Origin of the sequence: Pseudomonas sp. F(2018), from assembly GCF_005508865.1 — a bacterium.
Classification (GTDB): domain Bacteria; phylum Pseudomonadota; class Gammaproteobacteria; order Pseudomonadales; family Pseudomonadaceae; genus Aquipseudomonas.
In genome coordinates this window covers 57015-171438 of sequence record NZ_SCOM01000001.1, presented here as the reverse complement: position 1 = coordinate 171438, position 114424 = coordinate 57015, and the positions used below count along the sequence as shown (strand labels likewise).

Annotated in this window: 99 protein-coding genes, 3 tRNA genes, 1 other RNA gene and 1 pseudogene (2 of these 104 only partly in view); 48 read left to right on the top strand and 56 right to left on the bottom strand. The window is 65.4% G+C overall.

Going from position 1 to position 114424, the window contains the following annotated elements:
• Together coaE and yacG are read left to right on the top strand one after the other, a co-directional pair.
• Positions 1 to 408, top strand: partial view of a dephospho-CoA kinase gene (gene coaE, locus FFS62_RS00765; protein WP_137970914.1) — the 3' portion only. 204 nt of this gene lie to the left of the window's left edge; 408 of the gene's 612 nt are visible here — the last part of the coding sequence; its start codon lies beyond the left edge, outside the window; its stop codon occupies positions 406 to 408.
• Positions 405 to 599: a DNA gyrase inhibitor YacG gene (gene yacG / locus FFS62_RS00760; RefSeq protein WP_137970913.1), complete on the top strand. Its 195-nt coding sequence runs from the start codon at positions 405 to 407 to the stop codon at positions 597 to 599. The genes coaE and yacG overlap by 4 nt, the downstream gene beginning before the upstream one ends.
• A 15-nt stretch (positions 600 to 614) precedes the next feature.
• Here yacG and FFS62_RS00755 read toward each other — a convergent pair whose 3' ends face one another.
• The 3 genes from FFS62_RS00755 to FFS62_RS00745 all read right to left on the bottom strand — a co-directional run bounded on the left by FFS62_RS00755 (position 615) and on the right by FFS62_RS00745 (position 2065).
• Entirely contained in the window at positions 615 to 830 is a 216-nt protein-coding gene (locus FFS62_RS00755; protein ID WP_137970912.1) for a hypothetical protein, read from the bottom strand.
• 93 nt (positions 831 to 923) lie between these two features.
• The gene (locus FFS62_RS00750; RefSeq protein WP_137970911.1) at positions 924 to 1619 is read right to left on the bottom strand and encodes an energy-coupling factor ABC transporter permease; all 696 of its coding nucleotides are present in this window, start codon (positions 1617 to 1619) and stop codon (positions 924 to 926) included.
• Positions 1616 to 2065, bottom strand: a complete 450-nt coding sequence (locus FFS62_RS00745) for a GNAT family N-acetyltransferase (protein WP_256662149.1) — start codon at positions 2063 to 2065, stop codon at positions 1616 to 1618. Before FFS62_RS00745 ends, FFS62_RS00750 begins: the two co-directional genes overlap by 4 nt.
• A gap of 45 nt (positions 2066 to 2110) precedes the next feature.
• Here FFS62_RS00745 and FFS62_RS00740 point away from each other — a divergent pair, with 45 nt between their 5' ends.
• The 4 genes from FFS62_RS00740 to FFS62_RS00725 are packed head-to-tail and all read left to right on the top strand — an operon-like array spanning position 2111 to position 4790.
• Positions 2111 to 2737, top strand: coding sequence for a DUF1780 domain-containing protein (locus FFS62_RS00740; protein WP_137970909.1), 627 nt, complete (start codon positions 2111 to 2113; stop codon positions 2735 to 2737).
• Positions 2734 to 3216, top strand: a complete 483-nt coding sequence (locus FFS62_RS00735) for an MOSC domain-containing protein (protein WP_137970908.1) — start codon at positions 2734 to 2736, stop codon at positions 3214 to 3216. The genes FFS62_RS00740 and FFS62_RS00735 overlap by 4 nt, the downstream gene beginning before the upstream one ends.
• Before the next feature lie 41 nt (positions 3217 to 3257).
• The gene (locus FFS62_RS00730) at positions 3258 to 3431 is read left to right on the top strand and encodes a DUF3094 domain-containing protein (protein WP_137970907.1); all 174 of its coding nucleotides are present in this window, start codon (positions 3258 to 3260) and stop codon (positions 3429 to 3431) included.
• 60 nt (positions 3432 to 3491) lie between these two features.
• A complete protein-coding gene (locus tag FFS62_RS00725) occupies positions 3492 to 4790 on the top strand; it encodes an NAD(P)/FAD-dependent oxidoreductase (protein ID WP_137970906.1) in 1299 nt (432 codons plus the stop codon).
• 94 nt (positions 4791 to 4884) lie between these two features.
• Here FFS62_RS00725 and FFS62_RS00720 read toward each other — a convergent pair.
• The 3 genes from FFS62_RS00720 to FFS62_RS00710 form a co-directional block, all read right to left on the bottom strand.
• A tRNA-Lys gene (locus FFS62_RS00720) sits at positions 4885 to 4960 on the bottom strand.
• Between the two features lie 3 nt (positions 4961 to 4963).
• Positions 4964 to 5040, bottom strand: a tRNA-Pro gene (locus FFS62_RS00715).
• Positions 5041 to 5050: 10 nt separating this feature from the next.
• A tRNA-Asn gene (locus tag FFS62_RS00710) sits at positions 5051 to 5126 on the bottom strand.
• Positions 5127 to 5336: 210 nt separating this feature from the next.
• Between FFS62_RS00710 and FFS62_RS00705 the strand changes: the two genes are divergently transcribed.
• Both FFS62_RS00705 and FFS62_RS00700 read left to right on the top strand, forming a co-directional pair.
• Entirely contained in the window at positions 5337 to 7715 is a 2379-nt protein-coding gene (locus tag FFS62_RS00705; protein WP_137970905.1) for a DUF1631 domain-containing protein, read from the top strand.
• Entirely contained in the window at positions 7716 to 8054 is a 339-nt protein-coding gene (locus FFS62_RS00700) for a PilZ domain-containing protein (protein ID WP_137970904.1), read from the top strand.
• Between the two features lie 45 nt (positions 8055 to 8099).
• Here FFS62_RS00700 and clpB read toward each other — a convergent pair whose 3' ends face one another.
• The 3 genes from clpB to rluD all read right to left on the bottom strand — a co-directional run bounded on the left by clpB (position 8100) and on the right by rluD (position 12475).
• The gene (gene clpB, locus FFS62_RS00695; RefSeq protein WP_137970903.1) at positions 8100 to 10664 is read right to left on the bottom strand and encodes an ATP-dependent chaperone ClpB; all 2565 of its coding nucleotides are present in this window, start codon (positions 10662 to 10664) and stop codon (positions 8100 to 8102) included.
• 121 nt (positions 10665 to 10785) lie between these two features.
• The gene (gene pgeF, locus FFS62_RS00690) at positions 10786 to 11520 is read right to left on the bottom strand and encodes a peptidoglycan editing factor PgeF (RefSeq protein WP_137970902.1); all 735 of its coding nucleotides are present in this window, start codon (positions 11518 to 11520) and stop codon (positions 10786 to 10788) included.
• Complete coding sequence (gene rluD, locus FFS62_RS00685; RefSeq protein WP_137970901.1) at positions 11504 to 12475, bottom strand: 23S rRNA pseudouridine(1911/1915/1917) synthase RluD; 972 nt, start codon at positions 12473 to 12475, stop codon at positions 11504 to 11506. The genes pgeF and rluD overlap by 17 nt, the downstream gene beginning before the upstream one ends.
• Before the next feature lie 147 nt (positions 12476 to 12622).
• Between rluD and FFS62_RS00680 the strand changes: the two genes are divergently transcribed.
• The 4 genes from FFS62_RS00680 to FFS62_RS00665 all read left to right on the top strand — a co-directional run bounded on the left by FFS62_RS00680 (position 12623) and on the right by FFS62_RS00665 (position 16954).
• Positions 12623 to 13648 carry an outer membrane protein assembly factor BamD gene (locus FFS62_RS00680; protein WP_137970900.1) on the top strand — a complete coding sequence of 342 codons (1026 nt, stop codon included), beginning with the start codon at positions 12623 to 12625 and terminating at the stop codon, positions 13646 to 13648.
• A gap of 146 nt (positions 13649 to 13794) precedes the next feature.
• Positions 13795 to 14022, top strand: coding sequence for a PP0621 family protein (locus tag FFS62_RS00675; RefSeq protein ID WP_137970899.1), 228 nt, complete (start codon positions 13795 to 13797; stop codon positions 14020 to 14022).
• Positions 14019 to 15611 (top strand): PAS domain-containing sensor histidine kinase, encoded by a 1593-nt coding sequence (locus tag FFS62_RS00670; RefSeq protein WP_137970898.1) that lies wholly within the window; start codon positions 14019 to 14021, stop codon positions 15609 to 15611. Before FFS62_RS00675 ends, FFS62_RS00670 begins: the two co-directional genes overlap by 4 nt.
• A 2-nt stretch (positions 15612 to 15613) precedes the next feature.
• Complete coding sequence (locus tag FFS62_RS00665) at positions 15614 to 16954, top strand: sigma-54 dependent transcriptional regulator (protein ID WP_137970897.1); 1341 nt, start codon at positions 15614 to 15616, stop codon at positions 16952 to 16954.
• Here the strand turns inward: FFS62_RS00665 and thiO are convergent, their stop codons facing one another.
• Complete coding sequence (gene thiO, locus FFS62_RS00660) at positions 16955 to 18061, bottom strand: glycine oxidase ThiO (protein ID WP_137970896.1); 1107 nt, start codon at positions 18059 to 18061, stop codon at positions 16955 to 16957.
• Between the two features lie 71 nt (positions 18062 to 18132).
• Between thiO and FFS62_RS00655 the strand changes: the two genes are divergently transcribed.
• The 7 genes from FFS62_RS00655 to FFS62_RS00625 all read left to right on the top strand — a co-directional run bounded on the left by FFS62_RS00655 (position 18133) and on the right by FFS62_RS00625 (position 25468).
• Positions 18133 to 18639 (top strand): GspH/FimT family pseudopilin, encoded by a 507-nt coding sequence (locus FFS62_RS00655; RefSeq protein ID WP_137970895.1) that lies wholly within the window; start codon positions 18133 to 18135, stop codon positions 18637 to 18639.
• A 112-nt stretch (positions 18640 to 18751) separates the two neighbouring features.
• The gene (locus FFS62_RS00650; protein WP_137970894.1) at positions 18752 to 19237 is read left to right on the top strand and encodes a GspH/FimT family pseudopilin; all 486 of its coding nucleotides are present in this window, start codon (positions 18752 to 18754) and stop codon (positions 19235 to 19237) included.
• Positions 19234 to 19740, top strand: coding sequence for a type IV pilus modification protein PilV (gene pilV, locus FFS62_RS00645; protein WP_137970893.1), 507 nt, complete (start codon positions 19234 to 19236; stop codon positions 19738 to 19740). The genes FFS62_RS00650 and pilV overlap by 4 nt, the downstream gene beginning before the upstream one ends.
• A gap of 2 nt (positions 19741 to 19742) precedes the next feature.
• On the top strand, positions 19743 to 20507 hold the full coding sequence (locus tag FFS62_RS00640; protein WP_137970892.1) for a PilW family protein: 765 nt from the start codon (positions 19743 to 19745) through the stop codon (positions 20505 to 20507).
• Positions 20504 to 21064: a PilX N-terminal domain-containing pilus assembly protein gene (locus FFS62_RS00635; RefSeq protein WP_256662096.1), complete on the top strand. Its 561-nt coding sequence runs from the start codon at positions 20504 to 20506 to the stop codon at positions 21062 to 21064. Before FFS62_RS00640 ends, FFS62_RS00635 begins: the two co-directional genes overlap by 4 nt.
• A 31-nt stretch (positions 21065 to 21095) precedes the next feature.
• A complete protein-coding gene (locus tag FFS62_RS00630; protein ID WP_256662095.1) occupies positions 21096 to 25040 on the top strand; it encodes a pilus assembly protein in 3945 nt (1314 codons plus the stop codon).
• Positions 25037 to 25468: a type IV pilin protein gene (locus FFS62_RS00625; protein WP_137970891.1), complete on the top strand. Its 432-nt coding sequence runs from the start codon at positions 25037 to 25039 to the stop codon at positions 25466 to 25468. Before FFS62_RS00630 ends, FFS62_RS00625 begins: the two co-directional genes overlap by 4 nt.
• 99 nt (positions 25469 to 25567) lie before the next feature.
• On the opposite strand, the gene ispH is transcribed toward FFS62_RS00625, so the two are convergent.
• The 6 genes from ispH to murJ form a co-directional block, all read right to left on the bottom strand.
• Positions 25568 to 26518 (bottom strand): 4-hydroxy-3-methylbut-2-enyl diphosphate reductase, encoded by a 951-nt coding sequence (gene ispH, locus FFS62_RS00620; RefSeq protein ID WP_137970890.1) that lies wholly within the window; start codon positions 26516 to 26518, stop codon positions 25568 to 25570.
• Positions 26519 to 26580: 62 nt separating this feature from the next.
• Positions 26581 to 27018, bottom strand: a complete 438-nt coding sequence (locus FFS62_RS00615) for a peptidylprolyl isomerase (RefSeq protein WP_137970889.1) — start codon at positions 27016 to 27018, stop codon at positions 26581 to 26583.
• Positions 27011 to 27520, bottom strand: a complete 510-nt coding sequence (gene lspA, locus FFS62_RS00610; RefSeq protein ID WP_137970888.1) for a signal peptidase II — start codon at positions 27518 to 27520, stop codon at positions 27011 to 27013. Before lspA ends, FFS62_RS00615 begins: the two co-directional genes overlap by 8 nt.
• Positions 27513 to 30344 (bottom strand): isoleucine--tRNA ligase, encoded by a 2832-nt coding sequence (gene ileS / locus FFS62_RS00605; RefSeq protein WP_137970887.1) that lies wholly within the window; start codon positions 30342 to 30344, stop codon positions 27513 to 27515. Before ileS ends, lspA begins: the two co-directional genes overlap by 8 nt.
• A gap of 14 nt (positions 30345 to 30358) precedes the next feature.
• Positions 30359 to 31297, bottom strand: coding sequence for a bifunctional riboflavin kinase/FAD synthetase (ribF, locus tag FFS62_RS00600; protein WP_137970886.1), 939 nt, complete (start codon positions 31295 to 31297; stop codon positions 30359 to 30361).
• A gap of 82 nt (positions 31298 to 31379) precedes the next feature.
• The gene (gene murJ / locus FFS62_RS00595) at positions 31380 to 32924 is read right to left on the bottom strand and encodes a murein biosynthesis integral membrane protein MurJ (protein ID WP_137970885.1); all 1545 of its coding nucleotides are present in this window, start codon (positions 32922 to 32924) and stop codon (positions 31380 to 31382) included.
• A gap of 182 nt (positions 32925 to 33106) precedes the next feature.
• Between murJ and rpsT the strand changes: the two genes are divergently transcribed.
• Positions 33107 to 33379 carry a 30S ribosomal protein S20 gene (rpsT, locus tag FFS62_RS00590; protein WP_068829169.1) on the top strand — a complete coding sequence of 91 codons (273 nt, stop codon included), beginning with the start codon at positions 33107 to 33109 and terminating at the stop codon, positions 33377 to 33379.
• A gap of 99 nt (positions 33380 to 33478) precedes the next feature.
• On the opposite strand, the gene FFS62_RS00585 is transcribed toward rpsT, so the two are convergent.
• The 5 genes from FFS62_RS00585 to rplU form a co-directional block, all read right to left on the bottom strand.
• A complete protein-coding gene (locus FFS62_RS00585; RefSeq protein ID WP_137970884.1) occupies positions 33479 to 33940 on the bottom strand; it encodes a CreA family protein in 462 nt (153 codons plus the stop codon).
• A gap of 153 nt (positions 33941 to 34093) precedes the next feature.
• Positions 34094 to 35212: a glutamate 5-kinase gene (proB, locus tag FFS62_RS00580; protein ID WP_137970883.1), complete on the bottom strand. Its 1119-nt coding sequence runs from the start codon at positions 35210 to 35212 to the stop codon at positions 34094 to 34096.
• A 65-nt stretch (positions 35213 to 35277) separates the two neighbouring features.
• Positions 35278 to 36501 carry an Obg family GTPase CgtA gene (cgtA, locus tag FFS62_RS00575; RefSeq protein WP_137970882.1) on the bottom strand — a complete coding sequence of 408 codons (1224 nt, stop codon included), beginning with the start codon at positions 36499 to 36501 and terminating at the stop codon, positions 35278 to 35280.
• 107 nt (positions 36502 to 36608) lie between these two features.
• Positions 36609 to 36866 (bottom strand): 50S ribosomal protein L27, encoded by a 258-nt coding sequence (gene rpmA, locus FFS62_RS00570; protein ID WP_043308927.1) that lies wholly within the window; start codon positions 36864 to 36866, stop codon positions 36609 to 36611.
• Between the two features lie 25 nt (positions 36867 to 36891).
• Complete coding sequence (rplU, locus tag FFS62_RS00565; RefSeq protein WP_043308929.1) at positions 36892 to 37203, bottom strand: 50S ribosomal protein L21; 312 nt, start codon at positions 37201 to 37203, stop codon at positions 36892 to 36894.
• A gap of 304 nt (positions 37204 to 37507) precedes the next feature.
• On the opposite strand from rplU, the gene FFS62_RS00560 reads away from it, so the two are divergent.
• On the top strand, positions 37508 to 38476 hold the full coding sequence (locus FFS62_RS00560; RefSeq protein WP_137970881.1) for a polyprenyl synthetase family protein: 969 nt from the start codon (positions 37508 to 37510) through the stop codon (positions 38474 to 38476).
• A 136-nt stretch (positions 38477 to 38612) separates the two neighbouring features.
• Complete coding sequence (locus FFS62_RS00555) at positions 38613 to 38855, top strand: hypothetical protein (RefSeq protein WP_137970880.1); 243 nt, start codon at positions 38613 to 38615, stop codon at positions 38853 to 38855.
• A gap of 140 nt (positions 38856 to 38995) precedes the next feature.
• Here FFS62_RS00555 and FFS62_RS00550 read toward each other — a convergent pair whose 3' ends face one another.
• From FFS62_RS00550 to FFS62_RS00530, 5 genes are all read right to left on the bottom strand, one after another.
• Positions 38996 to 39613, bottom strand: coding sequence for an FKBP-type peptidyl-prolyl cis-trans isomerase (locus FFS62_RS00550; protein ID WP_137970879.1), 618 nt, complete (start codon positions 39611 to 39613; stop codon positions 38996 to 38998).
• Between the two features lie 121 nt (positions 39614 to 39734).
• Entirely contained in the window at positions 39735 to 40223 is a 489-nt protein-coding gene (locus FFS62_RS00545) for a TIGR00645 family protein (protein ID WP_137970878.1), read from the bottom strand.
• 194 nt (positions 40224 to 40417) lie between these two features.
• The gene (locus FFS62_RS00540) at positions 40418 to 40759 is read right to left on the bottom strand and encodes a hypothetical protein (protein ID WP_137970877.1); all 342 of its coding nucleotides are present in this window, start codon (positions 40757 to 40759) and stop codon (positions 40418 to 40420) included.
• Between the two features lie 189 nt (positions 40760 to 40948).
• Positions 40949 to 43399: a Lon protease family protein gene (locus tag FFS62_RS00535; RefSeq protein ID WP_137970876.1), complete on the bottom strand. Its 2451-nt coding sequence runs from the start codon at positions 43397 to 43399 to the stop codon at positions 40949 to 40951.
• A 79-nt stretch (positions 43400 to 43478) separates the two neighbouring features.
• On the bottom strand, positions 43479 to 43805 hold the full coding sequence (locus FFS62_RS00530; RefSeq protein ID WP_137970875.1) for a TraR/DksA family transcriptional regulator: 327 nt from the start codon (positions 43803 to 43805) through the stop codon (positions 43479 to 43481).
• Between the two features lie 105 nt (positions 43806 to 43910).
• Here FFS62_RS00530 and FFS62_RS00525 point away from each other — a divergent pair, with 105 nt between their 5' ends.
• Both FFS62_RS00525 and FFS62_RS00520 read left to right on the top strand, forming a co-directional pair.
• Complete coding sequence (locus FFS62_RS00525; protein WP_137970874.1) at positions 43911 to 45131, top strand: RtcB family protein; 1221 nt, start codon at positions 43911 to 43913, stop codon at positions 45129 to 45131.
• 8 nt (positions 45132 to 45139) lie between these two features.
• Positions 45140 to 45643, top strand: coding sequence for a gluconokinase (locus FFS62_RS00520; RefSeq protein ID WP_137970873.1), 504 nt, complete (start codon positions 45140 to 45142; stop codon positions 45641 to 45643).
• Between the two features lie 30 nt (positions 45644 to 45673).
• Here FFS62_RS00520 and ettA read toward each other — a convergent pair whose 3' ends face one another.
• Positions 45674 to 47341 (bottom strand): energy-dependent translational throttle protein EttA, encoded by a 1668-nt coding sequence (gene ettA, locus FFS62_RS00515; protein ID WP_043308938.1) that lies wholly within the window; start codon positions 47339 to 47341, stop codon positions 45674 to 45676.
• Positions 47342 to 47704: 363 nt separating this feature from the next.
• Here ettA and FFS62_RS00510 point away from each other — a divergent pair, with 363 nt between their 5' ends.
• The 3 genes from FFS62_RS00510 (at position 47705) to FFS62_RS00500 (ending at position 58312) form a co-directional block, all read left to right on the top strand.
• Complete coding sequence (locus tag FFS62_RS00510; RefSeq protein ID WP_256662094.1) at positions 47705 to 51781, top strand: EAL domain-containing protein; 4077 nt, start codon at positions 47705 to 47707, stop codon at positions 51779 to 51781.
• Between the two features lie 182 nt (positions 51782 to 51963).
• On the top strand, positions 51964 to 53214 hold the full coding sequence (gene glyA, locus FFS62_RS00505; protein ID WP_137970872.1) for a serine hydroxymethyltransferase: 1251 nt from the start codon (positions 51964 to 51966) through the stop codon (positions 53212 to 53214).
• 256 nt (positions 53215 to 53470) lie between these two features.
• The gene (locus tag FFS62_RS00500; RefSeq protein ID WP_137970871.1) at positions 53471 to 58312 is read left to right on the top strand and encodes a M10 family metallopeptidase C-terminal domain-containing protein; all 4842 of its coding nucleotides are present in this window, start codon (positions 53471 to 53473) and stop codon (positions 58310 to 58312) included.
• Positions 58313 to 58342: 30 nt separating this feature from the next.
• Here the strand turns inward: FFS62_RS00500 and yjiA are convergent, their stop codons facing one another.
• The 4 genes from yjiA to FFS62_RS00480 form a co-directional block, all read right to left on the bottom strand.
• On the bottom strand, positions 58343 to 59317 hold the full coding sequence (yjiA, locus tag FFS62_RS00495) for a GTPase (protein WP_137970870.1): 975 nt from the start codon (positions 59315 to 59317) through the stop codon (positions 58343 to 58345).
• Between the two features lie 54 nt (positions 59318 to 59371).
• Positions 59372 to 59451: non-coding RNA, sX9 sRNA (locus tag FFS62_RS00490), on the bottom strand.
• Between the two features lie 60 nt (positions 59452 to 59511).
• Positions 59512 to 59715: a YbdD/YjiX family protein gene (locus FFS62_RS00485; RefSeq protein ID WP_043308942.1), complete on the bottom strand. Its 204-nt coding sequence runs from the start codon at positions 59713 to 59715 to the stop codon at positions 59512 to 59514.
• A gap of 1 nt (position 59716) precedes the next feature.
• Entirely contained in the window at positions 59717 to 61783 is a 2067-nt protein-coding gene (locus FFS62_RS00480) for a carbon starvation CstA family protein (protein WP_137970869.1), read from the bottom strand.
• Positions 61784 to 61936: 153 nt separating this feature from the next.
• Between FFS62_RS00480 and FFS62_RS00475 the strand changes: the two genes are divergently transcribed.
• From FFS62_RS00475 to FFS62_RS00465, 3 genes are read left to right on the top strand one after another with little or no spacing between them, the layout of a single operon-like run.
• Entirely contained in the window at positions 61937 to 63121 is a 1185-nt protein-coding gene (locus FFS62_RS00475; RefSeq protein ID WP_137970868.1) for a DUF3142 domain-containing protein, read from the top strand.
• Complete coding sequence (locus tag FFS62_RS00470) at positions 63108 to 65309, top strand: hypothetical protein (protein ID WP_137970867.1); 2202 nt, start codon at positions 63108 to 63110, stop codon at positions 65307 to 65309. Before FFS62_RS00475 ends, FFS62_RS00470 begins: the two co-directional genes overlap by 14 nt.
• Positions 65302 to 65673 carry a PilZ domain-containing protein gene (locus tag FFS62_RS00465; protein WP_137970866.1) on the top strand — a complete coding sequence of 124 codons (372 nt, stop codon included), beginning with the start codon at positions 65302 to 65304 and terminating at the stop codon, positions 65671 to 65673. Before FFS62_RS00470 ends, FFS62_RS00465 begins: the two co-directional genes overlap by 8 nt.
• A 45-nt stretch (positions 65674 to 65718) precedes the next feature.
• Here FFS62_RS00465 and FFS62_RS23120 read toward each other — a convergent pair whose 3' ends face one another.
• Positions 65719 to 65871 (bottom strand): hypothetical protein, encoded by a 153-nt coding sequence (locus FFS62_RS23120; RefSeq protein WP_171016242.1) that lies wholly within the window; start codon positions 65869 to 65871, stop codon positions 65719 to 65721.
• A 110-nt stretch (positions 65872 to 65981) separates the two neighbouring features.
• Positions 65982 to 67349, bottom strand: a complete 1368-nt coding sequence (gene radA / locus FFS62_RS00460; RefSeq protein WP_137970865.1) for a DNA repair protein RadA — start codon at positions 67347 to 67349, stop codon at positions 65982 to 65984.
• 63 nt (positions 67350 to 67412) lie between these two features.
• On the opposite strand from radA, the gene FFS62_RS00455 reads away from it, so the two are divergent.
• Positions 67413 to 67904, top strand: coding sequence for a GNAT family N-acetyltransferase (locus FFS62_RS00455; protein WP_137970864.1), 492 nt, complete (start codon positions 67413 to 67415; stop codon positions 67902 to 67904).
• Positions 67905 to 67910: 6 nt separating this feature from the next.
• Here the strand turns inward: FFS62_RS00455 and FFS62_RS00450 are convergent, their stop codons facing one another.
• Entirely contained in the window at positions 67911 to 68189 is a 279-nt protein-coding gene (locus tag FFS62_RS00450; RefSeq protein WP_137970863.1) for a YdcH family protein, read from the bottom strand.
• Positions 68190 to 68346: 157 nt separating this feature from the next.
• On the opposite strand from FFS62_RS00450, the gene FFS62_RS00445 reads away from it, so the two are divergent.
• The 3 genes from FFS62_RS00445 to mscL all read left to right on the top strand — a co-directional run bounded on the left by FFS62_RS00445 (position 68347) and on the right by mscL (position 69865).
• Positions 68347 to 68595, top strand: coding sequence for a YdcH family protein (locus tag FFS62_RS00445; protein ID WP_137970862.1), 249 nt, complete (start codon positions 68347 to 68349; stop codon positions 68593 to 68595).
• Between the two features lie 71 nt (positions 68596 to 68666).
• Positions 68667 to 69413 carry an EAL domain-containing protein gene (locus tag FFS62_RS00440; RefSeq protein ID WP_137970861.1) on the top strand — a complete coding sequence of 249 codons (747 nt, stop codon included), beginning with the start codon at positions 68667 to 68669 and terminating at the stop codon, positions 69411 to 69413.
• A 41-nt stretch (positions 69414 to 69454) separates the two neighbouring features.
• On the top strand, positions 69455 to 69865 hold the full coding sequence (gene mscL / locus FFS62_RS00435; RefSeq protein ID WP_137970860.1) for a large-conductance mechanosensitive channel protein MscL: 411 nt from the start codon (positions 69455 to 69457) through the stop codon (positions 69863 to 69865).
• A gap of 46 nt (positions 69866 to 69911) precedes the next feature.
• On the opposite strand, the gene FFS62_RS00430 is transcribed toward mscL, so the two are convergent.
• From FFS62_RS00430 to FFS62_RS00420, 3 genes are all read right to left on the bottom strand, one after another.
• A complete protein-coding gene (locus tag FFS62_RS00430; RefSeq protein ID WP_137970859.1) occupies positions 69912 to 71471 on the bottom strand; it encodes a TerC family protein in 1560 nt (519 codons plus the stop codon).
• Positions 71472 to 71719: 248 nt separating this feature from the next.
• Positions 71720 to 72496 (bottom strand): ferredoxin--NADP reductase, encoded by a 777-nt coding sequence (locus FFS62_RS00425; RefSeq protein ID WP_137970858.1) that lies wholly within the window; start codon positions 72494 to 72496, stop codon positions 71720 to 71722.
• Between the two features lie 71 nt (positions 72497 to 72567).
• Positions 72568 to 73557: a DctP family TRAP transporter solute-binding subunit gene (locus tag FFS62_RS00420; RefSeq protein WP_137970857.1), complete on the bottom strand. Its 990-nt coding sequence runs from the start codon at positions 73555 to 73557 to the stop codon at positions 72568 to 72570.
• Between the two features lie 293 nt (positions 73558 to 73850).
• On the opposite strand from FFS62_RS00420, the gene FFS62_RS00415 reads away from it, so the two are divergent.
• The 4 genes from FFS62_RS00415 (at position 73851) to FFS62_RS23245 (ending at position 77825) form a co-directional block, all read left to right on the top strand.
• Complete coding sequence (locus FFS62_RS00415; RefSeq protein ID WP_137970856.1) at positions 73851 to 74975, top strand: class I SAM-dependent methyltransferase; 1125 nt, start codon at positions 73851 to 73853, stop codon at positions 74973 to 74975.
• A 277-nt stretch (positions 74976 to 75252) separates the two neighbouring features.
• Positions 75253 to 76701 (top strand): cytochrome ubiquinol oxidase subunit I, encoded by a 1449-nt coding sequence (locus FFS62_RS00410; RefSeq protein WP_137970855.1) that lies wholly within the window; start codon positions 75253 to 75255, stop codon positions 76699 to 76701.
• Positions 76698 to 77702 carry a cytochrome d ubiquinol oxidase subunit II gene (gene cydB, locus FFS62_RS00405; protein ID WP_137970854.1) on the top strand — a complete coding sequence of 335 codons (1005 nt, stop codon included), beginning with the start codon at positions 76698 to 76700 and terminating at the stop codon, positions 77700 to 77702. Before FFS62_RS00410 ends, cydB begins: the two co-directional genes overlap by 4 nt.
• A complete protein-coding gene (locus FFS62_RS23245; protein WP_218569263.1) occupies positions 77703 to 77825 on the top strand; it encodes a DUF2474 domain-containing protein in 123 nt (40 codons plus the stop codon). It begins immediately after the preceding gene.
• Between the two features lie 172 nt (positions 77826 to 77997).
• On the opposite strand, the gene FFS62_RS00400 is transcribed toward FFS62_RS23245, so the two are convergent.
• The gene (locus FFS62_RS00400; RefSeq protein WP_137970853.1) at positions 77998 to 78333 is read right to left on the bottom strand and encodes a DUF3703 domain-containing protein; all 336 of its coding nucleotides are present in this window, start codon (positions 78331 to 78333) and stop codon (positions 77998 to 78000) included.
• Positions 78323 to 78955 (bottom strand): cation transporter, encoded by a 633-nt coding sequence (locus tag FFS62_RS00395; protein ID WP_137970852.1) that lies wholly within the window; start codon positions 78953 to 78955, stop codon positions 78323 to 78325. Before FFS62_RS00395 ends, FFS62_RS00400 begins: the two co-directional genes overlap by 11 nt.
• Before the next feature lie 199 nt (positions 78956 to 79154).
• Here FFS62_RS00395 and FFS62_RS00390 point away from each other — a divergent pair, with 199 nt between their 5' ends.
• On the top strand, positions 79155 to 79580 hold the full coding sequence (locus FFS62_RS00390; RefSeq protein ID WP_137970851.1) for a MerR family DNA-binding protein: 426 nt from the start codon (positions 79155 to 79157) through the stop codon (positions 79578 to 79580).
• Positions 79581 to 79637: 57 nt separating this feature from the next.
• Here FFS62_RS00390 and FFS62_RS00385 read toward each other — a convergent pair whose 3' ends face one another.
• From FFS62_RS00385 to FFS62_RS00375, 3 genes are all read right to left on the bottom strand, one after another.
• Positions 79638 to 80921, bottom strand: a complete 1284-nt coding sequence (locus tag FFS62_RS00385) for a choice-of-anchor Q domain-containing protein (protein ID WP_137970850.1) — start codon at positions 80919 to 80921, stop codon at positions 79638 to 79640.
• A gap of 451 nt (positions 80922 to 81372) precedes the next feature.
• Positions 81373 to 81822 carry a hypothetical protein gene (locus tag FFS62_RS00380; RefSeq protein ID WP_137970849.1) on the bottom strand — a complete coding sequence of 150 codons (450 nt, stop codon included), beginning with the start codon at positions 81820 to 81822 and terminating at the stop codon, positions 81373 to 81375.
• Positions 81819 to 82376, bottom strand: coding sequence for a DJ-1 family glyoxalase III (locus FFS62_RS00375; RefSeq protein ID WP_137970848.1), 558 nt, complete (start codon positions 82374 to 82376; stop codon positions 81819 to 81821). Before FFS62_RS00375 ends, FFS62_RS00380 begins: the two co-directional genes overlap by 4 nt.
• 194 nt (positions 82377 to 82570) lie before the next feature.
• Between FFS62_RS00375 and FFS62_RS00370 the strand changes: the two genes are divergently transcribed.
• Together FFS62_RS00370 and trmA are read left to right on the top strand one after the other, a co-directional pair.
• Positions 82571 to 83869 (top strand): NCS2 family permease, encoded by a 1299-nt coding sequence (locus FFS62_RS00370; RefSeq protein WP_137970847.1) that lies wholly within the window; start codon positions 82571 to 82573, stop codon positions 83867 to 83869.
• The gene (gene trmA / locus FFS62_RS00365) at positions 83866 to 84951 is read left to right on the top strand and encodes a tRNA (uridine(54)-C5)-methyltransferase TrmA (RefSeq protein ID WP_137970846.1); all 1086 of its coding nucleotides are present in this window, start codon (positions 83866 to 83868) and stop codon (positions 84949 to 84951) included. Before FFS62_RS00370 ends, trmA begins: the two co-directional genes overlap by 4 nt.
• 101 nt (positions 84952 to 85052) lie before the next feature.
• Here the strand turns inward: trmA and adeC are convergent, their stop codons facing one another.
• From adeC to FFS62_RS00350, 3 genes are read right to left on the bottom strand one after another with little or no spacing between them, the layout of a single operon-like run.
• Positions 85053 to 86498 carry an AdeC/AdeK/OprM family multidrug efflux complex outer membrane factor gene (gene adeC / locus FFS62_RS00360; RefSeq protein ID WP_137970845.1) on the bottom strand — a complete coding sequence of 482 codons (1446 nt, stop codon included), beginning with the start codon at positions 86496 to 86498 and terminating at the stop codon, positions 85053 to 85055.
• Entirely contained in the window at positions 86495 to 89632 is a 3138-nt protein-coding gene (locus tag FFS62_RS00355; protein ID WP_137970844.1) for an efflux RND transporter permease subunit, read from the bottom strand. Before FFS62_RS00355 ends, adeC begins: the two co-directional genes overlap by 4 nt.
• A 12-nt stretch (positions 89633 to 89644) precedes the next feature.
• A complete protein-coding gene (locus tag FFS62_RS00350; RefSeq protein WP_137970843.1) occupies positions 89645 to 90787 on the bottom strand; it encodes an efflux RND transporter periplasmic adaptor subunit in 1143 nt (380 codons plus the stop codon).
• A gap of 162 nt (positions 90788 to 90949) precedes the next feature.
• Here FFS62_RS00350 and FFS62_RS00345 point away from each other — a divergent pair, with 162 nt between their 5' ends.
• Positions 90950 to 91585: a TetR family transcriptional regulator gene (locus tag FFS62_RS00345; RefSeq protein ID WP_137970842.1), complete on the top strand. Its 636-nt coding sequence runs from the start codon at positions 90950 to 90952 to the stop codon at positions 91583 to 91585.
• Here the strand turns inward: FFS62_RS00345 and FFS62_RS00340 are convergent.
• Positions 91571 to 91960, bottom strand: coding sequence for a DUF4345 family protein (locus tag FFS62_RS00340; RefSeq protein WP_137970841.1), 390 nt, complete (start codon positions 91958 to 91960; stop codon positions 91571 to 91573). The genes FFS62_RS00345 and FFS62_RS00340 overlap by 15 nt on opposite strands.
• Before the next feature lie 127 nt (positions 91961 to 92087).
• On the opposite strand from FFS62_RS00340, the gene FFS62_RS00335 reads away from it, so the two are divergent.
• Positions 92088 to 92519, top strand: coding sequence for a DUF411 domain-containing protein (locus tag FFS62_RS00335; RefSeq protein WP_137970840.1), 432 nt, complete (start codon positions 92088 to 92090; stop codon positions 92517 to 92519).
• A gap of 68 nt (positions 92520 to 92587) precedes the next feature.
• Complete coding sequence (locus tag FFS62_RS00330; protein WP_137970839.1) at positions 92588 to 93460, top strand: neutral zinc metallopeptidase; 873 nt, start codon at positions 92588 to 92590, stop codon at positions 93458 to 93460.
• Here FFS62_RS00330 and FFS62_RS00325 read toward each other — a convergent pair.
• Positions 93457 to 94470 carry an AraC family transcriptional regulator gene (locus FFS62_RS00325; RefSeq protein ID WP_137970838.1) on the bottom strand — a complete coding sequence of 338 codons (1014 nt, stop codon included), beginning with the start codon at positions 94468 to 94470 and terminating at the stop codon, positions 93457 to 93459. The genes FFS62_RS00330 and FFS62_RS00325 overlap by 4 nt on opposite strands.
• A gap of 151 nt (positions 94471 to 94621) precedes the next feature.
• Between FFS62_RS00325 and FFS62_RS00320 the strand changes: the two genes are divergently transcribed.
• The gene (locus tag FFS62_RS00320) at positions 94622 to 96451 is read left to right on the top strand and encodes a long-chain-acyl-CoA synthetase (RefSeq protein ID WP_137970837.1); all 1830 of its coding nucleotides are present in this window, start codon (positions 94622 to 94624) and stop codon (positions 96449 to 96451) included.
• Here FFS62_RS00320 and FFS62_RS00315 read toward each other — a convergent pair.
• The 4 genes and pseudogenes from FFS62_RS00315 to FFS62_RS00300 form a co-directional block, all read right to left on the bottom strand.
• On the bottom strand, positions 96445 to 97035 hold the full coding sequence (locus FFS62_RS00315; RefSeq protein WP_171016279.1) for an HAD family hydrolase: 591 nt from the start codon (positions 97033 to 97035) through the stop codon (positions 96445 to 96447). The two genes, FFS62_RS00320 and FFS62_RS00315, sit on opposite strands and share 7 nt — an antisense overlap.
• Before the next feature lie 53 nt (positions 97036 to 97088).
• Positions 97089 to 97958 (bottom strand): acyl-CoA thioesterase II, encoded by an 870-nt coding sequence (gene tesB / locus FFS62_RS00310; protein WP_137970836.1) that lies wholly within the window; start codon positions 97956 to 97958, stop codon positions 97089 to 97091.
• Positions 97955 to 99555 (bottom strand): annotated as a pseudogene (locus FFS62_RS00305) (SagB/ThcOx family dehydrogenase). Before FFS62_RS00305 ends, tesB begins: the two are co-directional and overlap by 4 nt.
• Entirely contained in the window at positions 99545 to 100099 is a 555-nt protein-coding gene (locus FFS62_RS00300; protein ID WP_137970835.1) for a GNAT family N-acetyltransferase, read from the bottom strand. Before FFS62_RS00300 ends, FFS62_RS00305 begins: the two are co-directional and overlap by 11 nt.
• A 44-nt stretch (positions 100100 to 100143) precedes the next feature.
• Between FFS62_RS00300 and FFS62_RS00295 the strand changes: the two genes are divergently transcribed.
• Complete coding sequence (locus tag FFS62_RS00295; RefSeq protein ID WP_137970834.1) at positions 100144 to 101064, top strand: histone deacetylase; 921 nt, start codon at positions 100144 to 100146, stop codon at positions 101062 to 101064.
• Here FFS62_RS00295 and FFS62_RS00290 read toward each other — a convergent pair.
• Positions 101061 to 102194: an aminotransferase class V-fold PLP-dependent enzyme gene (locus tag FFS62_RS00290; protein WP_137970833.1), complete on the bottom strand. Its 1134-nt coding sequence runs from the start codon at positions 102192 to 102194 to the stop codon at positions 101061 to 101063. The genes FFS62_RS00295 and FFS62_RS00290 overlap by 4 nt on opposite strands.
• A 122-nt stretch (positions 102195 to 102316) precedes the next feature.
• Between FFS62_RS00290 and FFS62_RS00285 the strand changes: the two genes are divergently transcribed.
• On the top strand, positions 102317 to 103555 hold the full coding sequence (locus FFS62_RS00285; RefSeq protein WP_137970832.1) for a TIGR03862 family flavoprotein: 1239 nt from the start codon (positions 102317 to 102319) through the stop codon (positions 103553 to 103555).
• Positions 103556 to 103699: 144 nt separating this feature from the next.
• On the opposite strand, the gene FFS62_RS00280 is transcribed toward FFS62_RS00285, so the two are convergent.
• The 4 genes from FFS62_RS00280 to FFS62_RS00265 form a co-directional block, all read right to left on the bottom strand.
• Positions 103700 to 104614 (bottom strand): transglutaminase family protein, encoded by a 915-nt coding sequence (locus tag FFS62_RS00280; protein ID WP_137970831.1) that lies wholly within the window; start codon positions 104612 to 104614, stop codon positions 103700 to 103702.
• Complete coding sequence (locus tag FFS62_RS00275) at positions 104611 to 107103, bottom strand: circularly permuted type 2 ATP-grasp protein (RefSeq protein WP_137970830.1); 2493 nt, start codon at positions 107101 to 107103, stop codon at positions 104611 to 104613. The genes FFS62_RS00280 and FFS62_RS00275 overlap by 4 nt, the downstream gene beginning before the upstream one ends.
• 32 nt (positions 107104 to 107135) lie before the next feature.
• On the bottom strand, positions 107136 to 110441 hold the full coding sequence (locus tag FFS62_RS00270; protein WP_137970829.1) for a DUF2126 domain-containing protein: 3306 nt from the start codon (positions 110439 to 110441) through the stop codon (positions 107136 to 107138).
• Between the two features lie 279 nt (positions 110442 to 110720).
• The gene (locus FFS62_RS00265) at positions 110721 to 113033 is read right to left on the bottom strand and encodes a YgiQ family radical SAM protein (RefSeq protein ID WP_137970828.1); all 2313 of its coding nucleotides are present in this window, start codon (positions 113031 to 113033) and stop codon (positions 110721 to 110723) included.
• Positions 113034 to 113253: 220 nt separating this feature from the next.
• On the opposite strand from FFS62_RS00265, the gene FFS62_RS00260 reads away from it, so the two are divergent.
• Positions 113254 to 114424, top strand: partial view of a diguanylate cyclase gene (locus FFS62_RS00260; RefSeq protein ID WP_137972193.1) — the 5' portion only. It continues 707 nt past the right edge of the window; only the first 1171 of its 1878 coding nucleotides appear in the window; it begins with the start codon at positions 113254 to 113256; the stop codon falls past the right edge of the window.

Genomic DNA, 114424 nt, shown 5'->3' with positions numbered 1-114424 from the left:
CGCGCAGCCCTGCGCCATCTGGTGTTCCAGGACGAACAACAGCGTCGCTGGCTAGAAAGCCTGCTGCATCCTCTGATCTTCCAGGAGATCAACCAGCACCTGGCCCGCGCCGAATCGCCTTACGCCATCCTGGTGTCGCCGCTGCTGGTGGAGTCCGGCCAGCATCGCATGACCCAGCGTGTGCTGGTGGTCGACGCCCCCGAGCACCTGCAGCTGCAACGCAGCATGCTGCGCGACAGCAGCTCCGAGGAGCAGATCCGCGCCATCCTCAAGGCGCAGACCAGCCGCGAGGAGCGCCTGCGCCACGCCAATGACGTGCTGATCAACGACCGCGACCTGGCCTGGCTGCAGAGCGAGGTCGAACGCCTACATCACTTCTATCTGACCCTGCGCGGAGGCCAACCATGAGCACCACAGTGGAATGTCCGACCTGCGGAGCACCCGTGGAATGGGGGCCGCAGAGCCCCAACCGGCCCTTCTGCAGCGAGCGCTGCAAGCTGATCGACCTCGGCGCCTGGGCGTCCGAGAGCCACGCCATCCCCGGTGACTCCCTGGAGGACTCGCCCTTCTCCGACGATCTGCCACCGCGCGAGCACTGATCACGCCGCAGCCCATCACGGCCGCATCAAGGCGTAGTCGCGCTCCGGATCCAGATTGTCGGCAAGAAACTGCAGCTCCTGCGCCAGATCGGCCACCTCGCGCTCCAGGCGATTCAGCTCCACCGCCTCGCTGAGCAGCGCCCGCAGACTCAATAACGGATCGAAGCCCTGCCTCTGCGCCTGCTGCAGGCTGCTCTCCAGCTCTCGCCGCGCCCATGCGTGCACACCCATGATCTCGCCCTCCCGCGCCATTTCTCCCAGCATGGGGCAGGACGAGCCGCGAGGCTTGATCCAGATCAGCTGCGCTAGCGGGATAAACCGCGCCTATGGACGGCGATCCGTATCGTCACCCTTCCACGGCGCCGCCAGGTAACGGGTGCGATTGAAAGTCTCCAGCCAGTCCGGATAGAACACCACCAGACCGGTGACCAGCATGCCGTTGATGAAGGCCTCGGGGAACATCACCAGCCACAGGTAGCCGACGAAGTCCTCCAGCCAGGGCGGCATCACGTACAGCCCGTCATGCCAGAGCAGCCCCAGCCCGCCGAGCAGGCAGACCAGCGCCGTCAGCGCGGCGGGAAAGAAGCCGCAGCAGAAGATGTAGACGAACAGATTGCGCGGCTGGCGTCGTTCCACCAGCACGGCAAAGGTTTCGGCGATGGCCACAGGCACGGCCACCAGCAGCAGGCCATTGACGCCCAGGGCCGCCCAGTCCAGGCGCCCCAGCGCCAGCAGGCCAAGCTGCGCGGCAAAGCCGCAGAGCAGCGCCAGCGGCCAATCCAGCAGCAGGGTCACGGCCGTCATGCCGATGAAGTGAAAGGACAGCCCCGAGGCGAAGTCGCGACGCACCAGCCACAACAGAAACAGCGCCAGCATCGTGCCGAACAGCAGGTGCTGGCGGCGCTGATCGCTGAACAGCTCGACCCAGGGCGCACGCCATAGCGCCCACAACAGCACCAGGGCGTAACTCAGCCAGCCCAGCCACAGACTGGTCGGCAGCAGCAGCTCGGCGGCGATCATGACGCGCCCCTGGTCGAGAACACCTGGATATCCGTGCGTGCGCTCCAGCCCTGTTGCGCCTGCCAGAAATCCAGAGCCTCGGGGGCATCGCCCAGCACGAAGACGTGGGACTTGCCCACGCCGAGCGCCGCCAGCCTGGCCAACGCCTCGTCCAGCAGCGCCCTGGCCAGGCCGCGACCACGCCAGGGAGCATCGACCACCAGATGCTGCAGATAGCCGCGGCGACCGTCGTGCCCCACCAGCAGGCAGGCGATGGGCGTGCCATCGGTCTCGATCAATAGGCTCAGCTCGGGATTGCGCGCCAGATAGCGACAGAACGGCTCATAGGCATCCTCGGGACGCATACAGATGCCAGGCGTGCGCTGCCACAGCGCGAGCAATGCGGCGTGATCGGCGGGAATGATGGCGCGTATCTGCATGGCGGTTTCCGTGGCTGCTCGGCGCAGTCTACCGCGCCCGAACGCGGCTGGCTTTTACGCTATGCTGCGGCCATGGACGACTCCGACTACCTGCGCCTGCTCACACGCCAGGCGGAACAGGCCAACGAATTTCTCTCCAATGCACGCAAATGGGAGCGCGAGCGCTGGGTTTGCCAGCGCCTACTGACGGCGCTCAACCTGCGCCACCGGCAGGACGAGTTCGCCACCGGCCAGGAGCCACCGGACGTGCTGTTCCGCGGCGCCAACTTCGAGGTGTTCTTCGTCCTCGATCGTGATCGCCGCCTCAACGACGAGTGGCGCGAGGAGCTGCAACGTCGCCGCAGCGCCCTGTCCCTCAGCCAGCTGCTGCGTCGCGAGGCTCGCCCACGGCGTATTCCGGCCAGCGAACTGCAGGCGCGCCTGGCACCGACCCTACGCAAGAAGGCGCACAACTACGGCGAGCGCGGCCTCGACCCAGGCGAGCTGGACCTGCTCGCCTATGTCAGCCTCAAGCGCGAAGTGCTGGACCTCAACAGCCCCTTCCCGCCACCCAGCGAATACCTGCGCCACGGCTGGCGCTCGCTGTCGCTGGTCGGCCCCAACTATGCCCGGGTGCTGTTCGCCCACCGCGACGCGCCGGACTTCCTGCGCCACAACCTGGGCCGCACCGTGCTGTTCGACGTCGGTATCAGCCTGTGAGCGAGCTATTGGAGTTGCTCGCCAGCGTGCCCCAGTGCGGCCATGTGCGCTGGCTCGGGGTACGCCCGCAGGCCCGCGGCGCGATGCTCGAACCGGAAGCCGTCGAGGCCCGGCGCGAAGCCGGCCTGACCGGCGATCACGCCCGCCCCGGGCCGCGCAATGCGCGCCAGGTGACGCTGATCCAATGGGAACACCTGGCGGTGGTCAGCGCGCTACTGAATCGCGAGATCACTCCGGCCGATCTGCGTCGCAACATCGCCATCGCCGGCATCAACCTGTTCAGCCTCAAGGGTCGGCGCTTCCGCATCGGCCAGGCGCTGCTGGAAACCACCGGCTGGTGCCAACCTTGCGCACGCCTGGAGCAGCGCCTCGGGCCGGGCACTTTCCAGGCCATGCGCGGGCATGGCGGGATCACCGCGCGGGTGATCGAGGGCGGCATCATCCGCCTGGACGATCAAGTGCGCGTTGAGCCGGCATGAGGGACGTGCCTAGAATGGGCACATTATTCGAGAGGATCGCCATGAGCAGCCGTCTCAGCCCGGAAGACCAGCAACGCGTCGAGCAGTATCTCAGCGCTCCGCAGCATCAGGTGGAGCGCCAGCCGTTCCGCCCCTGGCGCCTTCTGTTGATCGTCATCGCCCTGACGATCGGCCTCGGCCTCCTCTCCCGCCTACTTGTCGGACTGGCGCTATGAGCCGCATCGCGCTCGCCCAGTCGGGTCTACCGCTTTCCTTAAGCCTTGTGAGATATCCCCATGACTCATCGCATCGTGATCGTCGGCGGCGGCGCCGGCGGCCTGGAGCTTGCTACCCGCCTGGGTAGAACCCTGGGCAAACGCAAACAGGCCAGCATCGTGCTGGTCGACGCCAACCTCACCCATATCTGGAAACCGCTGCTGCACGAGGTCGCCGCCGGCTCGCTGAACTCCTCCGAGGACGAGCTGAACTACGTGGCCCAGGGCAAGTGGAACCACTTCGAGTTCCAGCTCGGGCGCATGAGCGGCCTGGACCGTGCGCGCAAAACCATCAAGCTGGCCGCCACCCTGGACGAGGATGGCGGCGAGCTGCTGGCCGAACGCGAGCTGACCTACGACAGCCTGGTGATCGCCGTCGGCAGTACCACCAATGACTTCGGCACGCCCGGTGCCGCCGAGCACTGCATCTTCCTCGACACCCGCGAGCAGGCCGAGCGCTTCCACCGGCAGATGCTCAGCCACTACCTGCGCGCCCACGCCGGCAACAGCGACGACGGCCGCATCAGCATCGCCATCGTCGGCGCCGGCGCCACCGGCGTGGAGCTGGCCGCCGAGCTGCACCACGCCGCCCACGAACTGGCCGCCTACGGCCTGGATCGCATCCAGCCGCAGAACATGCGCATCACCCTGATCGAGGCCGGCCCCCGCGTGCTGCCGGCGTTGCCGGAGCGCATCAGCGGCCCGGTACACAAGACACTGGAGAAGCTCGGCGTCACCGTGCTGACCGGCACCGCGGTAAGCCAGGTGACCGCCGAGGCGCTGCTCACCGCCCAGGGCATGGAGGTTCCCGCCAGCCTCAAGGTGTGGGCCGCCGGCATCCGCGCGCCGGCCTTCCTCAAGGATCTGGACGGTCTGGAGAGCAACCGCATCAACCAGCTGCTGGTGCGGCCGACCCTGCAGACCACCCTGGACGACAATATCTTCGCCTTCGGTGACTGCGCCGCCTGCCCGCTCGGCGACGGCAGCGAGCGCACCATCCCGCCGCGCGCCCAGGCCGCTCACCAGCAGGCCTCGCTGCTGGCCAAGGCGCTCAAGCTGCGCCTGGACGGCCAGGCCCTGCCGGAATTCCGCTACCGCGATTACGGTTCGCTGATCTCGCTGTCGCGCTTCTCGGCGGTGGGCAACCTGATGGGCAATCTGATGGGCAGCGTGAAGCTGGAGGGTTGGCTGGCGCGGATGTTCTACGTGTCGCTGTACCGCATGCACCAGATGGCGCTGTATGGCGTGCTGCGCACCGCCCTGCTGATGCTCGGCGACCGCATCGGCCGCAGCACCGAGCCACGCCTGAAGCTGCACTAGCCAGGATAGGGGCGGTTCGCCGCCCCTTCCCGCATCGCCAGTTTTCTTACAGACAACAAAAAGCCCGCACTAGGCGGGCTTTTCGTTTAAATGATGGTGGGTCGTGTAGGATTCGAACCTACGACCAATTGGTTAAAAGCCAACTGCTCTACCGACTGAGCTAACGACCCAAGTGGTCGGGGTAGGGGGATTCGAACTCCCGACATCTTGCTCCCAAAGCAAGCGCGCTACCGGACTGCGCTATACCCCGCCAGGAAAATTGGCTCCGCGACCTGGACTCGAACCAGGGACCCAATGATTAACAGTCATTTGCTCTACCGACTGAGCTATCGCGGAACTACGATTTTCCAATCTCCTCTACCGGACCGGCCAGGCCGATTCCCGTATCAGAGGCGCGCCATTTTACGGCCCAGAATGCTTATGTCAACCCTGACAACGAGTTATTTCATCCGCACCGCCACCGGCAATAAAAGGCTACTCTATTGCTGGAAACATGATTGAGATCACAGCGATAGCCTCGACCAAGCTGTCGCCCCAGGACGTCGCATGAGCTCGCAGGACCTCCCACCACCCCATATTCCCGGCGTCGCCAGCCGCGCCATCCAGCCCCGCTTCAGCGAGCTGGTCCAGGATTGCCGCAAGCTGGTGATGAACAACCTGGCCGAACACCTGACCGGGCTGTTCGCGCAGGTTGACGACACGCTCTTCGAAGGCGCCGAAAAGGCCGAGAACAATAAGGTGCAGAGCCTGTTCTTCGATGCCATGCGCGACCTGCGCAAGCTGCGCCCGCAGATAGAACGCAGCTACCACCAGCGCATCGCGCAGAACTTCGCCGACTTCCTCGACGGCAAGCTCAAGGCCAAGCCCCAGGACGGGGAAGCGGATGGCGAACACCTGAGCCTGATGCAGAACGAGGAGTACGAGGAAAGCCTGCAGGTGACCAACATGGTCAGCAAGGTCAAGGCGCGCAGCACCCGCGCCCTATTCGCCCTGGAACAGCGCCTGGCCCTGCTCAACAACGGCCAGAAGCTGGTCGAGGATGCCAACCCCTTCGGCCCCCAGGCCCTGGCGGAAGCCTTCCGCGAGGCGCTGACACCTCACCCGCTGCCGCTGCGGATCAAGGTCATCCTCTACATGCTGTTCGACCGGCATGTGATGCAGGGCCTGGATACGCTGTACGAGATGCTCAACCAGCGCCTGATCAACGCCGGCATCCTGCCCAACCTCAAGTTCACCGCCCAGCGCTCGCCGTCCGCCAGCCCGCCCAGTCGCCCGGCGGAGGGCGGTACAACAGCGGCACAAGCACCGACCGGTATGGCGCGGGCTGCCAACTTCGCGCTGCCTGGGGTTAGCCATGCCGGCGCGGCGCAGACCGCCCAGGCAGCCGCGCCGATCATTCAGGCCCCGGCGGACCTCAGCGCCCCCCCGCCGCAGGACCCCGGCCAGCTGTTCGGCGGTCTGGCCGCCCTGCTCGGCGAGCGTCGCCAGCAGGACCTCGACGCACCGCTGCCGGGCGGCACCCGCAGCATCGCCAGCTTCGCCCCGCGCACGGCCACCAGCACCTACAGCGCCGGCGAGCTGCTCGAGGCGCTCACCCGCCTGCAACAGCAGTCCGCCAGCACCCTGACCCAGCGTCTGCAGGGCCCGCAGCCGGTCGAGGACATCAAGGTCAACCTGCAGCAGCAGCTGGAGTCTCTCAGCAGCCTGCCGGGTCAGCAGAAGCTGGCCGATCAGGAAGCCGACGTGATCGACCTGGTCGGCATGCTGTTCGACTTCATCCTCGACGACGACAACCTGCCGCACAGCTGCAAGACCGCCCTCTCCCACCTGCACACGCCCTACCTGAAGGTGGCGCTGCAGGACAAGGCGCTGTTCACCCAGCACCACCACCCGGCCAGGCGCCTGCTCAACACCATGGCCCAGGCCGGCGTGCTGTATGGCGGCGAAGGTGACGAGCGCGGCCTGCTGGCGAAAATCCACTGGGTGGTGGAGCGGGTGATCCACGGTTTCACCGGCGACCTGCTGCTGTTCGACAACCTGCTGGAGGAGTTCAACGAGTTCGTCGCCACGCTCAAACACAAGGTCGAGCTGCGCGAGAAGCGCGCGGTGGAGGCCGCCAAGGGCCGTGATCGCCTGCTCGGCGCGCGCCAGCAAGCAGTCGCGGTGATCCAGAACGTGCTGCGCGAGCGTCAGCTGCCGAGCGTGATCCACAACTTCCTCGAACTGACCTGGGCCGACGTGCTGGTCTTCGTCCTGCTACGCCATGGCGAGCGCAGCGCCGAGTGGCAGCGCGCCGGCGAGGTGGCCGAGCAACTTGCCTGGAGCGGCACGCCGCTGGATGCCGATGGCCGCAGTCGCCTGCAGAATCTGCGTGTCACCCTGCTGGACGAGCTGCGCAAGGGCCTGGAGTTGCTCGGCGGCTACCACGAGGACGGCATTCGCCGCCTGCTGCAGGACATAGTCGCCTGCCAGCACGCGGTGCAGGCCCAGCAGCCGCAGCTGGCCGCGCAGATCAAGAGCCAGCTGCAGGAGAGCCCGCTGGGCGCCATGCTCGGCGAGGACGCCGCCCTGGCCGAACCGGTCAAGCGCGAGGGCCAGCTGACGGCACGCGCCCAGGCGCTGATCAAGGAACTGCAGCAGCTTGAGTTCGGCACCTGGTTCGAGTTCGTCCAGGGCAAGGACACCCAGACCCTCAAGCTGTCCTGGTTCAGCCCGACCACCCACAACTACATGTTCGTCGATCACAGCGGCCAGCGGGTGGCGGTCAAGCCGATCCGTCAGTTGGCCAACGAAATGGAACAGGGCCTGGCGCGCATCGTCGCACCGGAGCGCAGCGCACCCCTGGTGGACCGCGCCCTGGGCGCCATCTATCGCGTTCTGCAGCGCTTCACCGGGCGCGCCAACGAAGTCGGACAAGGAGCCTGAATGGACGATCGTCGCCAGCACAGCCGCCACACCACGCAACTGGGCATCGATGTACTCGACCTGCACAGCGGCCGCCGCCTGGGCCGCATCGTCGACCTCTCCGAGGACGGCTTCATGCTGGTCAGCGAGGCTCCGCCGGAGGCCGACTCGGTCTGGGAGTGCCGCCTGGTGCTGGACCAGCCCCTGGACGGCATCCATGAGGTCCGCGTAGGTGCCGACTGCCTGTGGAGCCGCGCCGGTGAGGCCGGACACAACGGCTGGTGCGGCTTCCATATCATCGACCTGGCCGACGATCAGGTCGGCCCCCTGGCGTTGCTGTTGCGCCACCTGCAGGTCTGAATGAAAAAGCCCCGGTCTCCCGGGGCTTCTTCATGATCGCCGAACTCAGGCGAAGACGATCTCGTCGCCCTCGACCCGTGCCTGGATCGCCATGCCGGGCAGGAAGCTGCCGGCCAGGATCTGCTGCGCCAACGGGTTCTCGATCCAGCGCTGGATGGCCCGCTTCAGCGGCCGCGCGCCGTATACCGGATCGAAACCGACCGACACCAGCTTGTCCAGCGCCTCGGCGGACAGCTCCAGGCTCAGCTCGCGCTCGGCCAGGCGCTGACGCAGGCGCGCCAGCTGGATCTCGGCGATGCCGGCGATCTGCTCGCGGCCCAGCGGCTCGAACACCACCACCTCATCGATGCGGTTGACGAACTCCGGGCGGAAGTGGCTGCTCACCGCATCCAGCACCGCCGCGCGTTGCGCCTCGCGGTCGCCGACCAGCTCCTGGATCTGCGCCGAGCCGAGGTTGGAGGTCATCACCACCACGGCGTTGCGGAAGTCCACGGTGCGCCCCTGGCTGTCGGTCAGGCGACCGTCTTCCAGCACCTGCAGCAGCACGTTGAACACGTCCGGATGGGCCTTCTCCACCTCGTCCAGGAGGATCACCGAGTAGGGCTTGCGGCGCACCGCCTCGGTCAGATAGCCACCCTCCTCGTAGCCCACGTAACCGGGCGGTGCGCCGATCAGACGCGCGACGGAATGTTTCTCCATGAACTCGGACATGTCGATGCGCACCATGGCCTCCTCGGTGTCGAAGAGGAACTCGGCCAGCGCCTTGCACAGCTCGGTCTTGCCCACCCCGGTGGGGCCGAGGAAGAGGAAGGAGCCACTGGGGCGATTCGGGTCGGACAGCCCAGCGCGGGAACGCCGTACGGCGTTGGCCACCGCCACCACCGCCTCGTGCTGGCCGATCACCCGCTTGTGCAGGTCATCCTCCATGCGCAGCAGCTTCTCGCGTTCGCCCTCGAGCATCTTGGCCACCGGGATGCCGGTCCACTTGGACACCACCTCGGCGATCTCCTCGTCGGTGACCTTGTTGCGCAGCAGCTGGTTCTCGCTCTTGCCGTGCTGGTCGACCATCTGCAGGCTGCGCTCCAGATCGGGAATGATGCCGTACTGCAGCTCGGCCATGCGCTGCAGGTCGGACCGGCGCCGCGCCGCCTCGAGGTCGGCCTTGGCCTGCTCGATCTTCTGCTGGATCTGCGCCGAGCCTTGCACCTCGGCCTTCTCCGACTTCCAGATCTCTTCCAGATCGGCGTATTCCAGCTCCAGCTTGGCGATGTCGTCCTGCAGCTTCTCCAGGCGTTTCTTGGTCGCCTCGTCGTCCTCCTTCTTCAGCGCCTCGCGCTCGATCTTCAGCTGGATCAGGCGACGCTCCAGGCGATCCAGGGCCTCAGGCTTGGAGTCGATCTCCATGCGGATGCGGCTGGCGGCCTCGTCGATCAGGTCGATGGCCTTGTCCGGCAACTGGCGATCGGTGATGTAGCGATGGCTGAGCTTGGCCGCGGCGATGATCGCGCCGTCGGTGATGGTCACCCCGTGGTGCACCTCGTAGCGCTCCTTGAGGCCGCGCAGGATGGCGATGGTGTCTTCCTCGCTCGGCTCGTCCACCAGCACCTTCTGGAAGCGCCGCTCCAGGGCGGCATCCTTCTCGATGTACTGGCGGTATTCATCCAGGGTGGTGGCGCCGACGCAGTGCAGCTCGCCACGGGCCAGAGCCGGCTTGAGCATGTTGCCGGCGTCCATCGCGCCTTCGGCCTTGCCGGCGCCGACCATGGTGTGCAGCTCGTCGATGAACAGGATGATCCGTCCTTCCTGCTTGCCCAGCTCGTTGAGCACTGCCTTCAGGCGCTCCTCGAACTCGCCGCGGAACTTGGCGCCGGCGATCAGCGAGCCCATATCCAGGGCCAGCAGGCGTTTGTCCTTCAGTCCATCCGGCACTTCGCCATTGATGATGCGCTGAGCCAGGCCCTCGGCGATGGCGGTCTTGCCGACGCCGGGCTCGCCGATCAGCACCGGGTTGTTCTTGGTACGCCGCTGCAGAACCTGGATGGTGCGACGAATCTCGTCGTCACGGCCGATCACCGGGTCCAGCCGACCTTCCTCGGCACGCTTGGTCAGGTCGACGCAGTACTTGTCCAGGGCCTGGCGCGACTCCTCGACATTGGGGTCGTTGACCGCCTGGCCGCCGCGCAGGTTGGCGATGGCATTTTCCAGGGCCTTCTTCGACACGCCCTGGGACAGCAGCAACTTGCCCAGCTTGGTGTTCTCGTCCATGGCGGCCAGCAGCACCAGCTCGCTGGAGATGAACTGGTCGCCCTTCTGCTGGGCCAGGCGGTCGGCCTGGTTGAGCAGGCGCGCCAGGTCCTGCGACAGGTTCACGTCGCCGGTGGGGTTCTGGATCTTGGGCAGGCCGTCCAGCTCCTTGGCCAGGGCCTTGCGCAGGGCGCCGACATCGAAGCCGACCTGCATCAGCAGCGGCTTGATCGAGCCGCCCTGCTGATCCAGCAGGGCCTGCATCAGATGCAGCGGCTCGATGGCGGCATGGTCGAGGCCGACGGCCGTGGACTGGGCGTCGGACAGGGCAAGCTGAAGCTTGCTGGTGAGACGATCGATACGCATGAATTGTCCTTCCTTCAGAAAGCGGGCCGGAGCGCTGAACCGCTCCTCTGAGTGAAGCCCGGTATTGCTCTGTAGATAGGGACAGTTTCGGCCGATTCAAGCGCCAATTATTTGCTGCGAATCAATCGACCAGCCACACCAGCGAGGCGAAGCGCCCGGTGCGGGCGGCGCGGCGGTAGGAGAAGAAGCGCTCGTCGCCGACGGTACAGAGGCCGCCGCCATACACGGCGGTGACACCACGGGCCGCCAGACGGATGCGCGCCAGGGCATAGATGTCGGCCATGTATTTGCCAGGGTTGCGGCTGGAGCCGAAGGCGCACTCGGCCTCGGCATGCTGGGATACGAACGCCTCGCGCACTTCCGGACCGACCTCGAAGGCCTGGGGACCGATGGCCGGACCCAGCCAGACCAAGACCTCGGATGGCTCGACGGCCAGGGCATCCAGGGTATTTTCCAGCACGCCATTTGCCAGCCCGCGCCAGCCGGCATGGGCTGCCGCCACGCGAGTACCGGCACGGTCGCAGAACAGCGCCGGCAGGCAGTCGGCGGTCAGCACGGAACAGGCGATGCCCGGCGTGGCACTCCAGCTGGCGTCGGCGACGGGTACGTGGGCAGGGTCGGCTTCGACCACGTCGGGGCTGTGCACCTGCCTCAGCCAGGCCGGCTGGCAATCCAGGCGCTCGACCAGCAGACGGCGGTTGTCGGCCACGGCCTGCGGATCATCCTCGACGTGATCGCCGAGGTTGAGGCTGTCGAAGGGCTGCAGGCTGATGCCACCGGCTCTCGTGGTGACACAGGCACGGACGTTGGCCGGGGCCGACCAGTCCGGCAGCAGCCAGTCAGACGAAGGATTCATTGTCCTGGCGCAGCAGCGAGAGCATCCACACCAGATCTTCCGGCAGCGGCGAGACCCACTTCATGCGCTGCCCGGTGGCGGGGTGCTCCAGCTCCAGGAAGCGCGCGTGCAGGGCCTGGCGCGGGAACTCCTTGAGGGTCTGCACCAGAGTCGGGCTGGCCGCCGGCGGAATGCGGAAGCGCCCGGCATACAGCGGGTCGCCGATCAGCGGGTAGCCGACATGGGTCATGTGCACGCGAATCTGGTGGGTACGGCCGGTCTCCAGCTTGACCCGCACATGGGTGTGCGAGCGGAAACGCTCCAGCACCCGGTAGTGGGTCACGGCCGGCTTGCCGCCATCGATCACCGCCATGCGCTGGCGATTGGCCGAGCTGCGACCGATCGGCGCGTCGACGGTGGCACCGGAGGTGATCACGCCGATGCAGATGCATTCGTAGATGCGGCTGACCGTGCGCTTCTGCAGCTGGTCGACCAGCTTGGTCTGCGCCTGCAGGGTCTTGGCCACCACCATCAGGCCGGTGGTGTCCTTGTCCAGGCGATGGACGATGCCGGCGCGCGGCACGTTGATGATGTCCGGCACATGGTGCAGAAGGGCGTTGAGCAGGGTGCCATCGGCATGCCCGGCAGCCGGGTGGACCACCAAGCCGGCCGGCTTGTCGATCACCAGGATGTGCTCGTCCTCGTAGACGATGTTCAGCGGGATGTCCTGGGCCACCCATTCGCCCTGAGCCTCCTGCTCGGCCTCCAGGCTGAGCACGGCGCCGCTGTGGACGGTGTCACGCGGGCGCAGCACGGCGCCATCAACGGTCAGGCGGCCGTCCTTGATCCAGGTCGACAGGCGCGAACGCGAGTACTCGTCGAACAGCTGGGCGGCGACCTGGTCGAGGCGCTGACCACCGAGGTAGGACGGCACTTCGGCGGTGAGTTGGATGAGCTGATCGGAATCTTCGGACATGGGCTGCTGCGGAGGGCGGTGCGGCTTTTGGTTTCGGCGGCACGCTGTGGTTAAATACGGCGTCTTTGTCCCGGCGTTTTCCGGGGCGCTCATCATAACAGGACGGTCGAGGCCTAGACAGCCGCCGTCACAGGGACGCAAGCCACCATGCAAGTGAAACACCTGCTGCTGATCGCCACCCTCGCCTTCGTTGCCGCGTGCTCCTCCAACAAGCCGGAAGTGGATGAGAACCTGAGCGAGACCGAGCTCTACCAGCAGGCCCAGAAAGATCTCAGCAGCAACAGCTACAACAATGCCATCGCCAAGCTGAAGGCCCTGGAGTCCCGCTACCCGTTCGGCCGTTACGCCGAGCAGGCCCAGCTCGAGCTGATCTACGCCTACTACAAGAACGTCGAGCCGGAGGCCGCCAAGTCCGCCGCCGAACGCTTCATCCGCCTGCACCCGCAGCACGCCAACGTCGACTACGCCTACTACCTCAAGGGCCTGGCCTCGTTCGACCAGGACCGCGGCCTGATCGCCCGCTTCATCCCGCTGGACCTGACCAAGCGCGACCCGGGCGCCGCCCGCGACTCGTACAACGAGTTCGCCCAGCTCACCAGCCGCTACCCCAACAGCCTCTACGCGCCGGACGCCAAGGCGCGCATGGTCTACCTGCGCAACCTGCTGGCCGCCTACGAGATCCACGCCGGTCGCTACTACCTGACCCGTCAGGCCTATGTCGCCGCTGCCAACCGCGGCCGCTATGTGGTGGAAAACTTCCAGGAAACCCCCGCCGTCGGCGACGGCCTGGCCCTGATGGTCGAGGCCTACCAGCGCCTGGAGCTGAACGATCTGGCCGCCACCAGCCTGGAAACCCTGAAACTGAACTACCCGGACCACCCGACCCTGGTCGACGGCCAGTTCGTGCCCCTGGAAGAGGAAGCGGACAACCGCTCCTGGCTGGCCAAGGCCACTCTGGGTCTGATCGAATCCGACGCACCGCTGCCGCCGGGCGAGACCCGCGCCAGCCAGGACGTGATTCGCCAGTACGAGGAAGCCCAGGAAGATATCCCGGACGAACTGCAGCCGGAGAACCAGGGTGAAGAAGCCCAGGAAGACCTGGAGAGCGAAGCGGAAGGCAACAGCGACGACCGCTCCTGGTTCAGCTACATGACTTTCGGCCTGTTCGACTGAGCCGCCAGCGCGACACGAGAAGGGAGGCCTGGCCTCCCTTTTTTATGCCTGCGCCCCGCGTAACGGTGCACGATAGGAGCGTTTTCCTGCTGCGCCACCAGCGGCTCCTTGGCTAAACTGCCAGCCTGCCAACGAGAGAGCAAACCATGTTCCGTCTGCTGTTCTGGGCCGCCGTGATCGCCGCCGCCGTCTGGCTGTGGCGCCGCTTCAATCGCCCCGCCGCCCCAGCGGCAAAGCCAGATGAAGATCAGCCGGCGCCGATGGTGCGCTGCGCCCAGTGCGGCGTGCATGTGCCTCGCGACAAGGCGCTACCTCAAGAGCAGCTCTGGTATTGCAGCCAGGCCCACCTGAAGCAGGGGCAGCCCCGGCAGTGAGCGCAGAGCACCTGACTCTCGACGGCATCCCCGGCCGGCGGATACTGCGGCTGTACAACCTGTACCGGGTCGCCCTCGGCCTGGCGCTGGTTCTGCTGATCTCCAGCAACCTGGACAGCGAGCTACTGGAGCTGGCGCATGTGCAGCTGTTCCGCTACGGCAGCTGGGCGTACCTGATAGTCAACGTCCTGATAACGGTGCTGATGCAGCGCCCCAAGCACCTGATTCAGGTGTTTGGCCTGGCACTGTTCGACGTACTCCTGCTCTGCGCGTTGTTCTACTCGGCGGGTGGTACTCCCAGCGGCATCGGCAACTTGCTGATCGTCGCGGTGGCGATTGCCAATATCCTGCTCCGCGGAAGAGTCGGCCTGCTGATCGCTGCCGTCGCTGCCATCGGCATGCTCGCCCTGACCTTCTATCTGAGCCTGCATCGCCCCGCTGCTGGCGCCCAGTTCGTTCAGGCTGGCGCGCTAGGTGCGCTCTGTTTTGCCGCAGCGATTTTTCTCCAAGGCCTCAGTCAACGCCTGCAACAGAGCGAAAACCTGGCCGAACAACGGGCAGTCGATGTCGCCAGCCTCGAAGCGCTCAACTCGCTGATTCTGCAACGAATGCGCACCGGCATCCTGGTGCTGGACAAGCAGCACAAGGTGTTACTGGCCAATCAGGGCGCCCTCGGCATGCTCGGCCGCAGCAGGCTGGAAAACAAAGTGTTGGACCCGCATTGCCCGGACCTGGTCCAGCGCCTGCAACAGTGGCAGCACAATCCGACCCTGCGCCCACAGAGCCTGCAGGCGATAGCCGACGGACCTTTGCTGCAACCCAGTTTTATCCCCCTACACAGGGGCGATGAGCTGCACACATTGATCTTCCTCGACGATATCTCGCAGGTCACCCAGCAGGCGCAGCAGCTCAAGCTTGCGTCCCTAGGCAGACTGACAGCCGGCATCGCCCACGAGATCCGCAACCCGCTGGGCGCCATCAGCCACGCCGCGCAGCTGTTGCAGGAGTCGGAAGACCTGGAGGAGCCTGATCGGCGTCTGGCCCAGATCATCCAGGATCATTCGCGGCGGATGAACATGGTGATCGAGAACGTATTGCAGCTCTCGCGACGCCGCCAGGCCGAGCCGCAACTGCTTGACCTGAAATACTGGCTACATCGCTTCGCCAGCGAATTCCGTAACTCGGCGCGCCTGGATCAGACCCTGCACTTGGAAACCAGTAGCGGCAGCCTGCAGACCCGCATGGACCCACACCAACTGACTCAGGTGTTGACCAACCTGGTGCAGAACGGTCTGCGTTATAGCGCCCAAAGCCATCAATTGGGCCAGGTGTGGCTTAAGCTCTATCGCGACGCCGAGAGCGACCTGCCTACGCTGGAGGTGCTGGACGATGGCCCAGGTGTCCCCACCGAGCAGTTGCAGCATATCTTCGAGCCGTTCTACACCACCGACAACAAGGGCACCGGCCTGGGCCTGTATATTTCCCGCGAGCTTTGCGAAAGCAACCAGGCCCGCCTCGACTACAAACCTCGCGAGGGTGGTGGCAGTTGCTTCCGCATCACCTTCGCCCATCCACGCAAGCTGAGCTGAACATGAGCACCCGGCAGAGAGCCCTGATCGTCGACGACGAGCCCGATATCCGCGAACTCCTGGAAATTACCCTGGGCCGTATGAAGCTCGACACGCGCAGCGCACGCAACGTCAAAGAGGCGAAGGAGTGGCTAGCTCGCGAGCCATTCGATCTGTGCCTGACCGATATGCGCCTGCCCGACGGCACCGGACTGGAGCTGGTGCAGCATATCCAGCAGCGCCACGCGCAAGTTCCGGTGGCGATGATCACCGCCTATGGCAGCCTGGATACTGCAATCAACGCGCTCAAGGCCGGCGCCTTCGACTTCCTGACCAAACCCGTCGATCTCGGCCGCCTGCGTGAACTGGTGGCCACCGCGCTGCGCCTGCGTAGCGGTGAGCACGAAGAGGGGCCGGTCGATACCCGCCTGCTCGGCGATTCGCCACCGATGAAGGCCTTGCGCAACCAGATCCAGAAACTCGCGCGCAGCCAGGCTCCTGTCTATATCAGCGGCGAGTCCGGCAGCGGCAAGGAACTGGTGGCCCGCCTGATCCATGAGCAAGGGCCGCGCAGCGAAAAGCCCTTCGTACCGGTCAACTGCGGCGCCATCCCCTCGGAGCTGATGGAGAGTGAGTTCTTCGGTCACAAGAAGGGCAGCTTCACCGGAGCTATCGAGGATAAACAGGGACTCTTCCAGGCCGCCGACGGTGGCACGCTGTTCCTCGACGAAGTCGCTGATCTGCCCCTAGCCATGCAGGTCAAGCTGCTGCGCGCCATCCAGGAAAAGGCCGTGCGCGCCGTCGGCGGCCAGCAGGAAGTGGTGGTAGATGTACGCATCCTCTGCGCCACTCACAAGGATCTGGCGGCAGAGGTCGCTGCCGGACGCTTCCGCCAGGACTTGTTCTACCGACTTAACGTTATCGAGCTGCGCGTGCCCCCACTGCGCGAGCGCCGCGAAGATATTCCGCTGCTGGCTGAAACCATGCTGCGCCGACTATCCGAAGGCAGTGGCCTAGCAGCCGCGACCATCACCGAGGACGCTCTGGACAAACTCAAGTGCTACCGCTTCCCTGGTAACGTGCGCGAGCTGGAGAACATGCTGGAGCGCGCCTATACCCTGTGCGAGAACGACCAAATACAGGCAATCGACCTGCGCTTGGCAGATGCAACTCCAGCCACAGAAGGCAGTGAAGCTTCACTATCACAGGTCGACAATCTTGAGGACTATCTAGAGGAGATAGAGCGCAGGCTGATCATGCAAGCACTAGAAGAAACTCGCTGGAATCGTACCGCAGCAGCCCAACGCTTAGGGCTGACGTTCCGCTCGATGCGTTATCGCCTAAAAAAGCTCGGGATCGACTGATCAATAGCCCAATCTTGCAGGCGAGTATGGCGCCGGATCAATTATCGGTTTACGGCTCATCATCAGATCAATCAACAACCGGCAGGATGCTGGCGCAAGAACCAAGCCATTCCGATAATGACCGCAATTGAGCCATAGGCCGGGGTACTCTGAAATTTCACCTATGAATGGAATCCCATCTGGGGAACCAGGACGCAGGCCAGCCCAATGACCCACCAAATCGGCATCAGCCAGTGCGGGTAATATCCCTTCGGCAGAATCCTTTAGGCTTGCCAGCGCCTCCATGGTAGGCGCCTTGTCGAAACCGACGTATTCAAGCGTGCTGCCTACAAGAACATGGCCATCTTGACGAGGAATGACATAACGCCCCCTAGCTAAAACCATGGTTGACAAGAAGCTCTCTGAACATTTGTAAAGAAGCATCTGCCCCTTAACCGGCCCAACGGGTAAATGAAACCCCAACGCCTCCATCAAAGAACCGCTCCAAGCTCCTGCAGCCAAAATAACTCGATCAGCCAGCAATCGCCCCCCATCGGCGATTACCCCTCGAACCCGGCCGCTTTCGAATACGAAACCACTAACAGATAACTGTTCGCGCAGAACAACATTGGCCCTGGCCTTCAGAAAAATCCTTAAAGCTTGAAGAAGGCGAGGATTTCTGACATTTGCTACATCCTCAGAGTACAAGGCGCGCTCAAATCCCCTCCCTATCTGTGGAACAGCCTCAACAACAGCAGCGCCTCCCAACTGAACCAAGGGCTTACCCCAGTGTTGAGCCCATGAAACAGCAGCAGGCTCATCTTCAAGGTCAAGCCAGTAAAGACCAGTGCGACACAGCTGAGAGTCCACACCCGTATAGGCAAAAAGCCGGCGCGCTAATTCTGGATAATAATCTTGGGACCAGTTGGCTAACGCAGTGATAGCCGGGCTATAGCGCCAAGGAAAGAGAGGGGAAACAATGCCCCCACCCGCCCAAGAAGCCTCCCCTCCAAGCTTCCCTCTATCAAGCAGCGTGACCTGCCCCCCTTCTTCCGCCAACAAGGCGGCAGTCATCAATCCGATAACCCCTCCCCCGACAACAATTAACCTCTCCACACAATTCTCCATTGCCAAACTCTCGATGCCGGTCTAAACCAACTGATGCCAGGAAGGCAGCAATGTAATGAAGGGACCACGCCATGAGATCAAAAACTCAGCAGGCATTCAGCTTGCTAGATCTACTTTGCGCAATTGTAATTGCTTCGATACTGCTTGGGCTCGCGATTCCGGCGCTAAGCAGCTTCATAGAGAAAAATCAGCAAGAATCCCTGCGAGACAGCTTGCATGCGGCTGTCAATTTTGCCCGCATGCAGGCCGTCCTCCGAAAGCAAGCAGTGGATCTGTGTGCAACCAGCGACGGCCATCGCTGCAACAATCGCTGGCAGGATGGCTGGATGTCAAAGCTAAGCAACGCGCAGAATTCCCTACTCAATCTCACCAAGAAAATGGATAGCAGCCAAGTCTACTGGGCTGGCTTCGAAAAACGCCTACGCTTCTACCCCAATGGGACCAGCCCCACTAGCAACGGACGCTTTTATCAATGCTCAAGCAACGGCATTGCCTGGCAACTCATCATCAATCGCCAAGGTAGAGTTAGACATGCCACGCAAGCCGAGAACCTCGACATGTCAAGCAGATGCCCATAGCAGCGAATTGAGACGACCAGTCATCCGCCGGGGCACACCAGCCGTCCAGCCAGAGGGGACTCACATGGAGAGTTACTGGATGATCACGGTAAGTTAATCCGAGGAGTTTGCTATGTCGCGACTTAAAGGCATGAGGGGATTCAGCCTGATAGAACTGATGGTTGCCATAGCCTTGCTGAGCATCGCTGCAGGAATTGCCATCCCTAACCTGGCCCGCATGGTCCGTAATGGCCAACTTGAATCACAAGCTCAAACACTGGGCAGCCTTCTACAATTCGCACGAAGCGAAGCCGTGATTCGCCGAACGCCCGTAACCATCAGCGCCGCTTCAAACACGTGGACGGTTAGCACTGCCAGCGAAACCTTACGCCGCGAGGAGTTTACTGATGCGCAGGTGACCATCAGTAGCACCCTTTCCCCCATTTCTCTGGCGTTTACTTCGAGCGGCTCGGCCTCGGCGGCATCATTCATTCTCTGCCGCGACAATGAATCGGAGTTTGCCTACCTGCTCACCGTTCAACCTAGCGGGGGCATTCGACTGCACCAGCGCGGCAAAGACGCTGACGACCTTACTAATTTAGGGGACTGCACACCATGACTACAAGCCGCAGCACTGGCTTCACACTGATTGAGATCATGGTAACCCTGATACTAATGACAATCGGGATGCTTGGATTGGTTGCCATGCAAGGAAGAAGTATTCAATACACTACTGACTCAACTCAGAGAAACAACGCCGTCCTGTTAGCTAATGAGCTTATGGAAATGATCCGAGCCAATCCGACTCAGGCAAACCTATATCTTTTCAACCAATTGCCCGCCGCGGGTGCATGCGACACCAATGTTGCGATAGCAAGCAGCAACGTGGCCCAACAGCTAACTTGCTGGAGTAACAAGGCCCGCCTGTTACTGCCTGATACGACCACCCTCGCCAATCAGTTCTATACCTGCCGCTCCTTGACCCCTGGAACCTGTGCAGCCGGATCTGCCATAGAAATTCAGATAGTTTGGCGGGCTACCGGGGATGGATGCCTGGATGCGTCGGTTGCCGCTGGCGGCGATACCAGCATTTGCCGTCTACGTCTGCGCGGAGAGATTTAAGCATGAACAAGCAAGGCGGTATTTCACTAATTGAGCTCATGGTTGCAATGCTTATAAGCGTCTTCCTGCTCCTCGGCGTTACCCAAGTTTATTTGGACAACAAAGAAAGTTATCTTTTCCAGCAAAATCAGGGAAGCAACGTAGAAAATGCAAGATTTTCTATCCTTATATTGGAACAGGAGCTATCTAAAACCGGATACCGGCGCCGTCCTGACGAAACGATGGAAACAGCATTCCCCAAGGACGATGCCTCTTGCGGCGGACTAAGTGCCGGACAAGTATCGAAAAAAATAAGCGACACGTCATTTTGCATTCGTTACCAAGCAGCCTTCCCCAACACCAGAGGCTGTGACGGCAATCTTGCCACTAATATCCCAAACACCCCCTACGTTTCAAGAAGCGGAAGCAACCCTCCTCCAATAATAACAGAAACGTTCAAAATGGAGGACAAGGACCCCAGCGACGGTGACACCGCCATGCAATTAACCTGCAACGGCGAAGTCATTGCATCAAACATTCAGTCCTTGAGCTTCGAGTATGGTGTGAATGACAATGACGAAAAAGCCGTTAAAGAATATACAAAAAATCCTACAGCTACGGCCAATATTAGAGCCGTCAAGTTCTCGGTACTAACCGCAAGCGCACGAGATATAACCAAGGAAGCAGGCAGTGCGGTTTACGAATATTGGTTCAACACCGCCCCAACTGACAAAAAGCTTTACACGATGCTTTCTACCAGTTCTAGCATGAGGAACCTTATGCCATGAAACAATCACTCCCCATGCACTGGCACTTTCCCAAAACACAGCAGGGGGTCAGCCTAGTTGTTGCTCTCGTCTTCTTATTGATCATTACCATGCTAGCCATCTCCAACATGCGTGAGGTTACCCTCGAAACCCGCATCACAAGCAACATGGTAGAAAACAAACAACTCTTGAGCACCGCAGACTCTGCCGTAAGAGACGGAGAAAGAAGGACTGTCGAGAGGGGCCCGCAAGAACCTACCAGCGACTGCAACGGTATTGAACTGAAAAAGCTCTGCTTACTCGACAGAGTCCCAGGCTATGCAGTCAACCGCACTCAAGTCCAAGCTTACTCACCTAACGACGGCACGCAACTACCAGGTGCTGTCCAGTGGTATGCCCAAGTCGCCCCAGGGGGTGACGCCTTAGGTGAAAGCGAGAACCCAGAATACGGAAATATGCTTTTGGGAATTGGAGTATTTAGATACGAGATTAACGGAATGGCTACGGCAAACAACATTGAATCAGCCATCCGCACAACTGTTGCACTGAATTCCAAGGGCCTTATCGAGAGCAACTGACTCGACCACGTCTATTCTTAGGAGCCATTTTATGTATCACTTCAAGAACTCGGGCTTCTGGCTGAGCACTCTCGGCTTTTGCGCTTACCTCTCTGGCACACTTCAGGCAGGCGCAGCAGTACTCAATATAAGCCAGAAGCCTCTCATCTTGAGCGAGACGGTTGCACCCAACTTACTACTCACTATTGACGACTCCGGCAGTATGCGCTGGGCCTTTGTTCCCGATAACATCAACGGAACAGGAGCTACCCGCCGTTCAAAGTCTGCCGCATTTAACCCCATGTATTACAACCCAGAGGTAACTTATCGCATACCCACGCGATATGACTCCAGTGGTAATACATCTAGCACGCCCTACACAACAGGGTTTTCCGCCGCCTTTAACAATGGATTTAACAGCGCACGCGGCAGCTTTAACCTATCTAATGACTATCGTGTTTCATGGACTTACGACCCGCGCAGCACCCTAGACCCCAGCACTACTTACACATACAACAACACGGCAAATGCTTTTGCAGCAAATGCCACCCTTGATTTTTATTACACCAGCGGTACGTTCTCAGGCCCAACCACAAACGGCAGCTCACAGAACAAAAGTATTTCTGGCGTGGATTTCACTGTAACAAGAACAAGCGGTGGCTGCACCGTAAGTGTTTCGTCAACTCTTCCCCCAGCCTTAAGCGGCCTTACAGCCAGCTGCAGCCGCAGCAGCAACAACTACACTGTAGTTATTGATGGGCGCCAGGTTGGCCGCCCCGCTTACTACTACACTCGAGATACCACACTCAATAACTGTACAGCTACCGACAAGACGGATGAGGACTGCTATAAACTGGTCTTCGTGTCTAGTTCGTCTGGCAAAATCCGCCTCGACGACAGCGCAGCCGGTGCTGATGAGCGCAAAAATTTTGCAATCTGGTACTCATTCTATCGCAACCGCGCCCTAGCAACCCAGAGCGCAGCCCAGATTGCATTCGCCAGCCTTCCGCCAGAAATTCGTTTGACTTGGCAGAACCTCACCAACTGCACAACTTTCACGGGCAGCGACACTACCAACTGCCAAGACAACCGCTTCAGGGAATACTCCACCGCTCATCGCGGGCGTCTTATGGCTTGGCTACAGGATCCGCCTTTCAACGGAAGCACTCCACTTCGTCCGGCCATGCGCCGCGCAGGAGAGTTCTTCAAGAGTGCCGTCGCCTGGCAGAAATATCCTAACAACAGTGCCCAGAACAATACGACGGCGAATACCTACTCTTGCCGTCCCAGCTATCACATCTTAATGACCGATGGTATCTGGAACCAAGGCTTCGACGCGCCTTCCGACACGTTCCGGCACGACGCAGCTAATTTCACGATGTCTGACGGGACTGTTTATAACGGTACCCGCGCTCCCTTCACAGACGCAACAACTCAGACACTTGCAGACTTGGCCATGCATTACTGGGCAACAGATCTGAACAGTGGCTTGGCCAATGGTCTGCAACCTTATTATCCTTTCAAAAGCAACGACACCACTGCGAACTACTGGGATCCGCGTAATGACCCTGCTACTTGGCAGCACATGGTCAATTTCACCATGAGCCTGGGCCTGAGCAGCGCGCTGAACCAAACAAACCGCGAGTGGGACCCCACCCTAGGTACATTTGGAGGCAATGGGTATAACAACTTCCGCAACGGAACCCAAAACTGGCCGGCAGCAAGTGCCGATAGCGCAAACAACCCCTATGATCTCTGGCACGCAGCCATCAACTCACGCGGAGAGTTCTTCAGCGTTGACAGCCCGGATGAATTGGTTCGTGCATTCCAAGAAATTCTGAACCGAATTGCTGATCGAACAACATCCGCTGCACGCCCCGCTGTGTCAGCATCTTTTGTGTCTGATACAGACAGCAGCAAGATCCAAAGTAATGTCTATGCGACCCAATTCAATAGCCAGGATTGGAGCGGCGAGCTCATTAAAACGCTGATTGACGCCTCTGGAGCCCAAACCATCCAGTGGAAAGCGCAAGCCGTTAATCAATCCATAAACCCAGGTACTCGTGTCGTCAAAATTGCTGACACCACCAACATCCCAACCAAGATGAAAGATTTCACTTGGAGTAATTTGAGCTTAGCGCAGAAGAACATGCTGAACGTGGACCCTGAAAGCCTAGTTGGCGCCTCGGACAACAAAGGAGAAGCACGTGTTTCCTATGTTCGAGGTGAGCGCAGCAATGAGGGGGTTACTAGTCCGGCGTTTCGCTCTCGCAGCACAGTACTCGGAGACATTATTAACTCCAGCCCTGTTGTGGTAGGGACACCTGGATATCTAGCCTATCTCGCCGACCGAATCGAAAACCCTGAAAAACGCGCCAATTACAAAAGCTACCGCTCATTTAAAGCTGCGAATAAGAAGGGACTCCGCAAGGAGATGATATATGTTGGCGGTAACGACGGTATGTTGCATGGATTTAATGCAACCACTGGAAAGGAAGAGTTCGCCTTCATCCCCTCGGAGGTCATCAAAAACCTCCATCGTTTGACCGGCCAAAACTACACCGGAGCGGCACACCAATATTTCGTGGATGGCTCCCCTGTTGTCCGAGACGTATACTTTGGCGATGATGATGGTTGGCACACCGTGCTGATTGGCACCTTGCGAGCCGGCGGCCGGTCTATTTTTGCACTAGACATCACAGACCCCAACGCAATCAAATTGCTGTGGGAAATTGACTCTAGCTCCCAGGCAGATCTTGGCTACACCTTTGCTCAACCTGAGATTGCGCGTCTCCATACCGGACAGTGGGGCGTTCTGATGGGGAATGGCTATAACAGCACGAACGATAGAGCAGCCCTTTTCGTTATCGATATAAAAAGTGGTGCAGTGCTGAGCAAATTGGTCACACCTGATGTAGTTGAGGCAGGAAATATCCTTCCCAATGGGCTCTCCAGCGTGCGAGGCGCGGACAACAATGGCGACGGTTTGGTCGATTACGCTTACGCCGGAGATCTGCAGGGCAATGTATGGCGCTTTGATCTAGTACCGACGGTTGCCGGCGCAATTACCGGTGACCCATTTGACCGCGACTCCATCAGCGCCAATGTAACAGACTTCAAAATCTCCTATGGCAATACACCCATCTTCACCGCCAAAGACTCTAAAACCGGGCAACTCAAGCGCCAGGCGATCACTATTCAGCCTTCGCTAGTTCGCCACCCCAGTTCAGTTGGTTATATAGTTCTATTCGGAACAGGCAAATACATCGAAAACAGTGATGCTAACGTTGACACTAGTCGCGCCATGACACTCTACGGAGTTTGGGATCGCAAAACCAAGAGGCAACAGACCTCTGCCAGCACGACCAAGGCGACTGAGCGAACTGGGAGACTTCAGACTCAACAGTTTACCCAGCAAGTCGATGGCGCGGTCATAGGAGAAAATGGAAAGACCGCAATTAACGATATTAGGATCCTGAGCCAGAATCCCGTTAAGTGGTTCAAAGACTACAACGCCAGCAATCCAAACGCCCCGGAAAACGACATAAATAACGACGCATCTGTCAATATGTGGGGATGGGCGCTCGATATGGCAGTGGAGAGCTCGGGAACACAGCTGCTTACTGGCGAGATGATCATTAACAACATGGCAGCGCGAGGGAGAACTCTCTTCCTCAGTAGCCTGACGCCTAACCAAGATCCTTGCCAGGCAGGTGCAGACACATGGTTCTATGGCGTCGACGCGCATACTGGAGGACGAACCAAGTATAATATTCTTGACTTGAATAATGATAAAACGGTGGACACCAAAGATGCTTACGGCTCTGACAAAAAGGTAGTCTCAGGCGTGCGCTTCCCCGCAACCGGCGGATTTACTTTGGCCCCTAACAATCAAGTTTATGGTAGTGATGGTGCAGCCGACCCAGCGACTATAGGTGACGACCCAAACAGTAATGGCCGGCAGAGCTGGCACATAGTTCCCGAGGAATACCAATGAACAAGAGATCAGCATCCGGCTTCACCCTCATAGAGGTAATGATGGTGATCGGGATAATTGGAATTCTTGCCGCAATTGCGATACCCAACTACACGGAGTATCTGAATCGCAGCAAAAGATCTGAGGGCAAGGCACTACTTATAGAGATTGCCGCTCGGCAGGAGCGCTTTTACGCACAGAACACTAGATATGTCACAGACAGCGCCAACATTGCGCAGCTCGCTATGCATAAAACTAGCGGCACCGTAGTATCGTCGGAAAATGGTTATTACGAAGTTACTGTAAGTACTTCTGCTGGAGATGGTGGCTACACCTTGACCGCAACCCAAAAAATCGGTGACGTCGGATGCGGTAACCTCACAATAAATGCACTTGGGGTAAAAGGGAGATCGGGATCAGGGAAAACAGTTGAGGAATGCTGGAAATAGCCCTCGCTGAAGCTTAAAAAAACCGGCCTTAGGCCGGTTTTTTCTCAGATGCATATGGAAATCTTGTTTAACGAGCATCACTGACAGCGAAGTGCTCCACTAGGGCTCCAGTTGCTTAACACGCAATTCCTTCGGCATAGAGAAGATTACGTTTTCCGGCCGACCATTCAATTCCTCCGCCCCGACTGCACCCCATTGGCGCAGCTGTTCAACCACCCCCCGAACCAGCACCTCTGGCGCAGAAGCGCCAGCGGTAATGCCGATACGCGGCTTGCCGTCGAACCACGCCTGCGTAAGGTCTTCCGCCCCATCGATCAGATAAGCCGGCGTACCGATACGCTCCGCCAACTCCCGCAAGCGGTTGGAATTGGAGCTATTCGGGCTCCCCACCACCAACACCACATCGCACTCCGCCGCCAATTGCTTCACCGCATCCTGGCGGTTCTGGGTGGCGTAGCAGATGTCGTCCTTGCGCGGCCCACCGATGCTGGGGAACTTGGCGCGCAGGGCGTCGATGACCTTGCTGGTGTCGTCCATCGACAGGGTGGTCTGGGTGACGAAGGCCAGCGTCTGCGGGTCGCGCACTTCGAGTGCGGCTACGTCTTCTTCGTCTTCCACCAGATAGATTGCACCACCGTTGCGGTCGTCGTACTGGCCCATGGTGCCTTCGACTTCCGGGTGGCCTTCGTGGCCGATGAGGATGCACTCGCGGCCGTCGCGGCTGTAGCGCGCGACTTCCATGTGCACCTTGGTCACCAGCGGACAGGTGGCGTCGAACACCTTGAGGCCGCGGCGCTCGGCTTCCTGGCGCACGGCCTGGGAGACGCCGTGGGCACTGAAGATGACGATGGTGTTGTCCGGCACCTGGTCCAGCTCTTCGACGAATACGGCGCCACGGGCACGCAGATCCTCGACCACGAACTTGTTGTGCACCACTTCGTGACGCACGTAGATCGGTGCACCGAACACTTCCAGGGCGCGGTTGACGATCTCGATGGCGCGATCGACGCCGGCGCAGAAGCCGCGGGGGTTGGCGAGTTTGATTTGCATGCTGGGTATCTCGGCGCGCGCTGAAAGCGATGGGGAGAGTGTACGCCCCTCCCGGAGAGGGGTCAGGCCTGACGGACTTCGATGATTTCCACGTCGAAGCTCAGGGTCTTGCCGGCCAGGGGATGGTTGAAGTCGACGGTCACCTGCGCGTCGTCGAACGCCTTGACCACGCCCGGCAGCTCGGCATTGGCGGCATCATTGAAGATCACCAGCAGCCCCTCGGACAGCTCCATGCCGGCGAACTGGCTGCGCGGCATGACCTGCACGTTCTGCGGATTGGGCTGACCGAAGGCGTTCTCCGGTTCGATCTGCAGGCTGCGCTTGTCGCCGGCCTTGAAGCCGTAGAGCGCGACCTCGAAGCCCGGCAACAGGTTGCCATCACCCACCTTGAAGGTGGCCGGCTGCTTGTCGAAGGTGCTGTCGACCACATCGCCGTTGGCCAGTTTGAGGGCGAAATGCAGGGTGACTTCCTTGTCCGGGCCAATGCGTAGCTCAGTCATGGGCAGGCTCTCCGGACTTCTTGCTCTTGAACATATCCAGCGCCAGCATCACGGCGCCGACGGTAATGCCGCTGTCGGCCAGGTTGAAGGCCGGGAAATGGTGGCGGTCCTGCCAGTGCACCAGGATGAAGTCGACCACATGGCCGAGCACGATACGGTCGTACAGGTTGCCCAACGCGCCGCCCAGCACCATAGCCAGCGCAATGGCCAGCCAGGTCTCGTCGCTCTTGAGGCGCTTCATCCACACCACCAGCACAGCACTGACGCCGAATGCGATTGCTGCGAACAGCCAGCGTTGCCAGCCGGACTCAGCGGCCAGGAAGCTGAAAGCGGCGCCACGGTTATACAGATGGGTCCAATCGAAGTAGCCATCGATCACGGTGACCCGCTGCCCGTACTCCAGCACCTGCAGCACGATCTGCTTGCTGCCCTGATCGAGGACGAACACCAGCACGGCCAGCCACAGCCAGGCCAGACGGCCGAAACGCGAGGCATCAGACATGCTTGCGTACCTCGCCAGCGCCTTCGATGTTGCTCACGCAACGCTCGCACAGCTCGGGGTGCGCGGCATTGCTGCCGACATCGGCGCGGAAGTGCCAGCAACGGCCGCACTTGGCGTGGGCCGATTTGACGATCTTCAGCTTCAGACCAGGAACCTCGGTGGCCACGGCATCGGCTGGCGCATCGGCCAGCGGCGCGACGGCGGCAGCGGAAGTGATCAGGGCGAAGCGCAGCTCGTCGTCGAGCTTGGTCAGGGACTGCTGCAGTGCCTCGTCGCCGTACAGAGTGACCTCGGCCTGCAGGTTGCCGCCAATGGCCTTGCTGTTACGCAGGTTCTCCAGCTCCTTGTTCACCGCGGCGCGCACGGCGGTGAGTTGCTCCCAGTAGGCACGATCCAGCTCGAAGCCTTCCGGCAGGCGATCGAGACCTGTGTACCAGGTGTTGAGCATGACCGATTCGTTGCGCTCGCCGGGCAGGAACGACCAGATCTCGTCGGCGGTGAAGGCCAGGATCGGTGCGATCCAGCGCACCAAGGCCTCGGCGATATGGTACTGCGCGCTCTGGCAGGAGCGGCGTGCCGCGCTATCAGCAGCGGTGGTGTACTGACGGTCCTTGATCACGTCCAGATAGAAGCCACCCAGCTCCTGCACGCAGAAGTTGTGCACCTTGGAGTAGACGTTCCAGAAGCGATATTCGCCGTAGGCCTCGATGACTTCGGCCTGCAGGCGCGCGGTGGCGTCCACGGCCCAGCGATCCAGGTCGAGCAGTTGCTCGGCCGGCAACAGGTGTTTGGCCGGGTCGAAATCGCCCAGGTTGGCCAGCAGGAAGCGCATGGTATTGCGGATACGCCGGTAGGCATCGGCGCTGCGCTGCAGGATGACCTTGGACACGGCCATCTCGCCCGAGTAATCGGTGGAGGCGACCCACAGGCGCATGATGTCGGCGCCCAGGCTGTCGTTGACCTCCTGCGGGGCGACGACGTTGCCGAGGGACTTGGACATCTTGCGACCGTTCTCGTCGACCACGAAACCGTGGGTCAGCAGCGCCTTGTACGGCGCGTGACCGTCGATGGCGCTACCGGTCAGCAACGAGGAGTGGAACCAGCCGCGGTGCTGGTCGGAACCTTCCAGGTACAGGTCGGCGCGCGGCCCCTGCTCGTGGCCCATGGGGTGCGAGCCACGCATCACGTGCCAGTGGGTGGTGCCGGAATCGAACCAGACATCCAGGGTGTCGCTGATCTTGTCGTACTGCGCAGCCTCGTCGCCGAGCAGCTCGGCGGCGTCGAGCTTGAACCAGGCCTCGATGCCTTGCTGTTCGACACGCTTGGCCACTTCTTCCATCAGCTCGACGGTGCGCGGGTGCAGCTCACCGCTGGCCTTGTCGAGGAAGAACGGGATCGGCACGCCCCAGTTGCGCTGACGCGAGATGCACCAGTCCGGGCGGCCGGCGATCATGCTGTGCAGGCGCGCCTGGCCCCAGGCCGGGACGAACTCGGTCTGCTCGATGGCGGACAGCGCACGCTCGCGCAGAGTGGCGCCCTGCTCCGGCGTCTTGTCCATGCCAACGAACCACTGCGCGGTGGCGCGGTAGATCAGCGGAGTCTTGTGACGCCAGCAGTGCATGTAGCTGTGCTGGATTGCTTCGTGCTTGAGCAGAGCGCCGACTTCGCCGAGCTTGGCGACGATGGCCGGGTTGGCCTTCCAGATGAACTGGCCACCGAAGAACGGCAGGTCGGCCACATACACCCCGTTGCTCTGCACCGGGCTGAGGATATCGTCGTTGTGCATGCCGTATTGCTTGCACGAACGGAAGTCGTCCTCGCCGTAGGCCGGGGCGGAGTGGACGATACCGGTACCGGCGCCCAGCTCGACGTACTCGGCCAGATAGACCGGAGCGAAACGCTCGTAGAACGGATGGCGGAAGCGGATATTCTCCAGCGCGGCACCGACAGCGGTGGCAACCACTTCACCCTGCAGGCCGTAGCGAGCCATGCAGCTCTCGACCAGCTCCTCGGCCAGCAGCAGCAACTTGTCGCCGACATCGACCAGAGCGTAGGTGAACTCCGGGTGCACGTTGAGCGCCTGGTTGGCCGGGATGGTCCAGGGCGTAGTGGTCCAGATGACGATGCTGGCCGGCTTGGCCAGTTCGCTCAGGCCGAAGGCGGCAGCCAGCTTGGCGGTGTCTTCGACGGCGAAGGCCGCGTCGATCGCATCGGACTTCTTGTCCTGATACTCGACCTCGGCCTCGGCCAGGGCCGAGCCGCAGTCGAAGCACCAGTTGACCGGCTTCAGGCCCTTGAACACGAAGCCCTGCTTGACCATCTCAGCCAGTGCGCGGATCTCGCCGGCCTCGTTGGCGAAGTCCATGGTCTTGTACGGATTGTTCCACTCACCCAGCACACCGAGGCGGATGAAGTCGGCCTTCTGCCCTTCGATCTGCTCGCCGGCATAGGTACGGCAGCGCTCGCGAGTCAGGTCGGACGGCTGGTTCTTGCCGAAGGTGGTCTCAACCTTGTGCTCGATCGGCAGGCCGTGGCAGTCCCAGCCCGGCACATAGGGGGCGTCGAAGCCGGCCAGGGTCTTGGAACGGGTGATCATGTCCTTGAGGATCTTGTTGACCGCGTGACCGATGTGGATGCTGCCGTTGGCGTAGGGCGGGCCGTCGTGCAGGACGAACTTCGGCCGGGTCTCGCCAAGCTTCCGCAGCTTCTGGTAAAGGCCAATACTGTCCCAGCGCGCCAGGGTCTCCGGCTCGCGCTGCGGCAGGCCGGCTTTCATCGGGAAGGCAGTATCCGGAAGGTTCAGCGTGGCTTTGTAGTCGGTCATCTCAGGCTCTTCGATCAATCAAGCGGTTGGCCAAGCCAGTAGGCCCGGGCGGCGGAGACATCCGCGTCTATCGCCGTCTTCAGCGCCTCCAGGGAGGCAAAACGCTGCTCATCACGCAGCTTGTGGTGGAACTCCACCGTCAAACGCTGGCCGTAGAGATCGCCAGCGTATTCCAGCAAATGCACTTCCAGATGCGGGCTGCCATCGCCAGCCACGGTCGGACGCTGACCGATGTTGGCCACGCCGTGGAAGCGGTGCCCCTCGTGCAGCGCAGTCACCAGAAACACCCCGCGCAGCGGCGGCTTGCGCCGCTTCAGCTGCACATTGGCAGTCGGCGTGCCGAGCTGGCGGGCCAGCTTCTGGCCATGCAACACACGGCCGGCCAGGGCATAGGGCCGCCCCAGCAGGCGCTCGGCCAGCTCCAGCTCGCCGGCCTGCAGGGCTTCACGAACACGGGTGCTGCTGACGCGCTCGCCGTCCAGCTCGACGGTCAGCGCCGCCTCGACACTGAAGCCATGCCGCTCGCCAGCCTGGACCAGAAAGGCGAAGTCACCGGAGCGACCGGCGCCGAAGCGGAAGTCGTCGCCGACCTCCAGATGCTTCACGTGCAGCCCGTCCACCAACACCTGACGCACGAACTCGTCGGCCGACAGTTCGCGCAGGCGACGGTTGAAGGCCAGGCACAGCACCCGGTCGACACCCTGGGCCGCGAGCAGCTCGAGCTTCTCGCGCAGACGGGTGAGACGGGCCGGCGCAGTGTCCGGGGCGAAGAATTCCCGCGGCTGCGGCTCGAAGATCACCACACAGCTCGGCACGCCCAGCTCGATGGCGCGCTCACGCAGGCGCGCCAGGATGGCCTGGTGACCACGGTGCACGCCATCGAAATTGCCGATGGTGGCAACGCATCCCTGGGTCAGGGGTAGCAGATTGTGGAGGCCTCGGACCAGCTGCATAGCGCACTTCTTGCTTACAAAGTGGTCGATTATACGCACAGGCGACTGGCGGCGACAGGCAGTGTGTCAGCCGCCTGGCGCGTCAGTGAATGGCGCGGCGGGCGAAGTCGCACGGGCGGAAGCCAAGCAACAGCAATATGCCGAAATAGGTCACCGCACCTGCCGCCACCAGCGCGCCCAGACGCAGCAGCCGCAGCAGCATGCCACCCTCTTCCCAGGCAGGCATATAGTGCATCACCAGCAACAGCACCGCCGTCATCGCCAGCACCGCCAGCACCAACTTGGCGAGGAACTTCAGCCAACCCGGCTGCGGCTGATACATCCGCTTGCTGCGCAGCTGCCAGTAGAGCAGCCCCGCGTTGAGGCAGGCGGCCAGACTGATGGCCAGCGCCAGCCCAGCGTGGCGCAGATCCAGACCGAAGACGAACAGCGCGTTCATCGCCTGGGTCGCCAGCAGGCTGACGATGGCGATGCGCACCGGGGTCTTAATGTTCTGCTGGGCGTAGAAGCCCGGCGCGAGGATCTTCACCAGGATCAGCGCGAGCAGGCCGACCGAGTAGGCGACCAGCGCCTGCTGGGTCATGGCCGAATCATGTGCAGTGAACTTGCCGTACTGGAACAGCGAAACGATCAGTGGCTCGGCGATGATCGCCAGCGCCAGGGTGCACGGCAGTACTAGCAGGAAGCACAAGCGCAGGCCCCAGTCGAGCAGCTTGGAATACTCCTCGCGATCGGCGCTGGCATAAGTTTTGGCCAGGGCCGGCAGCAGGATAGTGCCCAACGCCACGCCGAGCACGCCGGACGGCAGCTCCATCAGGCGATCCGCGTAGTACATCCAAGAAACCGAGCCCGCCACCAAGAAGGAAGCGAAAATGGTGTTGATGATCAGCGAGATCTGACTCACCGACACGCCGAAGATCGCCGGCCCCATCTGCTTCAGCACCCGCCATACGCCGGTATCGCGCAGGCTCAGGCGCGGCAGCACCAGCATGCCGGTCTTCTTCAGCGCCGGCAGCTGCCAGAGGAACTGCGCCAGGCCACCGACCAGCACCGCCCACCCCAGGGCCATGATCGGCGGATCGAAATACGGCGCGAGCCAGACGGTGAAGACGATCATGCTGACATTCAGCAGGGTCGGTACGAAGGCCGGCACCGAGAAGCGGTTCCAGGTGTTGAGCACCGCACCGACCAGCGACGACAGCGAGATCAGCAGGATATAGGGAAAGGTCACCCGCAGCAGGTCGACGGTCAGGGCGAAACGCTCCGGCTCGTCGGCGAAGCCTGGCGCACTGATCCAGACGATCCAGGGCGCGGCGAGAATGCCGAGCAAGGTCACCAGCGCTAGCACCAGGCTCAGCAGGCCGGCGATATAGGCCAGGAACGTGCGGGTCGCCTCCTCGCCCTGCTGGGTCTTGTACTCCGCCAGGATCGGCACGAAGGCCTGGGAGAACGCGCCTTCGGCAAAGATGCGCCGCAGCAGGTTCGGTAGCTTGAAGGCGACGACAAAGGCGTCTGATGCAACGCCGGCACCGAAGATGCGCGCGATGAGCGTGTCGCGAACGAAACCCAGCACGCGGGAAACCATGGTCAGGGAGCTGACAGCGGCCAGGGACTTGAGCAGATTCATGAAGTCTCGACGATCCGAAAGGCCGGCACGGGCAGCCGGCACATGAAGGCGAGGAGTGTAACCAGCCACCGCTGGTCAGACCAGCCAATCAAGGCACTTCCGCACTTGACAGGCGCGCGACGCATCGGCATGATTCGCGGCCTTATTTGTTGCTATCCCCCTAGTTTTCGAGGAGCTTGACGGTGGCCAATACACCTTCTGCCAAAAAACGCGCCAAACAGGCTGAGAAGCGTCGTAGCCATAACGCCAGCCTGCGCTCCATGGTCCGTACCTACATCAAGAACGTGGTCAAGGCTATCGACGCCAAAGACCTGGAAAAGGCTCAGACCGCCTACACCCTGGCTGTTCCGGTCATCGACCGCATGGCCGACAAGGGCATCATCCACAAGAACAAGGCTGCTCGCCACAAGAGCCGCCTGAACGGTCACATCAAGGCCCTGGCTACCGCCGCCTGATTGATCTGTTCTTGAAAAGACCGGCCTCAGGGCCGGTTTTTTATTGCCTGCGATTTTCGATAGGCATGAAAAAAGCCGGAGCTTGCTCCGGCTTTTTGCTTACTGCGCAGCCCAGGGCAGGATAGGAATGGCCGTCACCGCATTCTGCGGACTGCCCTCAATCACCCGATCGCTGTACACCAGATAGACCAGGGTATTGCGCTTCTCGTCGAAGAAACGCACCACCTGCATGGTCTTGAATACCAGCGAAGTGCGCTCCTTGAACACCTCCTCGCCATCCTTCAGCTTGCCGGTGAAGTGGATCGGCCCGACCTGGCGACAGGCAATGGACGCCTCGGCACGATCCTCCGCCAGACCCAGACCGCCCTTGACCCCACCGGTCTTGGCCCGCGACAGATAGCAGGTCACGCCCTCCACTTTCGGATCATCGAAGGCCTCGACCACAATCTTGTCGTTCGGACCGACCCACTTGAACACCGTGGAGACCTCACCGATCTCCTCCGCCTGCGCCACCAGTGGCAGCACCAGGCACGCAGCCAGCAATCCCTTCGCAATGCGCATCGCGCCCTCCCAGAATCTGTTTTAAAAGCTCGCGAGCTAGAGCCGTGCAAGGCAAAAACAGGCGAGGAAGCGGAGTTTACAAGGCGTAAATGAGCATTCCGAGCCTGTTTTTAACGCAGCAAGGCCGACGCGCAGCAGACTTTAAACAGATTCTCAGACCAGAATCAGATTGTCCCGATGCACCAGCTCCGGCTCGTCGACATATCCCAGCAGCTTCTCGATGGCATCGGAAGGCTGACCGACGATCTTCTGCGCCTCCAGGGCGCTGTAATTGGCCAGTCCGCGCGCTATTTCACGCCCGTCAGGACCGACACAAACCACCATCTCGCCACGCCGGAAACTGCCCTGAACTTCGCGCACCCCGACCGGCAGCAGGCTCTTGTGATCGACCGCCAGTGCCTTCACCGCCCCCGCATCCAGCACAAGCGTGCCGCGGGTCTGCAGATGCCCGGCCAACCACTGCTTGCGCGCCGCCAGCATGCCGCGCTCGGGCGCCAGCAGGGTACCCAGGCGCTCGCCCGCCTTGAGGCGATCCAGCACCCGCTCGATACGCCCACCGACGATCACCGTATGCGCACCGGAACGCGCCGCCAGACGCGCCGCACGCAGCTTGGTCTGCATGCCGCCACGCCCCAAGGCACCGCCGGTACCGCCCGCCACCGCATCCAGGGAAGGATCGTCGGCACGCGCCTCGAAGATCAGCTGCGCATCGGGATTGTGCCGCGGGTCGGCATCGAACATCCCGTCGCGGTCGGTGAGGATCACCAGCAGGTCGGCCTCCACCAGGTTGGCCACCAGCGCCGCCAGGGTGTCGTTGTCGCCGAAGCGGATCTCGTCGGTGACCACGGTGTCGTTCTCGTTGATCACCGGCACGGTGCCGAGATCGACCAGGGTGCGCAGGGTGCTGCGCGCATTCAGGTAGCGCTTGCGATCGGACAGATCGTCATGGGTCAGCAGCACCTGAGCCGTGTGCCTGCCATGCTCGGCAAAGCTCGACTCCCAGGCCTGCACCAGCCCCATCTGCCCCACTGCGGCGGCGGCCTGCAGCTCATGAATGGCACTCGGTCGCGCCGACCAGCCCAGCCGACTCATGCCCGCCGCCACGGCGCCGGACGATACCAGCACCAGCTCCACGCCAACCTCGCGCAGAGCCACCATCTGCTCGACCCACACCGCCATGGCGGAGCGATCCAGGCCACGCCCATCGGCGGTCAGCAGCGCACTACCGATCTTCACCACCCAGCGCTGCGCGCCGGTCACCTTGTCCCGCATGATGCCCTCTACCCAAGCCAGTCAGCACAACGCCGCTATAAAGCGGCGCTGCACGATACCTATTGTCAGTCCCGAACGTAAATGATCTCGGGACCGTCTTCGTCATCCTCGAAGTCATCCCAGTCATCGTCGTCGCCAACATCATCGACACTCTTCAGACCGGCCTTACGCAGAGCACGCTTATCGTCCAGCGCCTGCAGACGGGCACGCGCCTCGTCTTCGATGCGGCGATCCAGCTCCGCCAGCTCTACGGCGAACGCCGGCTCTTCGGCAATGCGGATGGCACGCTCATCCATGTAGCGCATGATCGCCTGGCTCAGCGCCTCGGTACCCTCGCTCTCCAGCGCGGAGATGACGAATACCGGACCCTTCCAGTCGAGGCGCTCGACCACCGCACGCATGCGCTCTTCGCGCTCGTCGTCGAGCAGCTGATCGCACTTGTTCAGCACCAGCCAGCGCTCGCGCTCAGCCAGCGCCGGGCTGAATTTCTCCAACTCGCTGATGATGACCTCGGCAGCATCGGCCGGATCGCTCTGATCCAGCGGCGCCATGTCCACCAGATGAAGCAGCAGACGCGTACGCGCCAGGTGCTTGAGGAAGCGAATACCCAGGCCGGCACCCTCGGAGGCACCCTCGATCAGCCCCGGAATGTCGGCGATCACGAAGCTCTTGTAGCGACCGACACTGACCACGCCCAGGTTCGGTACCAGAGTGGTGAAGGGGTAGTCGGCAACCTTCGGCTTGGCCGCGGAGACCGAGCGGATGAAGGTGCTCTTGCCGGCGTTCGGCAGACCCAGCAGACCGACGTCCGCCAGCACCTTCAGCTCCAGCTTGAGGTCACGCTGCTCACCCGGCTTGCCCGGCGTGGTCTGGCGCGGCGCGCGGTTGGTGCTGGACTTGAAGCGGGTGTTGCCCAAACCATGCCAGCCACCCTGAGCCACCATCAGGCGCTGACCAGGCTTGGTCAGGTCGCCAATGACCTCCTGGGTCGTCGCGTCGATGATGGTGGTACCGACCGGCACCGGCAGGATCAGGTCCTCCCCCTTGGCGCCCGTGCACTCGGTGCTGCCGCCCTTCTCGCCATTGCGCGCATTGAAGCGGCGGGTATAGCGGTAGTCGACCAGGGTATTGAGGTTCTCGTCGGCCTCCATGAACACGGAGCCGCCGTCACCGCCGTCGCCGCCGTTGGGGCCACCCTTCTCGATGAACTTCTCGCGACGGAAGCTCATCATGCCGTTGCCGCCGTCGCCGGCTTTTACAAATATCGAAACTTCGTCGACGAATTTCATTAGGGTTGCCTCCCACCGCAGCGGCGGGCCAGTGAACTCAGGAATACAGGATACACAGAAACAAAAAAGCCCCGTCGCGAGACAGGGCTTTTTCAGCAAACGCGACCTTAGGCGGTCACGATGCTCACGTAACGGCGGTTGAACTCGCCCTTCACGTCGAACTTGATCACGCCATCGACTTTCGCGAACAGGGTGTGATCCTTGCCCATGCCAACGCCGTAGCCAGCGTGGAACTGGGTGCCGCGCTGACGCACGATGATGTTGCCGGCCTTGATGACCTGACCACCGTACATCTTCACGCCAAGGCGTTTACTTTCTGAGTCGCGGCCGTTACGAGTACTACCGCCAGCTTTTTTGTGTGCCATGAGTCATAGCCTCCTAAAAAGGGGATCAGGCCTGGATGCCGGTGATCTTGATTTCGGTGAACCACTGACGGTGGCCCTGACGCTTCATGTGGTGCTTACGACGGCGGAACTTGATGATGGTCACTTTGTCGTGACGTCCTTGGGAGACCACTTCAGCAACAACCTTGGCACCATCGACCACCGGAGCGCCGATTTTCACGTCGTCACCGTTGCCAACCAGCAGAACGCGGTCGAAAGTCACGGATTCGCCGGTGGCAACTTCCAGTTTCTCGACCTTGAGGAATTCACCTTCGGCGACTTTGTACTGCTTGCCACCGGTAACAATTACTGCGTACATGGATTTTTCTCCGTTAAACCTGCTCACCCGACTCTTTATAGGAAGAGTTATTGGCCGGCATGGCTGCATGGGGCCGGAACTGACGCCCGTGCAATTGCGTAAGGCAGGGAGTGCCCATAGAAGTTTGGGGCCGCGATTGTACGGAAAGCCGGGAACAGAGGCAAGCCCCACCAGGCCTTGCCTTGACAGCCCATAACCCGACCCATAGCATGCCGCGCAGCCCGGTCGGCCCAGCCCGGCCCGCCATTTTGCCGCCCTCCGCCCTGCGAGGCAGCCGGCCCCGTTCCAGGAGCTCCCCTCACCGATGCAAGCCCAGGCCTTCCACAGCGTGGTCGCGGACGATTTCACCGCCGTCGACGGCATCATCCGCCAGCAGCTGAAGTCCCACGTGCCTCTGGTGGAGAAGATCGGCGACTACATCATCTCGGCCGGCGGCAAGCGCCTGCGCCCGCTGCTGGTATTGCTCAGTGGCAAAGCCCTGGGCTACCAGGCCGACGATCTGCGCCTGCTGGCCGCCACCATCGAGTTCCTGCACACCGCCACCCTGCTGCATGACGATGTGGTCGACATGTCCGGCATGCGCCGCGGTCGCGCCACCGCCAACGCCCAGTGGGGCAACGCGCCGAGCGTACTGGTGGGCGACTTCCTCTATTCGCGCTCGTTCGAGATGATGGTCGAACTCGGCTCCATGCCGGTGATGCGCATCCTCTCGCGCGCCACCCGGGTGATCGCCGAGGGCGAAGTGCTGCAACTGTCCAAGGTACGCGACGCCAGCACCACGGAAGAGACCTATATGGAGGTCATCCGCGGCAAGACCGCCATGCTGTTCGAGGCCTCCACCCACAGCGCTGCGGCCCTGGCCGGCAGCAGCGAGGCACAGAGCGAGGCCCTGCGCCACTTCGGCGACCACCTGGGCATCGCCTTCCAGCTGGTGGACGACCTGCTCGACTACCAGGGCGATGCGGCCACCCTCGGCAAGAACGTCGGCGACGACCTGGCCGAAGGCAAGCCGACCCTGCCGCTGATCTACACCATGCGCGAAGGCAGTGCCGAACAGGCCGCCCTGGTGCGCACCGCGATCCAGAAAGGCGGCATCGAAGACCTGGAAAGCATCCGCGCCGCCGTACAGGCCTCCGGCTCGCTGGACTACACCGCCAACCTGGCCCGCGAGCACGCCGACAAGGCCATCGCCTGCCTCGAAGCGCTGCCGGACAACGCCTACCGAGACGCCCTGATCGAGCTCAGCCGCTTCGCCGTCGCCCGCACTCACTGAGCCGGCACACCGCCCAGAAGAGCCCGTCCCTGTGACGGGCTTTTTATTGCCCGACAAAAGGGTGCGATTGAGGCTTGCTATTTCGATAATAGGAATTATTCTCATATCCATCAAATGGACGACAAGGAGATGAGCCATGACCTATCTGATCGACGCCTGGCTGGATCGCCCGCATCCCTATCTGCGCATTCTCAATCGCGAGACGGGAGAGGTATGCGCCGTGCTGGAAGAGGAAGCCATTGGCGAGCTTCGGGATCAGGGTGACCTCGACCTGGCCAGCCTCAACTCGTGCGAGCCCGGGGCATTGAAGGAGCTGGTACGCGGCCTGTTCCTGTTCTGCTATGCCCGAGCACTGCGACCGCAGGGCGAGCTGCACTGAGCGACGCTCGACGAGAACGACCAACGCGGGTCGGCCTCGCCGGCAAGCCCGGCTCCAGGGAAGGTGCCGGGAGACACGCGGGGCAATGATGCTCCCGCAGATGCCCGGGCCGGTCGGGACGACCAGCCGGGCATCGACTCTTACAGAATGTCGAGCAGCTCGACGTCGAACACCAGCACGCTGTGCGGCGGGATGCTGCCGGCAGCCTGGCCGCCATAGGCCAGCTCGCTCGGCACATGCAGGCGCCATTTGCTGCCGGCGTTCATCAGCTGCAGGGCCTCGACCCAGCCGGCGATCACGCCACCCACCGGGAATTCGGCCGGCTGGCCGCGCTCGTAGGAGCTGTCGAACACAGTGCCGTCGATCAGGGTGCCATGGTAGTGGGTACGCACGTGGTCCTCGCGGGACGGCTTCGCGCCCTCGCCCGCCACCAGCACTTCGTACTGCAGGCCGGACGGCAGCACGGTCACGCCTTCGCGCTTGGCGTTCTCGACCAGGTACTCGCGGCCGGCGCCGGCAGCGGCTTCGGCCTTGGCGGCGGCCTCGGCCTGCATCACTTCGCGGATCACCCGGAAGCTGGCGTTCAGCGCTTCGGGGGAAACCTGGCTGGGCTGGCCGTTGAAGGCGTCGCGCAGGCCGGCCACGATGGCCTCCAGGCTGGCACCGGGAGGCGGGTTGTCACGCAGCTGGTCGCCCAATTGGCGGCCGATGCCATAGCTCACACGGGTTTCGTCGGTAGACAGGTTGAGTTCGGACATCGCCGGGCTCCAGATGGGGGTCGAAAAAGGCCGGCCAGACTAGCACAGCCATCCACAAACGAAACCGCCCGGGCGTTTCGCAACGACCGGGCGGCTGAAAGCAGGCTTAACGCTGGCTGGATTAGTGCTTGGTCAGCTTATCCAGATAGCCCATGGCGAAGGCCGAGACCACAAAGGCCATATGGATGATCACATACCACATCAGGTAATCCACTTTGATGTTCTCGGCATTCATAAACACCTTGAGCAGGTGGATCGAAGAGATGGCCACGATGGAGGCCGCCACCTTCATCTTCAGCGAACCGGAATCCATCTTGCCCAGCCAGCTGAGCTTCTCCTTGCCCTCGTCGATATCCAGCTGGGACACGAAATTCTCGTAGCCGGAAATCATCACCATCACCAGCAGACCGCCGACCAGGGCCATGTCGATCAACGACAGAAGCTTAAGAATCAGGCTCGCCTCTTCGAGAGAGAACACGTGCGGCAGGATATGGTAGAGCTCTTGGAAGAACTTCAGCGCCAGGGCGAGCAGAGCCAGGGAAAGGCCGAAGTAGATAGGCGCCAGAAGCCAGCGCGAGGCATACATCGTGTTCTCAATAAAGCGTTCCATATGATCTCGCCGAGTGGGTAAAAACTGGTCGCGAGTATACCCAGCCAGCCCTCGCGGGCAAGGCGACAAGCGTTGCGGATTTTTTATCCCCGCTTACTGTGGATAACCTTGTGGGCAGGTGCGGGAAGGATGGCTGCACACCACTCGTCGCGGGAGGTCGTCACGGGTTGGGCAAAAAGCGCTCAGCCGGGCGCTCAGCTTTCCGGGCGGAACTGATAGTCACCGAGATGGCGACAGCGCTCGCCATTGAGCTTGCGCAGTTCGGCGCGCAGATGCAGGCACCAGATCATCGGCTCGGTGCAGGGCTCGTAGCCCTGCACCGCCAGGCACTGGGCGATCGAATCGAGCACCGCCTCGGCCACCAAAGGCCCGTGGAACGGGCCTTGCGCCTTGATCGCCGAAGGCTGCGCGGCGGACATACCGGCAGCGCACAACAGCGTCCACAGACCTCGTCCGCCGGCCAGCGGACGAATCTCGCATTCGATGCGGGTAGTCAGGCCGAGGCACTGACGGGTGAGACAGAGGCTGCGCGGCATGACGGCGGTCCTCGCAAGGTCTGGCTTTCAGCCTACACCCCGGCGCGCCGATTCGGGAAGGTAAAAGTTATCCCCGCGCTTTGTGGATAACTCTGTGGATGGAGCGGGGGAAAACCGGCTGCGACGACGCCCGCTGCGGGCGTCGTCGGAATGCGCAGTGACTGACCAGTTGTCGCGCGACTGGCAGCGTCACTCCTTGGACGTTTTGGCCGCCGGCTTGGCCCGGGTCTTCACTTCCTTGATCTTCGGCTCCTTGTCCTTCTCGTCCTCCTCCAGGCCCATCTCGGCGATGCTGCGCAGACGCTCCACCACCCGCGCGTTGACGCTGCCCTTGGGGAACTGGCCCTTGGCATCCGGCGCGCCAGCCGGCTCGCCCAGCAGCAGGCCGAGCGCCTCGTCGACATGGCGCACGGCATAGACGTGGAACTGGCCATTGCGCACGGCCTGCAGCACCCGCTCGTCGAGCATCAGGTTGCTGACGTTGGAGTGCGGGATGATCACCCCCTGCTCGCCGGTCAGGCCGCGGGCCTCGCAGAGGCGGAAGAAGCCTTCGATCTTTTCGTTGACCCCACCGACCGCCTGCACCTCGCCGAACTGGTTGATCGACCCGGTGATGGCGAAGCACTGCCTGAGCGGCGTGCGCGAGAGGGCGGAGATCAGCGTGCAGACCTCGCCCAGCGAGGCACTGTCGCCATCCACGTAACCGTAGGACTGCTCCAGGGCGATGCTGGCGGAAATCTCCAGGGGGAATTCCTGGGCATAGCGACTGCCGAGGAAGCCGGTGACGATCATCACCCCCTTGGAGTGGATCGACTGGCCCAGGCTGACCTCACGCTCGATATCGACGATGCCCGAGCCGCCCGGATAGACGGTGGCGGAAATGCGCGCCGGCACGCCGAAGGCCGAGTCGCCGACCTGCAGCACGGTCAGACCGTTGCACTTGCCCACCGCCGAGCCGCTGGTATCGATCAGGATGATGCCGGCCAGCATGTCGTCGATGATCCGCGCCGAGACCCGCCCGGTACGGTCGGACTTGGCCTTCAGCGCCCGCTCGATATGGCCGACGTCGGTGGTCGCATCATTGGCCAGCTGGCGTACGAAGTCGGCCTCGCTGACCAGCTGGAACAGGTCGCCGATGCGTGCCGACAGGCGCCCCTGGTGCTCGGCCAGACGCGCACTGTAGGTCGCCAGGCGCGCCACGGCGGCCGCCGTCAGCGGCGCCATGCCCTCCTCCGAGGTGCGGGTCTTGAGCAACTGGGCGAACTGTTCGAGGCTGTCGTCGGCGACCGGGATCTCCTCGTCGAAGTCCACCAGCACGCGGAACATCTCCTGGAAGTCGGAATCCAGGTCCTGCAGCGTGTAGTACAGCTGGCGCGAGCCGATGATGATGACCTTGAGCTGCAGCGGGATCAGCTGCGGGGTCAGGGTCACGGTGGCGATGCGGCCGAGATCGCCGAGCGGCGACTCCATCTTCAGCTGGCGCGAATGCAGGGCGCGCTTGAGCGCGTCCCAGACGAAGGGTTCGCTGAGCAACTTCTCCGCCTCGACGATCAGGTAGCCGCCATTGGCCCGGTGCAGCGCACCCGGGCGCAGCTGGCGGTAGCTGGTATAGAGCGCGCCCTGGTCGGTGTTGTATTCGATGCGGCCGAACAGGTTGTCGTAGGTGGGGTGCGACTCGAACACCACCGGCGCGCCGCCATCGGCGTGATGGCCGACCACCAGGCTGGGGCTGTACTGCTCCTCGAGCATCTCGCGGCGCTGGGCGTCCGGCTTGTCGTCCAGCAACTGGTCGACCACCGTCTTCAGCAGGTTGACCTGCACCGCCTGCAGGTAGGCGCAGACCCCGGCATTCTCCGCGTACTGCTCGCACAGCGGCGCCAGCAACGGCTGCAGGGCCAGGGTGATGGTTTCTTCATTGAGCTGGCGCAGCTGGTTGCTGGTCTCGCGCTTCCATTGCGGCAGGCTGGCCAGGCCCTCGTTGAGGCGCTCCTCCAGCTCGGAGATGTCCTCGTGGAAACGTTCGCGCTCGGCCTCCGGCAGCTGGGCGAAGTCCGCCTCGTCCAGGGCCTTGCCATCCTTCATCGGGGTGAAGGCGATGTTGCTGCTGTCGCGATACAGGGAGACATCCTTCTCCAGCGCCAGCTTCTCGATCAAATCCAGGGCCTTGTCGTAGCGCTGGTTGAAGACGCGATCGATAGCGCTCTTCTTCTGCTGGTAGGTGGGCGTCTCGAACACCGCCGGGAAGGTCGCCAGCAGGTTGTCGATCAGGTGGCCGATATCGGCGATGAAGGCCGCCGCGGTGCCAGCCGGCAATTCCAGCGCGCGGGGCTCGCGCGGCTCATCGAAATGGTTGACGTAGACCCGGTCCACCGGCGTGGCCTGGCGCTTGGCCTCGGCCTTGAGATAACGCTGCACGAAGGAGAAGCGACCGGTGCCCGGCTCGCCCATGACATACACGTTGTAGCCCGGCCGCGGCATCGCCACGCCGAACTGCAATGCCTCCACCGCACGCTCCTGGCCGAGCACGCCGCGGAAAGGTTCGAGATCATCGGTGGTGGTGAAGTTGAACTGGTCGGGGGCGCAGGGGCGGGTCAGGGCATCGGGCGCCAGACGCAGGCTGGCAGCGAAGGATTCGGGCATCGGAAGTCCTTGTCGAAGCGGGCTAGCCGCGAGATGGAGCCATTCTGGCGCCGCCTCGGCGCCGCTGGCAAGGCGCGCGTCAGACCCCGGCGCGGTCGGCGCAGGCCAGGCAGAACTCCGCCGCCGGCAGGGCCTGCAGACGCGCCGGTTCGATCTGCTCGCCACAGCGCTGGCACTGCCCATAACTGCCATCGGCCAGATGCAGGCGGGCCAACCCGACCAGGCGCAAGCCCGCCTGCGCCTCGGCCAGCAGGGCGTGCAGCACCTCGTCGTTCTGCCGCTCACCCGCCTGCTCGGCGAAGTCCGCGCTGCGCTGCAGGCCGAGATCATGATGAATGGCATTGGCGCGCCGGCTGTACTCGTCGTACAGCCGGTCCAGCGCGGCGTGGGGGTCGAAGCTGGTCATGGCAGCCTCCTCGCGGGTGATGTTTTCAGTGTGGCCCGTTCTGCCAACCCTGCATTGACTGGGAGCAAGGCGCACAATGGGCCATCTAACCTGCGGGACAGCATCATGCAAGATTCCTCTCCCCAGCTGCTGGAAGTCGCCGGCGGCAAGCCGATCAAGCTCTGGACCCGTGGCGTGCCGGTGGAGGACGCCGCGCGCCAGCAACTGATCAACACGGCGAAACTGCCGTTCATCTTCAAGCACCTGGCGGTGATGCCGGACGTGCACCTGGGCAAGGGCTCGACCATCGGCAGCGTGATTCCCACCCTCGGCGCCATTGTCCCCGCCGCCGTTGGCGTGGACATCGGCTGCGGCATGATCGCCGCGCGCACCTCGCTGAGCGCCGCCGACCTGCCTGACAACCTGCACGGCCTGCGCAGCGCCATCGAAAAGGCGGTGCCCCACGGCAAGACCTTCGGCAAGCACGACCAGGGTGCCTGGAACGATGTGCCGGCCCAGGCGGACCAGGCGTGGAAGGGCCTGGCCGGGCGCTTCAGAAGTATCACCGAGAAGTACCCGCGCCTGGAGAAGACCAATAACCGCCAGCACCTCGGCACCCTGGGCACAGGCAATCACTTCATCGAGGTCTGCCTGGACGAGGCGCAGCGCGTCTGGTTCATGCTGCACAGCGGCTCGCGCGGCGTGGGCAACGCCATCGGCACGCATTTCATCGAGCTGGCCCAGGCCGACATGCGCCAGCACATCGCCAACCTGCCGGACAGGGACCTGGCGTACTTCGAGGAAGGCAGCCGCCACTTCGCCGACTACGTGGAAGCGGTGGAATGGGCCCAGGACTACGCCAGGCAGAACCGCGCCCTGATGATGCTCACCGTGATCGCGGCGGCCCGCCAGGTGATCCGCAAGCCCTTCGAGGCGCAACTGGAGGCGGTCGACTGCCACCACAACTACGTGCAGCGCGAGCAGCACTTCGGCCGCGAGGTGCTGGTCACCCGCAAGGGCGCGGTGTCGGCGCAGCGCGGCCAGCTCGGCATCATCCCCGGCTCGATGGGCGCCAAGAGCTTTATCGTGCGCGGTCTGGGCAACGCCGAGGCGTTCTGTTCCTGCAGCCATGGCGCCGGCCGGGTGATGAGCCGCACGGCGGCGAAGAAACGCTTCTCGGCGCAGGACCAGCAGCGCGCCACCGCCCACGTGGAATGTCGCAAGGACAAGGAGGTGATCGACGAGATCCCCATGGCCTACAAGGACATCGACGCGGTGATGGCCGCCCAGCGCGACCTGGTGGAGGTGGTGCATACGCTGCGCCAGGTGGTATGCGTCAAGGGCTGAAGGCCAGCATGACGCTGATCCTCATGGGCCCCGCCGGCAGCGGCAAGAGCACCATCGGCCGGGCGCTGGCGGCGCGCCTGCAATGGCACTTCATCGACGCGGACGACCTCCACGACGCCTCGGCCAAGGCCAAGATGAGCGCAGGCATGGCGCTCACCGATGCCGACCGGCGTCCCTGGCTGCAGGCGATTCGCGAGGCAATAGTGGCCCATCGGCACAGTGGCCGGCCGCTGGTCTGCGCCTGCTCGGCCCTGACACGCGAGTATCGTCGGCTCCTCGCCCAGGACGACCCGGACGTGCACTTCCTCTATCTCGACGGCCCGGCGGAACTGCTGGCCGCACGGCTGCGCCAGCGACAGGGGCATTTCTTCGCGCCACCGCTGCTGGAGAGCCAGCTGGACCTGCTGCAACCACCGCAGGCAGACGAGGCCATGGTTCTCGATATCCGCCGCCCGCCCGAGGCCATAGTCGACCAGATAGTCCAACACCTGAGCACGAAAAAGGGGCCCTGAGGCCCCTTTTTCTTGGCTGACGCCGAACGCTTACTGCGCCAGCTTCTTGTAGCGCACGCGGTGCGGCTGCGCGGCGGCGTCGCCCAGGCGTTTCTTGCGGTCGGCTTCGTACTCGGTGTAGTTGCCCTCGAAGAACTCGATGTGCGAGTCGTCCTCGTACGCCAGGATATGGGTGGCCACACGGTCCAGGAACCAGCGATCGTGAGAGATCACGATGGCGGCGCCGGGGAAGTCGAGCAGCGCCTCTTCCAGGGAACGCAGGGTTTCCACGTCGAGGTCGTTGGACGGTTCGTCGAGCAGCAGCACGTTGGCGCCCTGCTTCAGGGTCAGGGCCAGGTGCAGGCGGCCGCGCTCACCACCGGAGAGGTCCTTGACGAACTTCTGCTGGTCGCCGCCCTTGAAGTTGAAGCGGCCGACGTAGCCACGCGAAGGCACCTCGTAGTTGCCGATCTTGATCATGTCGAAGCCATCGGACACGGCTTCCCACACGGTCTTGCTGCCGTCCAGATCGTCGCGGCTCTGGTCGACGCAGGCCAGCTGCACGGTATCGCCCAGCTCGATGCTGCCGGAGTCCGGGGTTTCCTTGCCCATCAGCATGCGGAACAGGGTCGACTTACCAGCACCGTTACCACCGATCACGCCGACGATGGCGCCTTTCGGGATGCTGAACGACAGGTTGTCGATCAGGACGCGGTCACCGTAGCCCTTGGTGACGTTGACGAAGTCGATGACCTTGTCGCCCAGGCGCGGACCGGCCGGGATGTAGATCTCGTTGGTCTCGGCGCGCTTCTGGAATTCCTGCGACTGCATTTCCTCGAAGCGCTGCAGACGGGCCTTGGACTTGGACTGGCGGGCCTTGGCGCCTTTGCGCACCCACTCCAGTTCGTCCTTCATGGCCTTCTCGTGGGCCGACTGCTGCTTGGATTCCTGGGCCAGACGCTCGGACTTGGCTTCCAGCCAGCCGGAGTAGTTGCCTTCGTACGGAATACCGGCGCCGCGGTCGAGCTCGAGGATCCAGCCGGCAACGTTATCAAGGAAGTAGCGGTCGTGGGTGATCGCCACCACGGTGCCCGGGAAGTCGTGGAGGAAGTGCTCCAGCCAGGCCACCGAGTCGGCGTCCAGGTGGTTGGTCGGTTCGTCCAGCAGCAGCATGTCGGGGGCCGACAGCAGCAGGCGGCACAGGGCCACGCGGCGCTTCTCGCCACCGGATAGGTGCTCGATGCGCGCATCCCAGGCCGGCAGGCGCAGGGCGTCGGCGGCGACTTCCAGCTGGCGCTCCAGGTTGTGACCGTCGCTGGCCTGCAGGATGGCTTCTAGCTTGGCCTGCTCGGCGGCCAGGGCGTCGAAGTCGGCATCCGGCTCGGCGTAGGCGGCGTACACCTCGTCCAGGCGGGCCTGGGCCTGCTTGATCTGGCCTACGGCCTCCTCGACGATCTCGCGCACACTCTTGCTCGGGTCGAGCTGCGGCTCCTGTGGCAGGTAGCCGACATTGATCCCGGGCATGGCGCGGGCTTCGCCGTCGAACTCGGTGTCGACGCCAGCCATGATGCGCAGCAGGGTCGACTTACCGGCACCGTTGAGGCCGAGTACGCCGATCTTGGCGCCCGGGAAGAACGACAGGGAGATGTTCTTGAGGATTTCCCGCTTCGGCGGCACGACCTTGCCGAGCCGATGCATGGTGTAGACGTATTGAGCCATGGATGACCTTGGTTCTGCGTAACTGAGGGATTGAGAGGTAAATGCGCCAGCGACCGACCGGCCGCTGAGCAATACTCTGGGGCAGGGAGCATCATAGCTCCGCGCCCACGCGCGTGCGGCAAAGCTACCGGAATGCTCCCGGAGGGGCAAACCGGACCCGATGGACAGTGATAGCACTTGGCCGCTTTTCCGGGCATGCTACGCGGTTCCGATTGCCAGGCAAGGCCCCGATCCGGCAGCTGTATCAGCAGGGTTATACGCGTGTCACGATCCCGCCCTCCTTCTTCCCGTTCTTCTGGCGATGCGCTCGCCCGGCCCCACCGTGGTTCACTGAAAGGCGCCCTGGGACTGCTGGTCGCGCTGATGCTCGGCCTGCTGCTGTGGCAGCTGCAGCAGGAGGCCAGCAACCAGGAACAGAGCGAGCGGCGCCATCACCTGGACCACGCCGAGCAGCAGCGCAACCACCTTGGCCTGACCATGCGTCTCAAGGCCGAGGCCGGCCTGGCCTTCCTCGCCACCGCGGCGGACCGGCCGCTGGCGGCGGACGAGCAGAGCGTACTGCTGCAGCGGCTGCGCGGCGTCTTCCCGGCCCTGCACAGCCTGGTGTGGTTCGATGCCGGCGGAAAACCGCTGGTGGACAGCCAGCCGACCCTCGGCAACCCGGTGCCCTTCGTCAGCGACCAGCCCTATCACTTCGCCCAGGACCGCGGCCTGCTGCTGCTCGACCTGCCACGCCCCGATCACCAGGGCGGCTGGCGCGTGCGCCTGCGGGACCAGGCCCTGCGCAACTGGTTGCCGCCACAGACCGCCGAGACGCCCTGGCTGCTGCTGGACAGCGTCAGCGGCCAGGTGATGTTGCGCCAGCCCGTGAACGAGGGGGCCGCCCAGCCCAGTGCCAGCGAGAGGGAGCAGATCATCGCCGAGCTGCCGGTAGCGGGCAGTGACTGGAAGCTGGTCCCCCTGTTCGACGCCAATACCCTGCGTGCCGAGCTGCTGCCGCGCCAGGCCAGCAAGCTGCTGCTGTTCATCCTCTGTGGCGCCCTGGCCCTGCTCGCCCTGTTCGGCCTGCTGCGCGAGCAGAGCCGCCTGCGCGCCTACCACGCGCTGTCGCGCCGCTCCATGGAAGACGCCATCGGCGCCCTTGGCGCCATCGACGAGCGGGTGCTGGTGACCCAGCCCGACGGCCATATCAGCTACCTCAACCCGCGGGCCGAGCGGATGTTCGGCCTGGATCTGGCCACCGCCAGCGAGATGCACGTGCTGCAGCTGCTGCCGGCGCTGGCACCCTGGCTGGAGAGCGCCTTCCACGAGCAGGCCGAGCCCATCGAGGTGCTGCTCGACGGCGAACGGCGCCTGTTCGACGTGACCTGCCACGCCCTCTACACCGACAACCCCGAGCCGGGCCGCGCCTGGGTACTGCGCGACGTGACCGAGGAACGCCAGGCCCTGCATGTGCTGGAGGACACCCGCCGGCGCTACCAGGACATCTTCGAAGGCAGCGGCGTGGCCCTCTGCGTGCTCGACCTGCTCGACCTGCGCATTTTCCTCGACGCCCAGGGTCTGCAGCACAGCAGCCAGCTGCAGGCCTGGCTCAACCTGGACCCGCAGCACCATGTCGAGCTGTTGCAGCGCATCCGCATCAGCGAAGTGAACAAGGTGGCCCTGCAACTGCTCGGCGTGGACAGCCCCGACCAGGTCTGGGACCACCTGATCGGCTACGCCCCGCTGCGCCAGGGCGGCGCCCGCCATGCGCTGATCACCACCCTGCTCGACGGCGAGCGCGACATGATGGTCGAGAGCCGCATGCACACGCCCCAGGGCCACGAGCGCTACGTGTGGCTCAACCTGCAGCTCCCCGAGAGCCGCGACGAGCTGCGCGCGGTGACCCTCAGCGTGCACGACATCACCAGCCGCAAGCGCGTGGAACTGTCGCTGGTGGAGCGCGAGCGCTTCTGGTCCGACGTGCTGCGCTCGGTGCCGGACACCCTCTACGTGCATGACATGAGCACCATGCGGGTGATGTTCAGCAACAACCGCCTGGGCCCGGATCTGGGCTACAGCAAGGAAGAGATGCGCCGCTTCGGCGACAAGCTGTGGGAAAAAATCCTGCATCCCGACGACGTCGAGCTGTACCAGCGCCTGCGCAACCTGCAGAAGGTGGTCGGCCAGGGTCAGCAGCTGCATTTCCAGCTGCGCTGGCGCCACCGCGACGGCAGCTGGCACTGGTTCGACATCCGCGAGCACGCCCTCAGTCGCGACCGCCACGGCCGGGTCAGCCGCCTGATCGGCGTGGCCAAGGACATCACCGGCGAGATCGCCGCCCAGGCCAGCCTGAGCGACAGCGAGCGGCGCTACCGTCTGCTGGCGGAGAGCATCAGCGACGTGATCCTGTCCACCGACAACACGCTGCAACTCAACTACGTCAGCCCGTCGGCCAAGAGCTTCTTCGGCTACAGCCCGGAATGGCTACTGGACAACGGCCTGCTCGGCACCGTGACCAATCCGCGCCAGCTGGCCAGCCTGCTGCAGCTGGTCGAGCAGGTGCGCGGCGCCCTCAACGAGGCGGACAAGCTGGCCCGCCTGCAGGCCAGCCTGGCCGGGCGCACCTTCATCTTCGACTGCCTGCGCGCCGACGACCGCAAGATCACCGTGGAGATGCGCCTGTCGCTGATGTGGGACGAACAGGACCGCTTCGAGGGCGTGCTCGGCATCGGCCGCGACATCACCCAGCAGCGCCGCGCCGAGCGCGACCTGCGCATGGCCGCCACGGTGTTCGAGCACTCGACGGCGGCGATCCTGGTCACCGACCCGGCCGGCTACATCGTGCGCATCAACGAGACTTTCCAGCGCCTCACCGGCTATGCCGGCGCCGAGGTGCTCGACCAGCTGCCGGGCATGCTCACCGCCGACCGCCAGCAGGCGGCCCAGTTCGCCTACATCCTCACCCAGCTCAACCAGCACGGCAGCTGGGAGGGTGAGCTGTGGCTCAAGCGCAAGAACAGCGAGCAGTTCCCGGCCTGGGTCGGCATCACCGCGGTGCACGACGAAGACGGCGACCTGGCCAGCTACGTGTGCTTCTTCAACGACATCAGCGAGCGCAAGGCCAGCGAACAGCGCATCCACCGCCTGGCCTACTACGACGCCCTGACACTGCTACCCAACCGCACCCTGTTCCAGGACCGCCTGCACACAGCCCTGCAGCATGCCGAACGGCATGACGAGTGGGTGGTGCTGATGTTCCTCGACCTGGACCGCTTCAAGCCGATCAACGACTCCCTCGGCCATGCCGCCGGCGACCGCATGCTCAAGGACGTGGCCGTGCGCCTGGCCGCCTGCGTCGCCGAGGACGACACGGTGGCGCGCATGGGCGGCGACGAGTTCACCCTGCTGCTGCAGGCACGCAACACCCGCGCCGGCGCACTCAACCGCGCCATCCACGTGGCCGAGCAGATCCTCGCCAGCCTGGCCCAGCCGTTCGTCCTGCAGGGCCGCGAGTTCTTCGTCACCGCCAGTATCGGCATCGCCCTGGCACCGCAGGACGGCGACGAGCTGAGCCAGCTGATGAAGAACGCCGACACGGCGATGTACCACGCCAAGGAACGCGGCAAGAACAACTTCCAGTTCTACCAGGCCGAGATGAACGCCACCGCACTGCAGCGCCTGGAGCTGGAGAGCGACTTGCGCCATGCCCTGGAGCAGAACCAGTTCCTCCTTTATTACCAGCCGCAGCTGTCCAGCGACGGCAAGCGCCTGACCGGCGTCGAGGCCCTGCTGCGCTGGCAGCATCCGCGCCGCGGCCTGGTGGCGCCTAACGAGTTCATCCCGGTGCTGGAAGAGCTGGGCCTGATCGCCCAGGTCGGCGACTGGGTGCTCGCCCAGGCTTGCCGCCAGCTCAAGGCCTGGCACGACGCGAAAGTGCGAGTGCCCAAGGTCTCGGTCAACCTCTCCGCCCGCCAGTTCGGCGACGGCCAGCTGGGCATGCGCATCTCGCGCATCCTCGGCGCCAGCGGGCTGCCGCCGGCCTGCCTGGAACTGGAGCTGACCGAGAGCATCCTGATGAACGACGTCGGCGAGACCATGCAGGTGCTGGCCAGCCTGAAGAAGCTCGGCCTGTGCATCGCGGTGGACGACTTCGGCACCGGCTACAGCTCGCTCAACTACCTCAAGCAGTTCCCCATCGACGTGCTGAAGATCGACCGCAGCTTCGTCGACGGCCTGCCCGAGGGCGAGCAGGATGGCCAGATCGCCCGCGCCATCATCGCCATGGCCCACAGCCTGGGACTGGCGGTGATCGCCGAAGGCGTAGAGACCCAGGCGCAGCTGGACTTCCTGCGCGACCACGACTGCGACGAGGTGCAAGGCTACCTGTTCGGCAAGCCGATGGCGGCCGCCCAGTTCGAGGCCCAGTTCGGCGGCAACGCCCTGTTCATGCTGACGTGAGTGGCGGCAGCAGGCCGCTTGAGGTCCGCTTGTCCGGCACTTGACCGCCATTCATGTGCCAGCGCGCGACACATCGGGTAGAATGCGCGCCTTCCTTAGAACCTGTTGACGATCGCTGCGCCTCGCGCCATGCGTCGTTTACAGACTCTTACTACCGCCCGCTGATTGATCAGGTGACCACCATGTTCAGCCGTGATTTGACCATTGCCCGCTACGATGCAGAACTCTTTGCCGCCATGGAGCAGGAAGCCCAGCGCCAGGAGCATCACATCGAACTGATCGCCTCCGAGAACTACACCAGCCCGGCGGTAATGGAAGCCCAGGGCAGCGTGCTGACCAACAAGTACGCCGAAGGCTACCCGGGCAAGCGCTACTACGGTGGTTGCGAGTACGTCGACGTGGTCGAGCAGCTGGCCATCGATCGCGCCAAGGAACTGTTCGGCGCCGACTACGCCAACGTCCAGCCGCACGCCGGCTCCCAGGCCAACGCTGCTGTCTACCTGGCCCTGCTGTCGGCCGGTGACACCATCCTCGGCATGAGCCTGGCCCACGGCGGCCACCTGACCCACGGTGCCTCCGTTTCCTCCTCCGGCAAGCTGTACAACGCGGTGCAGTACGGCATCACCGACGCCGGCCTGATCGACTACGACGAAGTCGAGCGCCTGGCCGTCGAGCACAAGCCGAAGATGATCGTCGCCGGCTTCTCTGCCTACTCGCAGGTGCTGGACTTCGCCCGCTTCCGCGCCATCGCCGACAAGGTCGGTGCCTACCTGTTCGTCGACATGGCCCACGTGGCCGGTCTGGTCGCCGCCGGCGTGTACCCGAACCCGGTGCCGTTCGCCGACGTGGTCACCACCACCACCCACAAGACCCTGCGCGGCCCGCGCGGCGGCCTGATCCTCGCTCGCAAGAACGAAGAGATCGAGAAGAAGCTCAACTCCGCCGTCTTCCCGGGCGCCCAGGGTGGCCCGCTGGAGCACGTGATCGCCGCCAAGGCCATCTGCTTCAAGGAAGCCCTGCAGCCCGAGTTCAAGGCCTACCAGCAGCAAGTGGTGAAGAACGCCCAGGCCATGGCCAGCGTGTTCATCGAGCGCGGTTTCGACGTGGTCTCCGGCGGCACCCAGAACCACCTGTTCCTGCTCTCGCTGATCAAGCAGGACATCACCGGTAAGGACGCCGACGCCGCCCTGGGTCGCGCCTTCATCACCGTGAACAAGAACAGCGTGCCGAACGACCCGCGCTCGCCCTTCGTCACCTCCGGTCTGCGCATCGGCACCCCGGCCGTCACCACTCGCGGCTTCAAGGAAGCCGAGTGCAAGGAACTGGCCGGCTGGATCTGCGACATCCTGCAGAACATGGGCGACGAGTCCGTGGTCGACGCGGTACGCGAGAAGGTCAAGGCCGTCTGCGCCAAGCTGCCGGTTTACGGATAACTGGCGCCAAAGTCGTGACAAGAAGCCCGGCAATCGCCGGGCTTTTTTGTGCCCGTGCCGTTTTCCTGACATAGCGGTTAGGAAGAATAAATAAGCATGACTATCAAAGGGTTGGATCCGCAAATCGGTATAACCTAGCCATTTGGCCAGTTCTCTGACGGAAGGTCGTCGCCACCCCGCCGGAAAGGCCTTAAACCATTCCCTTTCAATCCGAACCGCTATTACCAAGCGGGGGATTAGCCGGGGGGGCTGAACCATGGTTTTCGACGCGAAGGCTTACGGGGCACTGGGCGATGGAGTCGCCGACGACACATCGGCCATTCAGGCGGCCATCGATGCCGCCTTCACCGCGGGAGGCGGTGTGGTCTACCTGCCGGAGGGGGTCTACCGGATCAGCGGCGATAGCACGGGGTCCGGCAACTGCCTGACCATGCACAGCCAGGTCGACATGATTGGTGCCGGCATGGGCAGCACCGTGCTCAAGCTGGTGGACGGCTCCGCCCTGCCCCTCATGGGCATGATCGGCTCGCCCACCGGGGAAGTGCTGCAGGGCGTCGGCATCAGCGACCTGAGCCTCGACGGCAATCGCGGAAACAGCAGCGGCGAAGTCAACGGCTGGCACCTCGCCGCCAGCGCAGCCGGCATCAGCGGCAATCTGAGCATCGAGCGGGTCGAGGTTCGCGACGTATCGGGGAGCGGCTTTCGGGTCGATGGCCAGACCGCGCACCTGCAGATCAAGGAGAGCGTGGCCCACGGCAATGGCCTGGACGGCTTCATCAGCCGGGACTCGAACAGTGGCCACTATGCCGACAACCAGGCCTACGGCAACGACGGCAACGGCTTTGCCCTCGACACGCACCATCCGGCCCTGACCTTCACCAACAACGATGCCTTCGCCAATGGTGCCAATGGCCTGCTCATCGCTGGCGACGCCGACACGCAGCCGGACTCGCCCCTGCTGATTCTCGGCGGCGAGCTGCAGGACAACGGGCAGGCCGGCATCGCGCTGCAGCAAGCCAGCGAGGTGCGTGTGGAAGGCGCGCTGATCGGCGGCAACGGCGGCCCGGGCATCTTGCTCTCCGGCGCCAGCCACAACCAGATCATCGCCAACCAGCTGCAGGGCAACGCCCAGTCGGGCCCGGGGCCGGAGATCCTGGTCGAGGCCGATGCCAGCGGCGGTATTGCGGTCGTCTCCAGCCACAACCTCATCGAGCAGAACCTGATCAGCGGCGGCCCCGGCTCCACTTACGGTGTGCTGGAGGTCGCCGATGGCAGCCACGCCACCGGCGTCTACGCCAACCAGATCGAGGCGATGCTCAGCGGCCAGGCCCTGCTGCATGCAGCGGACAGCCGGCTGTCCAGCGACCCCAGCCACGAACTGCTGGTTCAGGTCGTCGGCAGCGAGGACAGGGACAGGCTGGCCGGCGGCGAGGCCGACGAACGCCTGCTCGGCCTGGACGGCAACGACTCTCTGGCCGGCGGCGCAGGCAACGATGTACTGGTCGGCGGCGCCGGACGCGACACGCTCACCGGCGGCAGCGGCGCAGATATTTTCCGTTACGCGGCGTCGGCGGACAGCTATCGCACCGGCAGCGGCGCGTTCAGCGACCATATCGTTGACTTCGATGCCGCCCTGGACCGCATCGACCTCTCCGAACTGGGCTTCAGCGCGCTCGGCAACGGCCTCGATGGCACCCTGCGCCTGAGCTACAGCAGCGCCAGCGACCGTACCTACCTGAGCTCACTGGCAAGCGACGCCGAGGGCCGCTACTTCGAGCTGGCCATCCAGGGCAACCATCTCAGCACCCTGAGTTCCGCCAATATCCTGTTCAATGGCAACGTAGCCCCCAACGCGGCGCCGGTTCTCCACGAGGCCCTGCCGAACCAGACCATCACGGAAAATCAGGTATTCACCTTCGGCTTCTCGGCTAGCAACTTTTCCGACCCCGACGGCGACACGCTGAGCTACAAGGCCACCCTCGGCAATAGCACGGCCCTGCCCTCCTGGCTGAGATTCGATGCCGCCACGCTGTCGTTCAACGGCCTACCCGGACTTGGCAATGCCGGCATCTATGAGATCAAGGTCAGCGCCGGCGACGGGCGCGGCGGCAGCCTCGCCAACAGTTTCCTGCTGGTGGTAGACGAAGCGCCCGCCGGCACACCAACCCTGCACGGCAGCGCAGGCAATGACGTGCTGCTTGGCACCTCCGCCAATGAGACCCTGCTGGGCCTGGGTGGCGCCGACACTCTCATGGGCGGAGCGGGCCACGACATGCTGGTCGGAGGGCTGGGCCGCGACACCCTCACCGGCGGCGACGGCGTGGACACCTTCCGCTTCGACACGCTGCACGACAGCTATCGCAACGGCAGCCCGAGCTGTGACCTGATCACCGACTTCGACCCCGCGACCGACCGCATCGACCTCAGCGCCCTCGGCTTCAGCGGCCTGGGCAACGGGCTCAACGGCACCCTGGCGCTCAGCTACAGCGCCGCCAGCGACCGCACCTACCTGCGTTCACTGGAAACCGACGCCAACGGCGACCGCTTCGAGCTGGCCCTGCAGGGCAACCATCTCGATACGCTCAACGGCAGCAACCTGTTCCTCGTCACCCCGCCACCGCCACCGCCCGGCACCATCACCCCGCCCCCGCCGACACCGGTCGGCACGCCCGGCGACGACGTGCTGAACGGTACCGATGCCAGCGAGCTGCTGCTCGGCCATGCCGGTGCGGACAAGATCAATGGCGGAGGTGGCAACGACATCATCGATGGGGGCGCCGGCAAGGATGTCCTCACCGGCGACGATGGCGCCGACGTCTTCCGCTTCACCGAGCTGCTCGACAGCTTTCGCAACTACGGCCCAGCCAACATCAGCGCGGCCGACACCATTACCGATTTCACGGTGGGCGTGGACAAGATCGACCTGTCGGCCCTGGGCATCACCGGTCTGGACGACGGCTACAACCACAGCGTCTACCTGACGCTCAACGAAACCGGCACCAAGACCTCGATCAAGTCCCGCGAGCCGGATGCCGACGGCAACACCTTCGAGCTGGCGCTCAACGGCAATCACCTCGGCACGCTCAGCGAAGCCGATTTCATCTTTGCCGATCCCACCCCGCAGACCACCCTGTTCATCCCCACCCTGGGCCAGTCCAACTCCCGCGCGCTGCGCATGCAGGGCGAGGATGACGACTCCGGCATCACCGAGATGATCAAGCAGCTGAAGCTCTATACCGACTTCGATCGGGTGGAGAGCCTGTTCTCCGACGCGGCGGGAGAGCCGATCGACATCGCGGTCGGCGGCAGTACGGTCACCGGTAGCTCGACGGCCAGCGAGGCGGAACGGGCCAAGTCCTGGTGGTACAGCGACACCGACCAGCCCGGACAGGCGCTGCTGAATGCCGTAGCCAACCTCGGCAGCCAGCTGGCAGCGCTCCAGGCCCAGGGCCCGGTCACCTTTGCCATGGTCTGGGGACAGGGCGAAGACGACGCCATGACCTACGCCGCCGCCTCGGACAAGAGCGCGGCGATCGAGCTGTACAAGGCCAACACGCTGAAGGTCTTCGACTACCTCAAGGCCCAGCTGGGAACCCCGGACGCGGTCTTCTACGTGATGCTCACCGGCGACTACCAGCAGCAGGGCGCCGACCTGCGCGGCTTCACCAGCGAGGAAATCGCCGAGGTAGTGGACGGCACCCAGGCCATCCGCCAGGCGCAGATGGAAATGGCCGCCGGCCGCAGCGACATCAAGATCGCCGTCGACTACACCGACCTGCCGATGCGCTACGAAGTGGACCCGCTGACCTATTACTACGATGTCTGGCACATGCATGACGATGCCAGCGAAATCATCGGGCAGCGCCTGGCCGACTTCATCGCCAATGACCTGGGCTACACCAGCAACCCCGGCGACAACAACGACCCCGACGCGATCTCCATGTACCCGGCCAACAAGGTCGTCGGCGGCCATGGCATCGACCTGCTCACGGGCACTCCCCTTGCCGACACCCTCGATGGTGACGAGGGCGCCAACTATATGGCGGGCTATGAAGGCAGCGATGTTTACGTGGTCAACAATCCCGGCGACATCCTGTTCGAGAACGGCACGGGTGCCGAAGATCACGACACCGTCGTGTCGTCCATCAACTGGGTGCTGGGCGACAACCTGGAGAACCTGCTGCTGACCGGCCAGGCGCGCAACGGCACCGGCAACAGCCTAGCCAACATCATCGGCGGCAACGACGAGGACAACGTGCTCGACGGCGGCACGGGTGTGGACGTGCTGCTCGGCGGCAAGGGTTCGGACACCTACTTCGTCGACGACGCCGCCGATCGGGCGATGGAAGGCAGCAACGCCGGTTTCGACCGGGTGTTCAGCACCGCCTCCAGCTACACCCTGTCGTACAACCTCGAGGAGCTCTATCTCGTCGCACCCGGCAACTCCAATGGCACCGGCAACGCCCAGGACAACACCATCTACGCCAGCAGCGGCAATAACGTGATCAACGGTGGCGACGGCGTCGACACGCTGTCCTACGCCTTTGCCGAAGCCGGCGTGACGGTCAGGCTGACCACCTCCGCGGCGCAGAACACCGGCGGCTCGGGTTTCGACTCGCTGCGCCATCTGGAGAACCTGATCGGCAGCAACCATGCCGACAACCTGACCGGCGATGCCAACGACAACATCCTGCGCGGCGGTGCCGGCAACGACGTGCTCAACGGAGGGGGCGGTGACGACGTGCTCGACGGCGGCAGCGGGGCCGACCAGCTGAATGGCGGTGCCGGCGCGGATCGCTATGTCTTTACCTCACTGAGCGATCTCGGCCTGGGCGACCTGGCCGACCTGATCAGCGGCTTCAATGGCGGCGAGGGCGACAGCATCGACTTCTCGGCATTGGACGCCAACCCGCTGACCGCCGCCCGTGAGGCATTCGAGTTCATCGGTAACCAGGACTTCAGCGCCACCAATGCCACCGGCCAGCTGCGCTTCGCCGACGGCGCCCTGTACGGCAGCATCAACGCCGACAGCGCGGCGGAGTTCACCATCCGCCTGCTCGGGGTGACGGAGTTCTCGCAGAACGACCTGCTCGGCTGAACCGACGCGACGACCGGATCGGCGCCGGGCTCAGGCCTGCAGCTCGGCGAAGCCGGCGCGGATCTGCTCTTCCGGCAGGTTGTCGCCGATAAATACCAGCACGCTCTCGCGTGGCTCATCCGCGGCCCAGGGCTCGTCCCAGTCGAAGCCGTACAGGCCGAGCACGCCCTGGAACACCAGGCGGCGCTCGTCGCCGGCCACGCTGAGCACGCCCTTGTAGCGCAGCAACGAGTTGCCGTGCTGCTCCAGCAGGCCCTCCATGAAGGCGCTGAGCCTGTCCAGATCCAGTGCCTGCTCGCTCTTCAGCACCAGGGTGGCGATGCGGTCCGGCGTCTTGCCGGCGGGCATCAGTGGGCGCAGCGTCAGCGCCGGGCCGATATCGGCGTTGAGGTTGAAGCCACGAATATCCAGCAGCTCGGCCAGGTCGATGCGCCCGTGCTCGACCACGCGGATCGGCGCGCGACAGTTGATCCGCGCCAGGCGCGCGCTCAGTGCCTCGACCTGCTCGGCGCTGGCCAGGTCGGTCTTGCTCAGCAGGATGCGGTCGGCAAAACCGACCTGGGCCTGGGCGATGGTCTCCTGCAGGTGGCGCTCGGCATTCACCGCATCGACCAGGGTGACGATGCCGTCGAGCACATAGCGCTGGGCCAGCTCCTCGTCGGCGAAGAAGGTCTGCGCCACCGGCGCCGGGTCGGCCAGGCCGGTGCACTCGATCACCAGGCGGTCGAAGGCCAGCTCGCCGGCGTCCAGCTTGTCCAGCAACAGGTACAGGGCCTTCTCCAGCTCGACATGGATCGAGCAGCAGACACAGCCGTTGGCCAGGGTCAGCAGCTCGACCGGCTTGTCGCCGAGCAGTTGGCCATCGATCGGCGTGTCGCTGAACTCGTTCTCGATGACCGCCAGCTTGAGGCCGTGCTCGGCCTGCAGCATGTGGCGCAGCAGGGTGGTCTTGCCGGCACCGAGGAAGCCGGTGAGCACGGTGACGGGAGTGGGTTCGGGATACATCGCGATCTCCAAAATGACACGCGCCACGACTAGGCGTGGCGCGTGGATAACCTCAACCTGCCTCGATAAGCGTTGCGAGCGTAGGCAGGTTGGGAGCGGCCAGCGCACAGGAACCGCAATGTACTCCAGTACATGAGGATTCCGAGCACTGCCCGCGCCCAAGATGCCAAGCGCAGTAGCTTAGCGGGGTAGGTTCAGCAGCAGCGGATGGGGCGTCCTTTGCCTCCACCGTAACGAGCTTCCTGACGTTCGCGGAAGAACGCCTCGTAGCTCATCACCGGCTTGTCCGGATGCTTCTTGGCCATGTGCTCCACATAGTTGTCGTAGTCGGGCATGCCCACCAGCATGCGGGCGGCCTGCCCGAGATACTTACCCATGCGACTCAGGTCATTGAACATATCAGGCGTCCGGAATCGGCTGGAACGGGGTTTCCTTATCCGTGCGCGCAGGCGTAACCCAGGCGGCGCGGCCGACCTTGATCGCGTAGAACAGCACGCTGAGCACCACGAACAGGAACAGCACGGTGAGCACCGAGTTGGTGTAGGCGTTGAAGATCACGTGCTGCATCTGGCCGATGTCCTTGGCCGGGGCCAGGACCTGACCGGCGTCCAGCGCATCGCTGTACTTCTTGGCCAGGGCCAGGAAGCCGACGGCCGGGTTCGGATCGAGCAGCTTTATCAGGCCGGCGGTGGTGGTGCAGATCAGCAGCCAGCAGGCCGGCACCAGGGTGACCCAGACGTAGCGCTGGCGCTTCATCTTGATCAGCACCACGCTGCCCAGCATCAGGGCGATACCGGCGAGCATCTGATTGGAGATGCCGAACAGCGGCCACAGGGTGTTGATGCCGCCCAGCGGATCGACCACGCCCTGGTACAGCAGCCAGCCCCACATCGCCACGCAGCCGGCGGTGGCGATCACGTTGGCGCCCCAGGATTCGGTCTTCTTCAGGGCCGGCACGAAGTTGCCCAGCAGGTCCTGCAGCATGAAGCGACCCGCCCGCGTCCCGGCGTCCACCGCGGTGAGGATGAACAGCGCCTCGAACAGAATGGCGAAGTGGTACCAGAACGCCATGGTGTTCTCGCCCGGCAGCACGCTGTGGAGGATCTGCGCGATACCCACGGCGAGGGTCGGCGCACCACCGGCACGGGCCAGGATGGTGTGTTCGCCGATGTCCTTGGCCACGGCTTCCAGCGCGTCAGGCGTGATGGCGAAGCCCCAGCTGCTGACGGTGGCGGCCACGGCGGCGGCGTCGGAGCCGACCACGGCGGCCGGACTGTTCATGGCGAAGTACACGCCCGGCTCGATCACCGAGGCGGCGACCATGGCCATGATGGCGACGAACGACTCCATCAGCATGCCGCCGTAGCCGATGTAGCGCGCGTGCGACTCGTTGGCCAGCAGCTTGGGCGTGGTGCCCGAGCTGATCAGCGCATGGAAGCCCGAGACGGCGCCACAGGCGATGGTGATAAACAGGAACGGGAACAGGGTGCCCTTCCACACCGGGCCGGTGCCGTCGGTGAACTGGGTCAGCGCCGGCATCTTCAGCTCGGGCATGACCACCAGGATGCCGATGGCCAGGGCGATGATGGTGCCGATCTTGAGGAAGGTCGACAGGTAGTCACGCGGGGCGAGGATCAGCCATACCGGCAGCACGGCGGCGACGAAGCCATAGCCGATCAGCATCCAGGTGATCTGCACGCCGGTGAAGGTGAAGGCCGGGCCCCAGGTCGGGTCGGCAGCCACCTGGCCGCCGGCCCAGATCGAGGCCAGCAGCAGGACCACGCCGATCACCGAGATCTCGCCGATGCGACCCGGGCGGATGTAGCGCATGTACACGCCCATGAACACCGCGATGGGGATGGTCGCCATCACCGTGAACATGCCCCACGGGCTTTCGGCCAGGGCTTTGACCACGATCAGCGAGAGCACCGCGAGGATGATGATCATGATCAGGAAGGCGCCGAACAGGGCGATGGTGCCCGGAATCTGGCCCATCTCCTCGCGCACCAGCTCGCCCAGCGAGCGGCCGTTACGGCGGGTGGAGATGAACAGGACCATGAAGTCCTGCACCGCACCGGCCAACACCACGCCGGCGATCAGCCACAGCGTGCCGGGCAGGTAGCCCATCTGCGCTGCGAGCACCGGGCCGACCAGCGGGCCGGCGCCGGCGATGGCAGCGAAGTGGTGACCGAAGAGGATGTGCTTGTTGGTCGGCACATAGTCCAGACCATCGTTATTGAGCAGCGCCGGGGTGGCGCGAGTCGGGTCCAGCTGCATCACCTTGGTGGCGATGAACAGGCTGTAGTAGCGGTAGGCAACAAGATAGAGGGAGACGGCCGCCACCACTATCCACAAGGCGTTGATGGCTTCGCCGCGGCGCAGCGCCACGACTCCCAAGGCACAGGCGCCCACCACTGCCAGCACTGCCCAGGGCAGGTGGCGCAGCAGGCTATTGTTATTGTTCATGATTACTCCTAACCAATGGACAGACAGGCTGCCGCTGAAGCTTAGACGCTGGATGGCACCTGCATTATTCGACCTTGGTCTAGTACGCATCTCCGCACCGCCAACGGGGGTAAACTAGCGCCCTTTTCGGCGACCGCCAGGATGCTACGCCGCATGCTTCATCACCTTTATCGCCCCGTTATCGCCCTGCTCCTGGCCAGCCTGCTCGGCTGCGCCGAGGAGAGTGCCGCGCCGCTGGATCAGCAGCTGTATATCTGGCAACGCCAGTGGCGCCCGGCCCACGCCGAGGCCCTGGCGCAGAGCCACGCCGACTTCTCCAGCCTGCGCGTGCTGGCCCTGCAGGCCCACCCGCAGGCGGGCTGGAGCCGCGCCCGCGTCGACTTGCCACTGCTCCAGCGCGACGATCGCCCGCTGATCGCCGTGGTGCGCCTGGACGGCCAGTTGGCGCAGCTCGATTCCGCCGAGATCGGCCGGCAGATCGCCGGTCTGTTGCACGACTGGCGCAGCGCCGGCCTGCGCCTGCAGGGCCTGGAGCTCGACCACGACTGCGCCACCGCGCGCCTGCCGGCCTACGCCGCCCTGCTGCGCGAGCTGCGCCGGCAACTGCCGAGCGAACTCGGACTGAGCATCACCGCCCTGCCCGCCTGGCTGGACAGCCCGGCACTGGACGAGGTACTGGCCGCCGTCGACAGCTCGGTTCTGCAGGTGCATGCGGTGCGCGATCCGCAGGACGGCCTGTTCGACCCCGAGCAGGCGCTGGACTGGGCCGAACGCTACGGCGAGCGCAGTGGCAAACCCTTCCATCTGGCCCTGCCTGCCTACGGCGTAGCCCTCACCGCAGATGGCCAGGTGGAGAGCGAGACGCCGCTGCGCCAGGGTGGCCCGCGCCGCGAGTTGCGCGCCGACCCGCACGAAGTCAGCGAGCTGCTGGCCGACCTGCGCCACGAACCGCCGGCACATCTGGCCGGCATCATCTGGTTCCGCCTGCCGCTGGCCGGCGACCGACGCGCCTGGCCGCTGCCCACCCTGCTCGCGGTGGTGCGCGGCCAGCCCCTGGTGCCGGCCCTTGCCCTGCAGCGCCAGCAGCACGACGGCTTCAGCCAGCTGCAACTGTTCAACAACGGCACCCTGGCCAGCCCGCTGCCCAATCGCATCGAGCTGCCCGCCCGGGCCTGCGCGGCGGCCGACGCCGTGGGCGATTACCGCCTGGAGCGCAGCGCCGAGCGCCTGGCTTTCGTGCGCCAGCGCGACGGCCGTCTGGATGCCGGCGAGCACCGGGCCCTGGGTTGGGCGCGCTGCGAACAGATCGATCAAGGAGGCATGCATGTGCAGTTCTAGAACCCTGCTGGCCCTTGCCATAAGCGCGCTGCTGCCGCTCGGCGCCGCCCAGGCCTGCGGCCCGGAATTCCCCTACCGCCTGCTCTCCGACCGTGCCGGCGCCCTGGGCGAACTGCCGGAAGGCAACTTCGCCTTCGAGATCGCTCGCCTCGGGCAGAGCGTCCCCGGCCTCGGCCAGGCCGGCAAGGCGACGCTGGAGCCCTACTGGGACGAGGACAACCAGCGCTATATCGACAGCCGTGTCGGCGTCGAGCAGGAGCAGCTCGGCGCCGAGCAGTTCGCCCTGGTCAGTCGCCTGCGCACCCTGACGGACGCCCGACAGGCCGAGGCCGCAGGTGCCACCCTGCCAGCGGAACTGCGCCTGTACGTTGCCGGAGCCGTGGCCTTCGCCCAGCACGACATGGCCCTGGCCAGCGACTACTTCCGGCGCGTGCTGGCCCTGCCTGCTACCGAACGGGCCAAGCGCAGCACCTGGGCCGCCTATTCCCTGGGCCGCGCCCTGGCGGTGCAGGCGGTCAGCGCGCCGGACACGGTGCTCGACGACACCGCTGCCCTGCAGCGCCAGCGCGAGCTGCGCCAGCAGGCGCGTCAGGCCTTCCAGCAGGCTCGCGCGATGAGCGCCGCCGGCCTCGATGATCCGCTGGAGCTGGGGGTCGCCAGCCTCGGCGAAGAAGCCCGCGTGGCCCTGGACGAGGGCGACTGGGCCACCGCCATTCGTCTCTACGCCAGCCAGAGCAAGCAAGGCTCGAGCACCGGCTACAGCTCGCTGCGCCAGCTGACCTGGCAGCTCAGCCAGATGAGCGACGAGGAGCTGCGCCCGCTGCTGGGCCATCTGGAAATCCAGCAGCTGCTGCTGGCGCAACTGTTCAGCCGGCTGGACGCCTATGAGAGCCAGGGCAAACAGGGCCAGCGCATCCTGCGGCTGCTGCAGGGCGCCACCATCGAGCCGCAGGTCGCCGATCGCCTGGCCGCACTCAGCTACCAGCAGGGCGACTACGCCAGTGCCCGCCGCTTCGTCGAGCAGGCCGGCGACGGCGGCCTGGCCTGGTGGCTGCGCGCCAAGTTGGCCCTGCAGGCCGGCGACAAGTCTGCCGCCACCGATGCCTACGCCCAGGCAGCCAAGGCTTTTCCGGTCGAAGAGGACTGGGGCTGGCGGCGCACGGAAAGCTGGGATTACGAGACGCTCAAGCCACGCTGCCGGGTGGAAGGCGAGATGGCCATTCTCGCGCTGGAGCGCGGTGACTACCTGGAGGCCTTCGAGCAGCTCTACCGCAGCGGCGACATCTATTGGCAGGACGCCGCCCAGGTAGCCGAGCGGGTGCTAAGCACCGACGAGTTGAAAGGCTTCGTCGATGCCCAGGTGGCCGCCGCGCCGCCGCTGCAGCCCGACCAGGTGCAGTATCTGTGGGAGCGCCCCATGGCCACCCGCATCCGCGAACTGCTCGGCCGCCGCCTGCTGCGCGAAGGCCGCTACGCCGAGGCCGTGCCCTATTTCTTCAGCGCCGAGCTGCAACAGGCCGCCCGCCAGTATGGCGAGGCCCGCGAGCAGGCCGAAGAGGCCTGGACCGCCGTCGGCCGGGCCGAGGGCTACTACCAGGCGGCCAGGCTGGCCCGCGCACAGGGCATGGAGCTGCTCGGCTACGAGATGTCGCCGGACGAGGCCTGGGCCGGCGGCAGCTATGGCATCTATGGCAACGAGCTGGCCAAGCCGGTGCAGGCCGGCGGCCTGCTGACGGCCGCCGAGGCGCAGCTGCAGAACGCCAATGCCGCGAAGCCGAACCGCCGCTACCACTACCGCTGGGTCGCCGCCGATCTGGCCAACCAGGCCGCCGACCTGCTGCCACCCAGCAGCCAGGCGTTCGCCGCCGTGCTGTGCAAGGCCAGCGGCTGGATCAACTACCGCGACCTCGCCGGCGCCCAGGGTTACTACCAGCGCTATGTCAAGCAGGGTCCCTATGTGGAATGGGCGGCCAACTTCGGCTTCGACTGCCAGGAGCCGGACTTCGCCGGCGCCCGCCAGCGGCTCTGGGAGGAGCGTGAACGGAACGTGCGCCAGGCCCTGCGGCCGTTCAAGTTCTGGCTGCCGCTGGGCTTGCTGGCACTGCTCGCCTCAGGTATCTACTGGCAGCGCCGGCGACGTGCCTTGGCTATAGTGGATAAAACCGCAGAGGAAACCCGTCATGAGTGATACAACCACCGAGCGTCGGCGCTTCCAGCGCATCGCCTTCGACGCCGCCACCGAGCTTGCCCAGAGCGAGCGGCGCTGGACGGTTGCGCTGCACGATGTGTCGCTCAAGGGCCTGCTGGTCAAGCGCCCGCGCGACTGGAACGGTGACCCCGACCAGCCTTTCATCGCCAGCATCAGCCTGGATGCCGACACCCGCCTGCAGATGGAAGTGGTGCTGACCCGTACCCGCGACGAGCTGCTCGGCTTCGTCTGCCGCCATATCGACCTGGACTCCATCAGCCACCTGCGCCGCCTGGTCGAACTCAACCTGGGCGACGAGAGCCTGCTGGAGCGTGAACTGGCCGCCCTGGGCGAGGAAGACTGACGCCGGCGTGGCACGAAAAAAGGGCGACCATGGGCGCCCTTCGTTTTATCCGCCCCGGCGCAACGTGCCGAGCTTCTGGCGCCGCGCCTGCACCCGCCGCACACCGATGCTCGCCTCGCGGCGCTCCTCGACGCTATCCCTGGGCCTTCCCGGCTCGTAGTTGAGGGTTCTGGCAAACAGATCGAAGAACAGGAACATGGGCCATCTCCGTTATGAACATGGCCCCATGTTCCTCCTCCTGTGTGACGCAAAGATTGATCTGCGCCAAGCGCGCCCTGCCGGCACCAGCGACAGGGCGCCGCAGGGCATCACTCGAACAGCGCGTCCAGCGCCTGCTCCAGGCGCGTCACCGCGATCACCTGCAGGCCCGCCGGGGCCTCCTTGGGCGCATTGCCCTTGGGCACGATGGCGCGCTTGAAGCCGTGCTTGGCCGCTTCCTTCAGGCGCTCCTGGCCGCTCGGCACCGGGCGGATCTCGCCGGACAGGCCGATCTCGCCGAACACCAGCAGGTCGTGCGGCAAGGGCTTGTTGCGCAGGCTGGAGATCACCGCGGCCATCAGCGCCAGGTCGGAGGCGGTCTCCAGCACCTTCACCCCGCCGACCACGTTGAGGAACACGTCCTGGTCGTAGGTCGGGATGCCGCCGTGGCGGTGCAGCACGGCCAGCAGCATGGCCAGGCGATTCTGGTCCAGGCCCAGGGTCACGCGCTTGGGATTGGCCATATGGCTGGTGTCGACCAGCGCCTGTACCTCCACCAGCATCGGCCGGGTGCCTTCCCAGGTGGCCATCACCACGCTGCCGGGCACCGCCTCCTGGGCGCGGGTGAGGAAGATCGCCGAGGGGTTGGTGACTTCCTTGAGGCCCTTGTCGGTCATGCCGAACACGCCCAGTTCGTTGACCGCGCCGAAGCGGTTCTTCACCGCGCGTAGCAGGCGCAGGCGACCATCCGATTCGCCTTCAAAGTACAAAACGGTATCAACCATATGCTCGAGCACGCGCGGGCCGGCCAGGGCGCCTTCCTTGGTCACGTGGCCGACCAGGAAGATCGCCGTGCCGCTCTGCTTGGCATAGCGCACCAGCAGCGCCGCGCTCTCGCGCACCTGGGCCACGCCGCCGGGGGCGGACTGCAGCTGCTCGGTGAAAATGGTCTGGATCGAGTCGATCACCATTACCTTGGGCTGCTCGCGGCGCGCCACGTCGATGATCGATTCGATGCAGGTCTCGGTCATCACCTTGAGCCTGTCCTGCGGGAGTTCCAGACGCCGCGCGCGCATGGCCACCTGCTGCTGGGACTCCTCACCGGTGACGTACAGCGCCGGCAGGCGCTGGGCAATATTGCACAGGGTCTGCAGCAGGATGGTCGACTTGCCGATGCCGGGGTCGCCGCCGATCAGCACCACCGAGCCATCCACCAGGCCACCGCCGAGCACCCGGTCCAGCTCGCCGGATACGGTGGAGAAGCGCGGCACTTCCTCGACGCTGACCTCGGCCAGGGTCTTGATCTGCGCCTGCTGCCCGGCCCAGCCGCCACGTCCGGATGGCGCCGCGGCGCCGCCGCTCTCGATCATGGTCTCGGTCAGAGTGTTCCAGGCGCCGCACTCGCCGCACTGCCCGGCCCACTTGGGAAAGGTGGCGCCGCACTCGGTGCAGCCATACATGCGCTTGGCCTTGGCCATGGAAATCTCCGCCCGCAGAAAAACGGCGATAATAACGCTCCACCCATCACGAGTCGCCAGGCGATGCAGATAGAACTAGTCCCCGCCAGCCTCGACCAGCTGCCGCTGATCGCCAATCTCTACCAGTACTACGCCTACGAGTCGTCGGACTGGGAGGAGGAAGAGGTGGAGGTCGACGGACGCTTCTATATCCACGAGCCGCACCTGCAACGCTACTGGCAGGAAACGGACTGGAGCGCCAGCCTGATTCTGGCGGACGGCTTCATCGCCGGCTTCCTGCTGATCGAGCGCAGCGAGCTGGTGGGCATCGACGCCCTGGAGCTGGCCGATCTGTTCATCCTCAAGAAGTACCGCCGCCTGGGTATCGGTCGTGCCCTGGCGCAGCAGGTGCTGAGCCGGGGCGGTACCTGGCTGGTGCGTTTCTATGGCCAGGACGAACTGGCCGCTGCCTTCTGGCGCAAGATCCTCGCCGAGCTGCCGCTGGGGTCACGGCAGGTCTGGCCGGAGGACGATCCAGAACTGATCAGCTACCTGGTCAACCCACCGCTGCACTGAGTCGCTCTAGCCGCCACAGGCGTTGCCGCAGCCGCAGCATTGCCCGGCGGCGCGCTTGAGCTGGCGCGCCAGATCGTCCTTGAGCGCCACGCGGGCCTGCTTGAGGCGAGCGAGGGAGGCGTCGTCGAGCAGCTCGATGCCCTCCTCGACGCGGCAGATGCGCTTGTCCAGCACCTCGTATTCCTCGGCCTGCTGGGCGAAGCGCTGATCGTCGCGACGCAGGCGCTGCAGCTCGGCGCGCAGCTCGGGGAAGTCCTGGGTCAAGGGGTGATGTTCGACATGCATGGGCTCGGCTCCTGAAACAGATGACCCAGCCTAGCCGGGCCACCCTGCCTGGCCATTGACCCGGATCAAGCCGCGGCGACCGTCTGCCGCCTGAGCGACGCCGGCGCCGACCGCTGAGCTAGTCTGAACAGACACCTCACCACTGGGAGTGCCCCCTATGCCGCTCGAACACCACCCACTGGCCCGCGAATTCCCCGAATACCGCCAGCAGCTGCAGGCCCTGCACGCCAAGGATGCGCACTTCGCCCAGCTGGCGCAGCACTACGAGACCCTCGACAAACGCATCTACGAAGTGGAAGACGGCCGCCAGGCCATGGACGACCTGGCCCTGCACGCCCTGAAGAACGAACGGGTACAGCTCAAGGACCAGATCGCCGAACGCCTGCGCAAGGCCAACGGCGCCTGACGCCATTCGGAAAACGAGCCGGCCAGCGCAGCCGGCCTCAGCCATTTCGTCGATCAGGAGTACGCTCGACCATGACCTCGAATCCAGGCTGCTCCGCTTGCCGCGAAGGCAAGGGACTGGAATTCCCCATCAGCATGGCCTTTCAACCCATAGTCGACCTGCGCCAGGGCCTGGTCTTCGCTCACGAGGCGCTGGTCAGGGGCAGCGCCGGGGAATCGGCCGGCAGCCTGCTGGCACGAGTCGACGCCGACAACCGTTACGCCTTCGACCAGAGCTGCCGCATCCAGGCCGTGGAGTGGGCCGCCCGCCTGCAACTGCCGGCCAGGCTGTCGATCAACTTCATGCCCAACGCGGTCTACCGCGCGGAGACCTGCATCCGCGCCACGCTGGAGGCGGCGAGGCGCTGCCGGTTCCCGCTGGAGCGGATCATCTTCGAGGTCACCGAGCAGGAGCAGGTGCTGGACATTCCGCACCTGACCGAGATCCTGCGTGCCTACCGGGCCCAGGGTTTCATGACCGCCATCGACGACTTCGGCGCCGGATACGCCGGGCTCAACCTGCTGGCAGATTTCCAGCCCGATCTGATCAAGCTCGACATGGACCTGATCCGCGGCATCGATGGGGATCGGGTGCGCCAGGTCCTGGTCGAAAGCGTGCTCGACATGTGCCGCCGGCTCGGCATCGAGGTGATCGCCGAGGGTATCGAGACCCGGGGCGAACTCGAATGCCTGCGGCAGATGGGCGTTGGCCTGTTTCAGGGCTATCTGCTCGCCAGGCCGGGCTTCGAGTCGCTGCCCGAGGTGCACTACCCGGCCTAGGGTACACTTGCCGTCATAACCAGAAACCCAGGGAGTGAAACATGAGTATCCTCAGCGAATTCAAGGCCTTCGCGGTCAAGGGCAATGTGGTCGACATGGCCGTCGGTATCATCATCGGCGCGGCCTTCGGCAAGATCGTCAGCTCCTTCGTCGGTGACGTGGTCATGCCGCCGATCGGCCTGCTGATCGGCGGGGTCGACTTCTCCGACCTGGCCATCACCCTCAAGGCCGCCGAGGGCGACATCCCGGCCGTGGTGCTGAGCTACGGCAAGTTCATCCAGACCGTGCTCGACTTCGTCATCGTCGCCTTCGCCATCTTCATGGGGGTCAAGGTGATCAACAAGCTCAAGCGCGAGGAAGCCGCAGCGCCGACCGTGCCGCCGGCACCGACGCCGGAGGAAGTGCTGCTGACGGAGATCCGTGATCTGCTGAAGAACCAGCAGAAGCAGTAAGCACCCAGGCAAAGAAAAACGGCGCCCGAGGGCGCCGTTTTCATTTTCACTGCGGCTCGGGGGTGAGCAGCAGGCGACTGACCCGCCGCTCGTGCACCTCGTCCACGCGCATGCACCAGCCGGCGAAGCGCACCTCGTCGCCCACCACCGGCAGGCGGTCGAGCAGGCTCATCACCAGGCCGGCGAGGGTCTGGTAGTCCTCGGTAGCCTGGGCCTGCAGGCCGATACGCGAGCGCAACAGGGCCAGGTTGAGCGCGCCGCTGACGCGGAAGCCGGCCCCGGCCGGCTCGATGTCCGGACCATCCACCTCGCTGGCATCCGGCAGTTCGCCGGCAATGGCCTCGAGGATGTCGGTCAGGGTCAGCAGGCCGACGAAGCCGCCGAACTCGTTGACCACGAAGGCCACGTGGGTCGAGGCCTGGCGCATCTGCTCCAGGGCGCCAAGTACCGCACAGCTGTCCGGCAGGTTGAGCGGCTGGCGCAGCAGGCCCTCGATGTCCGGCTCACGCTGCTCAAGCAGCTCCTTGAGCATCTCCTTCTTGTGTACGAAGCCCAGCGGCTCGTCCACCTGGCCGTCACGAATCACTAGCAGGCGCGAGTGCGGCGATTCCAGCAGGGCCTGGCGAATCTGCTCTGGGGTATGGCCCAGGTCGATATGGTCAACCGCCATGCGCCCGGTCATCACCTCGGTGATCGGCTGCTCGGCCAGGCCCAGCACGCCGCGGATCATCACCCGCTCGCGGCGGTCGAACGGCACCAGGTCACCGGCGCCGCCCTCCAGCATGTCGGCGATCTCCTCGCCCACCTCGTCGGCCTCGACCTTGCCGCCCAGCAGACGCAACACCGCATGGGCGGTACGTTCGCGCAGGCCGCGGCCGTCCTGCAGCTGGCGCTTGCGCTTGTGCCGCACCAGCTGGTTGGCCGCCTCGATGAGGATGGAGAAGCCGATGGCCGCGTACAGGTAGCCCTTGGGAATATGGAAGCCCAGGCCCTCGGCGGTGAGGCTGAAGCCGATCATCATCAGGAAGCCCAGGCACAGCATGATCACCGTCGGGTGGGCGTTAACGAAGGCGGTCAGCGGCTTGCTGGCGACGATCATCAGGCCGATGGAGACGATCACGGCGATCATCATCACTTCCAGGTGTTCGACCATGCCCACGGCGGTGATTACCGCGTCCAGGGAGAACACCGCATCGAGCACCACGATCTGCGCCACCACCGGCCAGAACAGCGCATAGGTGCGGCTGCCGCCCGGCTGATGGGTACGCCCCTCGAGGCGCTCATGCAGCTCCATGGTGGCCTTGAACAGCAGGAACACACCACCGAACAGCATGATCAGGTCACGCCCGGAGAAGCTCTTGCCGAACACCTCGATCAGCGGCTCGGTCAGGGTCACCAGCCAGGAAATGCTGGCCAGCAGGCCCAGGCGCATGATCAGCGCCAGGCTCAGGCCGATCAGCCGCGCACGGTCGCGCAGGTGTGGCGGCAGCTTGTCGGCGAGGATCGCGATGAATACCAGGTTGTCGATGCCGAGGACGATCTCCAGGACGATCAGCGTCAGCAGGCCGAGCCACGCGGTGGGGTCGGCCATCCATTCGAAGATCATGCTTTCCTCCGGGCAGGCGTCGACGCAGCGCAGGCACGGTAGACGTGGCGCAGGGCGTATCGTTCAGGTGAATTCAGCAGCAGACGCGCGCAGGCGTCGAGGGAGGGGTGGCCACTCGGGGGTGGCTGGCAACAGTCGCTGTCCATGGGTTCCGCAGGTGAAAAAAGGGACGGCCATCCTAACGGCACGACCGCCCATTCCTAAGCGGGAAAAAGTTACCAATTCTTAATGGTGCGGCGCGAACCGCTCTACCAGTAGTTCTCCACCGCCACCTGACCGGGGCGACGGGTGAGCGCCAGGTTGAGCTGGCGCGCCTTGAGCACGGCGCGGGTGTCCTCGATCATCTGCGGATTGCCGCAGAGCATGATGCGCGAATGCTCGGGCGCAAGCTCAAGGCCGGCGGCACGCTCCAGCTCGCCGTTCTCGATCAGCGTGGTGACCCGCGCATCGAGCGCACCGGGCACCCGCTCGCGGGTCACCACCGGCACGTAGGTCAGCTTGTGTCCGGCCCCCTCCAGCCATTCGCGTTGCGGCAGCTCGGTGATCAGCTCCTGATAGGCCAGCTCGCCACGGTCGCGGGCGCTGTACACCAGGACGATGCGCTCGAAGCGCTGCCAGGCCTCCAGGTCCTGCAGGATCGACAGGAAGGGCGCCAGCCCGGTGCCGGTGCCGATCAGCCAGAGGTCGCGGCCATCGGGAAAGCGGTCGAGGGTGAGATAGCCGGTGGCCTGCTTCTCCACCAGCAACTCGTCGCCGGCCTTGAGGCGGCTCAGCTCGGAGGTGAACTCGCCGCCGGGCACCACGATGGAGAAGAACTCCAGGTACTCGTCATGCGGCGCCGAGACCACCGAATAGGCCCGCCACACCACCGAGCCGTCGGCCTTGCGCACGCCCAGACGGACGAACTGCCCGGCGCGAAAGCGAAAACCGGCGTCGCGGGTGCAGGTCAGGCTGAACAGGCTGGGCGACCAGACCCGCACGTCGGTGAGGGTCTGGCGGGTGAACTTCTCTTCGCTGGCGGTCATGGCGGCCCCTTCTTCACGTACGCGCAGTCTCGCGCAAAGAGCGCCGGACAAACACCATCAGTTAGCAGGGATTAGCGGCGGTTGACGGTCTGCGCGGCGCGCAGCATGTCGGCGCCGATCTCCGCCTCGTACTGTTTCCACAGCGGCTGCATGGCGGTCCGCCAGGCGGCGCGCTCGTCCTTGCTGAGGGCGATGACACGGGCGCGACCGGCGCCCACCAGCTGCTCGCGGCCCTGGCGATTGAGCTGCTCGGCGTCCTTGTTCACCTGGGTGGTGACCTCCTCGACTATCGCCTCCAGCTCGCTGCGGGTGGCGTAGGGAATGCTCTGCCAGAACGACGAGCTGCTGATCAGCATGTAGTTGAGCGAGCCGTGGTTGGTCTCGGTGATGAACGGCTGGGCACTGTCGAAGCCCATGGCGGCCATGTTCGACCAGGCGTTCTCGGTGCCCTGCACGGTGCCGGCCTGCAGCGCCTTGAGCGACTCACCGAAGGGAATGCGCTTGGCCTGGGCGCCGAGGGCGGCGAACTGGGCCTCCAGCACGCTGGACGACTGGATGCGGAAGGCCAGGCCCTTGGCATCGGCCGGCGCGCGCAGCTCGCGGGTGGCGGAGAGCTGCTTCATACCGTTGTTCCAGAAGGCCAGGCCATAGATGTTCTGCCCGGCCATGGAGCGCAGCAGCTCGCGGCTCTTCTCGCGGCGCTGGAAGCGTTTGACCGCCTCCAGGTCATCGAACAGAAACGGCAGGTCGAACACCTGCAGCTGCTTGGTATAGGCCTCGAACTTGGACACCGAGGGCGCCAGCATCTGCACCTCGCCACGCTGCAGGGCGGCCATCTCGTCGGCATCGCCGAACAGCGTGGAGTCGGGGTAGACCTCGACCTTCACCGCACCGCCCAGGCGCTCCGCCACCAGGCGCTGGAACAGCAGGGCGCCACGGCCCTTGGGCGTGTCGTTGGCGACCACGTGGGAGAACTTGATCAGGATCGGCTGGGCCTCGGCGCGCAGCGGCGCGGAGAACAGCAGGGAAAGCGACAGACAGGCAGCGAACAGGTATTTCATGAACTTCCTTGCGGCAATGCAATAGCGGCACCCCGCAAGACTTGCGGGGCGAATGATGGTTTGGGTTTGTGCGGCCACTGGGGCCGGGGGTTCGGACGGTGCCTGCGCTCAGGTCGCGCGGCCATCCGATTTGTTGTTGGACATGCCACCCATTGCGGAACTTCGGCGGCGGCAAGTGACTGCATATTCTCCGGATTGCACCTCGTGGTCACAAGCCGCCTGTTTCTCACTTCGAGACATTTCCCTATGCATCTAGGACAATGCCGCCTGCCCCGCCTATCGATCCCGCCGCCATGCCGACTCTCGCCACGCCCTTCGCCCAGCTCGACCTGATCCGCCAGCCGGAGATGGCCAACGAGCCGCTGCAAGCCTTCGACGCCGCCGACGAGTACCTGCTCGGCCATGTCCACGAACTGGGCCTGGCGGCGGACAGCCGCGTGCTGCTGCTCAACGACGGCTTCGGCGCCCTGGCCTGCTCGCTGGCGACGCACTGCCGGGTGACCAGCAGTGGTGATTCGCACCTGGGGCATCTGGCCCTGCAGAAGAACCTGGCGCGCAATGGCCTGCCCGCCGACAGCGTGCGCTTCGTGCCGGCCAGCGAGACCGTGCAGGGCCCGTTCGACCTGGTTCTGCTGCATGTGCCCAAGACCCTGGCCCTGCTGGAGGAACAGCTGATCCGCCTGCACGGCCAGCTGGCACCCGGCGCCAGGGTGATCGCCGGCGCCATGATCAAGCACCTGCCGCGCACCGCGGGGGAGCTGCTGGAGCAGTACATCGGCCCGCTGCAGGCCTCGCTGGCGGTGAAGAAGGCGCGCCTGCTGACTGCCACGCCGGAAAGCAAACCTGCCCCCCGCTCGCCCTACCCGACCCGCTACCGGCTGGACAAGCCGGCCCTGGAGCTGGTCAACCACGCCAACGTGTTCTGCCGCGAGGGCCTGGATATCGGCACCCGCGCCTTCCTGCCACACCTGCCGAAGCGCCTGGTGGCGCAGCGCGTGGCCGACCTCGGCTGCGGCAACGGCGTGCTGGCCATCGCCTACGCCCTGGCCAACCCCGCGGCCGAACTGACCCTGGTGGACGAGTCCTACATGGCCGTGCAATCGGCCGAGGAGAACTGGCGGGCGGCGCTGGGTGAGCGCCCGGCCACTTTCAGCGCCGCCGATGGCCTGGCCGACCAGCCCGCCGACTCGCTGGACCTGGTGCTGTGCAACCCGCCCTTCCACCAGCAGCAGGTGGTCGGCGACTTCCTCGCCTGGCGCATGTTCCAGCAGGCCCGCGCGGCGCTGGTCACCGGCGGCGAGCTGTGGATAGTCGGCAACCGCCACCTGGGCTATCACGCCAAGCTCAAGCGCCTATTCCGCGGCGTGGAGCAGGTCGCGGCGAATCCCAAGTTCGTGGTGCTCAAGGCCACCAAGTAGGCTCGGCACCCTCACCCCCGGCCCCTCTCCCAGGGGGAGAGGGGATGCTCCATTTACCTATGGGCATATGCACGCACGCCCCCTCTCCCTCCGGGAGAGGGCTGGGGTGAGGGGCAGCGGGCAACGCAGGCTCACCCGCTCGCCGTAGCGCTGCCCTCCTGCGGATACCCGCCGCCGAGTCACTGCGACAAATTGCCCAATGCGACAATCCGCCGGCTACGACCGCAGCGGCAGACGGCGGATGATTGATCCAGATCAATCTCCGGAGTGGCCATTCATGTTCGGCCTCGATGCACTGGAACTGGCGCGAATCCAGTTCGCCTTCACCGTCTCCTTCCACATCATCTTCCCCGCCATCTCCATCGGTCTGGCCAGCTACCTGGCCGTGCTCGAGGGCCTATGGCTGAAGACCAACAAGGAGGTCTACTACGACCTCTACCGCTTCTGGCTGCAGATCTTCGCCGTGACCTTCGGCATGGGCGTGGTCTCCGGGGTGGTGATGAGCTACCAGTTCGGCACCAACTGGAGCCAGCTGTCCACGGCGGCCGGCAGCATCATGGGGCCGCTGCTGACCTACGAGGTGCTCACCGCGTTCTTCCTCGAAGCGGGCTTCCTGGGGATCATGCTGTTCGGCCTGAACAAGGTCGGCCGCGGCCTGCACTTCTTCGCCACCCTGATGGTGGCCATCGGCACGCTGATCTCGACCTTCTGGATCCTCTCCTCGAACAGCTGGATGCACACGCCGCAGGGCTTCACCCTGGTCGACGGCGTGTTCACCCCGGATTCTTGGTGGGACATCGTGTTCAACCCGTCCTTCCCCTATCGCCTGGCGCACATGGCGGTGGCGGCCTTCCTCAGCACCGCCTTCGTGGTCGGTGGCACCGCGGCCTGGCACCTGCTCAAGGGCAAGCGCGACCCGGCCACCCGCATGATGTTCTCCATGGCCCTGTGGATGGCGCTGATCGTCGCGCCGATCCAGGCGCTGATCGGCGACTTCCACGGCCTCAACACCCTCAAGTACCAGCCGGCCAAGGTGGCGGCGATGGAAGGCCACTGGGAAACCGAAAAAGGCGTGCCGCTGCTGCTGTTCGGCATCCCCGACATGCAAGCGGAAACCACCAAGTACGCCATAGGCATCCCGCGCCTGGCCAGCCTGATCCTCACCCACGAGCTGGACGGCGAGATCAAGGGCCTCAAGGAATGGGCGCCGGAGGATCGGCCGAATGCGCTGATCGTGTTCTGGAGCTTCCGCGTGATGGTCGGTCTGGGCCTGCTGATGATCCTCTGCGGCGTGCTCGGCCTGTGGCTGCGCCGCGGCGACAAGGTCTACGAGGCCAAGGGCTTCCAGCGCCTGATGTTGCTGATGGGCCCGAGCGGGATCATCGCCCTGCTGGCCGGCTGGGTGACCACCGAAGTGGGCCGCCAGCCCTGGGTGATCTACGGCCTGCTGCGCACCTCAGATGCCGCCTCCAACCACAGCGCCACGCAGATGGGCGTGTCGCTGGTGCTGTTCGTGGTGGTGTATTTCGCCGTGTTCGGCGTCGGCATCACCTACCTACTGCGCATGATGCGCAAGGGCCCGGTGCTGGGCCTGATCAGCGCGCAGATCGCCGAGCACGGTGGCCCCGGCCACAGCCGCACGCCGGCACGCCCGCTGTCCGCCTCGGCGGAGAGCGTGGATGACGAAGGCGTCGACAACCTGAGCAACGAGGAGAAACGCCCATGAGCATCGACCTGCCGCTGATCTGGGCCGGGGTGATCGCCTTCGGCATCTTCATGTACGTGGTGATGGACGGTTTCGACCTGGGGATCGGCATCCTCTACCCGTTCTTCCGCGACAAGGACGAGCGCGACGCCATGATGAACACCGTGGCGCCGATCTGGGACGGCAACGAGACCTGGCTGGTGCTGGGTGGCGCCGGGCTGTTCGCCGCCTTCCCGCTGGCCTACTCGGTGGTGCTCACGGCGCTGTATTTGCCGCTAGTGATCATGCTGATCGCGCTGATCTTCCGTGGCGTGGCCTTCGAGTTCCGCTTCAAGGCCAAGCGCACCCGCCATGTGTGGGACGCAGCCTTCATCTGGGGCTCCATCGTCGCCACCTTCGCCCAGGGCGTGGTGCTGGGTGCCTTTATCGAGGGCATCAAGGTGGAGAACCGCGCCTTCGCCGGCGGCCCGTTCGACTGGCTGGCGCCCTTCCCGCTGTTCTGCGGCGCCGGCCTGGTGGTCGGCTACGCCATGCTCGGCTGCGCCTGGCTGCTGATGAAGACCGAGGGCAAGCTGCGCCACAAGATGTACAAGCTGATGCTGCCGCTGACCTGTCTGCAGCTGCTGTTCATCGCCGCCGTGAGCATCTGGACGCCGCTGGCCCACGAGAGCATCGCCCAGCGCTGGTTCACCCTGCCCAACCTGTTCTACTTCATGCCGGTGCCGACCCTGGTGGCGGTGACCGTTCTCGGCATCGTCCGCGCCGTGCACCTGAAGATCGACTGGCAGCCGTTCGTGCTCACCCTGGCGCTGATCGCCCTGGCCTACGCCGGCCTGGCCATCAGCCTGTGGCCGAACATCATCCCGCCGTCGGTGAGCATCTGGGAGGCCTCGGCGCCCGCCAGCAGCCAGGCCTTCGCCCTGGTCGGCGTGGTCATGATGGTGCCGATCATCCTGATCTACACCGCGTACAGCTACTGGGTATTCCGCGGCAAGGTGGTGGTCGGCGAGGGGTACCACTAGATGAACGAGAGCAAACCATCCCTGGCCCAGCGCCTGGCCTGGTTCGCCGCCCTCTGGCTGGGCGGCGTGCTGGCCGTGGGCATCCTCGCCTACGCCATCAAGTGGGGCATGGGTCTGGCCTGAAACCCGCCACAGGTGGATAAGCAGAGCCTTATCCCCTACAGCAGCTGACCTGTACGGACCTGCGTAGGGTGGCCTCGCCCGCGAAGCGGGCAGCCCACCAATGGGGCCCCAATGGTGTACTGCCTACGGCGAGTACACCCTACCCAATAGGGCCGCAGGCTTAGGTTGACCCTCACCCCAACAGCCGCTTGAGCTCCTCACTGACCGGCATCGGCCTGAACGCACTGACCCGCGCCCGCCCGCTGTTGCCCAGCGGCACCCATACCCGCGAGAACAGCAGCGCGGCAACGATGCGCGGCAGTTGCCCCACCACCTCGCGCCAATCGCACAGCCGCCAGCCGGCACGCAGCATCAGCCAGTGCGCACGGGCATGCGGCAACGACAGACGCTGGCCAAGGATATGCGCCCGCTCCAGCCAGACCAGGGCGACGTTCGGCTCGCCCCGCTGCAGCGCCATCTCGGCCTCATCAAAGGCCTGGCGCAGCGCTAACTCCAGTTCAGTGCGCATGACCGTGGCCATCCTTCAGCTCACCCTCGGCCTGACGCAGCACCTGCACGGCGGCGGTAATCGCCAAAGTGGCCATGATGCTGGCGACGATCAGGTCCGGCCAGGCGCTGTCAGTACCGAATACGCCCAGCGCCGCCGCCAACACGGCCAGGTTGCCCAGAGCATCGTTGCGGGTGCACAGCCAGACGCTGCGCATGTTGCTGTCGCCCTCGCGGTAGGCGTACAGCAACACCGCCACGCCGACGTTGGCCAGCAGCGCCAGTCCGCCCACCACGCCCATGGTCGGCGCACTCGGCACCGCGCCCTGCCACCAGTGCCACAACGCCGCACCCAGCACGCCAAGGCCGAACAGCAACATGCTCGCCGCCTTGAACTGCGCCGCGCGGGCCCGCCAGCTCAGGGCCATGCCCAGTACCCAGAGGCTGATGGCGTAGTTGGCGGAATCCCCGAGAAAGTCCAGCGAGTCGGCCAGCAGCGATACCGAGCCAGCCCTGAGGCCCGCGCCTATCTCCACGGCGAACATCAGCAGGTTGACCGCCAGGGCGATCCACAGGATGCGCCGGTAGCGCTTGGAGCGCAGCGCGGCCTCAGGCGATTGGTGATTGCAGCAGTGAGCACCCATTTGGCATCTCCATATCGAAGTCTGTTCACGAGCTTCTGATTAGAGCCAGACAAGGCAAAGACGGCCGAGGAAGCGCAGTTTACGAACGGTAAATGAGCATTCCGAGGCTGTTTTTAACGCCGTATGGCCGACAGCCAGAAGATCGTGGACAGATTTCAGTGCAGACTAGGCTAAACCCTGTAGTAACTACGGAGTCAACATGAGCAAACCCATCACCATCGGCGTGCTCGCCCGCGACAGCGGCGTCAACCTGGAAACCATCCGTTTCTACGAGCGCAGCGGCCTGCTGCCGGCACCGCAACGCAGCGCCTCGGGCTATCGCCATTACCAGGATATGGATGTGCGCAGGCTGCGCTTCATCCGCCGCGGCCGCGAACTGGGCTTCAGTCTGGAAGAAATCCGCAGCCTGCTGGACCTCGCCGCCCACCCGGAGAGCCCCTGCGCCAGCGCCGATCAGATGGTCAGCGAACACCTCGATACCATCGCCGCGCGCATCCGCGACCTACAGAACATGCAGACCGAGCTGAACAAGCTGTCCGGCTGCCAGAGCGGACATGCCGAGCATTGCCGGCTGCTGGAGGCGTTGGACGACCGCGACTGCTGCATCCCTGCCAACAAGCGTTAACCGTTAGCGCAAGAATCCTTGGCCGGAGCCCTCTCGACTTCCCGCGCCGGGCCGAGGTCAGGGCCGGGTACGCTCGTAGGCCCCCAGATCGCAGACGGCGGTACCGTCGCCATCGCCGTCGTGCGGACGGCTAACCGCACGCTGATCGGCGGACGTACAGTTGCCAACCCCGACATCGATGGCCGGACTGCCGCGCTTCAGTGCGTGGGTCCAGGTCGCGCCGCTGTTGTCGGCCAGCGGGTAGAGCACCGTGCTCCAGGTCAGCGCATCATCCGTGGGCAGGTCGCTGGCGCAGTTGCCCTGGTCGGTACCCAGCAGCAGCCCGTGCGCCAGGTAACTGCCGCTGTTGGCACAGTTGGCCGGCATGCCCTCGAGACGATTGCCGGCAACCAGGCTGTTGCGTAGCACCAGGTGGCCAACGTTGCTCAGGGCCAGGCCTTCGTTGCCGGCGATGGTGACATTGACCAGCTTGGCCTGGGACTGGGCATCCTCCGGATAGCCACTGATGCCGTTGGCCAGCACGCCGTTGGTGTCGGTGCCCGTGTTGCCGCTGAGGGTGCTGTTGGCCAGGGTCAATACGCCGCCCTTGCGATTGGCGATGGCCGCGCCACCGCCATTATCAATCGAAAGGCCCGCGGCGTTGCCCACGAAGGTGCTCCGTGCGACGTCCGCATGGCCCTGGTTGTACAGCGCACCGCCCTGGGCGAGATCGGTGTCGTCGTAGTCGGCAGCGATGTTGTCGCGGAAGGTGGTATCGCGGACCTGGACGCTCCCCAGATTGAAGATCGCCCCACCAAGGCCGTAGAAGCCCTGTTTGCCAATGGACAGATTGCCCTCGAATAGCGCCTGGCTGACGGTCAGGGTGCCGTAGTTGGCAATCGCCCCGCCCTCGCCTTCGATACCGGCACTGGAGCGGTTGCCGATAAAGCTGACCTGCTGCACCAGCGCCCGGCCACGGTTGCGCAAGGCACCGCCCTGGGTATCGGAAAGGCCGTCGCGCAGCGTGAGCCGGCGCAGGCTCAACGAGGCACCCTCGACCACCTCGATCAGCCTGTCACCGGTGAGCGGCTCGCCGGTACTGCGGATGATGGTTTCAGCCTGGCCGGCGCCGACGATCGTCAGCTCTCCGCGGATATCCAGATCACCACGGACACACTCGTTCTCATCGGGATCGGGATCGGTTTCCTGGTTCCAGATCGGATCGCTCAGAGTCAGGGTGTAGGTCCCGCTACGCAGCAGGATGCGCGTGGGCCCGGGCGTGTGATTGGCGCGATGGATGGCCTCGCGCAGCGAGCAGTCACTGACACAGGTGGGATCGAAGCGGTCATCCGTTCGGCTCACGGTAATGACGTTCTCTGCCATGACCAATGGCGAACACAGACCAAGGAAAAGCGCGGCACCAGCGGATTTTGACGCGAACATACGAGACTGCCTCTGAGACATGAAGCCTTGTTGGAGACAACTGGGTACCGGTAAAGACAGGACAAAATGCAGGCCCCGGGCTTGCCGCGCACGCAGGTTGGATCACCCGCAAGCCACCGCAGACGGCAGGCTGACCAGTGGGAAGCGAGGGGCAGCGATTGATCGAAAGCGGCGGGACGCTGCTGGCACCCAACCCGAAAGCCCCTGCGCGCCGCCACCCGGTTCGCCGGGGTGTACGCCGACAGCGGTACTTCGACAGCAAACCGGCAAGGATGCTGCCTGAACCTTAATAGCCAAACAGAACAGAGACTCGTAGGCCAGCAGGATGTTCAACCGGAAACACTGCCGCTGATCCGGTTTTTCCGCCGACTCACTGATGCCAGTCGCCAACCAGCTCCTCGGCTTCCTGCAGCGAGTCGAAGCCGGTCAGGGCTACACGACCATCAAGCACCGGCTCCTCGACGATCGGCGCCAGGCGCAGTTCGCCGTCGACCACGAAGGCCAGGGGCTGGCCGAGGTGCTGGCGGGTAACGTCGGCCAGGGTAGCGCGGCCTTTTTCATTCAGGGTCAGCACCACGGCCGGCTCGCCGGCAGGCGTGAAGGCCATCTCCGCCTGCTGCACATCCGCCTCAGTCAGCACCGGCTGCGGCGCCACCCACAGGCGCACGCCGCTGTGGCGATCGGTCATCGCCTGCAGGCCATCGGCGCTGGCGGTACGGGCAGGGTGAATGCCGAGCTGGTGCTCCCCGGAAGGCAGGCGTGCCTCGCTGGCGCAGCCGGCCAGCAGGGTCAGCGCCAGTGCCGCGAGCAGCGCCCTCACGCCGGCACCAGCATGGCGTCGGCCACCGCCTTGCGCTTGGCCTTGCCCACCAGTTGCTCGACCAGGGTCAGGGCGAATTCCAGCGCCGTGGCCGGGCCCTGGCTGGTGATGCAGTTGCCGTCGACCACCACCGGCGCGTCGACGAAAGTGCAGCCGGACAGGCGGTCGCTGAATGCCGGGTAGCAGGTCATCCGTCGTTGCTTGAGCACGCCGTAGCCCTGCAGGGCCAGGGCCGGGGCGGCGCAGATGGCGGCGAACAGCTTGCCGGCCCCAGCCTGCTCGCGGACCTTGTCGGCCAGCGGCTGGTGGTCGGCCAAGTGCTGGGCACCGGGCATGCCGCCGGGCAGCACGATCAGGTCGAAGTCCTGGGCCAGCACGTCCACCAGCATGGCGTCGGCGGTCACCCGGGTGCCGCGGGCGCAGGTGAACATGCGGCGGTTCTCGATGCTGGCGACCACCACTTCCACTTCGGCGCGGCGCAGCACGTCGATCAGGCTGATGGTCTCGATGTCTTCCACGCCGTCGGCGACGGCGATCAGGGCGCGACTGGTCATCTGCTGGCTCCTCGGACGGAAACCGATGCTGTCCGTCCGGTCATAAATTCACCGCTCGGGGGTGAGCTGGTATAGTGCGCGGTTTTTCCGGACCAGGCCGAATCTGCGCTCGCTCTTCGTCGAGCTGGCAGCCTTTGTGCTTTGCTTTCGCACAGTCCACAACCCTTGCCGCACCAGCCCTACGGGAGCCCACCATGCTGGAAAAGCTGTTCCAACTCAAGGCGCACAACACCACGGTGCGCACCGAAATCCTGGCCGGTGTCACCACCTTTCTGACCATGGCCTACATCCTCTTCGTCAACCCGGCGATCCTCGGCGAGACCGGCATGGACAAGGGCGCGATCTTCGTCGCCACCTGCCTGGCCGCGGCCATCGGCTCGGCGCTGATGGGCCTGATCGCCAACTACCCGATCGCCCTGGCGCCCGGCATGGGCCTCAACGCCTTCTTCACCTACACCGTGGTGCTGCACATGGGCCACAGCTGGCAGGTGGCCCTGGGCGCGGTGTTCATCTCCGCCACCCTGTTCTTCCTACTGTCGATCTTCCGCATCCGCGAGTGGATCGTGAACAGCATCCCGCTGCCGCTGCGCTCGGCGATCGCCGCCGGCATCGGCCTGTTCCTCGCCCTGATCGCGCTGAAGGAAGCCGGCCTGGTAGTGGACAACCCGGCCACCCTGGTCGGCCTCGGTGACCTGCACGCCCCCGGTCCGCTGTTGGCGATCCTCGGTTTCTTCCTGATCGTCGCCCTGGAAGCCCGTCGCGTCACCGGCGCGGTGATGATCGGCATCCTCGTCGTCACCGCCATCGCCATCGGCCTGGGCGTCACCCCGTTCGGCGGCATCGTCTCCATGCCGCCGTCGCTGGCGCCGACCTTCCTGCAGCTGGACATCATGGGCGCGCTGGACGTGGGCATGATCAGCGTGATCTTCGCCTTCCTGTTCGTCGACCTGTTCGACAACACCGGCACCCTGATCGGCGTGGCCAAGCGCGCCGGCCTGATGAGCAAGGACGGCCACCTGCCGAAGATGGGCCGCGCCCTGATCGCCGACAGCGCCGCCGCCATGGGTGGTTCGCTGCTCGGCACCAGCACCACCACCAGCTATATCGAATCCGCCTCGGGCGTGGCTGCCGGTGGCCGCACCGGCCTGACCGCCATGGTGGTAGCGATCCTGTTCCTGCTGGCGCTGTTCTTCGCCCCGCTGGCGGGCACCGTGCCGGCGTTCGCCACCGCGCCGGCGCTGCTGTTCGTTGCCGTGCTGATGACCTCGGGCCTGGCCGAAATCGACTGGGATGACATCACTGTCGCCGCACCGGTGGTGATCACCGCCCTGGCCATGCCGCTGACCTTCTCCATCGCCAACGGCATCGCCTTCGGCTTCATCGCCTGGGTGGTGATCAAGGCCCTGGCCGGTCGCTTCAAGGAGATCAACCCGGCGCTGGTGGTGCTGGCCGCGATCTTCGTCGCCAAGTTCGCCTTCGGCGTCAACGCATGAGTCAGGTGCGTGACGCGGCGGCCTACGCCGCCCAGCTGGACGAGAAGGTCGCCCGCCTGCGCGAGCTGCTGGCGCCCTTCGCCGCCCCCGAGCCTGCGGTATTCGACTCGCCGGGCGAGCACTACCGCCTGCGCGCCGAATTCCGCCTGTGGCGCGAGCAGGAAGAGCGCCACTACGCGATGTTCGCCGCCGGCGACAAGCACACGCCGATCCTGATCGACGAGTTCCCCATCGCCAGCCAGCGCATCAATGAGCTGATGCCGCAGCTCAAGGCGGCCTGGCAGGCGAGCAAGGCGCTGTCGTTCAAGCTATTCCAGGTCGAGTTCCTCACCACCCTGGCCGGCGATGCGCTGATCACCCTGTGCTACCACCGCCCGCTGGATGCCGAATGGCAGGCCGAGGCCGAGCAGTTGGCAGCCAAGCTGGGCGTCAGCCTGGTCGGCCGCTCGCGCGGCCAGCGCCTGGTGATCGGCCGCGACTACGTGCAGGAAGAAATGCAGTTGGCCGGTCGCACATTCCGCTACCGCCAGCCCGAGGGCGCCTTCACCCAGCCCAACGGCCTGGTCTGCCAGAAGATGCTGCAGTGGGCCTTCGACGCCCTCGGCGAGCGCCAGGACGACCTGCTGGAGCTGTACTGCGGCAACGGCAACTTCACCCTGCCGCTGAGCACCCGGGTGCGCAAAGTGCTGGCCACCGAGATCAGCAAGAGTTCGGTCAACGCCGCCCTGGCCAACCTGGCCGACAACGGCATCGACAACATCGAGCTGGTGCGCCTGAGCGCCGAGGAACTGACCCAGGCCCTCAACGAGGTGCGGCCGTTCCGCCGCCTGGCCGACATCGACCTGAAGTCCTATGACTTCGGCGCCGTGTTCGTCGACCCGCCCCGCGCGGGCATGGATCCGGACACCTGCGAGCTGACCCGGCGCTTCGACAATATCCTGTACATCTCCTGCAACCCGGAGACCCTGGCCGCCAACATCGCCCAGCTCAACGATACCCACCGTATCGAGCGCTGCGCGCTGTTCGACCAGTTCCCCTGGACGCACCATATGGAGTCCGGTGTGCTGCTGGTACGCCGCTGAGACCTAGGGCGGGTGCAACCCGCGTGACGATCTTCGCGGGTTTCACCTGCCCTACAAAAAAAGCCCCGGCATGCCGGGGCTTTTTCGTTTCAGGCTGACCGTCAGTCCTCTGCCGGCGCCGCCGCCAGGGTGGTCTGCTCGTGCCAGCCGCCGCCAAGGGCCTTGTACAGGTTGACCTCGCTGGTGAGCTGGTTGAGGCGGTCGCCGATCAGCTGCTGCTGGGCGCTGAACAACTGGCGCTGAGCATCGAGCAGGGTCAGGTAGCTGTCCACCCCGGTGCGGAAGCGGCGTTCGGCGAGGCGGTAGTATTCCTCGCTGGTGCCGACCAGGGCACGCTGGGCGCTGAGCTGCTGCTCGTAGGTGGTGCGTGCGGCCAGGCCGTCGGCGACTTCCTGGAAGGCGGTCTGGATGGCCTTCTCGTAACTCGCCACCTGGATGTTCTTCTGCACCTCGGCGTAGTCGAGGTTGGCCGCAAGGCGCCCCGCCGTGAAGATCGGCAGGTTGATCGACGGCTGGAACAGCCAGCTGCCGGAACCACCGTCGAACAGGCCGGACAGCTCGCTGCTGGCGCTGCCGGCATTGGCGGTCAGGCTGATGCTGGGGAAGAACGCCGCGCGCGCCGCGCCGATGCTGGCATTGGCGGCCTTGAGCTGATGCTCGGCCTGGAGCAGGTCCGGGCGGCGCTGCAGCAGCTCGGACGGCAGCCCGGCCGGCACTTCGGCCAGCAGGTCGGCATTCAGCACTTCACCCTGGGGCAGATCGGCCGGCACGCCGGCGCCGAGCAGCAGGGCCAGGGCGTTGCGGTCCTGGGCGACAAGGCGACTGTATTGCGCCAGGCTGGCTTCGGCGCTCTGCACCGCGGTGCGTGCCTGGCTCAGCGACAGGGCATCGGCCACGCCGACGTTGAAGCTGCGCTCGGTCAGGGCGTAGCTCTTGCGGTAGGTGTCCAGGGTGTCGCGGGTCAGCTGTAGCAGCTGCTGGTCGGCCTGCAGGGTCAGGTAGGCGTTGGCCACGCTGGCCACCAGGCTGATCTGCGTGCTGCGCTGCGCCTCTTCGCTGGCGAAGTACAGCTCCAAGGCTTGCTCGTCGAGGCTGCGCAGGCGGCCGAAGAAGTCGATCTCCCAGGCGCTGGTACCGACCGTGGCGCTGTATTGGCCGCTGGTGGTGGCCTCGCCGCTGGACGACAGGTCGCCCGGCAGACGCTGGCGAGTGCCGCTGCCGGCGGCGGAGATGCTGGGGAACAGCTCCGAACGCTGGATGCGGTGCTGGGCGCGGTAGGCATCGACGTTCAGCGCGGCGATGCGCAGGTCGCGGTTGTTGGCCAGGGCGGCCTCGACCAGCTGCTGCAGCGCCGGATCGCGGAAGAACTCGCGCCAGCCCAGGACGGCGGCTGTCACATCGGTCTGCGCGGCGCCGTTGGCGGTGTAGGCCGCGCCTTGCGGCCAGGCGCCGTCCACCGGGGCCTGCGGCCGCTGGTAATCGGGAATCAGGCTGCAGCCGCCGAGCAACACGCTGGCGACGGCAAGGGATAGCAGGGACTGCCTCACTGGACGGCCTCCTCTTTGATAGCTTCTTTGCTGCGCTTGTCCTTGAACAGCGAGCAGACCAGAACGTAGAACAGCGGCACCCAGAAGATCGCCAGCACGGTGGCGGTGAGCATGCCGCCGATCACGCCGGTACCGATGGCGTGCTGGCTGCCGGAACCGGCGCCAGTGGAGATCGCCATCGGCACCACGCCGAGGATGAACGCCAGCGAGGTCATGATGATCGGGCGCAGACGCATGCGGCAGGCCTCGATGGCCGCGTCGAACAGGCTTCTGCCCTGCTCGTGCAGCTCCTTGGCGAACTCGACGATAAGGATCGCGTTCTTCGCCGACAGGCCGATGGTGGTGAGCAGGCCGACCTGGAAGAACACGTCGTTGGAGAGGCCACGCAGGCTGGTGAACAGCAGCGCCCCGATGATCCCCAGCGGCACCACCAGCATCACCGAGAACGGGATCGACCAGCTCTCGTACAGCGCCGCCAGGCAGAGGAACACCACCAGCAGCGACAGGGCGTACAGCGCCGGCGCCTGGGCGCCGGACAGACGCTCCTCGTAGGACAGCCCGGTCCAGGAGTAGCCGATGCCCGCCGGCAGCTGGGCGATGATCTGCTCGACCGCCGCCATGGCCTCGCCCGAGCTGTGCCCCGGCGCCGGCTCGCCGAGGATCTCGATGGCCGGCACGCCGTTGTAGCGGGACAGCTTGGGCGCGCCGTAGATCCACTCGCCGCTGGCGAAGGCGCTGAACGGCACCATCGCGCCCTGGTCGTTGCGCACGTACCACTTGCCCAGGTCGTCCGGGTTCATCCGCGCCTCGGGCACGCCCTGCAGGTAGACCTTCTTTACCCGGCCACGGTCGATGAAGTCGTTGACGTAGCTGGCGCCCCAGGCGATGGACACGGTGCTGTTGATGTCCGCCAGCGACACGCTGTGGGCACGGGCCTTCTCGTCGTCGATCTGCAGCTGGTACTGCGGCTCGTCGTACAGGCCGTTGGCGCGCACGCGGGCCAGCACCGGGTTGCTCTTCGCCAGTTCGAGGAATTTGTCCCGCGCGGCGTTGAGCTGCTCATGGCCGACGCCGGCACGGTCCTGCAGGAAGAAGTTGAAGCCGGTGGCGTTGCCCAGCTCCAGCACCGCCGGCGGGGCGAAGGCGAACACCATGGCGTCGCGGAAACTAAAGAAGTGCTGCTGGGCGCGCTGGGCCAGGCTGAACACGCTGTGCTCGGCGCCCGGGCGCTCTTCCCAGGGCTTGAGCATGATGAAGGCCATGCCCGAGCTCTGCCCGCGACCGGCGAAGTTGAAGCCGGTGACGGTGAACACCGACTTCACCGTGTCCTTCTCCGCATCCAGCAGGTACTCGCGCATCTGGTCGACCACCGCCTGGGTGCGCTCGGCACTGGCGCCGGCCGGGGTCTGCACCTGGGCGAACAGCACGCCCTGGTCTTCCTCGGGCAGGAAGGCGGTGGGGATACGGGTGAACATCCAGGCCATGATCGCGACGATCACCAGGTACAGCAGGATGTACGGCGCCTTGCGCTTGAGGATGGCGCGCACGCCGCGCTCGTAGCCGTTGACGCTACGGTCGAAGGTGCGGTTGAACCAGCCGAAGAAGCCGCGCTTGGGCGCGTGGTGGCCCTTGGCGATGGGCTTGAGCATGGTCGCGCAGAGCGCTGGGGTGAACACCAGGGCGACCAGCACCGACAGCGCCATGGCCGAGACGATGGTGATCGAGAACTGCTTGTAGATCACCCCGGTGGAGCCACCGAAGAAGGCCATCGGCAGGAACACCGCCGACAGCACCAGAGCGATACCCACCAGCGCGCCCTGGATCTGGCCCATGGACTTGCGCGTCGCTTCCAGCGGCGACAGGCCTTCCTCGGCCATTACCCGCTCGACGTTTTCCACCACCACGATGGCGTCGTCCACCAGCAGGCCGATGGCCAGGACCATGGCGAACATGGTCAGGGTGTTGATGGTGAAACCGAACATCGCCAGCACGCCGAAGGTGCCGAGCAGCACCACTGGCACGGCCAGGGTGGGGATGATGGTGGCGCGGAAGTTCTGCAGGAACAGGAACATCACCAGGAACACCAGCACGATGGCTTCGCCCAGGGTGTGCAGCACGCCCTCGATGGAGGCCGAGACCACCGGCGTGGTGTCGTAGGGGAACACCACTTCCATGCCGGCGGGGAAGAACGGCTTGAGCTGGTCGATGGTGGCGCGGATCGCCTTGGCGGTGTCCAGCGCATTGGCGCCGGTGGCCAGCTTGATCGCCATGCCCGAGGCCGGCTTGCCGTTGAACTGCGCGCTGATGGCGTAGTTCTCGCCGCCCAGCTCGACCCGGGCGACATCGCGCAGGCGCACCTGGGAGCCGTCACGGTTGACCTTGAGCAGGATGGCGCCGAACTGCTCGGGCGTCTGCAGGCGGGTCTTGCCGATGATGGTGGCGTTGAGCTGGGTGCCCGGCGAGGCCGGCAGGCCGCCGAGCTGGCCGGAGGAGACCTGGACGTTCTGCGCCTGGATCGCGCCCTTCACGTCCACCGGTGTCAGCTGGTAGTTGTTCAGCCTGGCCGGATCGAGCCAGATGCGCATCGCGTACTGCGAGCCGAACACCTGGAAGTCGCCCACGCCCTTGGTGCGCGAGAGCGGGTCCTGCATGTTGGAGACGATGTAGTTGGACAGGTCGTTCTTGTCCATGGAGCCATCGGCCGAGACCACGCCGATCACCAGCAGGAAGTTCTTCACTGCCTTGGTCACGCGAATGCCCTGCTGCTGCACTTCCTGCGGCAGCAACGGGGTCGCCAGCTGCAGCTTGTTCTGCACCTGGACCTGGGCGATGTCCGGGTTGGTGCCCTGCTCGAAGGTGGCGGTGATGGTCATGCTGCCGTCGGAGTTGCTCTCCGAGCTGATGTAGCGCAGACCGTCGATGCCGTTGAGCTGCTGCTCGATCACCTGCACCACGGTGTCCTGCACCGTCTGCGCCGAGGCGCCAGGGTAGCTGACCTGAATACCGACGGCGGGTGCGGCGATGCTCGGGTACTGGTTGATCGGCAGTTTGAGGATGGCCAGGCCACCCGCCAGCATGATCACCAGGGCGATCACCCAGGCGAAGATCGGCCGGTCGATGAAGAACTTCGACATGCGCGGCGCTCCTTAGTGACGCTGGGCCAGGTCGGGATCGACCGACTGGGTTTCGGCGACATTGGTCGCGGGCGCGGTCTGCACTTCGGCGCCGGGGCGCACGAACTGCAGGCCCTCGGTGATCAGCTTGTCACCCGGGTTGAGGCCCTTGGTCACCAGCCAGCGGTCGCCGACGGTGCGGTCGGCCTCCAGCTGACGCAGCTCGACCTTGTTCTCGGCGTTCACCACCAGCGCGGTAGCCTGGCCCTTGAGGTCGCGGGTGATGCCCTGCTGCGGCGCGAGGATGGCCTGCTGGCGCACGCCGGAGCTGAGCTGCGCATGCACGAACATGCCCGGCAGCAGGTCGTGATCGGGGTTGGGGAACACGGCGCGCAGGGTCACCGAACCGGTGCCCTCGTCCACCGAGACCTCGGAGAATTCCAAGGTGCCTTCGTGGGCGTACTCGCTGCCGTCCTCCAGCTTCAGCCTGACCTTGGCGGCATTGGCGCCGGCCTTCGCCAGCTGCCCGCTGGCCATTTCGCGGCGCAGGCGCAGCAGGTCCTTGGTCGGCTGGGTGACGTCGACGTAGATCGGGTCGAGCTGCTGGATGGTGGCCAGCGCGGCGGCCTGGCCGTTGTTGACCAGCGCGCCCTCGGTGACGGCGGAACGGCCGACACGACCGGAGATCGGCGCCAGCACCTTGGTGTAGCGCAGGTCGATGCGCGCCCGCTCCAGCGCCGCCTCGGCGGAGAGCTGAGCGGCCTTGGCCTCGTCATAGGCCTGCTTGCTCACGGCCTGGTCGCTGACCAGATCCGCGTAGCGCTCGGCCAGCGACTGCGTCGAGGCCAGGGTGGCCTGGGCGCTCTTGTAACTGGCCTGGTACACGGCCGGATCGATCTGATAGAGCTGCTGCCCGGCCTTGACCTCGGAGCCTTCCTTGAACAGACGCTTCTGCAGAATGCCGTCGACCTGCGGGCGCACTTCGGCGATGCGATAGGCGCTGGTACGGCCCGGCAGCTCGGCGGTCAGGGTAAATGGCTGCGCCTGCAGGGTGACGATGCCCACCTGGGGCGTCTGTGCGGCGGGCGGCGCGGCGTCATCCCGGCAACCGGCGAGCACCAACGTAGCCAGAGCGACGGCGGAAACCATGGCTGTATAGGCTGGTTTCTTCTGCATCTGAAGCGACCTCATGTCAGAGACGGCCCGGTCAGAGGAGCGCGGGCGCGGGGAAGGGAAACTGTTTAGCTGGCTAAGAAATATACTTACATACTAGAATGTTTGTAAACGCGAAAACTAACCGCGGATACAACTTTTCCCAACCTTTACACACTGCCCAGCATGGTCCGACGCACCAAAGAAGAAGCCGAAGAAACCCGCCAGAGCATCCTCGACGCCGCCGAGCACCTGTTCCACGAGCGAGGGATTTCGCGCACCTCGCTGGCCGATATCGCCGGTGCCGCGGGGGTGACGCGTGGCGCCATCTACTGGCACTTCGAGAACAAGGTCGACCTGTTCCAGGCCATGCTCGAACGCCTGCATCTGCCGCTGGAGGAGCTGGCCCAGGCCAGCGAACGCGAGGACGAGCCCAACCCGCTGGGCCACACCCGCGAGCTGCTGGTGCGCCTGTTGCGCAACATCGAGCTGGACCCGCAGACCCGGCGCATCCAGGAGATCCTCGCGCACAAGTGCGAGTACACCGACGACCTCGGCGACCTGCGGCAGAAGATGCAGGCGCTGCATGTGGAGTGCGACGAGCGGATCGAGAAGTCGCTACGCAACGCGGTCAGCAAGGGCCAGCTGCCGGCCGACCTCGACTGCCGCCGCGCCACCCTCTGCCTGCATGGCTACGTCCACGGCCTGCAGGCCAACTGGCTACTGGCGCCGGGCGGCGACTCGCTGGCGGCGCAGGCCGATCAGTTCGTCGACGCCCTGCTCGACATGCTGCGCTGCAGCCACGCCCTACGCCGCCGCTGAGGCGCGTCGCAGCAGCCAGAAGGCGAGGCCGGCGGAGACGCCCTCGAACAACATCGCGTAGAGGTTGAAGGTCTGCTGCGCGCCACCGTCCAGCCACAGGCCGCCGAGGCGCGCGACGAACAGGCTGGCGTAGAGCAGCACCAGCAGCATAAGCGCCGGACGCAGCAGGTCGGAGCGCAGCAACGCCAGCCCCAGCCACGCCGCCAGGCCCAGCTGCAGGCCGCCATAGTAGGCGCGCACATCGGTGACCGAGGCAGGCTCCATCAGCAACATGCCGCTGAGATTGGCCATCTCCTGAGGGCGAATGAAGTAGGCCAGGCCGAAGCCGGCGAGTAGCAGGGCCTGGACGGCCAACAGGATGCGGGCGGGCAGCATCGGCGATCTCTCCTGGTAGGGACAGCGAGCATAGGCCGCGGCGTCGCAGACGGAAACAGTCCGCCACTGGGACGCCCCGGGCCGTGGCGCTATCCTGCGACGAATCCATCCTGCCGAGGAACCCGCCATGCGCCTCCTGCCTCTCGCCGCCCTGCTGTTCGCCAGTGCCACCCAGGCCGCCGAGCCCGTCACCATGGACGTCCATCGCGACGCCAACTGCGGCTGCTGCAAGGCCTGGATCAGCCATCTGGAAGAGAACGGCATCAAGGTCAACGACCATGTCGAGACCGACATGAGCGCGGTCAAGCAGCGCCTCGGCGTACCGCCGCGCCTGGCCTCGTGCCACACCGGGATGATCGACGGCAAGTTCGTCGAGGGCCACGTGCCGGCCCGCGACATCCTCGCCCTGCAGGGCCGCCCCGATCTTCTCGGCGCCGCCGTGCCGGGCATGCCGCATGGCTCGCCAGGCATGGAAACCGGCCGCGTGGACGCCTACCAGGTGATCGGCCTGGATAAGGGCGGCAAGGAGAGCGTGCTGGCCGACTATCCGGCCAAGTAACCACGGGCTGGCGCGCACCGGTCGAGGCGACGACACTAACAGCCTCGACGGACTGAAGGAGCGCGGCCATGCGCTGGGAACGAGGTAGACGCAGCGACAACGTGGTGGACGCCCGCGGCGGCGGTGGCGGCATGCGCTTTGGCGGTGGCAAGGGCCTGAGCCTAGGCGGCATCGCCATCGTCGTGGTGGTCGGCCTGCTGATGGGCCAGGACCCGCTGACCATCCTCGGCAACGTGGTCAACCAGGGCATGCAGCAGGGCGCGCCAGTGCAGGAGCAGCGGGCGACGGCGGCCAACGACCCGCAGAGCGAATTCGTCCGCGCCGTACTGGGTGACACCGAGGACACCTGGCGCGCCATCTTCCAAGCCTCCGGCAAGCAGTACCAGGACCCCAAACTCATCCTCTTCAGCGGCGGCGTGCGCTCGGCCTGCGGCTTCGCCGATGCCGCCGTCGGCCCCTTCTACTGCCCGGGCGACAAGCAGGTGTACCTCGACCTGAGCTTCTTCCGCGAGATGGAAACCCGCTTCTCCGCCGCCGGCGACTTCGCCCAGGCCTACGTGATCGCCCACGAGGTCGGCCACCATGTGCAGACCCTGCTCGGCGTCTCGGCCAAGGTCAACGCGGCGCGTCAGCGTGGCGAGCGGGTGGAGGGCGACAACGGCCTGCTGGTGCGTCAGGAGCTGCAGGCCGACTGCCTGGCCGGCGTCTGGGCGCACCATGCCCAGCAGCGTCTGAACTGGCTGGAGCCGGGCGATCTGGAGGAGGCGCTGAATGCCGCCAATGCCATCGGCGACGACCGCCTGCAGAAGCAGAGCCGCGGCACCGTGGTGCCGGATTCCTTCACCCACGGCACCTCGGCCCAGCGCGTGCGCTGGTTCCGCACCGGCTTCGACAATGGCGAACCGGGGCGCTGCGATACCTTCAAGGCCGCCCGCCTCTAGGCCTGGGCTTTTTCCTGGTAGGCCTTGGGCGATACACCGAACCAGCCCTTGAACGCCTTGTAGAAGGCGCTCGGTTCGGCGAAGCCCAGCTCGCGGCTGAGCTGCTCGATGCGGCAGTCCGCCTGGCGCAGGCGACGCAGCGCATGTTCGCGGCGCACCTCGGCGAGCAGCTCGGAGAAGCTGCAGCCCTCCTCGCGCAGATGCCGGTGCAGGGTCTGCCGGCTGGTGCGCAGCCGCCGCGCCACCGCCTGCACCGAGAAGGCACCATCCACCAAGCCCAGCTCGATCAGATGCAGCACCTGCTGGCGCAGGCTGTGGTGGCTCGGTAGCTGCGCCTGCATGTCGCTGACCCGCTGCAGCAAGAGGCCCTTGAGGTAGTCGTTGCCGCTGTGCAGCGGCAACTGCATGTCCGCCGCCGCCATCTCGATATAGTCCAGCGGCTCGCCGAAACGCACCGGGCAACCGAGTATCTGCCGGTAGCTGGCGGAGGCGGCCAGCGGCATGTGGCGGAAACCCACCAGCAACGGCAGCAGGCGCACGCCACTCATCTGCCGGCCCCAGCACAGGGCCGAGCTCAGGCTGTATTCGCAGGCCGGCGGATGATTGACCAACGGCGCGGTGAACAGGAAGCAGATGCGCACCCGCTCGCCGAGCAGCTCCACCCGCAGGTTCTCGCATTCGCTCATCACCGGGCTGTGCTGGCTGAACAGCTGCAGCGCCTCGCCGACTGTCGCGCTCATCGCCGCCAGGCTGGCCACCGGCCCGCGGGTGCGCAGGCCGCGCTGCTGACCGAGGAGCAGGCCGATATCGGCCGGCGCTCCGCGTTGCGCCGCCAGCTGCCACAGGCGCAGCAACCAGGCCACCGGGATGCGTGCCTCCAGGTCCAGGCGCGGCTCTGGCGCCAGGCCCAGCTCGGCGAGGTCGTCCGGCCCCACCAGCTGCAACTGGCGCAGGCTCTGGTAGAGGTCCAGCAGCAGCGACGCGGTGGCGCTCGGGGCGGAGTCCAGCATGGTCGGCAAATCCTTTCACCTGTGGCGGGGTCGCTCGATTGTGCGCCGCCCATGAGACGAATTGCCAGTTCCTTGCGACCGCAGGCTATCAACAGCCCGCCGCGGCCTTGCGTAGATTGCGGGGAATAACAACAACACCTCAGGATCCGCCATGAGCCATCCCGCCGTTATCACCCTGCCGCGCCTGCTGTCGCGCGTGCCCTACCTGCTCGCCGGCCTGCCCGGCATCATCCGCGGCCTGCGCCTCGCCAGCCGCGCCCGGGGCAGCGCCGTCGGCGGCCTGGCCGACTGCGTAGAGCGCGCCACCCGCGGCCACCCCGACGGCATCGCCCTGATCCAGGGTGACGAACAGCTGACCTACGCCGAGTTCGACCAGTGGACCAATCGCCTGGCCCATCGCCTGCGCGCCGGCGGCCTGCAACAGGGCGACTGCGTCGTGCTGCTGATGGACAACCGCCTGGAGCTGCTGGCCTGCGTCACCGCCTGCGCCAAGCTCGGCGTGGTGGTAGCGCTGCTCAACAACAGCCAGCGCGGCCAGGTGCTGGCGCACAGCATCAACCTGGTGAAGCCGCGCGTCGCCCTGGTCGGCGAAGAGCTGCTGGCAGCCTTCGAGGAGGTGCAGGAGCAGCTGCAGCTGCCGGCCGACGGTCGCTACTACTTCGCCGACCGCCCGACCTGGCGCGAACCCGGCCAGGCCCCCAGCGGCTGGCAGCACCCGGCCGCCGACCTGGCCGCGCAAGCAGACAGCAAGCCACTGCTGGCGCGCCCGGTGCAGGCCGAAGATCCCTGCTTCTACATCTACACCTCAGGCACCACCGGCCTGCCCAAGGCCGTGGTGTTCAACCACGGGCGCTTCCTCAAGGGCTACGGCATCTTCGGTTTCGGCGCCGTGCGCCTGGGCCGCTACGACCGCCTGTACTGCAGCCTGCCGTTCTACCACGCCACCGCCATGGTGGTGTGCTGGGGCTCGGTGCTGTCCGCCGGGGCGGCGCTGATCATGGTGCGGCGCTTCAGCGCCAGCCGCTTCCTCGACGAAGTGCGCCGCCACGGCGCCACCGCCTTCGGCTATGTCGGCGAGCTGTGTCGCTACCTGCTGGATCGCCCGGCCAGCCCCGACGACGCCGACAACCCGCTGCGCATCATGGTCGGCAACGGCATGCGCCCGGCCATCTGGAGCACCTTCAAGCAGCGCTTCGGCATCCAGCGGGTGGTCGAGTTCTACGCCTCCAGCGAGGGCAACATCGGTTTCACCAACCTGCTCAACCTGGACAACACGGTGGGCTTCACCCCCTACCCCTACGCCATCGTCCGCTACGACCGCGACAGCGAGGCGCCGCTGCGCGATGCCCAAGGCCGCCTGCAGCGGGTGAAACCCGGCGAGCCCGGCCTGCTGATCGGCGAGATCACCGCGAAGACGCCCTTCCACGGCTACACCGACCCGGCCAAGACCGAGAGCTGCATCCTGCGTGACGTGTTCAAGCCGGGCGACGCCTGGTTCAACACCGGCGACCTGATGCTGCACCAGGGCTGGCGCCACGCCCAGTTCGTCGACCGCCTCGGCGATACCTTCCGCTGGAAGGGCGAGAACGTCTCCACCACCGAGGTGGAGACGGTGCTGGACGGCATCGAAGGCGTCGGCGAGGCGGTGGTCTACGGGGTGGAAATCGCCGGCACCAACGGCCGCGCCGGCATGGCCTGCATCCGCCTGGACCGCGCGCCGGCCGACTTCGACTTCCAGGGCCTGCTCGCCGAACTGCGCCGCGAGCTGCCACCCTACGCGGTGCCGCTGTTCCTGCGTCTGAGCGAGAAGATGGAGACCACCGGCACCTTCAAGCACAAGAAGGCGCCGCTCAAGGACCAGGGCTTCGACCCGGCACGCTGCACCGACCCGCTGTACGCCTGGCTACCAGGCACGGAAAGCTATGTGGCGGTCAACGCCGAGCTGCATACGGCGATTCAGGGCGGCGAGTATCGCTACTGAAGGGCGGCCAGCAGCGCCTGGCAATCCACCGCGTGATGGTCGGTCAGCTCCGGCCAGGGATTGTCCGGCAGGTTGACCAGCACACCCCAGGCACCGGCGGCGCGAGCGCAGTCGAGGTCGAAGCGGTAGTCGCCGACCATCACCAGCTCGGCCGGCGCCACGCCCCAGCGCGCCGCCAACTGCAGCAGGCCGTCCGGATCGGGCTTGGGGATCGCCTCGCCGCGACCGATCACATCGGCCGTGGCGAAGCAGTCGCCGAGGCCGATGGCGGCCAGTGTCAGCAGCGCCAGCTCGTGGGCGTTGCGGGTGAGGATGCCGAGGCGGCAACCGCGCTGGTGCAGCGCGCGCACCAGATCCACGGCGCCGACAGCGGCCACCGAGCCAATGGCCAACTCGCGCTCGTGCTCCAGCAACCAGGCATGCTTGGCCGCCGCCTCGTCGGCCGGCAGCGCGGCCAGGTGGTGGAGGATGTCTTCCTCCGGCGGGATGTTCAGCGCCCGCTTGATCGCCGGGAAGTCATGCACGGCCACCGTCAGGGTGCCGTCCATATCGAAGACCCAGTGGCGGCAGTCCTGCAGGCGCACTTCCTTTTGTAGGGCGGGTGAAACCCGCGCGCGGGCCTCTCCCGTCCCGTCGATCACTTCCAGTCCTCGCGCAGGCGGGTCAGCCCCTCCTGGCAGGACGAGGCGACCAGCTGGCCGGCGCGATTGAAGATGCTGGCGCGGGCGAAGCCGCGGGCATTGCCGGCCCAGGGGCTGTCCATGGCGTACAACAGCCAGTCGTCCATGCGCAGGTCGCCGTGGAACCACAGGGCGTGGTCGAGACTGGCCACCTGCATGAACTTCTGGAACACCGATACGCCATGCGGCTGCATCGAGGTGGTCAGCAGGTTGAAGTCGCTGGCATAGGCCAGCAGCAGCTTGTGCAGCTGCGGCTCGGCCGGCAGTTCGCCAGCGGCGCGAAACCACACGTACTTCACCGGATCGCAGGGCTGCGGGGCGAAGGGGTTGATGCGGGTTACCGGGCGGATCTCGATCGGCTTGTCGCTGGTCATCCGCTCGCGCATGCGCTCGGGGATCAGGTGCGCCACCTGGCGCGCCAGGTCGGTCTCCGAAGGCAGGCCCTCGGGGCCCGGCACGTCGGGCATCTGCAGCTGGTGGTGGAAACCTTCCTCGTCGGCCTGGAACGAGGCGCTGCAGGTGAAGATCGGCTGGCCCTTCTGGATCGCCGTGACCCGCCGGGTGCTGAAGCTGCCGCCGTCGCGCACGCGGTCGACGCTGTACACCACCGGCAACGCGGCATCGCCGGGGCGCAGGAAGTAGCCGTGCAGCGAGTGCACATGGCGCGCCTCCTCCACCGTCTGGTTGGCCGCCGACACGCACTGGCCGAGCACCTGGCCGCCGAACAGCTGACGGAAGCCCAGGTCCTGGCTGCGCCCACGGAACAGGTTTTCCTCGATCTGCTCCATGCTCAGCAGGGACACCAGATCATCCAGCACTTGGCTCATACATCGCTCCTCGGCGGCACACGTAATTCAGGATAGGCCGGCGCGCTGGAGAGTCTCGCGTCCCACACGGCGCGGCCAATGGTGAAATGGTAAAGGCTTTGCCAGCGGCTGTCGGCCAGTTCCAGCAATTCATGCACCTGATCGTCGAAGAAGCAGCCGATACCGGTGCCGGACAGCCCCGCCGCCTCGGCCTCCAGGTACAGCAGCTGGCCGATCTGCCCGCACTCCCAGAACAGCCGTGGATAGCGCCATGGCCCCTCGGCCAGCGCCGCGTCGAAGCGCGCCAGCATGGCCAGGGCCACGCAGCCATCGCTGGCGATGTCCTGGCCGCAGGAGAGGAAACCGCGTCGCCTTCGAGCAGGCGGTACAGCGGCAGCTCCGCATGCACGCGCTGCCAGGCGAAGTCGCCGCGCAGGCCATCCGGCTGCGGCTGGCCATCGCAGCGGGCCAGCCAGTACAGCCCCGGTTCCAGGCCCTGCACGCGATGGACGAACAGCAGGAGATCGACTTGCGCCGGCTCACTGGTGACAGCGAAGGGCACTGGAGAATTTTCCGGCAACAGCCGACGCAGCCAGGCGAACAGCAGCTCGGCCTGGATGCCGCTGCGGCCGTCGAACGCCTGGGCGCTGCGCCGCCGATGCAGGATCGGCCGCAATGGCAGGCCGGGATTTTCGCTGCCGTTGTGACCACTCGGCGTCTGCCAGCTCAAGCCCGGCAGGGCCGGTGCCCGACACAGCCCATGCACCCGCGCCAGCTCCGGCCACTCGCGGTACTGGCGTGACAGGCGATTGGGCGCGCCAATCAGTTCCAACGCCGCCAGGCCGCGCAGCAGCGTTTCGGGCAGCGCGAATTCCTTAGCTTGCGGCGGACCGACCCAAAGCAGGCAGTCGCCATGCTCGGCCTCGTGGAAACCGTCGCGATCCAGCCCCAGCAGGCCATCCAGGCGCGCCTCGGCGACGCCGCGCAGCAGACGCACCTGCCAACCCTGAATCGCGGCGGCGATGCTCAGGCAGGCCAGCGCATGGCCCAGGTCGTGCTGGCAGTAGCGGTAGGCGCGCTCACCGTACTTCCAGGCCTCGCGCCAGGGGATGCTGGCCAGCCCCAGCAGGAAGCCGCCGGCCGGCGGCGCGCTCTGCAGCTGCTCGCCCAGCGGCGCCGGCAGCTCGGCGCGCACCTCCAGGCCGTGCGCATCCGGCGCGTAGTGCACCAGCAGCCCGGCCGCCTCGACGCTGCCCGGTGGCAGCAGCAGATAGGCCTCGGTCGGGTGCAGATTGCCGGACGAGGGATTGACCCGCAGCGCCCAGCGATTGCCGCCGGCCTCCTTCCAGGCGGACAGCGCCAGGCTGTCGTATAGCAGTTGCGAGATGCTGGAGCGGCTCAGCGGCGCCGGCGCGCCAATCGACCCGGCGAAGGGCGCGTCGTAACCCGGCGTCTCCTCCAGCGGGCGCTGCCACAGCTCGATCAAACGAGCACCGGCGTAGCGACGGAAAGGTGCCGGCTGGGTCGCCCAGTCGAGCTGACCGGGGCCCGGCGCATAGGCATTCGGCGCATGCTTGCTCAGCGCGTGATAGGCGCGCACCTGCTGCTCAGCGTCCACGCCAGTCCTCCCGGTCGATGCGATAGAGCCAGTGCGGGCGCAGTGGATGCCCAGCCGGCAAGCTGGGATGCTCGAAGTCGTCGGCCTGATCGCGGCGCATGCCCAGGCGCTCCATCACACCCCAGGAGCGCGCATTACCTGGAACGGTAAAGGCCACCACCTCGTCCAGACCAAGCTCCTCGAAGGCGAACTGCAGCGAACGCCGTGCCGCTTCCAGTGCATAACCCTGGCCCCAGTAGGGCCGAGCCAGGCGCCAGCCGGTCTCCACCGCCGGCACGAAGGGCGCAGCGAAGCCGACCCGCGCCAGCCCGGTAAAGCCGATCACTCTGCCAGTGTCACGACGCTCCAGCGCCCAGAAGGTGAAGCCATGCTCGGTCTGGTGCGCCATCAGCTTGCCGAGCAGCTCGGCGCTACCGGCGCGGTCCAGCACGGCGGGGAAATGCGCCATCACCTCGGGGTCGGCGCACAGCTGCGCCAGGGCGTCGAGATCATCATCGCGCCAGAGCCGCAGGATCAGGCGCTCGCTGGTCAGGGTCGTGGTCATATACTGGGCTCGCCTAGTTTTTCAAATGGCTGCGAGAGTTCCCCATTATGCTGCCGCTGGTCTACCACGACGACTACAGCCCGCCCTTCCCGGCCAACCACCGCTTCCCCATGGAGAAGTTTCGCCTGCTGCGCGACCATCTGGTGGGCAGCGGCCTGGTGCGCGACGAAGAGCTGCATCGTCCGCAGATCTGCCCGCCGGAGATTCTCGCCCTGGCCCACTGCCCGGCCTATATCGAGCGCTTCGCCAGCGGCGAGCTGACCTATCAGGAGCAACGCCGCCTGGGCCTGCCCTGGAGCGAGCCGCTGGCCCGGCGCACCGTGCGCGCGGTGGGCGGCTCGCTGCTGGCGGCCGAACTGGCCCTCGAACACGGCATGGCCTGCCACCTGGCCGGCGGCACTCACCATGCGCACTTCGCCGAGGCCTCCGGCTTCTGCATCTTCAACGACCTGGCGGTGATGGCCCGCTACCTGCTGGAGAGCGGCCGTGTCGGCCGGGTACTGATCTACGACTGCGACGTGCACCAGGGCGACGGCACCGCGCGCCTGCTGGAAAACGTGCCGGACGCCATCACCGTATCGCTGCACTGCGAGAAGAACTTCCCGGCGCGCAAGGCCAGAAGCGACTGGGACATCGGCCTGCCGATCGGCATGGGCGATGCCGACTACCTCAAGGTGGTGCACGACAGCCTCGGCTACCTGCTGGCCCTGTACCAGCCGGATATCGTGCTCTACGACGGCGGCGTGGATGTGCACCAGGACGACCGCCTCGGCTATCTGCAGCTGACCGACGCCGGCATCGCCGCCCGCGACGAGGCAGTGTTCAGCCACTGCCTGGAACGCGATATCCCGGTGGTCGGAGTGATCGGCGGCGGCTACGACCAGGACCGCGCCCTGCTCGCCCGCCGCCACGGCATCCTGCATCACAGCGCCGCGCGGGTATGGCGCGCGGCGGGGCTGCGTTAGCCGGCCAGTACCTTATCGAGAGCCTGTTCGAGGGTAGCCACGGTGCGCTCGACATTGCCCAGCTTGTCCAGGCCGAACAGGCCGAGGCGGAAGGTCTGGAAGTCCGCCGACTCGTCGCACTGCAGCGGCACGCCGGCGGCGATCTGCAGGCCCTGGGCGGCGAACTTGCTGCCGTTCTTGATCTGCGCATCGTCGGTGTAGCAGACCACCACGCCCGGCGCCTCGAAGCCTTCTGCCGCCACACTCTTGAAGCCCTTGGCCGCCAACAGCGCACGCACACGCAGGCCCAGCTCGCGCTGCTGCTCGCAGACCTTGGCGAAGCCCTTGGCCTCGGCCTCCTTCATCGCATCGCGGAAGCGCGCCAGGGCGTCGCTGGGCATGGTCGCGTGGTAGGCGTGACCACCCTGTTCATAGGCCTGCATGATCTGCAGCCACTTCTTCAGGTCGCAGGCAAAGCTGCTGCTCTGGGTCGCCTCGACACGGGCCTGGGCGGCCGCACTGAGCATCACCAGAGCGCAGCAGGGCGAGGCGCTCCAGCCCTTCTGCGGCGCGCTGATCAGCACGTCTACACCGCAGGCCTGCATGTCTACCCAGAGAGTGCCGGAGGCGATGCAATCGAGCACGAACAGACCGCCCACCGCATGCACGGCATCGGCCACGGCGCGCAGGTAGTCGTCGGGCAGAATCATCCCCGAGGAAGTCTCCACATGGGGCGCAAAGACCACCTGCGGTTTCTCCTGGGCGATGGTCGCCAGCACCTCGGCCAGCGGCGCCGGCGCATAGGCGGCCTGGGCGCCAGCGGTTGTCGGACGCGCCTTGAGCACGGTGGAGGCAGCGGGGATCTGGCCCATCTCGAAGATCTGCGTCCAGCGGTAGCTGAACCAGCCATTGCGGATTACCAGGGTCTTCTGCCCGGTGGCCAGCTGGCGTGCCACAGCCTCCATGCCGAAGGTGCCGCTGCCGGGCACCACGGCCACGGCATGGGCGTTGTAGACCCGCTTCAGGGTGCTGGAAATGTCCCGCATCACGCCCTGGAAGGATTGCGACATATGGTTGAGGGAGCGGTCGGTGTAGACCACCGAATATTCGAGCAGACCCTCGGGATCGACGTTGGGGTAGAGGCCGGACATGACACTCACTCTCGCTGGGATTGATGCCCAGACCCTGCCCGAAGCCCGCGCAGATGACAAGGCTGGCGGCCGATGCCTCGGGTAGAATGCCGCCTTCTCGCCGCACATTCCCGACTCAAACCATGACCGACTCTGCCACTCGCTCCGCACCCTGCGTCGCCGTTATCGGCGGCGGCCCCGCCGGGCTGATGGCCGCCGAGGTGCTGGCGGCCGGTGGCGCGCGGGTCGAGCTGTTCGACGCCATGCCCTCGGTCGGGCGCAAGTTCCTCCTGGCCGGGGTCGGTGGGATGAACATCACCCACTCGGAAGCCAAGGCGCCGTTCCTCGCCCGCTACCGCGAGCGTGAACAGGAGATCGCCGCGCTGCTGGCGGACTTCAACGCCGAGGCCCTGCGCGAGTGGATTCACGGCCTGGGCATCGACACCTTCGTCGGTACCTCGGGAAGAGTGTTCCCCACCGATATGAAGGCCGCACCGCTTCTGCGCGCCTGGCTCAAGCGCCTGCGCGAGGCCGGCGTCGCGATCCATACCCGTAGCCGCTGGCTGGGCTGGAATGACCAGGGTGAGTTGCGCATCGCCACCCCGGATGGTGAGCGCCTGGTTGCAGCCGATGCCTGCGTGCTGGCCCTGGGTGGCGGCAGCTGGGCGCGACTCGGCTCGGACGGTGCCTGGGTGCCGCTGCTGGAACAGCGCGGAGTCGAGATCTCTCCGCTGCGCCCGGCCAACAGCGGCTTCGAAGTAGCCGGCTGGAGCGAGCATTTGCGCGGCAAGTTCGCCGGCGCGCCGCTGAAAAACGTCACCCTGGCGCTGGACGGCGAGGTGCCACGACGCGGCGAATTCGTCCTCACCGAACATGGCATCGAGGGCAGCCTGGTCTATGCGCTGTCCGCCGCCATCCGCCAGCGCATCGAGCAGCATGGCCGCGCACGGGTTTATCTGGATCTACAGCCGGATCGCGATCTGGAGAAAGTCGCTGCGCTGTTAAGCAAGCCACGCGGCTCGGCCTCCATGGCCAAGCATCTGCACCGCCAGCTCGGTCTGGATGGCGCCAAGGCTGCTTTGCTGCGCGAGCTAACCAGTGCCGAGGACTTCGCCGATATGCGCCGCCTGGCACAGGCGATCAAGGCACTGCCGATCAAACTGCTGCGCACCCGCCCGCTGGACGAGGCCATCTCCAGCGCCGGCGGGGTGACCTTCGCGGCGCTCGACGACCACCTGATGCTGCGCCAGCTGCCCGGTACCTTCTGCGCGGGCGAGATGCTCGACTGGGAAGCGCCCACCGGCGGCTATCTGCTTACCGCCTGCTTTGCCAGCGGGCGAGTGGCTGGGCTGGGCGTGCTGGAGTGGCTCAAGCGGCGGTAGCCCAGATGTCACCCGGGCTACGGACGACATCCCCTCTCCCATTTATGGGAGAGGGTTAGGGAGAGGGCGCTTTATGGTTATCACCCCTCTCCCCCGGCCCCTCTCCCGCAAGCGGGAGAGGGGAGCACACGCATCTCGCGCGCCTCAACCTACCGCCGGCAGCGGCTCCTCCAGCGGCGTCACCGTCACCCGCACCTCCGGATCGTGGCTGCCGCCGCCGAGGATCACTCCGCGCAGCGGCGATACGTCGGCGAAGTCGCGGCCCCAGCCGAGGGTGATGTGCTCCAGGGCCGGCAGCAGGTTGTTGGTCGGGTCGAAGTCCACCCAGCCCTGGCGCGGACAATACACCGAGACCCAGGCGTGCGAGGCGTCGGCGCCGATCAGCCGGGGCTGGCCGGGCGGCGGCTGGGTCAGCAGGTAGCCGCTGACATAGCGCGCCGCCAGGCCCCGGGAACGCAGGCAGGCGAGCATCAGGTGGGCGAAGTCCTGGCACACCCCGCGGCGCTCCTCCAGCACCTGCAGCAGCGGGGTCGCCACCTGGGTGGCGGCGGCATCGAAGGTGAATTCCTTGAAGATCTTCTGCATCAGTGCACGCACCGCCAGCAACAGCGGCCGGCCAGGAGCGAAGCAGTCGGCGCCGAACGCGGCGAAGGCCTGCTTGAGGTGCACGTAGGGCGACTGGAAGCGGTAGCGCGCCGCCTCCAGCAGCTCGGCGGACAATGGCTGGCCGGAGTAACGCAGCGCGGCAGCCACCTCTTCCCAGACCGGCGAATCCTCCAGCGCCAGCCCCTCGCGGGCCAGCACCTCGACGCGCAGACAGGCGATCACCCGCAGCTCGTCTTGGGGCCGCTCGAAGGCCAGGCGGGTCAGCGGATTACCGAACAGGTCGAGGCCGTCCTGGCGCCGGGTCGGTTGCGGAGTGATGGTCAGGTGTCGTTCATGGCACAGCTGTCGGGCGCAATCGCGCGGCCACAGGTGGGCCAGCTGCTGGGCCAGGGAGACCGGCGCCGAGTAGCGGTAGTGGGTGTCGTGCAGAACCTGGTAGTGGGCGCGCTTCATGACGACAGTGTCCCGCGGCTGGCGTCCACGTGCACGAAGAAGCGCAGGGCCAGCTGGTCGGAGACCTCGCTGGAGGCCTGGCCGATCTGCAGCAGCAGGTCGGCCAGGCCTCCGAGCACCGCGCGCACGCCGGAGGTACCGAACAACGGGCTCTCCAGGCTGCTCAGGCGGAAGCTGGCGAGCTTGCTGGCCAGCTCGCCCAGGCGATTGCCGGCGACGAAGCCGAAGCCTTCCTCGAGACGCTCCAGCGAGCGCAGCAGCTGCCGCAACTGGAACAGCACGGCGTGGGGGTTCTGCTCGTCGAGCAGGAGCAGGTCGAGCACCGGGATCAGCTGGGCGCTGGCCAGGTAGCGGGTGCGGTAGGTGATGCTGCTGTTGCCCAGTTCCAGCAGCCATTCCAGCGCCGACTGGTCGTGCACCGCGTGGCTGCGCAGGAAGCCGGCGACGCTCTCGCAGAGGAACTGCAGGCGCTCCACGCAACGGCCAAGCATGAGGAAGCGCCAGCCGTCGTCGCGGGTCATGTCGTCGAGGGCGAAGCCGGCCAGGGCCGCCAGCGACATCAGCAGACGATTGAGGAAATCCAGCAGGTCGCCGAAGTCCGCGCCCTCGCGTTCCAGGCCCTGCGCCTCGCGCTGCAGTTCGACCAGCGCCTGCCAGTTGGCCTGGGACAGCTTGCCGCGCACGCTGCCGGCGGCCCACTGCAGGCGCTGCAGGTTGGCGCGCAGGCTGGTCGGCCAGTCGGCACCGAGCAGGGCCTCGAACAGGCGCTGCTCCAGGCTGCCGCTGCCGGCATCCGGCAGCAGACCGAGGCTCTCGCCCAGGGACAGCGCGGCCTGCAGGGCCTGCGGGTCGTCGTCATCGTCGACGTAGCGGGCCAGCATGATGCGCAGCAGGCGCGCGCTGTCTTCGCAACGCTCGCCGTAGCGGCCGAACCAGAACAGGTTTTCCACCACCCGTGACGGCAGGTAAGGGTCGCTGCGCACCAGGTCGGCCACGCCGAGCGGACGCAGCCATTGCCAGGGTTCGCCGCCGGGATGACGCTCGCCGAGCACCCAGGTGTCCTTGCTCGCGCCGCCGCGCTGCATCGATACCACCTCGGCGTCGGCATCGGCGGCGACGCGGGTCAGGCCACCGGGCAGCACGCGGTAGCCGTCGGCGCTGGCCACCGCGTACACGCGCATGCCGATGGCCCGCGGCACCACCCCGCCCTCCTCGGCCAGCCACACCGGCGCCTGCGACAGCTGGGCCCGCGCCTGCGCCACGTAGGCATAGGGCCGGGCCTTGATGCGCTCAGCCAGGGCGGCGCGCTGGGCCTCGTCGAGATCGCGACCGAACTGGGCGGCGAAGCTCTGCGAGGGAAAGCTCGGCCGCACCAGCAGCTCGTCGAGCTTGCCCAGCGCCTCCTCCAGCACCGGCTCCTCGCCGCACCACCAACTGGCGATGGAGGGCAGCAACAGCTCCTCGCCCAGCCACTTCTCGGCGATGGCCGGCAGGAAACCAGGCAGACCGGGCGACTCCAGCACGCCGCTGCCGATGGCGTTGGCCACCAGCACGTTGCCCTGGCGCACCGCCTCCAGCAGGCCGGGCACCCCGAGGGCGGAGTCGGTGCGCAGCTCCAGCGGGTCGCAATAGTCGTCGTCCAGGCGGCGCAGCACGGCATGCACCCGGCGCAGGCCGGCCAGGGTCTTGAGGTAGAGCTTGGCATCGCGCACGGTCAGGTCGCTGCCTTCCACCAGCGGGTAGCCGAGCTGGCGCGCCAGGTACAGGTGCTCGAAATAGCTTTCGTTGAAGCGCCCCGGCGTGAGCAGCACCACCAGCGGCGTCTCGCCGGCGGCAGGGGCCTGACGCGCCAGGGTGTCCTGCAGGGTGCGGAAGAAGCCGGCCAGGTACTGCACGCGCAGGTCGCGGTACAGCTCGGGGAAGGCGCGCGAGAGGATCTGCCGGTTCTCCAGCGCATAGCCGGCACCGGACGGTGCCTGGGTGCGGTCGGCGGTGACCCACCAGCGGCCATCCGGCGCGCGCGCCAGATCCACCGCATACAGGTGCAGGAAGGTGCCGCCTGGCGGCTGGATGCCCTGGCAGGGCCAGAGGAAGTTGTCGTGGCCGAACACCAGCTCGGTTGGCAGCAGGCCCTCGGCGAGCAGCTGCTGCGGGCCGTACAGGTCGACCAGCACGGCGTTGAGCAGGCCGGCGCGCTGGGCCACGCCGGCGGCGATCTGCTGCCACTCCTCGGCGGGAATCAGGTTGGGCAGCAGGTCCAGCTCCCAGGGGCGGTCGGCACCGTCCGGGTCGGCGTAGACGTTGTAGGTCACGCCATTTTCCTGGATCTGCCGCGCTAGCAGCGCCTGGCGCTGTTGCAGCTGCGCCGGGGTACTGCGCTGCAGCTGGTCGAACAGGCGGCGCCAGTGTGGGCGCACCTGGCCCTGGGCGTCGAGCAATTCGTGGTAGGCCGCGTCGGCGCGCGGGTAGTCGGCAAGCAGGTCAGGCATGCAAGTCTCGCAAGGCGCCCTGGCGCCGGGCATCAGCTCCGGCGCAGGTCCAGGGTCATGGGCAGTTCATTATTGTTGATGGCAGCGACCACTGTCAGTTCGCCCGGGCTGTGGCCGTGGCGGAAGAAACGCGCCAGGCGCCGGCTCTCGGCGGCGTAGGCATTGACCGGCAGGGCCTCGAAGTTGCGCCCGCCGGGATGGGCCACGTGGTACTGGCAGCCGCCCAGGGAGCGCTGCATCCAGGTATCCACCAGGTCGAACACCAGCGGCGCATGCACGCCGATGGTCGGTTGCAGGCAGCTGGCCGGCTGCCAGGCGCGGTAGCGCACGCCGCCGACGAACTCGCCGACCTTGCCGGTCGGTCGCAGCGGTACCGGCACGCCATTGCAGGTGAGCAGGTAACGGTCCGGCGCCATGCCGTTCAGTTTCACCTGCACCCGCTCCAGCGAGGAATCCACGTAGCGTACGGTGCCACCGACTGCGCCCTCCTCGCCCAGCACGTGCCAGGGTTCCAGGGCCTGGCGCAGCTCCAGGTCGATGCCCATCACCGCATAGTCGCCGATGCGCGGGAAGCGGAACTCCAGGTGCGGGGCGAACCATTCGGCGCGCAGCGGATAGCCGGCGGCGTTGAGCTCGAAGATCACGTCGGCAAAGTCCTGCTCGATGAAGTGTGGCAGCAGGAAGCGATCGTGCAGTTCGGTGCCCCAGCGCGCCAGCCGGGCCGGGCGATAGGGCTCGTTCCAGAAGCGCGCGACCAGGGCGCGCAGCAGCACCTGCTGGGCCAGGCTCATGCGCGCGTGCGGCGGCATCTCGAAGGCGCGCAGCTCGAGCAGGCCGAGGCGGCCGCTGCTGGAGTCCGGCGAGTACAGCTTGTCGATGCAGAACTCGGCGCGGTGGGTGTTGCCGGTGACGTCCACCAGCAGGTTGCGCAGCAGGCGGTCGACCAGCCAGGGCGGGCAATCCTGGCCCGGTTCAGGCATCTGCGCGAAGGCGATCTCCAGCTCGTACAGCGCGTCGTTGCGCGCCTCGTCCACCCGTGGCGCCTGCGAGGTGGGGCCGATAAACAGGCCGCTGAACAGATAGGACAGCGAGGGGTGGTTGTGCCAGTAGCCGATCAGGCTGCGCAGCAGGTCCGGCCGGCGCAGGAAGGGCGAGTCGCCAGGCGTGGCGCCGCCGAGGACGAAGTGGTTGCCGCCGCCGGTGCCGGTGTGGCGGCCGTCGAGCATGAATTTCTCGCTGGACAGACGACAGAGGCGCGCCGACTCGTAGAGAAACTCGGTGCGCTCGACCAGTTCCTCCCAGCTACTGGCCGGATGGATATTCACCTCGATCACGCCCGGGTCGGGGGTGACGCGGAAGTGGGTCAGGCGCGGGTCGGCCGGCGGCTCGTAGCCCTCCAGCAATACCGGGCAGCGCAGGTCGCGGGCGGTGGCTTCGATGGCGGCGACCAGCTCCAGGTAATCCTCCAACCGGCTCAAGGGAGGCATGAATAGGTACAGGCGGCCATCACGCGGCTCGGCGCACAGCGCGGTGCGCACCACACCGGAGGCCGACTCGAAGGGCGCCGGCGCCGCGGCGGCCTCGCCCTCGCCACGCCGTTGCGGGTGCAGCGGCGTGCGTAGCTGCTGCTGGATGCTCTGCCGGCTGGGCAGCGGCTGGAACTGCTGGTGCGGGTCCTGCGGCGAGACGTAGGGGTAATCCAGTTCGCCGACCCAGGGCTGCGAGTCCAGCGGCAGGCGATAGCCCAGCGGCGAGTCGCCGGGGATCAGCCGGCAGTGTTCGTCGCGCAGGAACCAGGGGCCGGTCAGCCAGGCGTCGTCGCCAGCACTGCGCATCAGCGGCAGGACATGGCCGACCACCTCACCCAGACCGCGGCAGAACACCTTGCGCAGGCGCTCGCGCTCCAGCGGATCACTCAGACGCGCGTCGTCCGGGCTGACGTTGGCCGGCAGGCGGCGTTCGCGCCACAGGTAATAGAGCCAGTCCTCGTAGGCCGGGAATACATGCTCGGCGTCCAGGCCCAGATGGCCGGCCAGGGTGGCGAGGAAGCGCGCCGCCAGCCGTGCATCGGCGCCGTAGTAGCGGCTCTCGTCGGCGTACAGCGCCGGGTCCTGCCAGATCGGCTGGCCATCCTTGCGCCAGAAGCAGCTGAGCGACCAGCGCGGCAGCTGCTCGCCCGGGTACCACTTGCCCTGGCCGAAGTGCACCAGGGCTTGCGGCGCATAGTGCTCACGCAGGCGGTGGAGCAGCTCGGCGGCCAGGCGGCGCTTGTTCGGCCCCATGGCCGCGGTGTTCCACTCGGCATCGTCCGGGTAGTCGAGGGCGACGAAGGTCGGTTCGCCGCCCATGGTCAGGCGCACGTCGCCGTAGTCCAGCTCGGCATCGACTTGGCGGCCGAGGTCGAGAATCTCCTGCCACTGCTCCTCGCTATACGGCTTGGTGACCCGCGGCGCCTCCCAGATGCGCTCGACGCGCATGTCGTGGTCGAACTCGCACTCGCACTCGCATTCGTCGAGCACCCCGGAAATCGGCGCCGCCGCCGACGGCTCGGGACTGCAGGCCAGCGGCACATGGCCCTCGCCGGCGAACAGGCCGGAGGTGGGATCGAGGCCGATCCAGCCGGCACCGGGCAGATACACCTCGCACCAGGCGTGCAGGTCGGTGAAGTCCTGCTCGGCCCCGCTGGGACCGTCGAGGGATTTGACGTCGGCGGTGAGCTGGATCAGGTAGCCGGAGACAAAGCGCGCCGCGAGTCCCAGATGGCGCAGCAGCTGCACCAGCAGCCAGGCCGAGTCGCGGCATGAGCCGGAGGCCAGCTCCAGGGTCTCCTCGGGCGTCTGCACGCCCGGCTCCAGGCGGATCAGGTAGCGGATGTCGTCCGCCAGGCGCTGGTTCAGCGCCACCAGGAAGTCGACGCTGGGCGTGGGCGTACGGTCGACGCCGGCCAGGTACTTGGCGAACAGCGGACCGCCGCGATTGGCCACCAGGTAGGGCGCCAGCTCGCGCTGCTCGGCGCCGCTGTAGGCGAAGGGAATTCGCTCGGCATGCGGCTCGAGGAAGAAGTCGAAGGGGTTGAACACCGCCATCTCGGCGACCAGGTCGACGGTGACCTTGAGCTGCTCTGTCTTCTCCGGGAACACCAGGCGCGCCAGGTAGTTGCCCTGGGGGTCCTGCTGCCAGTTGACGAAGTGCTCGCCCGGCTCGACCTGCAGCGCATAGGAGAGGATGCGCGTGCGGCTGTGCGGCGCCGGGCGCAGGCGCACGACCTGCGGTCCGAGGTTGATCGGGCGGTCGTAGCGGTAATGCGTGACATGCTGCAGTGCGACATGGATCGACACGGCGTGCCTCCTGCGAGCCAGGGCGATACCTGGGCCGCGCAAGAGTTATGCCAGTGGCTTTTCCGCGGTTTCGGGGGCTGTGCGGGGCAGACCGGCACCACAAGGGGGCAGGCGCGCCGGACGGAAGGAGACGGCGCACAGAAAAGGCGCCAGGCTCCCCCTCTCCCCTGGGAGAGGGGGCGAAGCGGCCCGCGTAGGGTGAGGGGCTTCAGGCCACGCTGAGCCGCCTAGGGCACCCTCACTCCAACCCTCTCCCAAAGGGAGAGGGGCGAAGCGCCGTTAGCGCGGGGCCACCGGGCGCTTGCTCGGCTTCTTGCTGGCAGGCTTGCCGGCGCCGGACTTCTCCGCCTTGCGCCGTGCCTCGGCAGCAGCCTTGGCCTGTTCGCGCTTGTCCCAGGTCTTGCTGCCGTCGCTGCCACGCGGCGGCAGGCCGGTGTGCTGGGTGAGGATGCGGCCGACCGTCTTGCCCTTGTCGCCGCCGTTGCCGGCGACCTTCTTGCTGCCGGCCGGGGTCGAGTTCTTGCGCCGGGCGCTCTGGTACTCGTCGGTCTGCGGCTGGTAGGTCGGGATCAGCTGGTGCTTGCCGTTGCCGATCAGGTCGCTGCGGCCCATGCGCTCCAGCGCCTCGCGCAGCATCGGCCAACCCTTCGGGTCGTGGTAGCGCAGGAAGGCCTTGTGCAGGCGGCGCTGCTGCTCGCTCTTGACGATGGTCACGCCGTCGCTCTTGTAGGTGACCTTGCGCAGCGGGTTCTTGCCCGAGTGGTACATGGCCGTGGCCGACGCCATCGGCGACGGGTAGAAGGCCTGCACCTGGTCGGCGCGGAAGTCGTTGCGCTTGAGCCACAGGGCGAGGTTCATCATGTCCTCGTCGGTCGTCCCAGGATGCGCGGCGATAAAGTACGGAATCAGGTACTGCTCCTTGCCCGCTTCCTTCGAGTACTTCTCGAACATGCGCTTGAACTTGTCGTAGCTGCCAATGCCCGGCTTCATCATCTGATTCAGCGGGCCTTCCTCGGTGTGCTCCGGGGCGATCTTCAGGTAGCCACCGACGTGGTGGGTGACCAGCTCCTTGACGTATTCCGGCGACTCCACGGCGAGGTCGTAGCGCAGGCCGGAGGCGATCAGGATCTTCTTCACACCCGGCAGGGCACGGGCCTTGCGGTACAGCTCGATCAGCGAGCTGTGGTCGGTGTTCAGGTTCGGGCAGATGCCGGGGAACACGCAGGACGGCTTGCGGCAGGCGGATTCGATTTCCGGGCTCTTGCAGGCGATGCGGTACATGTTGGCGGTCGGCCCGCCGAGGTCAGAGACCACGCCGGTGAAGCCCGGCACCTTGTCGCGCATCTCCTCGATCTCGCGGATGATCGACTCGTGCGAGCGGTTCTGGATGATGCGGCCTTCGTGTTCGGTGATCGAGCAGAAGGTGCAGCCACCGAAGCAGCCGCGCATGATGTTGACCGAGAAGCGGATCATCTCGTAGGCCGGGATCTTCGCCTTGCCATACGCCGGGTGCGGCACGCGCGCATAGGGCATGCCGAACACGTAGTCCATTTCCTCGGTGGTCATCGGGATGGGTGGCGGGTTGAACCATACATCCACCTCGCCATGCTTCTGCACCAGGGCGCGGGCGTTGCCCGGGTTAGTCTCCAGGTGCAGCACACGGTTGGCGTGGGCGTAGAGCACCGGATCGTTGCGCACCTTCTCGAAGGACGGCAGGCGGATCACGGTCTTGGCGCGGGTCATCTTCGGGCTGGGCAGCAGCTCGACGACCTTGGCCTCGTTGGGGTCTTCCTGGGGGCCCTTCTCCTGCTCGATGGCGCAGGCGGCGGTGTCCTGGGTGTTCACATAGGGGTTGATGATCTTGTCGACCTTGCCCGGACGGTCGATGCGGGTGGAGTCCACCTCGTACCAGCCCTGCGGGGTGTCGCGGCGGATGAACGCGGTGCCGCGCACGTCGGTGATGTTCTCGACTGCCTCGCCGAAGGCCAGGCGCTGGGCGATCTCGACCACGGCGCGCTCGGCGTTGCCGTACAGCAGGATGTCGGCGGTGGCGTCCATCAGGATCGAGCGACGCACCTTATCCTGCCAGTAGTCGTAGTGGGCGATGCGGCGCAGCGAGGCCTCGATGCCGCCGAGGACCACCGGGGTCTGGCTGTAGGCCTCCTTGCAGCGCTGGCTGTACACCAGGCTGGCGCGGTCCGGGCGGGCGCCGGCCAGGCCGCCGGGGGTGTAGGCGTCGTCCGAGCGGATCTTCTTGTCCGCGGTGTAGCGGTTGATCATCGAGTCCATGTTGCCCGCCGCCACGCCGAAGAACAGGTTCGGCTGGCCGAGCTTCATGAAGTCGTCCTTCGAGCGCCAGTTCGGCTGGGCGATGATGCCCACGCGGAAGCCCTGGGACTCGAGCAGGCGGCCGATGATGGCCATGCCGAAGGACGGGTGATCGACGTAGGCATCACCGGTGACGATGATGATGTCGCAGCTGTCCCAGCCGAGCTGATCCATCTCTTCCCGGCTCATCGGCAGGAAGGGTGCGGGACCAAAGCACTCGGCCCAGTACTTGGGATAGTCGAACAGCGGCTTGGCGAGTTGCATGTTTTTTGATCAACCGGGCTTTCACGGGGGCGCGGAATATAGCACAAAAAACATACAGAATCCGACCAGAACGCTCAGTTGCTCACGCGCAGCCATGCTGTCAATTTGTGATCACGGTCACTTCCATGGCTATACTCGGGCCTGGTTGCAAAACGCCAGCCCGAACCCCGGAACAAGGAGTCCCCCGGTGCGACGCTCGATCCCGCATGCGCTGCTATTGATGTTGTGCCTGAGCCTGCTCGGCGGGCGCCTGCACGCCGCCGTACAGCTGCAGGCGAATAGCAGCGGGCAACAGCTGAACGGGCAGATCTTGCTGCTGGAAGATGTCGGCGGCCAACTGGACATCGCCGACATGGCCGACCCCGCCGTGCAGCAGCGCTTCGTGCCGGCCAAGGGCCGCGCCAGCGTCGGGCAGAACCCCAATCCCTGGTGGATCAAGCTGGAGCTGCAGCGCGGCGCCGACGCCCCGGCGCGCTGGTGGCTGGAGATCGGCGCGGTGACCCAGCTCGACCTGCAGCTGTATACGCCCGATGGCAAGGGCGGCTGGAATCAGCGCCAGGTTGGCGAGCGGGTCAGCTTCGCCGAGGGCCGCGACCATGATTACCGGCGCCCGCTGCTGCAGCTGCCGGAGCTGGGCGAGACACCGCAGACCTTCTACCTGCGCAGCTTCGACCCGGCCGGCAACTCCTTCCCGCTGCGGGTCTGGCAGCTGGACGACCTGAATCACCTGGCCAGCCAGGAAAACCTCGGCCTGGGCCTGATCTACGGAATCATCGCCGCCCTGCTGCTGTACAACCTGTTCATCTTCTTCACCCTGCGCGACACCGCCTACTTCTGGTACGTGCTGACCACTGCCGGCGCCCTGCTGCTGATCGTCAGCATGAGCGGCCACGGCTTCCAGTACCTGTGGCCGGATGCGCCGGTGCCGTTCTGGCTGGACCGCATCACCCTGCCCTCGCTGTGGGGCTTCTGCGCCTGCCGCTTCACCCAGACCCTGCTGCAGACCCGCATCCACGTGCGCTGGGCCCACCACCTGCTGAGCCTGGCCTGCGCCTGCTACGTGATTGCCATCGCCATGGAGGCCTTCGGCCTGCGCGGCGCCTCGGCCTGGCTGATCGCCCTGCTGTCGCTGACCAGCATTCCCGCGGCGCTCGGCTCGGCGATGATCCGTTGGCGCCAGGGCTACTTCCCCGCCCTGCTCTACCTGTTCGGCTACGGCCTGATCCTCGGCAGCATCAGCCTGGCGCTGATGCGCTCCACCGGCCTGGTGCAGCCGGCTACCTGGAACGCCTATGTATTCCCGCTGGCGGTAGCGGCCGAATCGATCCTGTTCTCCTTCGCCCTGGCCTACCGCATCCAGACGCTCAAGCAGGAGAAGGCCGAGGCCCTGC

Coding starts and splice junctions, on each gene's coding strand:
- FFS62_RS00325 (WP_137970838.1), bottom strand. CDS start 94,470: ATGCTGGACTCCGCCCCGAGCGCCACCGCGTCGCTGCTGCTGGACCTC.
- FFS62_RS00285 (WP_137970832.1), top strand. CDS start 102,317: ATGACCGACTCTGCCACTCGCTCCGCACCCTGCGTCGCCGTTATCGGC.
- cgtA (WP_137970882.1), bottom strand. CDS start 36,501: ATGAAATTCGTCGACGAAGTTTCGATATTTGTAAAAGCCGGCGACGGC.
- FFS62_RS00330 (WP_137970839.1), top strand. CDS start 92,588: ATGCGCTGGGAACGAGGTAGACGCAGCGACAACGTGGTGGACGCCCGC.
- glyA (WP_137970872.1), top strand. CDS start 51,964: ATGTTCAGCCGTGATTTGACCATTGCCCGCTACGATGCAGAACTCTTT.
- FFS62_RS00375 (WP_137970848.1), bottom strand. CDS start 82,376: ATGACCAGTCGCGCCCTGATCGCCGTCGCCGACGGCGTGGAAGACATC.
- FFS62_RS00415 (WP_137970856.1), top strand. CDS start 73,851: ATGCCGACTCTCGCCACGCCCTTCGCCCAGCTCGACCTGATCCGCCAG.
- FFS62_RS00455 (WP_137970864.1), top strand. CDS start 67,413: ATGCAGATAGAACTAGTCCCCGCCAGCCTCGACCAGCTGCCGCTGATC.
- FFS62_RS00705 (WP_137970905.1), top strand. CDS start 5,337: ATGAGCTCGCAGGACCTCCCACCACCCCATATTCCCGGCGTCGCCAGC.
- FFS62_RS00740 (WP_137970909.1), top strand. CDS start 2,111: ATGGACGACTCCGACTACCTGCGCCTGCTCACACGCCAGGCGGAACAG.
- clpB (WP_137970903.1), bottom strand. CDS start 10,664: ATGCGTATCGATCGTCTCACCAGCAAGCTTCAGCTTGCCCTGTCCGAC.
- rluD (WP_137970901.1), bottom strand. CDS start 12,475: ATGTCCGAAGATTCCGATCAGCTCATCCAACTCACCGCCGAAGTGCCG.
- FFS62_RS00430 (WP_137970859.1), bottom strand. CDS start 71,471: ATGATCTTCGAATGGATGGCCGACCCCACCGCGTGGCTCGGCCTGCTG.
- FFS62_RS00635 (WP_256662096.1), top strand. CDS start 20,504: ATGAAACAATCACTCCCCATGCACTGGCACTTTCCCAAAACACAGCAG.
- FFS62_RS23120 (WP_171016242.1), bottom strand. CDS start 65,871: ATGTTCCTGTTCTTCGATCTGTTTGCCAGAACCCTCAACTACGAGCCG.
- FFS62_RS00585 (WP_137970884.1), bottom strand. CDS start 33,940: ATGCGCATTGCGAAGGGATTGCTGGCTGCGTGCCTGGTGCTGCCACTG.
- mscL (WP_137970860.1), top strand. CDS start 69,455: ATGAGTATCCTCAGCGAATTCAAGGCCTTCGCGGTCAAGGGCAATGTG.
- FFS62_RS00525 (WP_137970874.1), top strand. CDS start 43,911: ATGCAAGATTCCTCTCCCCAGCTGCTGGAAGTCGCCGGCGGCAAGCCG.
- FFS62_RS00535 (WP_137970876.1), bottom strand. CDS start 43,399: ATGCCCGAATCCTTCGCTGCCAGCCTGCGTCTGGCGCCCGATGCCCTG.
- FFS62_RS00700 (WP_137970904.1), top strand. CDS start 7,716: ATGGACGATCGTCGCCAGCACAGCCGCCACACCACGCAACTGGGCATC.
- ettA (WP_043308938.1), bottom strand. CDS start 47,341: ATGGCTCAATACGTCTACACCATGCATCGGCTCGGCAAGGTCGTGCCG.
- proB (WP_137970883.1), bottom strand. CDS start 35,212: ATGCGGGACAAGGTGACCGGCGCGCAGCGCTGGGTGGTGAAGATCGGT.
- FFS62_RS00340 (WP_137970841.1), bottom strand. CDS start 91,960: ATGCTGCCCGCCCGCATCCTGTTGGCCGTCCAGGCCCTGCTACTCGCC.
- FFS62_RS00550 (WP_137970879.1), bottom strand. CDS start 39,613: ATGTCCGAACTCAACCTGTCTACCGACGAAACCCGTGTGAGCTATGGC.
- FFS62_RS00420 (WP_137970857.1), bottom strand. CDS start 73,557: ATGAAATACCTGTTCGCTGCCTGTCTGTCGCTTTCCCTGCTGTTCTCC.
- FFS62_RS00520 (WP_137970873.1), top strand. CDS start 45,140: ATGACGCTGATCCTCATGGGCCCCGCCGGCAGCGGCAAGAGCACCATC.
- FFS62_RS00615 (WP_137970889.1), bottom strand. CDS start 27,018: ATGACTGAGCTACGCATTGGCCCGGACAAGGAAGTCACCCTGCATTTC.
- FFS62_RS00265 (WP_137970828.1), bottom strand. CDS start 113,033: ATGCAACTCGCCAAGCCGCTGTTCGACTATCCCAAGTACTGGGCCGAG.
- FFS62_RS00545 (WP_137970878.1), bottom strand. CDS start 40,223: ATGGAACGCTTTATTGAGAACACGATGTATGCCTCGCGCTGGCTTCTG.
- ileS (WP_137970887.1), bottom strand. CDS start 30,344: ATGACCGACTACAAAGCCACGCTGAACCTTCCGGATACTGCCTTCCCG.
- FFS62_RS00650 (WP_137970894.1), top strand. CDS start 18,752: ATGTCGCGACTTAAAGGCATGAGGGGATTCAGCCTGATAGAACTGATG.
- murJ (WP_137970885.1), bottom strand. CDS start 32,924: ATGAATCTGCTCAAGTCCCTGGCCGCTGTCAGCTCCCTGACCATGGTT.
- rplU (WP_043308929.1), bottom strand. CDS start 37,203: ATGTACGCAGTAATTGTTACCGGTGGCAAGCAGTACAAAGTCGCCGAA.
- FFS62_RS00410 (WP_137970855.1), top strand. CDS start 75,253: ATGTTCGGCCTCGATGCACTGGAACTGGCGCGAATCCAGTTCGCCTTC.
- FFS62_RS00510 (WP_256662094.1), top strand. CDS start 47,705: ATGCTCGGCCTGCTGCTGTGGCAGCTGCAGCAGGAGGCCAGCAACCAG.
- FFS62_RS00730 (WP_137970907.1), top strand. CDS start 3,258: ATGAGCAGCCGTCTCAGCCCGGAAGACCAGCAACGCGTCGAGCAGTAT.
- FFS62_RS00290 (WP_137970833.1), bottom strand. CDS start 102,194: ATGTCCGGCCTCTACCCCAACGTCGATCCCGAGGGTCTGCTCGAATAT.
- cydB (WP_137970854.1), top strand. CDS start 76,698: ATGAGCATCGACCTGCCGCTGATCTGGGCCGGGGTGATCGCCTTCGGC.
- lspA (WP_137970888.1), bottom strand. CDS start 27,520: ATGTCTGATGCCTCGCGTTTCGGCCGTCTGGCCTGGCTGTGGCTGGCC.
- FFS62_RS00280 (WP_137970831.1), bottom strand. CDS start 104,614: ATGAAGCGCGCCCACTACCAGGTTCTGCACGACACCCACTACCGCTAC.
- radA (WP_137970865.1), bottom strand. CDS start 67,349: ATGGCCAAGGCCAAGCGCATGTATGGCTGCACCGAGTGCGGCGCCACC.
- FFS62_RS00665 (WP_137970897.1), top strand. CDS start 15,614: ATGAGCACCCGGCAGAGAGCCCTGATCGTCGACGACGAGCCCGATATC.
- FFS62_RS00625 (WP_137970891.1), top strand. CDS start 25,037: ATGAACAAGAGATCAGCATCCGGCTTCACCCTCATAGAGGTAATGATG.
- yjiA (WP_137970870.1), bottom strand. CDS start 59,317: ATGTATCCCGAACCCACTCCCGTCACCGTGCTCACCGGCTTCCTCGGT.
- yacG (WP_137970913.1), top strand. CDS start 405: ATGAGCACCACAGTGGAATGTCCGACCTGCGGAGCACCCGTGGAATGG.
- FFS62_RS00400 (WP_137970853.1), bottom strand. CDS start 78,333: ATGCGCACTGAACTGGAGTTAGCGCTGCGCCAGGCCTTTGATGAGGCC.
- FFS62_RS00725 (WP_137970906.1), top strand. CDS start 3,492: ATGACTCATCGCATCGTGATCGTCGGCGGCGGCGCCGGCGGCCTGGAG.
- FFS62_RS00560 (WP_137970881.1), top strand. CDS start 37,508: ATGCAAGCCCAGGCCTTCCACAGCGTGGTCGCGGACGATTTCACCGCC.
- FFS62_RS00630 (WP_256662095.1), top strand. CDS start 21,096: ATGTATCACTTCAAGAACTCGGGCTTCTGGCTGAGCACTCTCGGCTTT.
- FFS62_RS00425 (WP_137970858.1), bottom strand. CDS start 72,496: ATGACCGCCAGCGAAGAGAAGTTCACCCGCCAGACCCTCACCGACGTG.
- FFS62_RS00655 (WP_137970895.1), top strand. CDS start 18,133: ATGAGATCAAAAACTCAGCAGGCATTCAGCTTGCTAGATCTACTTTGC.
- FFS62_RS00320 (WP_137970837.1), top strand. CDS start 94,622: ATGAGCCATCCCGCCGTTATCACCCTGCCGCGCCTGCTGTCGCGCGTG.
- FFS62_RS00470 (WP_137970867.1), top strand. CDS start 63,108: ATGTGCAGTTCTAGAACCCTGCTGGCCCTTGCCATAAGCGCGCTGCTG.
- FFS62_RS00475 (WP_137970868.1), top strand. CDS start 61,937: ATGCTTCATCACCTTTATCGCCCCGTTATCGCCCTGCTCCTGGCCAGC.
- FFS62_RS00755 (WP_137970912.1), bottom strand. CDS start 830: ATGGGTGTGCACGCATGGGCGCGGCGAGAGCTGGAGAGCAGCCTGCAG.
- FFS62_RS00555 (WP_137970880.1), top strand. CDS start 38,613: ATGACCTATCTGATCGACGCCTGGCTGGATCGCCCGCATCCCTATCTG.
- FFS62_RS00450 (WP_137970863.1), bottom strand. CDS start 68,189: ATGCATGTCGAACATCACCCCTTGACCCAGGACTTCCCCGAGCTGCGC.
- FFS62_RS00540 (WP_137970877.1), bottom strand. CDS start 40,759: ATGCCGCGCAGCCTCTGTCTCACCCGTCAGTGCCTCGGCCTGACTACC.
- FFS62_RS00355 (WP_137970844.1), bottom strand. CDS start 89,632: ATGTCGAAGTTCTTCATCGACCGGCCGATCTTCGCCTGGGTGATCGCC.
- FFS62_RS00370 (WP_137970847.1), top strand. CDS start 82,571: ATGCTGGAAAAGCTGTTCCAACTCAAGGCGCACAACACCACGGTGCGC.
- ribF (WP_137970886.1), bottom strand. CDS start 31,297: ATGCAGCTGGTCCGAGGCCTCCACAATCTGCTACCCCTGACCCAGGGA.
- FFS62_RS00500 (WP_137970871.1), top strand. CDS start 53,471: ATGGTTTTCGACGCGAAGGCTTACGGGGCACTGGGCGATGGAGTCGCC.
- thiO (WP_137970896.1), bottom strand. CDS start 18,061: ATGGAGAATTGTGTGGAGAGGTTAATTGTTGTCGGGGGAGGGGTTATC.
- FFS62_RS00485 (WP_043308942.1), bottom strand. CDS start 59,715: ATGTTCAATGACCTGAGTCGCATGGGTAAGTATCTCGGGCAGGCCGCC.
- FFS62_RS00680 (WP_137970900.1), top strand. CDS start 12,623: ATGCAAGTGAAACACCTGCTGCTGATCGCCACCCTCGCCTTCGTTGCC.
- FFS62_RS00390 (WP_137970851.1), top strand. CDS start 79,155: ATGAGCAAACCCATCACCATCGGCGTGCTCGCCCGCGACAGCGGCGTC.
- FFS62_RS00750 (WP_137970911.1), bottom strand. CDS start 1,619: ATGATCGCCGCCGAGCTGCTGCTGCCGACCAGTCTGTGGCTGGGCTGG.
- FFS62_RS00275 (WP_137970830.1), bottom strand. CDS start 107,103: ATGCCTGACCTGCTTGCCGACTACCCGCGCGCCGACGCGGCCTACCAC.
- FFS62_RS00640 (WP_137970892.1), top strand. CDS start 19,743: ATGAACAAGCAAGGCGGTATTTCACTAATTGAGCTCATGGTTGCAATG.
- FFS62_RS00345 (WP_137970842.1), top strand. CDS start 90,950: ATGGTCCGACGCACCAAAGAAGAAGCCGAAGAAACCCGCCAGAGCATC.
- rpmA (WP_043308927.1), bottom strand. CDS start 36,866: ATGGCACACAAAAAAGCTGGCGGTAGTACTCGTAACGGCCGCGACTCA.
- pgeF (WP_137970902.1), bottom strand. CDS start 11,520: ATGAATCCTTCGTCTGACTGGCTGCTGCCGGACTGGTCGGCCCCGGCC.
- FFS62_RS00350 (WP_137970843.1), bottom strand. CDS start 90,787: ATGCAGAAGAAACCAGCCTATACAGCCATGGTTTCCGCCGTCGCTCTG.
- ispH (WP_137970890.1), bottom strand. CDS start 26,518: ATGCAAATCAAACTCGCCAACCCCCGCGGCTTCTGCGCCGGCGTCGAT.
- FFS62_RS00465 (WP_137970866.1), top strand. CDS start 65,302: ATGAGTGATACAACCACCGAGCGTCGGCGCTTCCAGCGCATCGCCTTC.
- FFS62_RS00395 (WP_137970852.1), bottom strand. CDS start 78,955: ATGGGTGCTCACTGCTGCAATCACCAATCGCCTGAGGCCGCGCTGCGC.
- FFS62_RS00530 (WP_137970875.1), bottom strand. CDS start 43,805: ATGACCAGCTTCGACCCCCACGCCGCGCTGGACCGGCTGTACGACGAG.
- pilV (WP_137970893.1), top strand. CDS start 19,234: ATGACTACAAGCCGCAGCACTGGCTTCACACTGATTGAGATCATGGTA.
- FFS62_RS00675 (WP_137970899.1), top strand. CDS start 13,795: ATGTTCCGTCTGCTGTTCTGGGCCGCCGTGATCGCCGCCGCCGTCTGG.
- FFS62_RS00440 (WP_137970861.1), top strand. CDS start 68,667: ATGACCTCGAATCCAGGCTGCTCCGCTTGCCGCGAAGGCAAGGGACTG.
- tesB (WP_137970836.1), bottom strand. CDS start 97,958: ATGAGCCAAGTGCTGGATGATCTGGTGTCCCTGCTGAGCATGGAGCAG.
- FFS62_RS00480 (WP_137970869.1), bottom strand. CDS start 61,783: ATGAACAATAACAATAGCCTGCTGCGCCACCTGCCCTGGGCAGTGCTG.
- FFS62_RS00300 (WP_137970835.1), bottom strand. CDS start 100,099: ATGACCACGACCCTGACCAGCGAGCGCCTGATCCTGCGGCTCTGGCGC.
- FFS62_RS00335 (WP_137970840.1), top strand. CDS start 92,088: ATGCGCCTCCTGCCTCTCGCCGCCCTGCTGTTCGCCAGTGCCACCCAG.
- trmA (WP_137970846.1), top strand. CDS start 83,866: ATGAGTCAGGTGCGTGACGCGGCGGCCTACGCCGCCCAGCTGGACGAG.
- FFS62_RS23245 (WP_218569263.1), top strand. CDS start 77,703: ATGAACGAGAGCAAACCATCCCTGGCCCAGCGCCTGGCCTGGTTCGCC.
- FFS62_RS00445 (WP_137970862.1), top strand. CDS start 68,347: ATGCCGCTCGAACACCACCCACTGGCCCGCGAATTCCCCGAATACCGC.